The 112,058-nt window shown below is 50.1% G+C and carries 108 protein-coding genes, 4 tRNA genes and 2 pseudogenes; 65 read left to right on the top strand and 49 right to left on the bottom strand.

The window, feature by feature from the left end; genetic code table 11:
• Positions 1–48: 48 nt before the first annotated feature.
• Positions 49–1,077 (bottom strand): type I glyceraldehyde-3-phosphate dehydrogenase, encoded by a 1,029-nt coding sequence (gene gap, locus HMPREF2952_RS03215; RefSeq protein ID WP_070695274.1) that lies wholly within the window; start codon positions 1,075–1,077, stop codon positions 49–51.
• A 776-nt stretch (positions 1,078–1,853) separates the two neighbouring features.
• Between gap and HMPREF2952_RS03225 the strand changes: the two genes are divergently transcribed.
• The 3 genes from HMPREF2952_RS03225 to HMPREF2952_RS03230 all read left to right on the top strand — a co-directional run bounded on the left by HMPREF2952_RS03225 (position 1,854) and on the right by HMPREF2952_RS03230 (position 4,167).
• Entirely contained in the window at positions 1,854–3,389 is a 1,536-nt protein-coding gene (locus HMPREF2952_RS03225; RefSeq protein ID WP_083296577.1) for a sodium-dependent transporter, read from the top strand.
• Complete coding sequence (locus tag HMPREF2952_RS10885) at positions 3,389–3,481, top strand: methionine/alanine import family NSS transporter small subunit (protein WP_036472778.1); 93 nt, start codon at positions 3,389–3,391, stop codon at positions 3,479–3,481. The genes HMPREF2952_RS03225 and HMPREF2952_RS10885 overlap by 1 nt, the downstream gene beginning before the upstream one ends.
• Before the next feature lie 308 nt (positions 3,482–3,789).
• On the top strand, positions 3,790–4,167 hold the full coding sequence (locus HMPREF2952_RS03230) for a hypothetical protein (protein ID WP_004518977.1): 378 nt from the start codon (positions 3,790–3,792) through the stop codon (positions 4,165–4,167).
• 80 nt (positions 4,168–4,247) lie between these two features.
• Here HMPREF2952_RS03230 and HMPREF2952_RS03235 read toward each other — a convergent pair whose 3' ends face one another.
• Together HMPREF2952_RS03235 and HMPREF2952_RS03240 are read right to left on the bottom strand one after the other, a co-directional pair.
• Complete coding sequence (locus tag HMPREF2952_RS03235; protein WP_039861867.1) at positions 4,248–4,943, bottom strand: LrgB family protein; 696 nt, start codon at positions 4,941–4,943, stop codon at positions 4,248–4,250.
• Positions 4,944–4,958: 15 nt separating this feature from the next.
• Complete coding sequence (locus HMPREF2952_RS03240) at positions 4,959–5,432, bottom strand: CidA/LrgA family protein (protein WP_004518974.1); 474 nt, start codon at positions 5,430–5,432, stop codon at positions 4,959–4,961.
• Between the two features lie 14 nt (positions 5,433–5,446).
• On the opposite strand from HMPREF2952_RS03240, the gene HMPREF2952_RS03245 reads away from it, so the two are divergent.
• Entirely contained in the window at positions 5,447–6,340 is an 894-nt protein-coding gene (locus HMPREF2952_RS03245; RefSeq protein ID WP_004518973.1) for a LysR family transcriptional regulator, read from the top strand.
• Between the two features lie 245 nt (positions 6,341–6,585).
• Positions 6,586–8,058: a magnesium transporter gene (gene mgtE / locus HMPREF2952_RS03250; protein ID WP_004518972.1), complete on the top strand. Its 1,473-nt coding sequence runs from the start codon at positions 6,586–6,588 to the stop codon at positions 8,056–8,058.
• A 149-nt stretch (positions 8,059–8,207) separates the two neighbouring features.
• On the opposite strand, the gene HMPREF2952_RS03255 is transcribed toward mgtE, so the two are convergent.
• Complete coding sequence (locus tag HMPREF2952_RS03255; protein ID WP_004518970.1) at positions 8,208–8,474, bottom strand: SemiSWEET family transporter; 267 nt, start codon at positions 8,472–8,474, stop codon at positions 8,208–8,210.
• Positions 8,475–8,692: 218 nt separating this feature from the next.
• On the opposite strand from HMPREF2952_RS03255, the pseudogene HMPREF2952_RS03260 reads away from it, so the two are divergent.
• A pseudogene (locus HMPREF2952_RS03260) lies at positions 8,693–9,222 on the top strand (IS1595 family transposase); the annotation flags it as partial.
• A 20-nt stretch (positions 9,223–9,242) separates the two neighbouring features.
• Here the strand turns inward: HMPREF2952_RS03260 and HMPREF2952_RS03265 are convergent.
• Positions 9,243–9,626: a hypothetical protein gene (locus tag HMPREF2952_RS03265; RefSeq protein ID WP_004518967.1), complete on the bottom strand. Its 384-nt coding sequence runs from the start codon at positions 9,624–9,626 to the stop codon at positions 9,243–9,245.
• A gap of 207 nt (positions 9,627–9,833) precedes the next feature.
• On the opposite strand from HMPREF2952_RS03265, the gene thiE reads away from it, so the two are divergent.
• Genes thiE through HMPREF2952_RS03285 form a run of 4 tightly spaced genes read left to right on the top strand, consistent with a single transcriptional unit; the run spans position 9,834 to position 11,882 of the window.
• Entirely contained in the window at positions 9,834–10,451 is a 618-nt protein-coding gene (gene thiE / locus HMPREF2952_RS03270; RefSeq protein ID WP_004518966.1) for a thiamine phosphate synthase, read from the top strand.
• 41 nt (positions 10,452–10,492) lie between these two features.
• Positions 10,493–10,687, top strand: coding sequence for a sulfur carrier protein ThiS (thiS, locus tag HMPREF2952_RS03275; RefSeq protein ID WP_004518965.1), 195 nt, complete (start codon positions 10,493–10,495; stop codon positions 10,685–10,687).
• Between the two features lie 58 nt (positions 10,688–10,745).
• The gene (locus HMPREF2952_RS03280) at positions 10,746–11,039 is read left to right on the top strand and encodes a YciI family protein (protein ID WP_039861865.1); all 294 of its coding nucleotides are present in this window, start codon (positions 10,746–10,748) and stop codon (positions 11,037–11,039) included.
• 54 nt (positions 11,040–11,093) lie between these two features.
• Positions 11,094–11,882, top strand: coding sequence for a thiazole synthase (locus HMPREF2952_RS03285; protein ID WP_070695275.1), 789 nt, complete (start codon positions 11,094–11,096; stop codon positions 11,880–11,882).
• Positions 11,883–11,953: 71 nt separating this feature from the next.
• Here HMPREF2952_RS03285 and HMPREF2952_RS03290 read toward each other — a convergent pair whose 3' ends face one another.
• The 9 genes from HMPREF2952_RS03290 to HMPREF2952_RS03330 all read right to left on the bottom strand — a co-directional run bounded on the left by HMPREF2952_RS03290 (position 11,954) and on the right by HMPREF2952_RS03330 (position 17,829).
• Positions 11,954–12,721 carry a uracil-DNA glycosylase family protein gene (locus HMPREF2952_RS03290; RefSeq protein ID WP_004518962.1) on the bottom strand — a complete coding sequence of 256 codons (768 nt, stop codon included), beginning with the start codon at positions 12,719–12,721 and terminating at the stop codon, positions 11,954–11,956.
• Positions 12,715–13,158 (bottom strand): ribosomal protein S18-alanine N-acetyltransferase, encoded by a 444-nt coding sequence (gene rimI, locus HMPREF2952_RS03295; protein WP_004518961.1) that lies wholly within the window; start codon positions 13,156–13,158, stop codon positions 12,715–12,717. Before rimI ends, HMPREF2952_RS03290 begins: the two co-directional genes overlap by 7 nt.
• On the bottom strand, positions 13,155–13,829 hold the full coding sequence (tsaB, locus tag HMPREF2952_RS03300) for a tRNA (adenosine(37)-N6)-threonylcarbamoyltransferase complex dimerization subunit type 1 TsaB (RefSeq protein WP_039861921.1): 675 nt from the start codon (positions 13,827–13,829) through the stop codon (positions 13,155–13,157). Before tsaB ends, rimI begins: the two co-directional genes overlap by 4 nt.
• Before the next feature lie 162 nt (positions 13,830–13,991).
• Positions 13,992–14,666, bottom strand: coding sequence for a glutathione S-transferase family protein (locus HMPREF2952_RS03305; protein ID WP_004518958.1), 675 nt, complete (start codon positions 14,664–14,666; stop codon positions 13,992–13,994).
• Positions 14,667–14,674: 8 nt separating this feature from the next.
• Complete coding sequence (locus tag HMPREF2952_RS03310) at positions 14,675–15,070, bottom strand: DarG family dialkylresorcinol biosynthesis protein (protein WP_004518957.1); 396 nt, start codon at positions 15,068–15,070, stop codon at positions 14,675–14,677.
• Positions 15,071–16,237, bottom strand: coding sequence for a beta-ketoacyl-ACP synthase III (locus HMPREF2952_RS03315; protein WP_049336655.1), 1,167 nt, complete (start codon positions 16,235–16,237; stop codon positions 15,071–15,073). It lies immediately after the preceding gene.
• 19 nt (positions 16,238–16,256) lie between these two features.
• A complete protein-coding gene (locus HMPREF2952_RS03320) occupies positions 16,257–16,502 on the bottom strand; it encodes a GNAT family N-acetyltransferase (protein WP_049336668.1) in 246 nt (81 codons plus the stop codon).
• Between the two features lie 34 nt (positions 16,503–16,536).
• Positions 16,537–17,445: a hypothetical protein gene (locus HMPREF2952_RS03325; protein ID WP_004518954.1), complete on the bottom strand. Its 909-nt coding sequence runs from the start codon at positions 17,443–17,445 to the stop codon at positions 16,537–16,539.
• A gap of 308 nt (positions 17,446–17,753) precedes the next feature.
• Positions 17,754–17,829: transfer RNA gene (locus HMPREF2952_RS03330), tRNA-Phe, on the bottom strand.
• 204 nt (positions 17,830–18,033) lie between these two features.
• On the opposite strand from HMPREF2952_RS03330, the gene HMPREF2952_RS03335 reads away from it, so the two are divergent.
• Positions 18,034–18,594, top strand: coding sequence for a hypothetical protein (locus HMPREF2952_RS03335; protein ID WP_049336656.1), 561 nt, complete (start codon positions 18,034–18,036; stop codon positions 18,592–18,594).
• Positions 18,595–18,641: 47 nt separating this feature from the next.
• Here the strand turns inward: HMPREF2952_RS03335 and coaD are convergent, their stop codons facing one another.
• From coaD to HMPREF2952_RS03350, 3 genes are all read right to left on the bottom strand, one after another.
• Positions 18,642–19,154 (bottom strand): pantetheine-phosphate adenylyltransferase, encoded by a 513-nt coding sequence (gene coaD, locus HMPREF2952_RS03340; RefSeq protein WP_049345008.1) that lies wholly within the window; start codon positions 19,152–19,154, stop codon positions 18,642–18,644.
• 106 nt (positions 19,155–19,260) lie between these two features.
• Positions 19,261–19,947: a Bax inhibitor-1 family protein gene (locus HMPREF2952_RS03345; protein WP_049336659.1), complete on the bottom strand. Its 687-nt coding sequence runs from the start codon at positions 19,945–19,947 to the stop codon at positions 19,261–19,263.
• A gap of 164 nt (positions 19,948–20,111) precedes the next feature.
• Positions 20,112–20,387, bottom strand: a complete 276-nt coding sequence (locus HMPREF2952_RS03350) for an oxidative damage protection protein (protein ID WP_003682648.1) — start codon at positions 20,385–20,387, stop codon at positions 20,112–20,114.
• Positions 20,388–20,516: 129 nt separating this feature from the next.
• Here HMPREF2952_RS03350 and glnE point away from each other — a divergent pair, with 129 nt between their 5' ends.
• Both glnE and HMPREF2952_RS03360 read left to right on the top strand, forming a co-directional pair.
• Positions 20,517–23,201 carry a bifunctional [glutamate--ammonia ligase]-adenylyl-L-tyrosine phosphorylase/[glutamate--ammonia-ligase] adenylyltransferase gene (gene glnE, locus HMPREF2952_RS03355; RefSeq protein WP_070695276.1) on the top strand — a complete coding sequence of 895 codons (2,685 nt, stop codon included), beginning with the start codon at positions 20,517–20,519 and terminating at the stop codon, positions 23,199–23,201.
• Positions 23,202–23,291: 90 nt separating this feature from the next.
• The gene (locus HMPREF2952_RS03360) at positions 23,292–23,804 is read left to right on the top strand and encodes an SH3 domain-containing protein (protein WP_049336662.1); all 513 of its coding nucleotides are present in this window, start codon (positions 23,292–23,294) and stop codon (positions 23,802–23,804) included.
• A 110-nt stretch (positions 23,805–23,914) separates the two neighbouring features.
• Here the strand turns inward: HMPREF2952_RS03360 and HMPREF2952_RS03365 are convergent, their stop codons facing one another.
• A complete protein-coding gene (locus HMPREF2952_RS03365) occupies positions 23,915–24,136 on the bottom strand; it encodes a hypothetical protein (protein WP_049336663.1) in 222 nt (73 codons plus the stop codon).
• A gap of 324 nt (positions 24,137–24,460) precedes the next feature.
• Here HMPREF2952_RS03365 and HMPREF2952_RS03370 point away from each other — a divergent pair, with 324 nt between their 5' ends.
• From HMPREF2952_RS03370 to HMPREF2952_RS03385, 4 genes are all read left to right on the top strand, one after another.
• Positions 24,461–25,555, top strand: a complete 1,095-nt coding sequence (locus HMPREF2952_RS03370; RefSeq protein WP_070695277.1) for an FAD-dependent oxidoreductase — start codon at positions 24,461–24,463, stop codon at positions 25,553–25,555.
• A gap of 168 nt (positions 25,556–25,723) precedes the next feature.
• Complete coding sequence (glyS, locus tag HMPREF2952_RS03375; protein WP_049336666.1) at positions 25,724–27,787, top strand: glycine--tRNA ligase subunit beta; 2,064 nt, start codon at positions 25,724–25,726, stop codon at positions 27,785–27,787.
• A gap of 164 nt (positions 27,788–27,951) precedes the next feature.
• The gene (apbC, locus tag HMPREF2952_RS03380) at positions 27,952–29,031 is read left to right on the top strand and encodes an iron-sulfur cluster carrier protein ApbC (RefSeq protein WP_036493993.1); all 1,080 of its coding nucleotides are present in this window, start codon (positions 27,952–27,954) and stop codon (positions 29,029–29,031) included.
• A 59-nt stretch (positions 29,032–29,090) separates the two neighbouring features.
• Positions 29,091–29,166: transfer RNA gene (locus HMPREF2952_RS03385), tRNA-Lys, on the top strand.
• Positions 29,167–29,358: 192 nt separating this feature from the next.
• On the opposite strand, the gene HMPREF2952_RS03390 is transcribed toward HMPREF2952_RS03385, so the two are convergent.
• From HMPREF2952_RS03390 to HMPREF2952_RS03410, 5 genes are all read right to left on the bottom strand, one after another.
• Complete coding sequence (locus HMPREF2952_RS03390) at positions 29,359–30,612, bottom strand: ABC transporter permease (protein ID WP_049335981.1); 1,254 nt, start codon at positions 30,610–30,612, stop codon at positions 29,359–29,361.
• Entirely contained in the window at positions 30,609–31,523 is a 915-nt protein-coding gene (locus HMPREF2952_RS03395) for an ABC transporter ATP-binding protein (RefSeq protein WP_049335983.1), read from the bottom strand. Before HMPREF2952_RS03395 ends, HMPREF2952_RS03390 begins: the two co-directional genes overlap by 4 nt.
• Positions 31,524–31,551: 28 nt before the next feature.
• Positions 31,552–32,295, bottom strand: coding sequence for an SH3 domain-containing protein (locus tag HMPREF2952_RS03400; RefSeq protein WP_049344556.1), 744 nt, complete (start codon positions 32,293–32,295; stop codon positions 31,552–31,554).
• Positions 32,296–32,377: 82 nt separating this feature from the next.
• Positions 32,378–33,376, bottom strand: coding sequence for a BtrH-related acyltransferase DarH (locus HMPREF2952_RS03405; protein WP_049335977.1), 999 nt, complete (start codon positions 33,374–33,376; stop codon positions 32,378–32,380).
• Positions 33,377–33,449: 73 nt separating this feature from the next.
• Positions 33,450–34,298: an RnfABCDGE type electron transport complex subunit B gene (locus tag HMPREF2952_RS03410; RefSeq protein WP_039861917.1), complete on the bottom strand. Its 849-nt coding sequence runs from the start codon at positions 34,296–34,298 to the stop codon at positions 33,450–33,452.
• A gap of 1 nt (position 34,299) precedes the next feature.
• Between HMPREF2952_RS03410 and HMPREF2952_RS03415 the strand changes: the two genes are divergently transcribed.
• Positions 34,300–34,479: a hypothetical protein gene (locus HMPREF2952_RS03415; RefSeq protein WP_004518937.1), complete on the top strand. Its 180-nt coding sequence runs from the start codon at positions 34,300–34,302 to the stop codon at positions 34,477–34,479.
• Positions 34,480–34,485: 6 nt separating this feature from the next.
• Positions 34,486–34,953, top strand: a complete 468-nt coding sequence (locus HMPREF2952_RS03420) for a YchJ family protein (RefSeq protein WP_004518935.1) — start codon at positions 34,486–34,488, stop codon at positions 34,951–34,953.
• Between the two features lie 264 nt (positions 34,954–35,217).
• On the opposite strand, the gene HMPREF2952_RS03425 is transcribed toward HMPREF2952_RS03420, so the two are convergent.
• On the bottom strand, positions 35,218–36,006 hold the full coding sequence (locus HMPREF2952_RS03425; protein ID WP_004518934.1) for an inositol monophosphatase family protein: 789 nt from the start codon (positions 36,004–36,006) through the stop codon (positions 35,218–35,220).
• 180 nt (positions 36,007–36,186) lie between these two features.
• On the opposite strand from HMPREF2952_RS03425, the gene HMPREF2952_RS03430 reads away from it, so the two are divergent.
• The 4 genes from HMPREF2952_RS03430 to HMPREF2952_RS03445 all read left to right on the top strand — a co-directional run bounded on the left by HMPREF2952_RS03430 (position 36,187) and on the right by HMPREF2952_RS03445 (position 39,009).
• Positions 36,187–36,912, top strand: coding sequence for a 16S rRNA (uracil(1498)-N(3))-methyltransferase (locus HMPREF2952_RS03430; RefSeq protein ID WP_004518933.1), 726 nt, complete (start codon positions 36,187–36,189; stop codon positions 36,910–36,912).
• Between the two features lie 83 nt (positions 36,913–36,995).
• Positions 36,996–37,286, top strand: coding sequence for an acyl carrier protein (locus tag HMPREF2952_RS03435; protein WP_003748215.1), 291 nt, complete (start codon positions 36,996–36,998; stop codon positions 37,284–37,286).
• Complete coding sequence (locus tag HMPREF2952_RS03440) at positions 37,283–38,338, top strand: beta-ketoacyl synthase N-terminal-like domain-containing protein (RefSeq protein ID WP_004518932.1); 1,056 nt, start codon at positions 37,283–37,285, stop codon at positions 38,336–38,338. The genes HMPREF2952_RS03435 and HMPREF2952_RS03440 overlap by 4 nt, the downstream gene beginning before the upstream one ends.
• A complete protein-coding gene (locus HMPREF2952_RS03445) occupies positions 38,320–39,009 on the top strand; it encodes a hypothetical protein (protein ID WP_004518931.1) in 690 nt (229 codons plus the stop codon). The genes HMPREF2952_RS03440 and HMPREF2952_RS03445 overlap by 19 nt, the downstream gene beginning before the upstream one ends.
• A 110-nt stretch (positions 39,010–39,119) precedes the next feature.
• Here HMPREF2952_RS03445 and HMPREF2952_RS03450 read toward each other — a convergent pair whose 3' ends face one another.
• The 3 genes from HMPREF2952_RS03450 to cyaY form a co-directional block, all read right to left on the bottom strand.
• The gene (locus HMPREF2952_RS03450) at positions 39,120–40,721 is read right to left on the bottom strand and encodes a hypothetical protein (protein ID WP_004518930.1); all 1,602 of its coding nucleotides are present in this window, start codon (positions 40,719–40,721) and stop codon (positions 39,120–39,122) included.
• A gap of 184 nt (positions 40,722–40,905) precedes the next feature.
• Complete coding sequence (gene luxS, locus HMPREF2952_RS03455; RefSeq protein ID WP_004518928.1) at positions 40,906–41,412, bottom strand: S-ribosylhomocysteine lyase; 507 nt, start codon at positions 41,410–41,412, stop codon at positions 40,906–40,908.
• A gap of 54 nt (positions 41,413–41,466) precedes the next feature.
• A complete protein-coding gene (gene cyaY / locus HMPREF2952_RS03460; protein WP_004518927.1) occupies positions 41,467–41,790 on the bottom strand; it encodes an iron donor protein CyaY in 324 nt (107 codons plus the stop codon).
• Between the two features lie 71 nt (positions 41,791–41,861).
• Between cyaY and HMPREF2952_RS03465 the strand changes: the two genes are divergently transcribed.
• Together HMPREF2952_RS03465 and lysA are read left to right on the top strand one after the other, a co-directional pair.
• Complete coding sequence (locus tag HMPREF2952_RS03465) at positions 41,862–42,032, top strand: LPS translocon maturation chaperone LptM (RefSeq protein WP_036472795.1); 171 nt, start codon at positions 41,862–41,864, stop codon at positions 42,030–42,032.
• A 15-nt stretch (positions 42,033–42,047) separates the two neighbouring features.
• Positions 42,048–43,268: a diaminopimelate decarboxylase gene (gene lysA, locus HMPREF2952_RS03470; RefSeq protein WP_070695278.1), complete on the top strand. Its 1,221-nt coding sequence runs from the start codon at positions 42,048–42,050 to the stop codon at positions 43,266–43,268.
• 102 nt (positions 43,269–43,370) lie between these two features.
• Here lysA and HMPREF2952_RS03475 read toward each other — a convergent pair whose 3' ends face one another.
• Positions 43,371–43,598: a SlyX family protein gene (locus HMPREF2952_RS03475; protein WP_004518924.1), complete on the bottom strand. Its 228-nt coding sequence runs from the start codon at positions 43,596–43,598 to the stop codon at positions 43,371–43,373.
• 1 nt (position 43,599) lies between these two features.
• A complete protein-coding gene (locus HMPREF2952_RS03480) occupies positions 43,600–44,973 on the bottom strand; it encodes a Na+/H+ antiporter family protein (protein WP_070695279.1) in 1,374 nt (457 codons plus the stop codon).
• A 349-nt stretch (positions 44,974–45,322) separates the two neighbouring features.
• Between HMPREF2952_RS03480 and HMPREF2952_RS03485 the strand changes: the two genes are divergently transcribed.
• The 3 genes from HMPREF2952_RS03485 to HMPREF2952_RS03495 all read left to right on the top strand — a co-directional run bounded on the left by HMPREF2952_RS03485 (position 45,323) and on the right by HMPREF2952_RS03495 (position 51,382).
• On the top strand, positions 45,323–46,642 hold the full coding sequence (locus HMPREF2952_RS03485) for an MFS transporter (protein ID WP_070645613.1): 1,320 nt from the start codon (positions 45,323–45,325) through the stop codon (positions 46,640–46,642).
• Between the two features lie 316 nt (positions 46,643–46,958).
• Entirely contained in the window at positions 46,959–49,574 is a 2,616-nt protein-coding gene (gene adhE, locus HMPREF2952_RS03490; protein ID WP_049335351.1) for a bifunctional acetaldehyde-CoA/alcohol dehydrogenase, read from the top strand.
• 518 nt (positions 49,575–50,092) lie between these two features.
• Complete coding sequence (locus HMPREF2952_RS03495; protein WP_070646351.1) at positions 50,093–51,382, top strand: ferredoxin reductase family protein; 1,290 nt, start codon at positions 50,093–50,095, stop codon at positions 51,380–51,382.
• Between the two features lie 276 nt (positions 51,383–51,658).
• On the opposite strand, the gene leuS is transcribed toward HMPREF2952_RS03495, so the two are convergent.
• Positions 51,659–54,289, bottom strand: a complete 2,631-nt coding sequence (leuS, locus tag HMPREF2952_RS03500) for a leucine--tRNA ligase (RefSeq protein ID WP_070695280.1) — start codon at positions 54,287–54,289, stop codon at positions 51,659–51,661.
• 468 nt (positions 54,290–54,757) lie between these two features.
• Between leuS and dnaJ the strand changes: the two genes are divergently transcribed.
• Positions 54,758–55,927, top strand: a complete 1,170-nt coding sequence (dnaJ, locus tag HMPREF2952_RS03505; RefSeq protein WP_004518914.1) for a molecular chaperone DnaJ — start codon at positions 54,758–54,760, stop codon at positions 55,925–55,927.
• 65 nt (positions 55,928–55,992) lie between these two features.
• Here dnaJ and HMPREF2952_RS03510 read toward each other — a convergent pair whose 3' ends face one another.
• On the bottom strand, positions 55,993–56,397 hold the full coding sequence (locus HMPREF2952_RS03510; protein WP_049332004.1) for a MarR family winged helix-turn-helix transcriptional regulator: 405 nt from the start codon (positions 56,395–56,397) through the stop codon (positions 55,993–55,995).
• Positions 56,398–56,585: 188 nt separating this feature from the next.
• Here HMPREF2952_RS03510 and HMPREF2952_RS03515 point away from each other — a divergent pair, with 188 nt between their 5' ends.
• From HMPREF2952_RS03515 to HMPREF2952_RS03535, 5 genes are all read left to right on the top strand, one after another.
• Positions 56,586–57,041 carry a hypothetical protein gene (locus HMPREF2952_RS03515; RefSeq protein ID WP_039861854.1) on the top strand — a complete coding sequence of 152 codons (456 nt, stop codon included), beginning with the start codon at positions 56,586–56,588 and terminating at the stop codon, positions 57,039–57,041.
• Between the two features lie 23 nt (positions 57,042–57,064).
• Positions 57,065–57,502 carry a cytochrome b gene (locus HMPREF2952_RS03520; protein WP_004518911.1) on the top strand — a complete coding sequence of 146 codons (438 nt, stop codon included), beginning with the start codon at positions 57,065–57,067 and terminating at the stop codon, positions 57,500–57,502.
• A 39-nt stretch (positions 57,503–57,541) separates the two neighbouring features.
• Positions 57,542–58,012 (top strand): antibiotic biosynthesis monooxygenase family protein, encoded by a 471-nt coding sequence (locus HMPREF2952_RS03525; RefSeq protein WP_004518910.1) that lies wholly within the window; start codon positions 57,542–57,544, stop codon positions 58,010–58,012.
• A 289-nt stretch (positions 58,013–58,301) separates the two neighbouring features.
• Positions 58,302–58,880: a TMEM165/GDT1 family protein gene (locus HMPREF2952_RS03530; RefSeq protein WP_004518907.1), complete on the top strand. Its 579-nt coding sequence runs from the start codon at positions 58,302–58,304 to the stop codon at positions 58,878–58,880.
• Position 58,881: 1 nt separating this feature from the next.
• Positions 58,882–59,532 carry a TIGR01621 family pseudouridine synthase gene (locus HMPREF2952_RS03535; RefSeq protein WP_049335349.1) on the top strand — a complete coding sequence of 217 codons (651 nt, stop codon included), beginning with the start codon at positions 58,882–58,884 and terminating at the stop codon, positions 59,530–59,532.
• A gap of 74 nt (positions 59,533–59,606) precedes the next feature.
• On the opposite strand, the gene HMPREF2952_RS03540 is transcribed toward HMPREF2952_RS03535, so the two are convergent.
• Entirely contained in the window at positions 59,607–60,533 is a 927-nt protein-coding gene (locus HMPREF2952_RS03540) for a LysR family transcriptional regulator (protein WP_003748251.1), read from the bottom strand.
• 175 nt (positions 60,534–60,708) lie between these two features.
• On the opposite strand from HMPREF2952_RS03540, the gene HMPREF2952_RS03545 reads away from it, so the two are divergent.
• The 6 genes and pseudogenes from HMPREF2952_RS03545 to HMPREF2952_RS03570 all read left to right on the top strand — a co-directional run bounded on the left by HMPREF2952_RS03545 (position 60,709) and on the right by HMPREF2952_RS03570 (position 65,744).
• Positions 60,709–61,458: a Nif3-like dinuclear metal center hexameric protein gene (locus HMPREF2952_RS03545; protein ID WP_070695281.1), complete on the top strand. Its 750-nt coding sequence runs from the start codon at positions 60,709–60,711 to the stop codon at positions 61,456–61,458.
• Between the two features lie 123 nt (positions 61,459–61,581).
• Positions 61,582–62,163, top strand: coding sequence for a ubiquinol-cytochrome c reductase iron-sulfur subunit (gene petA / locus HMPREF2952_RS03550; protein ID WP_049335346.1), 582 nt, complete (start codon positions 61,582–61,584; stop codon positions 62,161–62,163).
• An 18-nt stretch (positions 62,164–62,181) separates the two neighbouring features.
• Positions 62,182–63,405, top strand: a pseudogene (locus tag HMPREF2952_RS11395) (cytochrome bc complex cytochrome b subunit); the annotation flags it as partial.
• A gap of 314 nt (positions 63,406–63,719) precedes the next feature.
• Positions 63,720–64,508: a cytochrome c1 gene (locus HMPREF2952_RS11400; protein WP_003748257.1), complete on the top strand. Its 789-nt coding sequence runs from the start codon at positions 63,720–63,722 to the stop codon at positions 64,506–64,508.
• Between the two features lie 214 nt (positions 64,509–64,722).
• Positions 64,723–65,328, top strand: coding sequence for a glutathione S-transferase N-terminal domain-containing protein (locus tag HMPREF2952_RS03565; RefSeq protein ID WP_039861850.1), 606 nt, complete (start codon positions 64,723–64,725; stop codon positions 65,326–65,328).
• Positions 65,329–65,339: 11 nt separating this feature from the next.
• A complete protein-coding gene (locus HMPREF2952_RS03570; RefSeq protein ID WP_049335344.1) occupies positions 65,340–65,744 on the top strand; it encodes a ClpXP protease specificity-enhancing factor in 405 nt (134 codons plus the stop codon).
• A 139-nt stretch (positions 65,745–65,883) separates the two neighbouring features.
• Here HMPREF2952_RS03570 and HMPREF2952_RS03575 read toward each other — a convergent pair.
• From HMPREF2952_RS03575 to HMPREF2952_RS03585, 3 genes are all read right to left on the bottom strand, one after another.
• A tRNA-Ala gene (locus HMPREF2952_RS03575) sits at positions 65,884–65,959 on the bottom strand.
• A 6-nt stretch (positions 65,960–65,965) separates the two neighbouring features.
• Positions 65,966–66,042, bottom strand: a tRNA-Met gene (locus tag HMPREF2952_RS03580).
• 106 nt (positions 66,043–66,148) lie between these two features.
• Complete coding sequence (locus HMPREF2952_RS03585) at positions 66,149–67,300, bottom strand: class I SAM-dependent methyltransferase (RefSeq protein WP_049335342.1); 1,152 nt, start codon at positions 67,298–67,300, stop codon at positions 66,149–66,151.
• A gap of 402 nt (positions 67,301–67,702) precedes the next feature.
• On the opposite strand from HMPREF2952_RS03585, the gene mraZ reads away from it, so the two are divergent.
• From mraZ to ftsZ, 23 genes are all read left to right on the top strand, one after another.
• Positions 67,703–68,158: a division/cell wall cluster transcriptional repressor MraZ gene (mraZ, locus tag HMPREF2952_RS03590; protein WP_039861849.1), complete on the top strand. Its 456-nt coding sequence runs from the start codon at positions 67,703–67,705 to the stop codon at positions 68,156–68,158.
• A complete protein-coding gene (rsmH, locus tag HMPREF2952_RS03595; protein WP_004518896.1) occupies positions 68,155–69,117 on the top strand; it encodes a 16S rRNA (cytosine(1402)-N(4))-methyltransferase RsmH in 963 nt (320 codons plus the stop codon). The genes mraZ and rsmH overlap by 4 nt, the downstream gene beginning before the upstream one ends.
• Positions 69,118–69,179: 62 nt before the next feature.
• Positions 69,180–69,443, top strand: coding sequence for a cell division protein FtsL (ftsL, locus tag HMPREF2952_RS03600; protein WP_003681879.1), 264 nt, complete (start codon positions 69,180–69,182; stop codon positions 69,441–69,443).
• 74 nt (positions 69,444–69,517) lie between these two features.
• Complete coding sequence (locus HMPREF2952_RS03605; protein WP_004518895.1) at positions 69,518–71,266, top strand: peptidoglycan D,D-transpeptidase PBP2; 1,749 nt, start codon at positions 69,518–69,520, stop codon at positions 71,264–71,266.
• Between the two features lie 26 nt (positions 71,267–71,292).
• The gene (locus tag HMPREF2952_RS03610) at positions 71,293–72,771 is read left to right on the top strand and encodes a UDP-N-acetylmuramoyl-L-alanyl-D-glutamate--2,6-diaminopimelate ligase (RefSeq protein ID WP_070695282.1); all 1,479 of its coding nucleotides are present in this window, start codon (positions 71,293–71,295) and stop codon (positions 72,769–72,771) included.
• Positions 72,772–72,951: 180 nt separating this feature from the next.
• Positions 72,952–73,473, top strand: coding sequence for a M23 family metallopeptidase (locus HMPREF2952_RS03615; protein ID WP_049335339.1), 522 nt, complete (start codon positions 72,952–72,954; stop codon positions 73,471–73,473).
• A 24-nt stretch (positions 73,474–73,497) separates the two neighbouring features.
• Complete coding sequence (locus tag HMPREF2952_RS03620) at positions 73,498–74,352, top strand: hypothetical protein (RefSeq protein WP_004518892.1); 855 nt, start codon at positions 73,498–73,500, stop codon at positions 74,350–74,352.
• 21 nt (positions 74,353–74,373) lie between these two features.
• Positions 74,374–74,886, top strand: coding sequence for a hypothetical protein (locus tag HMPREF2952_RS03625; RefSeq protein ID WP_004518891.1), 513 nt, complete (start codon positions 74,374–74,376; stop codon positions 74,884–74,886).
• Complete coding sequence (gene murF / locus HMPREF2952_RS03630) at positions 74,883–76,250, top strand: UDP-N-acetylmuramoyl-tripeptide--D-alanyl-D-alanine ligase (protein WP_004518890.1); 1,368 nt, start codon at positions 74,883–74,885, stop codon at positions 76,248–76,250. The genes HMPREF2952_RS03625 and murF overlap by 4 nt, the downstream gene beginning before the upstream one ends.
• Positions 76,251–76,692: 442 nt before the next feature.
• Positions 76,693–76,842, top strand: a complete 150-nt coding sequence (locus HMPREF2952_RS11320) for a hypothetical protein (protein WP_049335337.1) — start codon at positions 76,693–76,695, stop codon at positions 76,840–76,842.
• A gap of 101 nt (positions 76,843–76,943) precedes the next feature.
• Positions 76,944–78,026, top strand: a complete 1,083-nt coding sequence (gene mraY / locus HMPREF2952_RS03640) for a phospho-N-acetylmuramoyl-pentapeptide-transferase (RefSeq protein ID WP_070695283.1) — start codon at positions 76,944–76,946, stop codon at positions 78,024–78,026.
• A gap of 116 nt (positions 78,027–78,142) precedes the next feature.
• Positions 78,143–78,631 carry a group II truncated hemoglobin gene (locus HMPREF2952_RS03645; RefSeq protein ID WP_070695284.1) on the top strand — a complete coding sequence of 163 codons (489 nt, stop codon included), beginning with the start codon at positions 78,143–78,145 and terminating at the stop codon, positions 78,629–78,631.
• Between the two features lie 52 nt (positions 78,632–78,683).
• Positions 78,684–79,601 (top strand): SEL1-like repeat protein, encoded by a 918-nt coding sequence (locus HMPREF2952_RS03650; RefSeq protein WP_070695285.1) that lies wholly within the window; start codon positions 78,684–78,686, stop codon positions 79,599–79,601.
• 58 nt (positions 79,602–79,659) lie between these two features.
• Positions 79,660–80,922: a tetratricopeptide repeat protein gene (locus HMPREF2952_RS03655; RefSeq protein ID WP_070695286.1), complete on the top strand. Its 1,263-nt coding sequence runs from the start codon at positions 79,660–79,662 to the stop codon at positions 80,920–80,922.
• A 44-nt stretch (positions 80,923–80,966) separates the two neighbouring features.
• Complete coding sequence (gene murD, locus HMPREF2952_RS03660) at positions 80,967–82,304, top strand: UDP-N-acetylmuramoyl-L-alanine--D-glutamate ligase (RefSeq protein WP_070695287.1); 1,338 nt, start codon at positions 80,967–80,969, stop codon at positions 82,302–82,304.
• A gap of 243 nt (positions 82,305–82,547) precedes the next feature.
• On the top strand, positions 82,548–84,044 hold the full coding sequence (locus tag HMPREF2952_RS03665; protein ID WP_049335331.1) for an amidase: 1,497 nt from the start codon (positions 82,548–82,550) through the stop codon (positions 84,042–84,044).
• Positions 84,045–84,314: 270 nt separating this feature from the next.
• The gene (locus HMPREF2952_RS03670) at positions 84,315–85,577 is read left to right on the top strand and encodes an FtsW/RodA/SpoVE family cell cycle protein (protein WP_049335329.1); all 1,263 of its coding nucleotides are present in this window, start codon (positions 84,315–84,317) and stop codon (positions 85,575–85,577) included.
• A gap of 4 nt (positions 85,578–85,581) precedes the next feature.
• Positions 85,582–86,649: an undecaprenyldiphospho-muramoylpentapeptide beta-N-acetylglucosaminyltransferase gene (murG, locus tag HMPREF2952_RS03675; RefSeq protein ID WP_049335327.1), complete on the top strand. Its 1,068-nt coding sequence runs from the start codon at positions 85,582–85,584 to the stop codon at positions 86,647–86,649.
• A gap of 166 nt (positions 86,650–86,815) precedes the next feature.
• The gene (murC, locus tag HMPREF2952_RS03680) at positions 86,816–88,225 is read left to right on the top strand and encodes a UDP-N-acetylmuramate--L-alanine ligase (RefSeq protein ID WP_049335324.1); all 1,410 of its coding nucleotides are present in this window, start codon (positions 86,816–86,818) and stop codon (positions 88,223–88,225) included.
• A gap of 87 nt (positions 88,226–88,312) precedes the next feature.
• A complete protein-coding gene (locus HMPREF2952_RS03685) occupies positions 88,313–89,227 on the top strand; it encodes a D-alanine--D-alanine ligase (RefSeq protein ID WP_049335322.1) in 915 nt (304 codons plus the stop codon).
• Positions 89,217–89,936 carry a cell division protein FtsQ/DivIB gene (locus HMPREF2952_RS03690; protein ID WP_049335319.1) on the top strand — a complete coding sequence of 240 codons (720 nt, stop codon included), beginning with the start codon at positions 89,217–89,219 and terminating at the stop codon, positions 89,934–89,936. The genes HMPREF2952_RS03685 and HMPREF2952_RS03690 overlap by 11 nt, the downstream gene beginning before the upstream one ends.
• A gap of 74 nt (positions 89,937–90,010) precedes the next feature.
• Positions 90,011–91,264 (top strand): cell division protein FtsA, encoded by a 1,254-nt coding sequence (gene ftsA, locus HMPREF2952_RS03695; RefSeq protein ID WP_003682483.1) that lies wholly within the window; start codon positions 90,011–90,013, stop codon positions 91,262–91,264.
• A gap of 252 nt (positions 91,265–91,516) precedes the next feature.
• A complete protein-coding gene (ftsZ, locus tag HMPREF2952_RS03700) occupies positions 91,517–92,716 on the top strand; it encodes a cell division protein FtsZ (protein WP_004518872.1) in 1,200 nt (399 codons plus the stop codon).
• 119 nt (positions 92,717–92,835) lie between these two features.
• Here the strand turns inward: ftsZ and ispH are convergent, their stop codons facing one another.
• From ispH to HMPREF2952_RS03750, 10 genes are all read right to left on the bottom strand, one after another.
• Positions 92,836–93,804 (bottom strand): 4-hydroxy-3-methylbut-2-enyl diphosphate reductase, encoded by a 969-nt coding sequence (ispH, locus tag HMPREF2952_RS03705; RefSeq protein ID WP_004518871.1) that lies wholly within the window; start codon positions 93,802–93,804, stop codon positions 92,836–92,838.
• Positions 93,805–93,817: 13 nt separating this feature from the next.
• Positions 93,818–94,324, bottom strand: coding sequence for a signal peptidase II (gene lspA / locus HMPREF2952_RS03710; protein WP_039861846.1), 507 nt, complete (start codon positions 94,322–94,324; stop codon positions 93,818–93,820).
• Between the two features lie 148 nt (positions 94,325–94,472).
• On the bottom strand, positions 94,473–95,372 hold the full coding sequence (glyQ, locus tag HMPREF2952_RS03715; protein WP_004518869.1) for a glycine--tRNA ligase subunit alpha: 900 nt from the start codon (positions 95,370–95,372) through the stop codon (positions 94,473–94,475).
• Between the two features lie 81 nt (positions 95,373–95,453).
• A complete protein-coding gene (gene yacG, locus HMPREF2952_RS03720) occupies positions 95,454–95,636 on the bottom strand; it encodes a DNA gyrase inhibitor YacG (RefSeq protein ID WP_004518868.1) in 183 nt (60 codons plus the stop codon).
• The gene (coaE, locus tag HMPREF2952_RS03725; protein ID WP_004518867.1) at positions 95,633–96,253 is read right to left on the bottom strand and encodes a dephospho-CoA kinase; all 621 of its coding nucleotides are present in this window, start codon (positions 96,251–96,253) and stop codon (positions 95,633–95,635) included. The genes yacG and coaE overlap by 4 nt, the downstream gene beginning before the upstream one ends.
• Positions 96,253–97,140 carry a prepilin peptidase gene (locus HMPREF2952_RS03730; protein ID WP_004518866.1) on the bottom strand — a complete coding sequence of 296 codons (888 nt, stop codon included), beginning with the start codon at positions 97,138–97,140 and terminating at the stop codon, positions 96,253–96,255. The genes coaE and HMPREF2952_RS03730 overlap by 1 nt, the downstream gene beginning before the upstream one ends.
• Position 97,141: 1 nt before the next feature.
• Positions 97,142–98,383, bottom strand: a complete 1,242-nt coding sequence (locus HMPREF2952_RS03735) for a type II secretion system F family protein (RefSeq protein ID WP_004518865.1) — start codon at positions 98,381–98,383, stop codon at positions 97,142–97,144.
• Between the two features lie 79 nt (positions 98,384–98,462).
• The gene (gene pilB, locus HMPREF2952_RS03740; RefSeq protein WP_004518864.1) at positions 98,463–100,142 is read right to left on the bottom strand and encodes a type IV-A pilus assembly ATPase PilB; all 1,680 of its coding nucleotides are present in this window, start codon (positions 100,140–100,142) and stop codon (positions 98,463–98,465) included.
• A gap of 403 nt (positions 100,143–100,545) precedes the next feature.
• Positions 100,546–103,761, bottom strand: coding sequence for a carbamoyl-phosphate synthase large subunit (gene carB / locus HMPREF2952_RS03745; RefSeq protein ID WP_070695288.1), 3,216 nt, complete (start codon positions 103,759–103,761; stop codon positions 100,546–100,548).
• A 25-nt stretch (positions 103,762–103,786) separates the two neighbouring features.
• Entirely contained in the window at positions 103,787–104,101 is a 315-nt protein-coding gene (locus HMPREF2952_RS03750; RefSeq protein ID WP_070695289.1) for a hypothetical protein, read from the bottom strand.
• Between the two features lie 129 nt (positions 104,102–104,230).
• On the opposite strand from HMPREF2952_RS03750, the gene HMPREF2952_RS11325 reads away from it, so the two are divergent.
• Positions 104,231–104,413: a hypothetical protein gene (locus HMPREF2952_RS11325; protein WP_168165176.1), complete on the top strand. Its 183-nt coding sequence runs from the start codon at positions 104,231–104,233 to the stop codon at positions 104,411–104,413.
• A gap of 57 nt (positions 104,414–104,470) precedes the next feature.
• Here HMPREF2952_RS11325 and HMPREF2952_RS03755 read toward each other — a convergent pair whose 3' ends face one another.
• Positions 104,471–104,728, bottom strand: coding sequence for a SemiSWEET family transporter (locus HMPREF2952_RS03755; protein WP_049331825.1), 258 nt, complete (start codon positions 104,726–104,728; stop codon positions 104,471–104,473).
• Positions 104,729–104,869: 141 nt separating this feature from the next.
• Complete coding sequence (carA, locus tag HMPREF2952_RS03760; RefSeq protein ID WP_070695290.1) at positions 104,870–106,000, bottom strand: glutamine-hydrolyzing carbamoyl-phosphate synthase small subunit; 1,131 nt, start codon at positions 105,998–106,000, stop codon at positions 104,870–104,872.
• 499 nt (positions 106,001–106,499) lie between these two features.
• Here carA and pilC point away from each other — a divergent pair, with 499 nt between their 5' ends.
• On the top strand, positions 106,500–109,862 hold the full coding sequence (gene pilC, locus HMPREF2952_RS03765; RefSeq protein WP_224783384.1) for a PilC family type IV pilus tip adhesin: 3,363 nt from the start codon (positions 106,500–106,502) through the stop codon (positions 109,860–109,862).
• A 276-nt stretch (positions 109,863–110,138) separates the two neighbouring features.
• Here the strand turns inward: pilC and HMPREF2952_RS03770 are convergent, their stop codons facing one another.
• Both HMPREF2952_RS03770 and gluQRS read right to left on the bottom strand, forming a co-directional pair.
• Entirely contained in the window at positions 110,139–110,873 is a 735-nt protein-coding gene (locus HMPREF2952_RS03770; RefSeq protein WP_003686784.1) for a LytR/AlgR family response regulator transcription factor, read from the bottom strand.
• A 238-nt stretch (positions 110,874–111,111) separates the two neighbouring features.
• On the bottom strand, positions 111,112–111,999 hold the full coding sequence (gene gluQRS, locus HMPREF2952_RS03775) for a tRNA glutamyl-Q(34) synthetase GluQRS (RefSeq protein WP_004518857.1): 888 nt from the start codon (positions 111,997–111,999) through the stop codon (positions 111,112–111,114).
• Positions 112,000–112,058 lie beyond the last annotated feature (59 nt).

The raw sequence follows: 112,058 nt of genomic DNA on the forward strand, positions 1-112,058 counted from the left end.
AAGGCCGTCTGAAAAGATGTTTCAGACGGCCTTTGTGTTGGAAGCCGATTAGAACGGACGTACTTCCAAACCGAACATACGGCGAGCGGTGTTCAGCATTTGGCAGCTGAAGCCCCACTCGTTGTCGTACCATGCGAACACTTTAACCATTTTGCCTGCGGTGACTTTAGTCAGCGTAGAGTCAAATGTGCTGGCTTGGGTAGTGTGGTTGAAGTCCATGGAAACCAGCGGCAGGGTATTGTAGGCCAATACGCCTTTCAGACGGCCTTCTTCGGAAGCGGCTTTCATCAGCGCGTTGATTTCTTCGGCGGAAGTGTCGCGACCTGCTTGGAAGCTCAGGTCAACCAGGGAAACGTTGACGGTCGGTACGCGGATGGCGAGGCCGTCGAGTTTGCCTTTCAGGTCCGGCAATACCAAACCGACGGCTTTGGCAGCACCGGTTTTGGTCGGAATCATGTTTTCCACGCCGCTACGCGCACGGCGCAGGTCTTTGTGGCGTACGTCGGTGACGGTTTGGTCGTTGGTCAGCGCGTGGATGGTGGTCATCACGCCGTTTACGATACCGATGTTTTCGTTCAATACTTTGGCAACAGGTGCCAGGCAGTTGGTGGTACAAGACGCGTTGGAGATAACGGTCATGTCGTCGGTAATCACGTCGTCGTTTACGCCGTAAACGATGGTTGCGTCAACGTCATCGCCGCCGGGAGCGGAAATCAGCACTTTTTTCGCGCCGCTTTCCAAGTGGATTTTGGCTTTCTCTTTGCTGGTGAACGCGCCGGTACATTCCATTACCAAGTCAACGCCCAATTCGCCCCATGGCAATTCGGCTGGGTTGCGGGTGGAGAAGTAAGGGATTTTTTTACCGTCGATGATGAGGTGTTTTTCATCATGGGAAACATCGGCGTCAAAGCGGCCGTGAACAGTGTCGAATTTGGTCAGGTGAGCATTGGTCTCGATGCTGCCGCTGGCATTGATGGCAACGATGTCGAGTTGGTCTTGCAGTTTGTAGTCGAAAATAGCGCGCACTACTTGGCGGCCGATGCGGCCGTAACCGTTGATGGCAACTTTGATACCCATGGCTTTTCCTCTTCTTTTGGGTTTGGGTTGTGGATTGAATGGCGGCAATTATAGCAAAAATGTAGTGCTGTGTAATTAATGTTTTATTGAAATTTTTTGGTTTGATTATTTTTAATTGTGGATAATTAGAGTAGAAATGCAGGTTTAAATTTAATGTTATTTAATATTTTTTGAAATTTTATTTTTATTAATTCCATTTTTTGGTGTTTTGTGTCCGTTTTAAATCACGGTAATGAAGGAAACGGGAAAAGGTGGATTGTTTTTGTTTATATTAAACGGAATTTTGGGACGGTTTCTTGATTACAACATGCAACAGTGAAATTTTCAGACGGCCCGGATTGGACGGAAGGAAAACAGGCCGTCTGAAACATTTTGATGACGGGGGATTTGAATGCGTTGGGTTGCCGCTTTTCCTTACGGGATAAGGGAAAGGCGGTTTGCGGCGAGGGCGGTTGTCAGTGGGAAGGGGAGGGAAAAACGGGGCTTGGGTGTTGCGTTTGGCTTGTATATAAAGAAGTGTATGAAGATTTTAGTCGTAGTGCATGAAGATTTTCCTTGCGATTTTAATGCAATACTGACTTGCCAACAGTGTTAAATTTTTTTACGATAAGGTCAGATTATGTTTGCATGGCCATAAGCGGTGCATTCTTTAAATACCGGATATTATCCTTGTCCGAATATCTATTTTAACCGGCCGGTTTGTCCGACCTGATTTCTAAATATATACGCGCAAGGCCGGGAGGCCTTGACGACACTCGATTTTTAAGAGGTTCATCGTGTCAAATTCTCAATCCAGCGAACGCGCGACGTTTAGCAGTCGCCGTGCCTTTATGTTTGCCGCCATCGGCTCGGCCGTGGGCTTAGGCAACATTTGGCGTTTCCCTTACATCGCCTTCGACAACGGCGGCGGTGCTTTCGTCCTCCCTTATTTGGTTGCGCTGTTGACGGCGGGTATTCCACTGTTGCTGCTCGACTATGCCATCGGCCACCGTTACCGCGGTTCGCCTCCTTTGGCCTTCCGCCGCCTCGGCCGTTGGTTTGAGCCGGTGGGTTGGTGGAACTTTCTGACCAACGTCATCATCTGTATCTACTACGCCGTGATTGTCGGCTGGGCGGCAAGCTATGCCTATTATTCTTTGACTTCGGCATGGGGTACGGATCCGCAGACCTTCTTCTTCAAAGACTTCCTGCAAATGGCCGATGCCAAAGACTTGGGCTTGGATTTTGTCGGCAAAGTTGCCGGTCCGTTGATTGCCGTGTGGGTGTTTACGCTGGCGATTATGGCTTTGGGCGTGCAAAAAGGTGTGGCCGGTGCGTCCACATTCTTCATGCCTTTGTTGGTGGTAATGTTTGTCATCATGGTGGGCATTGCGCTGACTCTGCCGGGTGCGGCAAAAGGTTTGGACGCTTTGTTTACGCCTGACTGGAGCCGCTTGGCGGATCCGAAAGTCTGGGTAGCCGCATATGGTCAGATCTTCTTCTCGCTCTCCATCTGCTTCGGCATCATGATTACTTATTCTTCTTACCTGAAGAAAAAAACCGACTTGGGCGGCACCGGCTTGGTTGTCGGCTTTGCCAACAGCAGCTTTGAGTTGCTCGCCGGTATCGGCGTATTTGCCGCATTGGGCTTTATGGCTCAAGCCGCAGGCAAAGAAGTCAGCGAAGTGGCATCCAACGGTATCGGCTTGGCGTTTATCGCGTTCCCGACCATCATCAACCAAGCGCCGATGGGCGCGTTGATCGGCGTGTTGTTCTTCGGCTCGCTGGTGTTTGCCGGTGTAACTTCTATGATTTCCATCGTTGAAGTAATTGTGGCTGCAATTCAAGACAAAATGAACATCGGACGTGTCAGCGCAACGTTGATTGCTGGCGTTCCCATGGCGATTATTTCCACCTTGCTGTTCGGTACGACCACCGGCCTGCCTGTGTTGGACGTATTGGACAAATTCATCAATACTTATGGCATTGTGGCTTCCGGTTTTGTTTACGTTTTGGCGATTGTCTTGTTGAACAAGCTGCCGGAACTGCGTAACCACTTGAACGCGCTGTCTTCCATCCGTGTCGGCAAAGTGTGGACAGCCAGCGTGGTGGTTACCGTCGCCATGCTCGGCTATATGCTTTATCAGGATACTGCCGGCCTCCTAAAAGAGAATTACAGCGGCTATCCTGACAGCTTCCTCAATATCTTTGGTTGGGGCATGGTGGGCGCCATCCTCGTATTGTCGGTCTTGCTGTCATTCTTGCCGTGGGAACACGGTCAGGGCTTCAACGTCAAAGACGAACATGAACACGAACGTGAAGGAGACGAATAATGAGTACTTCAGCCATTATTATGATGCTTGTCGCATTGATCGTCATTTGGGGCGGATTCATCGTCTCCGTCCTGCGCCTGCCTAAAGAATAAGGTTTGAGCAAATGAAAAGGCCGTCTGAAAGTCATTTTTCAGACGGCCTTTTTGTTACATAGCAAGGGACGGAAGAGGGGGAATCATCTTGGTGGACGGCATGTGCGAGATTTTTAATAATGGATGACCGGGTATGATGTATAAATTATATCTATTTGTTTTAAAAAGATTTAAATACGATTATCGTGTTAATAAACCGTTGTTCCCTTCAATCTTTGCCCGCTGTTTTCTTTGTTCTAGAATAGAGTCCGCAATGCCTTTTATGAGGCATTAGGTACAGTATCCGTTTATTTGTTAAGGAGAATTTCATGGCTAAAGTACATCAACCAAGTAAAGAAAGTGATTCTGAAGATTTTGTTATCCGCCTCGATCCGCGCGAGTGGGACGGTACTTTTTCAGGAGAAGGCAAAGGGCCTAATGATGGCTATGACGATGATCATATCATCCGCCTTGATCCGCGTGAGTGGGAAGGTTTTGAGCCTGCACAGCCGGCCGCGAAGCCGATATTGGAATCCAAAGCTTTCGATGGAGATGAGCTTTTGAGCCGTGAGTTTGGTGAGGCTGATCCTCTTGATTCTTCTGCTGGTCTTTCCTCAGACAATGCGACCTATTCAAACAATGGTACAGGTTCATCTGCGTTGGATACCATTCATGATTTAGCAGAGGCTTCTATTTTCAAACTGTAATCGTTCCATAATATAAAAGGCCGTCTGAAACCGATATGTGTTTCAGACGGCCTTTTTGTGTATGGTCATCGGGACGAAGCCTAACTCATCATCCAAATTACCAAATGCACCATGGTTGGGCCAAACAATACCATAAACAGTCCGGCCAAAATCATGGTCAGGCTGGCCATTACGCCTTCAGTTTCATGGCGTTGTCCGGCGCGCGATGTGCCGAAGCCGTGGGCGGCATTGCCGAATGCCACGCCGTTGGCGGTACGGAAGCGGATACGGGTGAAGGCTAAAAACAGGTCGCCGAATATCATGCCGACAAAGCCAGTGATGATGGTGAACAGGGAAACGAGCGAGGCTGAACCGTGGATTTCGCTGGCGAGGACGACGGCAAACGGCGTGGAGATGGAGCGCGCCATTAGGCTGTTGGTTACTTCGTTGTTGAAGTGGAACATATGGCTCATGAGGAATGCGCTGACTACGCCGACAAACATGCCCACCATAATGGCGATGGAGAGGATGGGCAGCTGGCGGCGGATGACTTCGCGGTTTTCATAAATGGGGACGGCAAAGGCAACGGTAACCGGAGTGAGCAGGAAGACGATGCCTTGGGTATATTTGTGGTAGGTGTCGTAATTGACGCCGAATGCCAGCAGCAGGAGGATGGTGCTGACGGAGACGGTAACGACGGGGGAGAAAATCATTAAGGGTTTTTTGCGGTGGATTTTTTTGGCAACGACATAGGCAAAGCAAGTCCAGATGAAGCAGGCGAGGGCAGTGTAGTCCATTTTTATTCTCTATTTTTAGGAGTGGAGTTTTTTGTAGAGGCGGCGTTTCCAGCGGTAGCAGAAATCGAGAGTCAGGGCGGTGCTGATCATCACGAGCGCGGTGCCGACGGCGATGGTCAAAATCAGCTGCCAACCTTCGGACATCAGCAGGTCTTGATATTGCAAGACGGAAACCATGATGGGGATGAAGAAAAAGACGAGTTCGCCCAATGCCCATTTTGCGCCGCGATCAACCATGCCCGGGCGGATGATGCCGAGCCCTAAAAGGGCGAGCATGAGGAACAAGCCCAATACGCCTGAAGAAACAGGCAGATGCGTGAAGCGGACGATAAGGTCGGAGACGCCCCATACTGCGCCGATGATGGCAAGCTGCAAGGCCGTCTGAAAAAATCTGGTGAGGGAATCCATGATATGGGTGTGTGTTGAATGAAAGGCTTGATTATAGAAACCTAATTTCTGCATAATATGAATTATTAAACGAATAATCATGCCTTAGAGGAATAATGGATTTCAAAAGCCTGCATTGTTTTGCCGAACTCATCCGCCTGCAAAGTTTTTCGGCCACGGCTTCCGCGTTGAATTTGACGCAGCCGACGGTCAGCAAAATCATCCAGTCTTTGGAAGAAGAATTGGGCGTGCCGCTTTTGTGCAGAGAAAACGGACGCAAAAAGCGGCAGGTGCAGCCGACCGCAATCGGCGAAGAAGTCTATCGCCATGCGTTAAACCTTTTACACGAACGCGATTTGCTGCTGGCCCGCGTTGACGATTACCGCCATGTCAAAAGCGGGACGCTGCGTTTGGGTTTGGCCTTGTTCGGCAGCGATTTGCTCAGTCATGCGCTGTTTGATTTCCACCAAAAATGGCCGGACATAGAATTGTCGTTTTTGGAACAAGGTTCGCTCGCCATCGAGCAATCCCTGCGCAACAACGAACTCGATGCCGGGCAGCTGCTCGCGCCGGTTCACGAAGACTTCGACAGCATCACGTTGTGCGACTATCCGCTGGTGGTCTTGATGCCGAAAAATCGGGCGAGACACGATGCGCTGACGCTCAAAAGCCTGCAACACGAGCCCTTCATCCTTTTTGGTGCAGGCTTTTCCCTCAACGAAACCATTCAGACGGCCTGCCGCAATCAAGGTTTTACGCCCAACGTTGTCTGCCGTACCGGACAATGGAATTTGGTCGCCGACATGGTGGCGCACAATATGGGCATTGCCTTGTTACCCGAATACTATGCCCGAAAAATCAATCCCGATGTCTTTGCCGCCATTCCTTTGGTCGAACCCGAAATCCGCTGGCAGCTCACCATGGCATGGAAGAAACACCAACGCCCGACGCCGGCCTTAAGGGCTTGGTTGGACGTGGTCAGGGAAGCGTTCGGCAGGCGAAACAAATAAAATCAAATCATCAGGCCGTCTGAAAAAAAAGGGTGTCGTTATCACCCGCTTTCAGACGGCCTTTCCCGTTAAAAATGGTAAAACGGCCTAAAAAAGAGTAGAATATGCACCGTTTACAACTCTGCGCCTCTCAGCAGGCTCGAATTATGGACCTTCCCAGTTCGCCTTTGAACTTCCCATCAGACACACAACAACCATAATCATCCCGCCGAAATGCCTCCCCGCGTCCGGCGGGCGGAGCATTTATGAGCATCGAACAAACCCCTCCGAATCTCGACCATACCCCCGACAATGAAGCGGTGGAAGACCGCATTTCTGACGATCGCATCTCTGACGATATCGACCGCATCCACGCCTTATGCGAAATCCTCGAGCCGTCCTTTGAACAAATCGAAGCAGGCGTGCCGATTGAAGACGAAAGCCTGCGTGACAAGTTCACCGAGCTGACCGTCCTCTTGGCCGAGTTGCACCCTGCCGACGTGGCCGCCGTCTTGGAATCCCTGCCGCCGCGCGAGCGTAACATCGTCTGGCTTTTGGTCGCCCCTGAAGACGACGGCGAAGTCTTGCTGGAAGTATCCGACGCCGTACGCGAAACGCTGATCGAGTCCATGGACAAAGACGAGCTGTTGGCCGCCGTCGATGATTTGGACGCAGACGAATTGGCAGAACTGGCAGACGACCTGCCGCACCAAGTGGTGTACGAAGCGCTGCAAACGCGTGATGAAGAAGAACGCGAGCAGGTCAAAGCGGCGATGTCTTACGAAGATAACCAAGTCGGCGCGATTATGGACTTTGAATTGGTCAGCATCCGCGCCGATGTGGCGTGTGAAGTCGTGTTGCGCTACTTGCGCCGTTTCGACAGCCTGCCCGACCATACCGACAAGATTTTCGTGGTTGATGAAAACGACGTGTTGCAAGGCGTGCTGCCCATCCGCAAACTCTTGGTCGCCGACCCCGAAGACATGGTGGCGGACGTGATGGCCACCGATGTCGTGCGCTTCCGTCCCGAAGACGACGTGGAAGAAGCGGCACAGGCGTTTGAACGTTATGACTTGGTCACCGCGCCGGTTGTCGATGAAAACAAAAAGCTGATCGGCAGGATCACCATTGACGAAATGGTGGACGTGATCCGTGAAGAATCCGAAGCCGACATGTTTAACATGGCCGGTTTGCAAGAAGAAGAGGACTTGTTCGCCCCGATTTGGGACTCGGTGAAAAACCGCTGGATGTGGCTTGCCATCAACCTGTGTACCGCCTTTATCGCCAGCCGCGTAATTGGCGCATTTGAAGGCAGTATCGAGAAAATCGTCGCACTGGCTGCGCTGATGCCCATCGTCGCCGGCATCGGCGGCAACTCCGGCAACCAAACCATCACCATGATCGTCCGCGCCATGGCAATGGGACAAATGACCAGTACGCAGGCAGGCCGCCTGCTGAAAAAAGAAGTCGGCGTCGCCCTCGTCAACGGCATTATTTGGGGCACGGTAATGGGCGTGATTTCATGGCTGCTCTACGGCAACATCGGCATCGGTTTGGTCATGGTGGCCGCGATGACCTTGAACCTTTTGCTGGCCGCGACCGTCGGCGTCCTCATTCCCGTCATGATGGACAAAGCCGGACGCGACCCGGCATTGGGCAGCTCGGTGCTGATTACCGCGGTTACCGACTCCGGCGGCTTCCTGATTTTCTTGGGATTAGCAACCATGTTCCTGTTGTAATAGGAAAAAAAAGACGTGTTCGATACGTCCTTTTCAAACCGTTTAAAAGGCCGTCTGAAATTTCAATTTTCAGACGGCCTTTGCTGTTTTTTAAAGCTTTACATCATGAGGGCGTTTAGTTTTGGGGCTGACGTAGATTAGCCCCTTGTTTAAAGCGAAGTCAGAAAAGTCAGAAATCCCAATATCACGCCGACTGCGTTGGGTATAATCAGAATCCAGTCTTTCCGGGGTTCTTTGCTCCAACCGTACAAAACCCAAATCAGACAGGATACTGCTGCAAACAGGGGTTGCCACGGCTGCGCCTTTGCCCCTTGCATATTGGCGATAATTTGGGGGATATAGGCGACAAATACGAAAATACCTATTGCCGCTCCTATGCTGCCGACAACGGTATTGAATTTTGCTTTGCTTATCATGCTGGTAAGTCTCCTTTTAATATGAAAATCGAGGCGGTAGATAATATGGGCAGGCTGACTCAGCCGAGGGAACAGCCGCAGCCGCAATGATGTTCGTGGCCTTGGCCATGTTCGTCCGAATCTTCGGCAAGCAGGGCTTCGTAGTCGCCGCTTTCAATCAGGCTGACCAGTTCTGCCGGACTTTCCGCGCCTTCTACCTAGTCGCAGGATAAATAACTCTATTCTACCGCAAAATATGTATGTCATCATCCATCATTTGGCCTTGGCTGCCGATGAGGTTTTCGAGGGCTCTGTCGAGCTGGACGAAAGCTATTTCGGCGGACAGCGTAAAGGCAGACGTGGTCGAGGTGCGGCAGGAAAAGTGGTTGTCTTCGGCATTCTGAAACGCAACGGACGGGTCTATACCGTTGTGGTGGATAATGCCAAGTCTGAAACGTTATTCCCTGTCATCAAAAAGAAAATCATGCCGGACAGCATTGTTTACACGGATAGCCTGAGCAGCTATGATAAGTTGGACGTGAGCGGTTTTATCCATTACCGCATCAACCATTCCAAGGAATTTGTCGACCGTCAGAACCACATTAACGGCATTGAGAATTTTTGGAATCAGGCAAAACGTGTCTTGCGAAAATACAACGGAATCGATCGCAAATCTTTCCCGTTGTTCTTGAAAGAATGCGAATTTCGATTTAACTTCGGCACACCGTCTCAACAGCTTAAAATCCTGCGAGATTGGTGTGGAATTTAGGGCTAATCTACGTCAGCCCCTTAGTTTTTGATGACGTTTACGGCGTAATGGGCAGTAGTGTTACGGCGGGCTTGGGCGCGCATCATATAGACCTGCACTTTATATTTGCCCGATTGGGTAGCGATACCGTCAAATTTATCGCCTTGTGCCGAACCGTTAAATACGGCTTCATCGTCTTTGGGTGCCCATACGTTGAAATAGGCGTTAGGGCTGCCGGTTTTACTGATGCGCAGGCGGTCGCCCTTGCGTACGGAGAACAAATGCTCGGCGGTTTGATAGCCGGTGATTTTGCCGGAAAAACGCTGCTTGGTTTGTTTGTGTGCCGAAGCTGGTTTTGAAGCTTCCGCTTTAGGCGTGGCGGCATTTGAATAAGTGGTAAACAGTAAGGGAAGGGCGGCTAACAAGAGAAATTTTTTTCATGGGTTGGGTCTCCGAATGTGGGGCGCCAATATGGCACTCATTTTGATAACCCATCAGTATGTTCATATTTTTATAAAGCCAAAGCCGAATAGGGCAATATTCATTTTTTCAATCAGGCCGTCTGAAAACAAATATTATTCAGACGGCCTTTTCTGATAATATAACAACGAATTATTCCTTTCGGAGCCGTTATGACCTTCCCGCCACTCAAATCTCCCCTGAAATTTTACGCCGTTGTTCCCACTGCTGACTGGGTCGAGCGCATGGTCAAAGCAGGTGCCGACACGGTGCAACTGCGCTGTAAAATCCTGCATGGCGACGAGTTGAAACGCGAAATCGAACGTTGCGTCGTAGCCTGTCAAAACAGTGCAACCCAGCTTTTCATCAACGACCACTGGCGCGAAGCGATTGCCGCAGGTGCATACGGCGTGCATCTCGGGCAGGAAGACATGGACACTGCCGACCTAGCCGCGATTGAAGCTGCCGGTTTGCGCTTGGGCTTGAGTACGCACTCTGTTGCCGAACTCGATCGCGCCTTGTCCGTACAACCTAGCTACGTCGCCAGCGGCGCGATTTTTCCGACCACGACCAAACAAATGCCCACCGCCCCGCAAGGCTTGGAGAAACTGCGCGAATATGTGAAACAGGCTCGCGGCATACCCGTCGTCGCCATCGGCGGCATCGATTTGAACAACGCTGAAGATGTACTTGCCACCGGCGTTTCCTCCCTCGCCGTCGTCCGCGCCGTTACCGAAGCGGAAAATCCCGAAGCCGTGGTTAAAGCGTTTCAGGCTTTGTGGGATGAATAAGGCCGTCTGAAAATAAGAAGTCTGACAAGAGGAGCAGCATTATGAAGATTATATTAAACAATGAAGCCATCACATTAAACGGCACAACCGTTGCCGACCTTATCGCCCAAACCGCGCCGCAGAAACCGTTTGCCGTTGCCGTCAATACCCAGTTTGTCGCCAAAGGCGCGTATGCGGAAACGGTTTTAAACGAAAACGACAAAGTGGACATTGTGCGCCCCGTAGTCGGCGGATAAGCGGTTTTACTGCGTGTATAGCTGCGCTATTGGTTTAATGCTGAGAAAAGGAAAAGAAATGTTTATCGTATCGTTGGAATATATTAAAGACTTGGCTGCGGTTGAAACCTACCTGTCCGAGCATATTGCGTATCTTGAACGGTATTATCAAGCAGGTGTATTTGTGATGTCTGGACGCAAACAGCCGCGGACAGGCGGCATTATCCTGATGAAAGCATCAGGCAGGGAACAGGTGGAAAAGTTAATTGCAGAAGACCCATTTCACCGAGAAGGCGTAGCGAAATACACAATTACCGAGTTTATTCCGACTAAGGTCGCGGAAGGACTTGAAAACTATTTGGAAACTATCTGAACCGATTTTTCAGAAGGCTATCGCCCCAAAAATAATATTACAAAGGAATCCATCATGTTTACCCTATATGGAGAAACTTTCCCTTCACGGCTGCTACTCGGTACGGCTGCTTATCCGACGCCGGAAATCCTCAAGCAGTCTGTTCAAATCGCGCAACCGGCGATGATTACCGTTTCATTGCGCCGCGCCGGCAGCGGCGGCGAAGCGCACGGGCAGGGTTTTTGGTCGTTGTTGGAAGAAATGGGTGTGCCTGTGTTGCCCAATACCGCAGGCTGTCAAAGCGTACAGGAAGCTGTGACCACTGCGCAAATGGCGCGCGAAGTGTTTGATACCGATTGGATTAAGCTCGAACTTATCGGCGATGATGACACGTTGCAGCCCGACGTGTTCCAACTGGTCGAGGCGACGGAAATCCTGATTAAAGACGGCTTCAAAGTACTGCCTTATTGCACCGAAGACCTGATTGCCTGCCGCCGACTGCTCGACGCAGGCTGTCAGGCGTTGATGCCGTGGGCGGCGCCGATTGGCACGGGACTGGGCACGGTTCATGCTTATGCGCTGAAAGTCCTGCGCGAACGTCTGCCCAACACGCCGTTGATTATCGATGCGGGGTTGGGTTTGCCTTCGCAGGCGGCGCAAGTGATGGAATGGGGTTTTGACGGCGTGTTATTGAATACCGCCGTTTCCCGAAGTGGCGATCCGGTCAATATGGCACGCGCTTTTGCGCTTGCGGTCGAGTCGGGCCGTCTGGCTTATGAGGCGGAACCTGTGGAGGCGCGTGAGAAAGCGCGCGCCAGTACGCCGACGGTGGGTCAGCCTTTCTGGCATTCGGCGGAATATTGAAAAACATTAGGGCGTGTCGAACACGCCCTTTTTTGTTGGTGAAAAACCTGATTTCAGGTTGAACAGAATGTTCAGACGGCCTTGGCCAAAAGCTGTTTCAATGGCTTTAAGATTTGCCATGCCTGCGCTTTGAGTTGCGGCTGCATCAGCAGGCGGGCGGGGTGGGGAATGACGAAATGCGGCCGCTCTGCGCACAATTCGTTCATCAGCCCGATCATGTCGGGGCTGTCGAAGATTTTGCCGAGGAACAATACTGCGCGCGCTTGCGAAGCGGTCAGCTCGTTTTGCATTTCGGCAAGCTCGGAGCGGATGTGTTCGGCATCGGGCAGGGCAGTGAATACGGGCGCGGTTTTGACCCATGCGGTTTTGTGCGCCTGCTCGGGCTTGAGGCCGATGGCGGCGAGGATGTTGTCGAGAAGCGTGCCGACATCGCCGCTAAACAGTGTACCGTGCAGGCTGTCTTCGGTGGACGGGCAAATGCTGACCACCATGATTTCAGACGGCCTGATGGTTACGTCAAGGCGGGGCAGATTGTCTGAATGCGCGGCTTTTTCTGTTTTTGTCGGTGTTTCGGCAATGGCTTTGGGTGCTGCTTCGGGAGCGCGGACAGCCGGTTTGGCCGCTTGCGCAGTAGCGATGGCGGCAGTGCGTGCCTGATGGGCACCTGCGGATAAAGTGCGCACGGTTTGCGCGGTATCGGCAGCAATGGTTTTGGGGCGGACGGGTGCGGCTGATGTTGCGGTTTGAGGCGCGGCATGGATGATTTTGGCGTTTCGGTTCAGCCACATCGGGCCCAAGCCCAAGGCTTCGTGCAGGTGCAGATAGCGGCTGCTTAACATGATTTCTCCATCAATACGGCATCTTCGCTGCCACCGTCGGGCAGGGCGTAGTAGTTTTTGCGGCGACCGCAGGTTTGGAAGCCGTGTTTGCGGTAGAGCTGTTGCGCGGTTTCATTGCTTGCGCGGACTTCGAGCAGCAATCGGGTTGCGTCTTGCTGTTGCACTGCGTTTTGCCAGTGTTGTAGCAGGGCGGATGCAATGCCTTGTCGGCGGTATTCTGGCGCAACGGCAATCAGGTGCAGCTCGGATTCGTCAAACACGGTTTGCCACACGATAAAGCCGGTAATTTGGTGGTTGGTCTGGCTGAGCCAAACGCTGTCGGGATGGTGTTGAACCGCCGACTCAAACTGTTGCGCCGTCCACGACGAGGGATTGCCTTGTGCGTCGATGGCGGCAAGGGTGGGGCAGTCGGCAAGTACGGCTGGGCGCAGGTTCACGGTTTGGCCTTTTGTTGGGCTTGCTCTTGCGCGGTCAGGGCAATTTTGTTGCGGACGTAGAGCAACTCGGCGTGTGCCGCGTCAGTAGCAATATAGCGGCCGCTACGGGCAAGTTTAAGATAGTCGGCGGCGGTCGGCATATCGGCTTGACCGTCAAAAGGCGGTTTGTCGGCGAGGGCAAAGGCATTACCGATGCCGCCGCTAGGCGTTTGGCCTTCGGGCGCGGCAATGGCGGAGGCTTTGCCAACCGTGTAATCGCTCAAGCGGACGTGGTTTTGCGTATCAAACCATGCGTAGAACACTTCGCCCATACGCGCATCTGTGGCTGCCAGTACACAGCTTGATGGTGGCAACAGCGAAGCGGCGGCATCGAGGCAGGGAATGCCGATCATGGGCGTGTCAAACGGCGTGGCCAAACCTTGTGCAACCGCCGCGCCGATACGCAGGCCGGTAAATGCGCCGGGGCCCTGTGCATAAACGATGCAGCCCAAATCGGCGGCCGTGATGCCTGCTTCTTTAAAGAGGCGCTCGATTTGCGGCAGGATTTGTTCGGATTGCTTGGTGCCGACGTTTTCATGAAACAGGCGGATTTCGCCTTGATGTTCCAATGCGATGGACAAAAAGGATGTGCTGGTGTCGATAGCAAGAGTCGGGCGGTTGTCGGTTGGCATGATGTTATTTTTTAGAAGGATATGGATTGCCATTATAGTGGAACGGCGAGGGGGAACAAAGCATTCGGGCGGCGCTTGGGTAAAAACGCCGTTTGCCGCAAAGCTATTCGATAAGTGAACCAAGGTTTCAGGCCGTTTGAAAACGTTTCAGACGGCCTTGTTTTATTTGTCGAGTTTCAATAAAGGCGAACCTGCTTTTTCAACGGCGCGGCGGTAGGCTTCATGCGCTTCGATGCGCTGCAAATAGGCACGGATATTGGGGTAGTCGGCAAAATCGAAGCGGTCGGCCGCGGCTTGCAGCGGATAGCTCATCATGATGTCGGCACCGCTAAGGCTGTTGCCGACCAACCATTCGCGGTTTTCCAACTCGCTGTTGATGTGGGCAAGATGCAGGGCGGCTTGCGGATGGATAAAGCTGCTTTTGACGCTACTGCTGATTTTGCGGGCAATCGGTTTGACGAAAAACGGCATGGGCGCGCTTTCAATCCGGCGGAACACCAGTCCGAGCAGCAATAACGGCATCAGCGAACCTTCGGCATAATGCAGCCAGCGTTGATATTGCCAGTATTCGCGGCTGCCGCGTTCGGGCATCAGACGACCGTTGCCGTAGGTTTGAATCAGGTAGTCAGTAATCGCGCCGCTTTCCGCCAAGATAAAGCCGTCATCATCCAATAAAGGCGATTTGCCCAAGGGATGGATGGCTTTGAGTTCGTCAGGGGCGAGCAAAGTGTCAGGATGACGGCAGTAGGTTTGCAGGCGGTAGGGCGTACCGAGGATTTCAAGCAGCCAAACAATGCGCAGGGCGCGGGATTGCTCGAGAGAATGTAGGGTAATCATGAGGGACTTTAAATATCGGTTTGTTTGAGGTTGTCTATGCTGATTTGGCAGGCATCGGCGTATTTTTGCAGGGTTTTGGCCGGTAGTTTGGCGAATACTTCGGGGCGGAAATGCCGACGAAGCTGCCATTTCCATACACCTGCCGCCATGGCCAAGCCGGTTTCATCATAACGGCAGCGGAACATATGGTAGTACAGCGGAGAATACTCGCCTTTTTCGACGGCTTCGCGCGCGGCCTGTGTTTGGGCATCGAGTTCACACACTGCCATTTCGGTGGCGTAGGCTTCATCCTGCCAACCGTTGCTGGTGGCCGCTTCGTAGTGGCCGTCGCGGGTGCCGTAGATGACTTTGCGGTGGCCGTGGTAGCTGGCGCTGTTGTCTTGAGGGATGTCGTCAATCTTCATTCAGACGGCCTTTACTGCTTCCAAAAGCATGAAACATGTTGAAAAGCGTCCGCTTTCCGGAACGTAACACAGGATTTTTTGGCCGTGTTCGATGGGGAAAGTGCGCATAAATTCTTCAAGGATGATGTAAATCGAGGCCGAACCCGTGTTGCCCTTGCTATGCAGATTGGTAAACCATTTTCCCTGCGGAATGTCGAAGCCGATATTTTTCAGGCCGTCTGAAAGGCGGTCGCGGAAAAAGCCGGAAGAGTAGTGGGGCAGGAACCAATCGATTTCTTCGGCGCGGATGCCGTGTTTGGCGGCGATTTGGGAGAGGGGTTTTTCCACCGTATAGCGGACGATGTTTTCGTTCAACAGTTTGACGTCCTGTTTGACCGCCATCAGGCTGTGGCGGCGGCCGTAATCGGCATCGGCGTGTTTCCAGCCTTCAAATACGCCGTCGCGGAATTCTGCGCCGGCATACATACAAGGTGGCATTTCGTTGGCGTAGGAAAGCAGGTCTATCCAGCGGATTTTCAGGCTGAGGCCGTCTGAATTGGGGCGGTCGGACAGATACACCGCGCCTGCGCCGTCAGACAGCATCCAGCGCAAAAAGTCTTTTTCAAACCCGATTTCGGGGGACGCGTTTTCCAGTTTTTTATGGTCGGTTTCACTTTGGAACACTTCGCCGCGCATGACCGCCGAAGCGTTTTCGGAAGCAACGGAAACCGCATGTGCGTGTTCGCCGGTGCGTACGGCGTTGTAGGCGTGTTTCATCGCCGCCATACCTGCCGCGCATACGCCTGCCATGCTGAACACTTCGCAAGGCGGCATATCCAGCAAACCATGCACCATTACGCCGTGTCCGGGCATGGTTTGGTCGGGATAGGAAGTGGCGCAGGCCAGGCTGCCGATGGCTTCTGCCGCAACGCCTTGGGCAAACAGGCCGTTGACCGCTTCGGCGGCCAATTCGGCATTGGTGTGCGTCGTGCGGCGGCTTTCGGGGTCGATGGCGTAATGGCGCGACAAAATGCCGTTGGAGCGCAAAATCATACGGCGCACGCGTGAAGGCACATCGCCTGCCATGCCGAGGACGGCTTCCATTTCGTCATTGCCGACAGGGGCGTTGGGCAAAAAGGCAGAAACGCGGTTGAGATAAACGTCTTTGAGTGTGTTATTCGATGTCATGATGTGTTTGTCAAAATAATCAACCGATAAACCGCGCCGCGTAGTCGCAGCTTGCAGTCAACGGGATGTGTTGTGTTTCGGCGTATTCCATCAGCGCGTCCACCAGCAGTTTGGCAATGCCGCGATGACGGAAGTTGGGCGAAACCTCGGTATGGTTTACGTCCCAGCCGCCGTTGTGTTCGGTATAGCTGATATAGCCTGCTTCCAAACCGTCAATGTCGATTTGAAAGCGACGGCGTTCGGGGTAGTGGATAACTTCGGGCATGATGGATTCCTGGTTTGAGGCCGTCTGAAAAGTATTATCTGCCTGACGGTTGCGCATAATAGTCCGCCAGCTTTTTCAGACGGCCTTTGAGCAGTGGATGCAGCAGTTTTTTCAAAATTACGCTGACGGGTAAAACTACCAAAATCATTGCCAATAAAAAGACGATGTAGAAGCACAGCAGCGCACGGCGCAAAAGTGGAGAAATACGGCCTGCCGCCATCAAAAGCTTGCCCCAGACGAAGAAGCTGCGGCCGGCGGCGCGTTCGCTGAAAATCAGTTTTTCATTCACTGTCACCGCGCCCATGTTTTGAAACAGGGTTTCGTCCAAAGGCTGTTGGTTTAACAGTGCATCGCGCAATTTCGCACCAAACCGCGCCGCATCCGCCAATTCTTCTTCAGCAATGCCGGCGGAGGGCAGGGAGCGGAAATAGCGTTTGTCGCCGGTCAGCATCCAGGCGGGCGTGGTAATGAAACTGGCCGCGCTGTTGCAGGCATCGATTTTTACGATGTTGCCGATGAGTTTGGCGCCGTTTTGTTTCAGCAAAGATTTCATTTTCTCTTGCGCGCCCAGCCACATATTGCGGCAGCCGATAAGCGTGATGACCGGTTTGCCGTCCAGCAGGCGGTGCGTTTCTTCGCGTTGCAAAAAGGCGGTCATCGGTTGCGAAGGGGAGAGGAACCAAACGGTGTAGGCAATGGCCACCACATCGTAATTTTCGGACGGAATGTGCGGCGGCAGAATCGGGGCGGGTTTTAAATGGACGGTTTCAGGAAAGGTATCGAAAAAACGCCAAAACGGCCACGGAAACGGAAACGCCTGCTCCGGTACGATATTGACGCAATCGACCTGTATGCCGGCTGTTTGCAACGGCGTGGCAAAATTTCGCGCCAGGCTGGAGAGCTGCCCCGTTTGCGAGTAATGCACAATCAGCACTTTTTTCATTATCTTCCCTGCAATGAGTAAGTTATGGTTGGTTTGGACGGTATTATATAGTAAACCGACCGGCCTTGAACTTTATTCATATTCAGTATGTTCGCGAAGGTTTCAGCCGATTTGGATGGAAGCGCCGTATTCTGTCGGAATGGGGCGGTAAAGCGGATTTTTATGCCATGCCAACATGAACAACGGCCGTCTGAAAATTTTCAGACGGCCTTGTGTGGAAATCGGGACGCATGGTCTGGAATGGGATTTGCGCTAAGTATGGCGTGCAAATCGTATAGATAAAAAAATAACCGCTTCAAGGCGGTTGGTGGTGGCCAGAGGCGGAATCGAACCGCCGACACACGGATTTTCAATCCGTTGCTCTACCAACTGAGCTATCTGGCCTTCGCGTGTTTCGTTGCGAGATGTGAATTAAACCAAATTTCGTTGCCTTGTGCAAGCGGTTGTAGGCTTTATTTTTGAGGCGGTAAATTAAGATTTTGTTTTGTATTGAATTATTTTTCGTTTTAATTGGCGGTTTTTAGGTTTGCCGGTTTGATTTTCAGACGGCCTAAGATACAATCGGCTTTTTTGCTTTGGATTTATGCCATGCTGTATGTGTTTGTTCGTGATATGTGGGATGTTTTGCGTTTGCGCTATCGTTCGCCGGAGACGTATTTGTATTCGCCTTTGGTGATGGCGGCGGTGTTGCTGCTGTTGGGTGTGGTGAATGCGGCCAGCATGTCGCCTTTGTTTGGCAGTGGCGCGGCGGCGGTGTGCCTGTCGGTGATTTTGGTGATTGTGAAATGGTTGGTGTTGAGCCGCTCGATGCGCAAGGTGCTGCATTATTACGGTGCGCCCCGGTTGCCTTTGTGGGGCTTTATTTTGGTGTCTGAGGCTTTGCTGCTGCCGCTGTTGCTGGTGTTGTATGTGCCGGCGTTGGCTGCGTTTGCGCTGCTGTGGCAGGCTTGGGTTTTTGTGGTGCAGGTACGCGGTTTGATGTGGATGGGGAATGCGACGGTAGGCCGTGTTTTGGTGGGCTATCTGTTGTATGGTATCGGCGTGCTGTGTGTGGGTACGGTGATTTTGATGCTGTTTATTGCCGCCGGTTGGTTGGACATGGAAACGTTGAATCAAAACCTGCAGGCGTTGACGTCTGCCCGTAAATAATCAATGAAAATTGGAAGGCCGTCTGAAATGTTCGGACGGCCTTTGTTTTATGTGTTTGTTTCGTGGTCTTGCAGGATTTTTTGATAGACGGGGTCGGGGAGGTAGCGGCCTATCATGTCGCGCCAGCCTTGTGGGCCGACCAGGCCTTTGACCATGGTGGAGGATACTTCGGCTATTTCGCGCGGCGGCATCAGGAAGACGGTGGAGATTTCGGGGGCGATGTCGCTGTTGATGTAGCGCATCGAGCGTTCGTATTCGTAGTCGGCGGCGGAACGGATGCCGCGGACGATAAAATTGGCTTTGGCTTCGCGGGCATAATCGACCAAAAAGCGGTTTTCAAACACGCTGATGCGGACATTGGGGAAGGGGTGGGTAATGGCATCGAGCATGGCGCGGCGTTCTTCTATGGTGTAGGTGCTGCGCTTTTCGGGATTGGTGCCGATGGCGACAATGAGTTCGTCAAAGAGGGATTGGGCTTCCTGTATCATCCACAGGTGGCCGAGGGTGGGAGGGTCGAAGCTGCCTGCGTACACTGCACGGCGCGGAGTGGTCGTGGTCATTTTGGGTTGGGAATGGGGTTTGTGTACGTTCAGGATAGGGGAGTTTGCCGGTGATGTCAAAAATCAAAAAGGCCGTCTGAAATTTCAGACGGCCTTTGCGGCTTTATCAGTCGTCACCGCTAATAGAGATGAGGATTCTCAAGAGGCTGCTGAAAATGTTGTAGATGGAGATGAAGATGGTCAGCGCCGCGCTGATGTGGCTGTCTTCACCACCGTCGATAACGGCACGCACCTGCCACATAATCATCAGGGAACTGAAGACAACGAAGCCGGCCGCGATGGTCAGGCTCAGGGCAGGGATGTTGAGGAAGATGTTGGCCACAACGGCAATCATGAGCACGATGGCGCCGGCACCGAGGAAGCTGCCGAGTTTATTCATATTCATTGTGGTGCGGCGCGCCATGGCGGACATGGTGAAGAAGACACCAGCGGTCATGGCGGCGGCCGTACCGACGATTTGCGCGCCGTTGTTAATCGCCAGGGCGTATTGCAACATAGGGCTGATGGCAAGGCCCATGCCGAAAGTGAAGATCATCAACAGGGCTACGCCGACGTTGCTGTAACGGTTTTTCTCGATCAGGAAGGTCATGCCGTAGAAGAAGCCGAAGAAGGCAGCTAGGGCAATCCAAGATGAACCGAACATGGAGAAAATGTTAAAGCCTGTTTTGGCGGAAAAGAATGCGCCGGCAACGGCAGGAATGAAAGACAGGCCGAGCAGGCGGTAGGTTTTTTGTAGGACGGTATTTTTGGCAACCGAGCCTTGCGAGGTATAGTCGTAAACGTCGTTTTGCATGGCGTTTGCTCCAATATAGATTGAGAATGAATGAAATTTGGATTCTAACAGAGAATCATGGGTTTGTATGATTTATCTGTTCTATTTGCCTAATATGCGGGGCAATCGGGAATTTTAAAGGCCGTCTGAAAATCGGGTTTCAGACGGCCTTGGCTTTTCAATGCTTATTTAGGCTCTTGCGGAACATAGCCTTGTACGGCATCTGCTCCGTCGCCGAAGAAGTATTGTTCCATCTGCTGGGCGAGGTATTCGCGTGCGCGCGGATCGGCAAGGCTTAGGCGGTTTTCGTTAATGAGCATGGTTTGGTGACGGGTCCAAGCCATCCATGCTTCTTGGGAAACGTTTTCAAAAATGCGTTTGCCCAATTCGTTGGGCAGCGGCGGAAATTTCATGCCTTCGGCTTCTTTGCCGAGTTTGACGCAGTGAACCATACGGGTCATGGCGGTTTCCTTATGTGGGGGTTGCAAAGGTTGGTATTTTAGCCGATTGCACGGATAGGGGAAAGCGTGGGTTTCAGACGGCCTGAAACCTTGCTATGATGGTCTTTTCTGTTTATTCAGGCAAAGATTATGAACCGCCTCGATACTGCCCGCCGTTATTCCCTTTTTCTCGCCCGTAATCTTGATTCCGGCAAACTCAAGCCCGAAATTTTCCTGCCTATGCTGGACAAGGCGTTGACCGAAGCTGATTTTCAAGCTTTTGCCGATTGGGACAAAATCCGCGCGGAAGAAAACGAGGAAGAATTAGCGCGGCAGTTGCGCGAGTTGCGCCGTTATGTCGTGTCGCAGATTATCGTGCGCGATATCAACCGCATCAGCGATTTGAACGAAGTAACCCGTACGATTACGCTGTTTGCCGATTTTGCCGTGAATACTGCGTTAGACTTTTCTTACGCCTATTATCAGGATATGTATGGTACGCCGATCGGGCGTTATACGAAATCGCCGCAGTATTTGAGCGTGGTGGCGATGGGCAAGGCGGGCGGCTATGAGTTGAACGTGTCTTCCGACATCGACTTGATTTTCGTCTATCCCGAATCGGGCGACACCGACGGCAGGCGCGAACGGGGCAATCAGGAGTTTTTCACCAAAGTCGGGCAGAAATTGATTGCGCTGCTGAATGACATCACCGCCGACGGGCAGGTGTTCCGCGTCGATATGCGGCTGCGGCCGGACGGCGATTCGGGCGCGCTGGTGTTGAGTGAAACCGCGCTGGAACAATATTTGATTACGCAAGGGCGCGAATGGGAACGCTATGCGTGGTGCAAAGGCCGCGTGGTTACGCCGTATCCGAACGACATCAAAGCGCTGGTACGCCCCTTTGTGTTCCGCAAATATCTGGATTACAGCGCGTATGAAGCGATGCGCAACTTGCACCGCCAAATCCGCAGCGAAGTTAGCAAAAAAGGCATGGCGGACAACATCAAACTCGGCGCAGGCGGCATCCGTGAAGTTGAATTTATCGCCCAGATTTTCCAGATGATACGTGGCGGCCAAATGCGCGCGCTGCAACTGAAAGGCACGCAAGAAACGCTGAAGAAACTTGCCGAGCTGGGCATCATGCCGTCTGAAAACGTCGAAACCCTGCTCGCCGCCTACCGCTTCCTGCGCGATGTCGAACACCGCCTGCAATACTGGGACGACCAGCAAACCCAAACCCTGCCGACCTCGCCCGAACAGCAACAACTGCTCGCCGAAAGCATGGGTTTCGACAGCTATGCCGCCTTTTCAGACGGCCTCAATGTTCATCGGAACAAAGTCAATCGGTTGTTCAACGAAATCTTGAGCGAACCCGAAGAGCAAACGCAAAGCAACAGCGAATGGCAGTGGGCATGGCAGGAAAAACCCGACGAAGAAGAGCGGCGAGGTCGTCTGAAAGAACACGGGTTCGATGCCGGAACCATCGCCGCAAGGCTCGACCAAATCCGGTACGGCCATAAATACCGCCACCTTTCCGCACACGCCCAGCCGCGTTTCGACGCGATTGTGCCGTTATTGGTACAGGCGGCGGCCGAGCAACCCAATCCGACCGATACATTAATGCGGCTGTTTGACTTCCTCGAAAACATCAGCCGCCGCTCGGCCTATCTCGCCTTCCTCAACGAACATCCGCAAACCTTGGCGCATCTGGCACAAATCATGAGCCAAAGCTCATGGGTGGCGGCGTATCTGAGCAAATACCCGATTCTGCTGGACGAACTCATCAGCGCCCAGCTTTTGGATACCACGTTTGACTGGCCGGCCCTTGCCGCCGCACTTTCAAACGACCTCAAAGCCTGCGGCGGCGATACTGAAGCGCAAATGGACACATTGCGCCATTTCCAACACGCCCAAGTCTTCCGCCTCGCCGTTCAAGACCTTGCCGAATTGTGGACGGTAGAATCACTTTCCGATCAACTCTCCGCACTTGCCGACACCATCCTCGCCGCCGCTGTGCCATGCGCGTGGGCGGATATGCCCAAAAAACACCGCGACACGCCGCAATTTGCCATCATCGGCTACGGCAAACTGGGCGGTAAAGAGCTCAGCTATTCCTCCGACCTCGACTTGGTCTATCTTTACGACGACCCGCATTCCGATGCAGGCGACGTTTACAGCCGCCTTGCCCGCCGCCTGACCAACTGGCTTTCCGCCGCCACCGGAGCAGGCAGCCTCTACGAAACCGACCTGCGCCTGCGCCCCAACGGCGACGCCGGCTTCCTCGCCCACAGCATCGCCGCCTTCGAAAAATACCAGCGCGAAAACGCCTGGACGTGGGAACACCAGTCCCTCACCCGCGCCCGCTTCATCTGTGGCACACCCGAAATTCAGACAGCCTTCGACCGCATCCGCACCGAAATCCTCACCGCCGAACGCGACCAAACCGCCTTGTCAGGCGAAATCATCGAAATGCGTGAAAAAATGTTCCCTACCCATCCGCCGGTTGACAGCAACGTCAAATACGCGCGCGGCGGCGTGGTCGACGTCGAATTTATCGTCCAATATCTGATACTTGCCCATGCCCGCCAGTATCCGCAACTCCTCGATAATTACGGCAACATTGCCTTGTTGAACATCGCTGCCGACTGCGGCCTCATCGACAAAACTCTCGCCGAACAAAGCCGCACCGCCTACCGCTTCTACCGCCAGCAGCAACACAACACCAAACTGCGAGATGCCAAAAAAACCGAAGTAACGGACGAATTGCTGACCCACTACGACAACGTGCGAAAACTATGGCGGGAAGTATTCGGGGTAGAAGTGAAATTCGGATAAGCAGGCGGGCGTATTCAGCGTCAAAGCCTGCACGGCAACATAATTTACCGCTACAACAAACTCACTCTAAACATATAAGGAAAACCAACCATGAAGAAAATAGCACTGTTTTTAACGGTTTTACTGTCGTCGGCCGCAGCCCAAGCCGCTGATTACTTTTTGCCTTATACCGAATGCGATGGCTCTGCAAACGTTCGTGCCGCTCCTGATACACGCAGCAAAATCATGACCGTACTGGATTATGAAAGCAAAAAACATAAAATACTCAGTAAACAGGGTAAATGGTTTCATATTCAATTAGACGGACACCGTACAGGCTACGTCCATCAGAGCCAAGGCTTTATCGTGCACAATTATGTTGTCGCCAGCCCTGACGAATCGGCAAACGTCCGTAACAACAGCTACCCCGAAGAACCGATCAGGCAAGGCGAAATCATCAAAACACTCCCAAACGGAACACGTGTACAGATCGCCCCAGCCTTCAGAAAAGGCGACTGGTTGTGGTACAGCAATCAGGGAGCTCACACAGAAAAAGACGAGTATGGTCATCATATTTCGATTCAGGGTTATATCCATAAAAGTCAACTTCGACGCGTGGAGTAATAAACAAGCAATTTATCCGATAAAGCATACTTTCGGACATAAAGTAGATACTGTTTTGCCGAAGATATAAAAAAGGCCGTCTGAACTTTTCAGACGGCCTTTTATGGTATTTATTCTTCTTCCTGTTCTGCTTCTACCTCTGCAGGTTTTTCAAGGAAATTGCCTGCCAACCACAGTAAAGCGCCACTACCTGTAATGCCTGCTTTAATCCATAGGGCGGTATCTTCGCCCCATTCGTAAATCCAGGCCAAGACTTTGGGGACGGCGTTCATATAATTCAAACCGAATGCCAATACGCCGAGGATAAATAAAGTACTGCCCAAGCTTTTCATCATTATTCCTTATAAAATCAAATGGGTGCATCAAAGCCAATCAGCAGGTGCAATGATGTTGAGTGAATGTAAATATGTCAAAAGATGGCATTATAGTAGGTTTTATGTAAGGAAGATATTTTTATAAAAGCTGATTGGCAGTCTGAGGCGATGGGTAACTGCTTGCAGAGGGAGGGATTCCGTCTGTTTGTTTATAAGTTATCGGCTTGATCTGGGCAATCATGATATGCAAAAACTTTTCTCATTTTCTGTCGATATTGTGATACAGCAAAACAAGTTCTAAAATATGCTGCTTATTTATATATTAAAAACAAGGAGAAACTGATGTCTAAGGTTGCGGTACTCGGTGGCGGTCTGTCGGGCCGTCTGATGGCGTTCCAGCTGGCAGAGCAGGGCATTTCGGTCGAGTTGTTTGAGAAAGGCGAACGCAAAGGCGCGCAAGCCGCCGCTTATGTTGCCGCGGCCATGTTGGCGCCGTCTGCCGAAGCGGTGGAGGCAACGCCCGAAGTCATCCGTTTGGGCAGGCAGAGTTTCGCGCTGTGGCGCGGTATTTTAGGCCGTCTGAACACGCCGGTGATGATGCAGGAAAAAGGCAGCCTGATTGTTTGGCATACGCAGGACAAGCCGCTTTCTGCCGAGTTTGCCCGTCATTTGAAGCGCGGCGGCGTGGCGGAACATGAAACCATACGTTGGAACGCAGATGAAATCGCGGCAAACGAGCCGCAACTGGCAGGGCGGTTTTCAGACGGCCTGTATCTGCCGGTGGAAGGACAGTTGGACGGACGGCAGGTATTGAATGCGCTTGCCGATGCTTTGGAATCAATGAATGTGCCTTGCCATTGGTTGTGCGAACGCGAAGTCGAAGATTTGGCGGCGCAATACGATTGGGTCATCGACTGCCGCGGTTATGGTGCAAAAGCAGCGTGGAACAGGCCGTCTGAAAGCCAATTGCGCGGCATACGCGGCGAAGTGGCGCGCGTTTACGCGCCAGAAGTCGAGCTGTCCCGCCCCGTGCGCCTGCTGCATCCGCGCTATCCTTTGTATATCGCGCCGAAGGAAAACCATATTTTTGTGATTGGTGCGACCCAAATCGAAAGCGAAAGCCAAGCGCCGGCCAGCGTGCGTTCCGGTTTGGAACTTTTGTCCGCGCTGTATGCCGTGCATCCGGCCTTTGGCGAGGCAAACCTTTTGGAACTGGCCACCGGCCTGCGCCCGACGTTAAACCACCACAATCCTGAAATCCGCTTCAACCGCGAACGCCGCCTGATTGAAGTCAACGGCCTGTTCCGCCACGGCTTTATGATTTCCCCGGCCGTGACCGGCACAGCCGTGCGTTTGGCCGGTGCGCTGTTTGCCGGAAGCGACATTCCCGAAAGCGACGAAACCAGCGGTTTGCCGTATATCCGCGCTGCGAATTGAAGCCGTTGCGGACGAAGTTGCTTGAAAATCGGGCAAATTGTTTGTGAAAGACAGCCACAGGCCGTCTGAAAATGATAAAATCGCCGTCAATTCAATCAACCTTGCGTCTGAAAACCGCATGATGCCGTTTTCAGATGCCAAACCAATTTCCTATTTAACGATAAGCACATGACAACCCAAACCCTCTTAATCGAACTTCTCACTGAAGAACTCCCGCCAAAGGCCCTCAATAATCTGGGCAACCATTTTGCCGCTTCCGTTGCCGAAGGCTTGGAAAAAGCGCAACTAATTGACGGCGAGGCCGAATACACTGCCTACGCTTCTCCGCGCCGTTTGGCCGTTCAAGTCAAAAACGTGAAGGCCGTTCAAGCCGACCAAAAAATCGTGAAAAAAGGCCCGGCCGTGGCCAATGCCATGAAGGACGGTGCGCCGACTAAGGCTTTGGAAGGTTTTGCGCGCGGTGCGGGTGCGAAAATCGAAGACCTAACCATCATCAACGACGGCAAGCAAGACGTGTACGCCTACGAGTACGTCCAAACCGGCAAACCATTGGGCGAACTCTTGGAAGACATCATCAATGCCGCAGTGAAAAAATTGCCGATTCCGAAAGTCATGCGTTGGGGCAGCAGCACATTCACCTTCGTGCGCCCTGTCCACGGGCTGATTGTGCTGCACGGCGGCGAGATCGTGAACGTCAGCGTTTTGGGCCTGCAAAGCGGCAATCAAACCTTGGGACACCGCTTCCTGTCCAACGGCGAAATCACCATTGAAAACGCCGACAGCTACGCCGCACAAATGCGCGAGCAAGGCAAAGTCGTAGCTTCGTTTGCCGAGCGCAAAGCTGCGATTCAGACAGCCTTGAACGAACAGGCAGGTCGTCTGAAAGCGACCGTTGCCGCCGATGAAGCCTTGTTGGACGAAGTGACTGCATTGGTCGAATGGCCTGTGGTATTGGAAGCCGGTTTTGAAGAACATTTCCTCGCCGTGCCGCAGGAATGCCTGATTCTGACCATGCAGCAAAACCAAAAATACTTCCCGCTGCTCGACCAAAACGGCAAGCTGATGAACCGCTTCCTGCTGGTCTCCAACCTGCAAACCGAAGACCCGTCGCACATCATCCAAGGCAACGAACGCGTTTTGCGTGCGCGCCTGTCTGATGCCGAGTTCTTCTACAAGCAAGACCAGAAAGCGACTTTGGAAAGCCGCCTGCCCAAGCTGGCAAACGTGGTTTATCACAACAAAATCGGTTCGCAGGCCGAACGCATCGAACGCCTGCAAAGCATTGCCGCCCACATCGCCAAAGCACTGGGCGCAGATGCCGCCGCAGCCGAACGCGCCACGCGTCTGGCAAAAGCCGACTTGGTGACCGAAATGGTCGGCGAGTTCCCCGAACTGCAAGGTACGATGGGCAAATACTACGCCCGCTTGGACGGCGAAACCGAAGAAATCGCCGAAGCCATCGAGCAGCACTACCAACCGCGTTTTGCCGGCGACAACCTGCCGAACGGCAAAGTCGCTACTGCCGTTGCGCTGGCCGACAAACTGGAAACCTTGGTCGGCATTTGGGGCATCGGTCTGATTCCGACCGGCGACAAAGACCCCTACGCCCTGCGCCGCGCTGCCTTGGGTATTTTGCGGATGCTGATGCAGTATGGCTTGGACGTGAACGAGCTGATTCAGACGACCTTCGACAGCTTCCCCAAAGGTTTGCTCAACGAAAAAACGCCGTCTGAAACCGTCGACTTCATGCAGGCGCGCCTTGCCGTGTTGCTGCAAAACGACTATCCGCAAGACATCGTCGCCGCCGTACTCGCCAAACAGCCGCGCCGTTTGGACGATTTGACCGCCAAACTGCAAGCCGTTGCCGCGTTTAAACAACTGCCCGAAGCCGCCGCGCTCGCTGCCGCCAACAAACGCGTGCAAAACCTGCTGAAAAAAGCCGATGCCGAGTTGGGCGCGGTTAACGAAAGCCTGTTGCAACAAGACGAAGAAAAAGCCCTGTATGCCGCCGCGCAAGGTTTGCAGCCGAAAATCTCCGCCGCCGTTGCCGAAGGCAATTTCCAAACTGCTTTGTCCGAACTGGCTTCCGTCAAACCGCAAGTCGATGCCTTCTTCGACGGCGTGATGGTAATGGCCGAAGATGCCGCCGTGAAACAAAACCGTTTGAACCTGCTGAACCGTTTGGCAGAACAAATGAACGCAGTTGCCGACATTGCGCTCTTGAGCGAATAAGGCCGCGTTTCAGTTGACCCGTTTTTCAGGCTGCCCGATGATTCAGGCAGCCTGAAGTTTTTCGGGCGTATCCCTTACATGGCGTTCAAGGGTATAATTCAGCAGATTTGTCAGGCAGGCAAATCGCGCACATCAAACAATTTCCCACATTCAAGAGGCAGATTATGAATATTCCAGCCATCCGAACCGCACTCGATGCCGTGTTGATTCCCACCACAATACGCACTTTGGGCAGCGAAAAAGCCGTTTCGCTTCTGGAAGAGCGTTCAGACGGCCTGCATATCGGCCTGAAATTCGCGTTCCCGGTTGCCCATATTGCCGCAGACATTGCCAACGCCGTTCAAGAAGCCGTCATTTCGCATACCGGTGATACCCACATTCACTTGAGTATCGATACCGAAATCGGTACGCATAAAGTCCAACCCGGCGTAGCAACCATCAAAGGCGTGAAAAACATCATCGCCGTAGCATCGGGCAAAGGCGGCGTCGGCAAATCAACGACCACTGCCAACCTTGCCACCGCAATGGCCAGAATGGGCGCGCGCGTCGGCGTACTCGATGCCGACCTGTACGGCCCAAGTCAGCCCACCATGCTCGGCGTACAAGACCGTAAACCCGACCAACAAAACAAAAAACTCATTCCCGTTGAAGCCGAAAGCGGCATTCAAGTGATGTCCATCGGTTTTCTGGTCGATACCGACCAAGCCGTCGTTTGGCGCGGCCCGATGGTCAGCCAAGCCTTGCAACAACTTATGTTCCAAAGCGAATGGGACAATGTCGATTATCTCTTCATCGACCTGCCACCCGGTACCGGCGATATCCAATTGACCCTGTCGCAAAAAATCCCCGTAACCGGCTCCGTTGTCGTGACCACGCCGCAAGACATCGCCCTGATTGATGCACGCAAAGCCGTGGATATGTTCAACAAAGTCAATATTCCGATTTTGGGCGTTTTGGAAAACATGTCTGTCCATATTTGCACCAACTGCGGCCATGCCGAAGCAATCTTCGGCGCAGAAGGCGGCAAAAACTTGGCAGAGCGTTTGAATGTACCGTTGCTCGGCCAACTTCCATTGAGCCTGCCTGTACGCGAAGCCATGGACAGCGGCACATCTTCTGCCTTGTTTGAAAACAACCAAACCATCGCCGACATCTACACCGAAGCCGCCTTCCAAATCGCACTGGCCATTGCCGATAAAGGCAAAGACTTCAGCAGCCGCTTCCCGAAAATCGTCGTCGAATAAAAAAGTTTAAAAAAGGTGTTGACAGCTGTGTGCTCCATCTCTATAATGCACAGCTTATCGGGTCGTTAGCTCAGTCGGTAGAGCAGCGGACTTTTAATCCGTTGGTCGAGCGTTCGAATCGCTCACGACCCACCAAATATGAAAACCTGCTTTGAAAAAAGCAGGTTTTTTTACGTTTGGATTTTAGGATTTTGTTGAACATATTTTGTTATTGAAACAATTCATAGCATATCAAGCATCAGGCCGTCTGAAAGTATTTTCAGACGGCCTGGAGTTTTATAGGAATGGTTTTGAGAAATAAGTTTTCTACTTAGGGCAGACAAACGTTTAAAACCTTACCTGCGTCTGCAACTGCTTACGATAAACCAATACGGCAGCAGTCAATGTGGAAAAAGAGAACGCTGACAGTAGAAGCAGATAACGGCCGATTCCGTCCAGTCCGCTGCGGTTGAGCAGCAATTCTTGAAAAGCCTTCAAGCCCCAAGCCATCGGGGAAATCCAAGTGAGTTGCTGCATGGTTTCGGGCATGACGTGTGCAGGCACCATAATGCCGCCGATTGCCGCCATCAGGATAATGCCGCCGCCGCCGAGTACGACGGCGTGTTCGGTAGATTTGGCGCAGACGCTGATTAACAGCGCGTAGCCGAGTGCGGCGGCACTGACGGCAGCGGACAGCAACGCGTAGGGAACAAGGCTGCCATTGAGTATGAGGGCGGGCACGCCGATTTCAGGCAGCAGGTAGCGGCCGAGCAGCAGCATTCCGACAAACTGAAGCTGGTTAATCAGGAAATAGGGGACGAGCTTCGCCGCAATCAGGCCGAATGCGGAAGCACGGGCGAGGCGCAGGCGGGTGATGGTGTTGGTTTGGCGTTCCAGCGCCATGACGTTCGATAGCGGTATCATGATGAAAAACATACCGAAAATCAGCCATGCGGGAACGCTGTGCTGTACGGCGTTGGGTTTTTCCACCGTGCCGCTGCCTGCGCTCAGATAGTGTTCTTCCAGCATTTTTTTATCTAAAAAGCTGCGCACGGCGGCGAATTGTTCGTCGTTTTTTTCATCCACTTTTTTCTGAATGTCTTTGCGGATGGAACGAGGCAGTTTTTTATTGTCGATTTTGATGCCGTCGTTGTTGTCGAAATAAGCGTCCAGCCGCGTTTCAGTGTAGTGTTGCTGCAAAACGCCTTTGACAGCCGCCAGCCATGAAGGCTCGGTATCGGGCGGTACATAGATTTGCAGGGCTTTGTCGTCGGCGATTTTTCCGGAAGCGGAGTTCGGGTTGTGCAGCACCAGTTGGAAATGCTTGTCGTGCAGGCCGTTTTGCGCGTCGGTCAGTTTTTTAGACGGCATCAGTGTGACATGGATTTGCTCTTTTTCCAGCGCAGCGGCCAGCGCAGTATTGATACTATCGTTTGCTATGCCAACCAGCGCGATACGGCTGTCGGTGTGCGGATCTTGGTCGCGGCTCAGCGCCAACGACATAATCAGCATGAAGGCGATGGGCATCACAAACAACACTGCCAAACCGTGCAGGTCGCGGCAGAGCAGCTTGAGTTCTTTGAGGAGGGAGGAAATTGTCATTGTGGATTTTGCTTATCTGTTGCTGGCTCGTCTTTGCGCAGGAAATCAAGGTAAAACGTTTCCAGCGAACCGTGTCCCTGCTGGAAGTAGCGGATTTGCGCGCCGCTTTGTTGCAGGGCGGTGTAAACGGCGGCGGCATCGTGCGCTGTTTCCATCATGCCGCGGCTGTCCACTTGCTTTGCACCCAAAGCGGCCAGCGTTTGAGGCGGCAGCGGCGGTTCGACGGTAAAACGCACGACACCGGTTTGCGTGCTTAGAAGCTCGTCCAAACCGCCGTGGTACACAAGCTTGCCGTGTTGCAGCAGCGCGATTTTGTCGCAAAGCTGCTCGATTTCCGACAGATAGTGAGAGGTGTAAACCACCGTTACACCATGCCGTGTCAAATCTGCTACGCTGTCGAGGATAAAGCGGCGCGACTGCGGGTCGATGCCTACCGTGATTTCGTCGAGGAACACCAGTTGCGGCGTGTTAATCAGGCCGATAGCAAAATTCAGACGACGTTTAAGCCCGCCCGAAAGATGCTTCGCTGCTTTGTTTTTGTGGGCGGTCAGGTCGGTCTGTTCCAACAGTGCGTTCAGACGGCCTTTGTCGCGCACTTTGTAAAGCGAGGCGAAAAACAGCAGGTTGTCCCACACAGAAAGCTGCGGATAAAACGCAAAATCCTGCGGCACCAAACCGATTTTCTGCCGCTCGTTGCGGCTTAACAGGCGCAAAGGTTTGCCGTCAAACAAAATTTCGCCCTGCCGTACTTCCTGCAAGCCGGCCAAAAGCGACATCAGCGTCGTTTTCCCCGCACCGTTGTGGCCGAGCAGCCCCAGACATTCGCCGTCGGCAATATCGAACGACACATTGTCCAGCGCGGCAGTTTCGGCTTTGGGATAACGGTGGGAGAGGGATTGGATTTGAATCATGGTTTCAGACGACCTTTTCGAGCGATATTTATAGCGCAGCATTCCATAAATAGCGGCGCTGGAATTTGCCGTCCTTAAATATAAAGCAGACATCGAAACTACCGGCGCCCGAACCTTGTCTGCTGAACAGATAAAGCGTCTTGTCGCTGCGGCGGTAATAGGCTTCCCAGCGGTCGTACACCTGGCTATCGCGTGCGGTGGCGGCAAAATCGGGCGAGAACAGTCCTTGCAGTTCGGCAGCGGGAACCGTTTGACCGTTTAGCGTGATACGTTCAAGCGCGAACACGCTTTTGTCAATGGTGTTGTCTGTGCCATAGAACGGTTTGCCTTGATAGAGACGCGCCGTGAAGTTGTCTTTGCTGATGCCCGAGAAGTCGCTGAGTTTTGGGTGGATGCGGCGGGCAACGATGTGTACCTTTTGTCCGCTACCGGACAAAGTCAGCGTATCGTCGCGACCGGATTGTTCGCGCAGTCGGACGAAGCTTTTATCGGAGGCGGGAAATATCAGACGGCTGTAATGGATGAAACCGTAGTCTTCTGCGGCAGGTTGTTGCAGCTGGGCAGTACAGAAACTCAGGCTGCCTTCGCCGCCATCACCCAAACATTTCAACGGTGTGCCGTTGGGAATTTTTGCCAAGATTTTGGCATTCAAATCGGGGCTTTCGCGTAAGTTGGTGTGTCCATCGGCATCATGAACCAAGGCAAAGCCGTCCGGCGGCGCGGCATGGGTTAAGGCGGAACACAATAATAAGAGTGTGGCTAAGTAACGCATTTTTATCTTTTCTTTTAGTTTTCAGACGGCCTGAGTGTCAAAATAATCCACGGTAGATTAATCGGGATCGAATAAATCCTGATTATTTCAATAATCCGCGCCACAATGCTTCTTCATTATCCGCAATTTTGCGCAGAAATTCGGCGATGTTGCGGCAGCCGTTTTCAGACGGCTTTTTGCACTGCTTCACGCACATTGCTGCGAATTGACGCCATTGGTCGCCGATGGCGGTCATTTGTTCTGAGGCCGTCTGAAATGCAGGTTCGTTGCAGATATGGGCGGCCTGTTCGAGGAAGTAGGCGTAGATGTAGCGGAAACCTGCGCCGCCGGTGCCGATTTCTTCCTGCATCCGTACCAAATGGCCGAGAAACAGTTTTTGGTATTTGTCGTTTTGTTTGGCAGGCAGGGATTCGATTTTTTTGGCCAGCGTGCGGATGCCTTTGACGCCGATGAAAAAGACTGGCGCGAGCATATGTTTGGCGTTTTTGCGTATGGCCTTGCGGATAATGGCGGGTAAGTCTGCCATGATTTTCTCAGACGGCCTGTTGTCTTCCAAGGTGTACATCATGCCTTTTGCCGCCAATACGCCTTTGGCAAAGCGCGCCCGTTGCAAATCTTCGGCGGCGCAGCGTTGTACGGTTTCAAATACGGGGTCGCTGATCAGGTAGTCGTTTCCGTCTTTGCCGTACACCAAGAGATTGTGTGCGTTGAAATGGAAACGCATTTGTGGCGGGAAGTAGGGCAGCCAAAAGACGGAGGTTTGCAAACCGGCCAATTTGCCTGAGGATAGCGCGGCATCCAACGCGGCTTGTCCGCTTTGTGCGTCGGAAAATTTGCGCACGGATAATTTCAGCCCCAATGCTTTGCAGGTATTTTTGATAATGCTGCGCGGCGCGGTACGGTAGGAAACCAGCGGCATGCCGTTTAATTTGATCAGCGGCATCCAGACAAATGTCAGCGCGTGGGAAATGCCGAAAATCATGGCTTCGTCTAAATTGTGGCCATGGTATTTGAGCAGGGTGGACATCACACCGCTTTCGCAATGGGCGGTATGCTGGTGTGGAAATTCTTGTATGGTCATAAAGTTATTGGTTTTCGTGCAATGTTTTCAGACGGCCTGAAGTTTTATAGGAATGGGTTTGTTGTTTTGGAAATCAGCGCGCTTCTTTGACCGCTTCCTGCGCGGCTTTGTAGCGGCGCAGAAATTCGATGGCGGCGGCTTTTTCGGCTTCGTTGCCGTATTTGGCATCACGTTGGGCGCGGCGCAGTTCGGCGCGTTCTTTGGCTTCTTCGATTTGGCGCGCTTTGAAGTCTTCGCGGTTGTCGGAGGAGACGAGTTTGTCCTGTTGTGATTGCGCTTTGGCCATGGCTTTGGCAATCAAATCCATGGGGTTGAATGCGGCGCTTGTTGCGGCTATTTGGGCTTGTGCCTGTGCGGCCTGTTTGGCTTTGACGGCGGCTTCACGTTGCGCCAGTAGGGCTTTGCGTTCGGCATCATCGCGCTGTTTGCGCGCGGTATGGCGTTCAAAACGGCTTTGCGCGTGTTCGGCGGCGGCGAAGCGCGGTTCGGCAGAGGTGCTGAAACGGCGTGCGGACGGCAGGAAGGGCTGCGATACGGGAACCATGTCGATGCAGTCGACGGGGCAGGGGGCAACGCACAAGCCGCAGCCGGTGCATTCGTCGCTGATGACGGTGTGCATTAGTTTGGACGCGCCCATAATGGCATCGACGGGACAGGCGCGGATGCAGGCGGTACAGCCGATGCAGACGGCCTCGTCAATCAGGGCTACGGCTTTGATTTGTGTTTTTGCCGGGGCGAGGTAGGGCTTGCCCAATAGGTCGGCAATGTCTTTCATGACGGTTTCCCCACCCGGCGCGCACAGGTTTACCGGCGCTTCTCCTGCCGACAGGGCGCGCGCATAGGGTAGGCAGCCTTCATAGCCGCACTCACGGCATTGGGTTTGCGGCAACAGGCGGCTGATGCTTTGGATGGGAATGGTCATCATGGATAGTCAAAATCGAAAAGGCGCATTATATCAGATTGTTGCGTTTGTTTTGGCGAAACCCGCTTTGCTTATTTTAGTGAAACTCTCTACACTCGTTTTAGCGAAACGCGCTACGCTCGTTTTCAGACGGCCTGAGTCGGGTTTGCGTTATAATTTTGAAATGGATTTATTCGGGTAATTAGGAATGACGGCTACACTTTGCCCCTGTCAGTCGGGGCGTGTTTATACGGAATGTTGCGCACCGTTTCATGCGCGTGAGGCGGCGGCCTCGACGGCGGAAGAGTTGATGCGTTCGCGTTACAGCGCGTATGTTTTGCAGGAAATCGACTATATCGTGGACACGACTGTCCCTGCGCAGCAGAATTTGTTGGACAAGCAGGATTTGGCGGCATGGAGTAGGCAGATGCAGTGGTCGGGATTGAAGGTTATCCGTCATGTGCCGTTTGGCAAGCTGCATGCTTTGGTCGAGTTTGAGGCGTATTTTGAAGAGAACGGGCAAACTGAGTGCCATCATGAATTGTCGGCATTTGTGAAAATAGACGGGCGTTGGTACTTTATTGAGCCGACCGTTGCGTTACCGACGATGAAACAGCCTTGTTTGTGCGGTTCGGGCAAAAAGTTTAAGGCGTGTTGCGGACAGTTTTTCAAATAGTAGTGTAAACAGGCCGTCTGAACGTTCAGACGGCCTAAGCTGTTTTTGCAGATAAAAAAAACCATTCATACTAAGGGAGAAGTATGAATGGCCAATACATTGCGGGAAAACGTCTTACTTGCTGCACCGCCCAAAAGGGATGAAAGAGCGGTGTTGTGTCAGCGATTGATATTCTACCGTTTTTAGTATTAAATGCTGTTAAGAAGTGAAATAATTTCAATAAGTTGCAAGATAATCGTGATATTTTGAAGATAAACGGTATTTTTACTGATTTTCTCGAATCCATTTCACCCATTGCTGAAACAGCTCGGGTTGCAATGCGGCGATGACGGAACGCTTAAATACATGTTCGCCGCTCCAAAAATCGTCGCCTTCCAAAGTGGTCAGGCAGCCGCCGGCTTCTTCAAAAATTAATGCACCGGCAGCGTAGTCCCACAGCTTTTGTCCGCCGTGGATGTAAATATCGTAGCGGCCGCTGGCAAGGTAGCACCAATCGAGCGTGCTGCTGCCCATACTGCGGATTGTGCCGAATGGGGCAAGGGTATTCATGCGGCTGGCGAGTTTGCCCGAACGCAGGTATTTGATTTCTACGCCGGCAATGGATTCGTTGAGTTTTTTGTTTTCCGAACGCAGCGGCAGCGGCGTGCCGTTGAGAAATGCGCCTTTGCCGCGTTCGGCATAGAAACATTCGCCGCTGACCGGATTGTAAATCACGCCCAATTCGGCATGGCCGTTTTTAACCAGCGCGACGGATACGGCAAAATGCGGCAAACCGTTGACGAAGTTGTTTGTGCCGTCGATAGGGTCGACAATCCATAGGCCGTCTGAATGTTCGTTCCACAAACGGGTTTGTTCCTGAAAGCTCATTTCCTCGCCCAACATCGGACAATCCTCCAATAAGGGAAGGGCGGCGGCAAAAGCGGTTTGTGCGGCCAAATCTGCTTCACTCAAAACCGATCCGTCTTCCTTGCGTCGTGACGGCGTGTTCAGAAAACGCGGCATGACTTCGGTTTGGGCGATGTGGCGGACGACTTTCTGTAAACGGTATAGCACGGCGTATCCTTGTTTTTTGCAGTTTTGCGCGACAGTGGATTAAAATTCGGGAAGTTTTCAAATTATAGTGGATGAAATCGAAAGCAGGCAGGAGTATGTCGCCGTGTTTCAACTTCATTCACGAAATTTTAAATTTAAATTATATACATTAAATTATATACATGAATAAAGCAGGAAACCATGCCCCGATTTTATGTTGATTTTGCCTTAAGCCCCGACAGCGTGGTCGAATTGCCCGATAATGTGGTGCGCCATCTGAATGTATTGCGCGTGAAAAACACGGAAGAAATCGTGTTGTTCAACGGCAATGGCAAGGCATATCCGGCTTTGCCAGAAGTTTTGGAAAAACGCCGAGCCAGCGTGCGGATTTTGCGTGAAGAGGCAACGGACAACGAATCGCCGCTGAACATTACATTGGTACAGGCGGTATCCGCCGCCGAGCGCATGGATTTCACTTTGCAGAAAAGCGTGGAATTGGGCGTGGCAGAAATTCGCCCGGTCATCAGCGAACGCTGTGTCGTCCGCTTGAGCGGCGAACGTGCTGAAAAGCGGGTAGCGCGTTGGCAGGAAATTGTTGTTTCGGCGTGTGAACAAAGCGGCCGCAATATTGTGCCGAAGGTTTTGCCGCTGACGACTTATGCACAGGCTCTGCAACAGTTGCCGCAGGAAACGACCAAACTGTTAATGAGTTTGAACCGCGCACAAAAACTGAGCGATGTTCAGCCGCAATCCGGCAAAGTCGTGTTTATGGTCGGCCCTGAAGGCGGCTGGACGGAGAAGGAAGAGCAGCAGGCATTTGATGCCGGTTTTCAATCCGTTACGCTCGGCAAACGGGTGTTGCGTACCGAAACCGCCTCACTTGCGGCCATTGCCGCCATGCAGACGCTTTGGGGCGATTTTGCATAAAGTTCAGGCCGTCTGAAAACGAGCGTAGCGAGTTTCGCTAAAACGAGCTGTTGCTTCATGAGATAAAAATGGGAGTTTAAAAAATGTCTTACACCTTTACACTGGCCGAGCACGAGCTGGAAGCGGAATTGAAAAAGTTAATCGTGCAAGAGGCCGATAAGGCCGACGATGTGGATATGGATGATTTCACCGACGATGCGCTTTTGTTTGGCGATGACAGTCCGGTCGGTTTGGATTCGCTTGATGCGCTGCAAATCAGCGTTGCTTTGCAACAGTATTTCCAAGTGCGCCTGCAGGGCGACCGTATGGTGCGCAAACATATGATGTGCGTACGCGATTTGGCGGCGTTTATCCGTGCGGAGCATGGTGCGTGAGTTGGGTTTTCGGTACGGCGGCCACTTCTGCCTTGAATCCGCAAACGGACTTCAGACGGCCTGATGCGGTGTCTTATACGTTTTTAAACCAGCCGCAGCAGGCTGCTTATTTTCGTGCATTTGCTAGCGACAGTTTGGGGCGGAAGGAATTGGCGGATATCGCCGAACAACATTTGCGCCTAGCTGCCGAAAATGCAGGCTGGCCATCTGAAAGTTGGCATGATGCGCCGGTGTTTATCGGGTCTAGTTCCTATTCCATCTCCGAATATGAAAACCGCCATTTTGTGGGCAATAGGGCGGAAGAAGAACACAATCTGCTTTATCTCGCCGAAGATTTGCGCCGGCGCAGCGGCAATCGGCAGATTTTCAGTTTCGCTACTGCCTGCACTTCATCCGCCCATGCGCTCATTCAGGCGGATAACTGCTTGCGCGGCGAGGCGGAGCGTGCCTTTGTGCTTGGGATTGAAAACCTCAACCGACTGACTTTGCTGCATTTTCACAGCTTGGGTTTGCTGACCGAACAGTATCAGCCTTTTGGCGGAAACGGTTTGATTTTAGGCGAAGGTGTTGCCGCGCTTGCCTTATCTTCCGCTGCTCCTGAATCTTCAGGCCGTCTGAAACTTATAGGACACGCTGCCAATACAGGCAATGACCTGATTCAAAGCGATGGCCAAGCGCAAGAGCAAGTGATGCGACGTGCGTTAGATATTGCAGGCATCGTTCCTGAAAGCATTGCGGCCGTTAAAACACACGGCATCGGCACGGCTGACAGCGATGCCGCCGAATTGGCCGCACTGGAAAATATATTCGGTACACTGCCGCCCTTGATGGCGTTCAAACCGCAAATCGGACACACGCTTGGCGCAACGGCAGCCCTTGAAACAGCCTTGCTTTTATCCGCTCTAAAACAAGGCGGAAGCAACGATTATCAGGGGTGGAAAATTCGTTTTTCCGAGTGCGCGGCTTCACAAAAAGGCGGCTTTTTCTGTTTGGCCAATCAGTTTGGTTTTGGCGGCAGCAACACATCTTTGGTATGGCAATGGCAACCGTAAATCCTAATATCCGTATTACCGCCGCCGTGCGTTTTGATACTGACGCCGGCACCGGCGGTAAAATCCTCAAACAAATCTTAAAGCAGCAAAGCGGTATAGATACTCGCCGCCTCAGCCGCTTGAGTTTGATTGCCGCGCTTGGTGCAGGGCAGCTAAAGGAACAAAGCGAAATCCGCCCTGATTGCGCCGTTTTTCTTGGTACGCCGTTTTCTTCGCCATCCGTGTTTGAAAAAATGGCAGACAATGTGCTGAACCATCACGCCGCGATGCCGTTTGACTTTATTGCCAACCTGCACAACTCCCCAGTCTTTCATGCCGCGCAAGCGTTAGGCACGCATGGTGCAACTTTGGTCGTTACTGCCGACAACAATGTAGATACCTGCTTTCATCCATTATCTCTGGCGATGCAGTCTTTGCAAAATGGCGGACAAGCTGCGGTTGGCTGGGCATATGAACATCAAGTAGCCCGAGCCGATACCCATGAAGGCAGTATTTGGATTGTGCTTGAAGCCGGTGCAGAGCAGGGTGTTCCCGTTGTGTTGAATGATGAAGTGATGCAGACTGATAGGTCGTCTGAAAAGCCGCAATATTATTGGCAAAATATCGCCGATTGGATAGAAGCAGTAATGGCGCACGAGGGTAGGGATGTGAAGAAATGTACTTTGGCGTGATCAGCAAATGATTTTAGAGAAAGTATTTGTCTGTTGAATAAATAAGGTCTGTACCATTAAAAAGGCCGTCTGAAAATGTTTTCAGACGGCCTTTTTGTATAAAAAACCAATCAACGAGACATCTCGCCTTGAATAGCGCGGATATTCGCTTTACGGGCGTTTATGGTACGGGTCAGTTGTTGGATTTTAATCTGATCGCCTTTTTGTTTGGCCGCGTTCAACTGGGTTTGAAGGCGGGTAATAGCAGCCTGTTCGTTGCGTACTTCGGTCTGCAATATCTGTTTGCGGGTTTCTTTAGGGCTTGGCTTAGGAGCCGGCGTAACCACAGGTGCAGTACGGATAACAGGGGCTTTGTATTTGCTGTATGAAGAACTGCGTGATTTGTTCTGACGGTTGCGCAGGGTAATATTGATGCGCGGATTGGCAGCTTCGGCTGTGTTGGTCACGCTGGTAATCGGTACATTCGGCAGGATTTTGATATCGCTGTCGCTATTTCCTTTATCCAGCAAAATATCGGCTGCCGGTTTGTATGCTTGTGGGAAAGGTGTTGGGACAGTGGTTTTGCCATGCTCTACCGGAGTGGCAGTTGCCGGCGTGCTTGGTTCGGTTGAAGCGGTGGCAATAGGTTTGGCTGCTTGTTCCTCAGATGCGCGGACAACGGCTGTTTTATCGGCTTTAGTACGGTTAACCTTGGCTTTGCGTCGAGAGGAGGTTTTGGCATAAGTTTTGCCTTTATGCTTAGTCTCGACTTTGGTAGGTGTTTTATCGAGCACTTCATCCTGAGCTGTTACCGCTTGGTTATTTTGGGTAGTTGAAGTTTGCGGCTGAACTGCCGAGTTCTGAATAATCTCTTGTGGAGTTTGGATTGCAGGTACAACAGGTTGAACAGCTGGTGTTTCATTAATAATAGCAAGGCCGTCTGAAACTGTTTTCTCGGTAGAAGCAGTAGGTTGGGCTTGTGCGGCAAGCATTACAGGAACAACACTGTTTTCTGTTTGGGTTGCACTAGACTGAGTTTGTACGACAGGAGTTGTATTGCGGACAGTAGTGTCGGCAACATAGTCTTCAGCTTTTATTGTGGGCGGCGCTTCCAGAGTAGGCGTATTGTTGGGAACGATTACGCTGTCTGCAATGGCTTTGTCGGCTGTAACGGTATGGGTTTGCGCGATGAGTACAGGAGGAACAATAGTGTTGTCCTCTTGAACGGCAGTCGTCTGAGTTTGTACGACAGGAGTTGTGTTGTGGACAGCAGCATCGACAACATAGTTTTCAGGTTTTGCAACGGCTGATGTTTCCAAAGCAGGCGTATTGTTGGAAACGATTGCGCTGTCTGCAATGGTTTTATTCGCTAGCATAGCTTGTCGAGTTTGTGCCATCGGAATGGAAATAGGTGCCGGAATACCGTATTCATTTCGAGCAACAACGACTGGGGTTTGTACCGCGGGCGTTGCTTGAGAAGCATTAATGTAGTCTGCGGCAGATGCTTTAAATTCTGTTGTTTGTACCGTTTTTAAAACCGGAGTGTCGCCCGGAATCGCAACGACGCTGTTTTCTGTTACATTGTTTGTTTCAACTATGCGACAGGCGTCATTGATCTGGTATGAAGCATAAACGGTGATGCCTTCAACATTGCAGACATACTCGGCAGCGTTGGCGGCGGCGGGGAGGGTCAGGCTGAGGGCAATGGCGGTTTTGCAGAAAAACGGTTTCATAAAGGCAATAGAATCAGGTTGTTTGTTCAAAGTGTAATTATACTATGTACACTGTCAGCATCCGCCAACTTATTTTTAGGCGGTGTAAAACTGTGGCTGAAAGGTTGAAAATTGGAATAAAAGGTCTTAGGCCGTCTGAAACTTGTCATATAAAGTTTCAGACGGCCTTTGCTGTCATGGCGGATTAAGCGTTCAACAGGCTTTCGTCCAATGTCAGCTCTTCGTTTTTATTGACGGCGACTTTGCGTGCCAAAACGTTTTGGGCGATTTCGTGTGCTTCGGCAAGCGAGTGCATCAGGTAAGTACCGCATTGGTATTCGTTCAGCTCGGGGATTTTGCTTTGGTCTTGAACGGTCAAAACATCCTGCATTGAAGCGAGCCATGCGTCGGCTACTTTTTGCTCGTCGGGCGTACCGATGAGGCTCATGTAGAAACCGGTACGGCAGCCCATCGGGGAAATGTCGATGATTTCGACGCCGTTGCCGTTTAAGTGGTCGCGCATAAAGCCTGCGAACAGGTGCTCCAGCGTGTGAATGCCTTTTTCAGGCAGGATTTCTTTGTTGGGAATGCAGAAACGCAGGTCAAACACGGTAATAGTGTCGCCTTTGGGCGTGGTCATGGTTTTTGCCACGCGTACGGCAGGGGCGTGCATACGGGTGTGGTCGACTTTGAAACTATCTAGTAGGGGCATTTGGGTATCCTTTGAGGTAAATAGATTTTTAGTTAGGGATATTTGAAGACTGAATCACAATTCCGCAATCTCAATTGCTTCGCCCGAAGCCGCGCTCAGGGCTTCGTTTAAAACGTCGTAGAAATCCCGTCCGTCACGCGTTGCCAGCCATTTGCCGTTTTGCTCGGCGAAATGGTAGCCGCCGCTTTTGGCGGCAATCCACAATTCTTGGTTGGGCGTGTGGCGGTTGACGATGATTTGCGTGCCGTCTTCGGCTTCGATGGTCAGTACGTTTCCGGCAAACTGGCAGTCGAAATCCCAGCCGTTTTCGTCGATTTGGTCTTCGATGTGTTCGAACAATTCTTCGCTCATGCGGATGAATTCGCTTTCGGTCATCATGGCTTTTTGTGTGGTTTTTGTTTAAGATACCGAATCTTGCCACATTCGTAATGATGAAGAAAGTTTTACTGATGAAATACGGCGTATTTTTTGCAGCGGCAACGGCTCTGCTGCTTTCTGCCTGCGGCTACAAAGGCGACCTCTACCTGCCCAAAGAAGGCGACAAGGCGCGCTTCGGCGTGATTCAGACTGGCTTGAAATTCGATACGGCCAAAGAACCGACCACTCAAACCAACGACTAAAAAAGATTCACAAACATGACCTTATTCTGCGAACAACTCCCTTATACACACCTTGCCGAAGAGTTTGGTACGCCGCTTTATGTGTACAGCAAATCTGCGCTGACCGAGGCATTTGAAAACTACCAAACCGCGTTTTCCGCTTTAAATCCGCTTGTCTGCTACGCGGTTAAAGCGAATGGCAACCTGAACATCATCAAACACTTTGCTTCTTTGGGGAGCGGTTTTGACATTGTGTCCGGCGGCGAGTTGGCGCGCGTTTTGGCGGCCGGCGGCGATGCGGCGAAAACGATTTTTTCCGGTGTGGGCAAGAGTGAGGCAGAAATTGAATTTGCGCTGAATGCCGGCGTGAAATGCTTTAATATGGAGAGCATTCCCGAAATCGACCGTATTCAAAAGGTTGCCGCGCGTTTGGGGAAAGTCGCTCCGGTCTCCCTGCGCGTCAATCCTGATGTCGATGCCAAAACTCATCCTTATATCTCCACCGGTTTGAAAGCCAATAAATTTGGTATTGCCTATGCCGATGCGCTTGAGGCCTATCGTCATGTTTCCCCACAAAGCCATTTGAAAATTGTCGGTATCGACTGCCATATCGGCTCGCAACTGACCGACCTCAGCCCGCTCATCGAAGCCTGCGAACGTATTTTGGCCTTGGTCGACCAACTGGCAGACGAAGGCATTGTGTTGGAACACTTGGACTTGGGCGGCGGTGTCGGCATTGTTTACCAAGACGAAAATGTGCCTGATTTGGGCGCGTATGCCCAAGCCGTTCAAAAACTGATCGGCACACGCCGTCTGAAACTGGTCCTCGAGCCAGGTCGTAGTTTGGTTGGCAATGCAGGCGCGTTATTGACGCGAGTCGAATTCGTAAAACATGGCGAAGAGAAAAACTTTGTGATGGTCGATGCGGCGATGAACGATTTGATGCGTCCGGCGCTTTATGATGCCTATCATCACATCGAAGCGGTCGAAACCAAAGACATTGAGCCTTTGACGGCCAATATCGTTGGCCCGATTTGCGAAACCGGCGACTTTCTCGGCAAAGACCGCACCATCGCCTGCGAAGAAGGGGATTTGCTGCTTATCCGCAGCGCCGGTGCGTATGGCTCAAGCATGGCGAGTAACTACAACACGCGCAACCGTGCGGCGGAAGTATTGGTTGACGGCAGCGGATACAAACTTATCCGCCAACGTGAAACCGTCGAGCAGCAAATGGCCAACGAATTGGCTTGTTTGTAAGGTTTGATTGTTTAAAAGGCCGTCTGAAAGCTTGATTGACTTTCAGACGGCCTTTGCTATGAAAGAAAAGGGCATGTATCAAACATGCCCTTTTTTAGTTTATCAATAATGCGGCGGAATCTCGTCGCGCAGGCTGTACGGTTCGCGTTCGCCGTTTGCGCCTTTGTCCTGCATCCGTTGATACAGAAGCCGCAACTGACCTTGTTGCAAATCCAAAGCCTGTTGCATCTTGGCGATGGTGTCGTTCAGGCTGCCGATTAAATCTTCCTGCAAGGCCGTCTGAATTTCCAGCTCGGTGACGCGGTGTTCCAATTCCTGAATATCGCTCATATTACAGCACCATCGCGGCAATCCAGCCTGCAACCATCAGCGGGATATTGTAGTGGATAAAGGTCGGGATAACCGAATCGCGGATGTGGTCGTGCTGACCGTCGGCATTCAAACCCATGGTCGGACCGAGTGTCGAGTCGGAAGCGGGGGAACCCGCATCGCCCAGCGCGCCTGCCGTGCCGACGATGGCCACGGTAGCCATTGGGGAGAAGCCCAAGCTGATGCACAAAGGCACATAAATCGCGGTAATAATCGGCAAGGTGGAGAAAGACGAGCCGATGCCCATGGTTACCAGCAGGCCGACAAACAGCATGGTAAAGGCGGCCATGCCTTTATTGCTTCCGAACAAAGCCATGCTGTGTTCGACCAAAGGCTGAATCTCGCCGGTCGCGTTCATGACGGCGGCAAAACCTTGCGCCGCAATCATAATAAAGCCGACCATCGCCATCATTTTGATGCCTTCGCCGAACACATCGCTGGCGGCGGAGCGGTTCATCACGCCCAACATCATAAACACGGCAAAGCCCAACATCGCGCCCAATACCAGCGAACCATCGTACGAAAGCTGAATGGCAAAACACACGGTAATCGCCACGGCCGCCACCAAGCTGCGATAGGTTGAAGGCTCTTGTTGTTGCACTGCTGCGCGGTTGTCTTCCGTGTCAGTGGTATTGTTTTGATAAATGCGCGGCTTGCGGTAGTGCAAAAAGGCCAGCAGCAAGCCGGACACCATGCCCAAAGCCGGAATCGCCATTGCATGCATCACATTGATGCCGCTGGTGTCCATGCCTGCCGAGCGGATATTGCCCAACATGATGTCGTTCAAGAAGATGGCGCCAAAACCGTAAGGCAGAAACATATAAGTCGTTACCAAACCAAACGTAATCACGCAGGCCACCAAGCGGCGGTCGAGTTTCAAACGGTTGAATACCAACAGCAGCGGCGGAATAATCATCGGGATAAACGCGATATGAATCGGCACAACGTTTTGGCTCATCACGCCCATGCACAAAATAATCGCCAGCAGCAGCCATTTGACCGCGCCTTCGCCTTTCGCATTGCCTTCACCGCCGTTGAGTTTGCGGATAATCACGCCGGCGAGCTGTTGCGGCAGGCCGGAATGCGTGATGGCCATGGCAAACGCGCCGAGCATGGCATAAGACAGCGCGATTTGCGCCCCGCCTTTCAGGCCTTCGTTAAAAACAGGAATAATCCCTTGCTGCACCACATCGCCGGCCGCGTTGGTTACATTTTCCAAAGGCATACCGGCCACCAAGCCGCCGACAAACGCGCCGACAGCCAAGCTGAGCACCACATGCACGCGCGATAAAGACAGCACAAGCATGATGATGACCGCAATTACAACCGCATTCATATCGTTCTCCGTTGTTTCAGACGGCCTGTTATGTAAAAACAGGCAATCATCTGTTTACATATTACAAATAAACATCATAACCCAAGCATGAAGCCTTTGCAAAAAACGGCAGGCCGTCTGAAACCCGGAGCATCGGTTTCAGACGGCCTGCCGTTAACCCTTATTCAGAGTTTTAATAGGGCGTGCGGTTCTGGCGATAAAAATATCTAAAAAACACGCGCTTCCTATTCTTTGCATATGGTACCAATGTTAAAATCGATACAATGTCTTGGTTTTAGGTTTGTTACTGAAATTAAAGCATTTATTGATAAAACCCAATTCAATAATACGCAAACAAAGGAAAGAAACTATGGATATTCTGACACGGCTGCACAATCTGCCGCCTTCCCGATTTCATTACAAACTTCTGGTCTTGGTCGGCATAGGTTGGCTGTTTGATGCCATGGATACAGGCTTGGTGTCGTTTGTATTGCCTGCTTTGGGCAAAGATTGGGCGTTGGCTCCGGCGCAGTTAGGCTGGATTGTCAGCATTGCCTTTGTCGGCATGGCTTTGGGCGCGGTATTTAGCGGCTGGCTGGCGGACAGGTTCGGACGGAAAACCGTTTTTGCCGGCACGATGGTGGTGTACAGCATTGCCACAGGTTTGTGCGCGCTTGCGCCTGATTTGACGGTTTTGCTGGTGTGCCGCTTTTTTGTCGGCGTCGGCTTGGGAGGTCAACTGCCCGTCGCCGTGTCGCTGGTCAGCGAATATGCGCCGCCGAAAGTACGCGGCCGTTTTATTGTTTTGCTGGAAAGCTTTTGGGGCTTGGGCTGGCTCTCAGCCGCGCTGGTGTCTTATTTCTTTATTCCGCAGACCGGCTGGCACAGCGCGTTTTTATTTGGCGCCTTGCCCCTGTTTTATGTGCCGTTGGTGTTGAAATTCGTTCCCGAATCCGTGCCTTACCTGCTTTCCCGCGGCAAAACCAACGAAGCGCACCATTTAGTATCCGCGCTGGAAATTCAATCGGGCATAACGCCTCCGATAGAAGCCGTTGCCGCACCGGCCGCCCCGCGTGAACGCATCCGCTTCTTCCAACTTTGGCAACATCCGTTTGCACGGCGCACGCTGATGCTGTGGCTGGTTTGGTTCGGCATCGTGTTTTCGTATTACGGCATTTTTACTTGGTTGCCCAAACTGCTGGTCGAGCAGGGCAATACCGTGGTCAAAACCTTTGAATATGTGTTGGTGATGATTGTTGCGCAACTGCCCGGCTATATAGCTGCCGCGGCTTTGGTGGAGAGAATCGGCCGCAAAGCAACGCTGGCAGGCTTCCTGGCCGCTTGCGCCGTGTGCGCATGGTTTTTCGGGCAAAGCACCACTGCGGCCGAAGTCATGGTTTGGGGTAGCCTGATGTCCTTCTTCAACTTGGGCGCATGGGGCGTTTTGTACACCTACACCCCCGAACTCTACCCCTTGCGCTTCCGTGCCTTCGCATCCGGCTGGGCAGGCGCCATCGGCCGTATCGGCGGCATACTCGCCCCCATGGTAGTAGCGGCGATGGTAGGCAATAGCGGCGGCTTCGGCAATATCTTTATGATGTTTGCCCTGGTTATGCTGCTGATTGTGGCGGTAATCTTGGTATTGGGTGAAGAAACCAAAGGCCGTACGCTGGAAGACATCAGCCAATAAAAGGCAAAGCAAAAAAGGCCGTCTGAAAAAATATTTTCAGACGGCCTTTTTATTTGCGTCTGTAATTTTAATACATCAATTTTCTGTTTTTATCTTAATTACTGAGGAAAGCGACGAAGAATAACCGTCTTTGTTTTCGTATAGATAAAAATATTATACTTCAAAGAATTAAAATGAATAAACGATAAAATGGCCGTCTGAAAAGTTCAATCATGGTTTGTGATTTAGGTCAAAGCAAAATGTAACTAAATTACCTATAGTTATCGTAGTGAAAATTTATTGACCTTATTGCCACCTTTTATTAAGGAGATACACCATGAACGCATCAGCCGACAACGTCGTCAGCCCAGCCGTAGCCGAGGTAAACAGCCTGGTTGACAAGGGTTTACGGGCATTGGACGAGTTTCTTAAGCTAGATCAGGAGCAGATTGACTTTATTGTTGCCAAAGCCTCTATCGCCGCGCTGGACAAACATGGTGTACTCGCCATGCACGCGGTCGAAGAAACGGGACGCGGCGTGTTTGAGGATAAGGCGACGAAAAACCTGTTTGCCTGCGAAAACGTCGTGCGCCGCCTGCGCGATTTGAAAACCGTGGGCGTCATCAGCGAAAACGATGTAACCAGTATTACCGAAATCGCCGATCCGGTCGGCGTGGTTTGCGGTATTGTGCCGACGACCAATCCGACTTCCACCACCATTTTCAAATCCCTGATTGCGCTGAAAACCCGCAATCCGATTATTTTCTCGTTCCACCCGTCCGCCCAACAGTGTTCCGCCCATGCCGCGCGTATTGTGCGCGATGCGGCAATTGCGGCCGGCGCGCCGGAAAACTGTATCCAGTGGATTGAAAAACCGTCTATGGAAGGCACTTCCGCGCTGATGAAGCATCCGGGCGTGGCAACGATTTTGGCGACCGGCGGCAATGCGATGGTGGAAGCGGCGTATTCTTGCGGCAAACCTGCGCTCGGCGTCGGGGCGGGCAACGTACCTGCTTATGTTGAAAAAACGGCGGACATCAAACAGGTGGCGCACGATATTGTGATGTCGAAATCTTTCGATAACGGCATGGTGTGCGCCAGCGAGCAAGCGGTGATTGCCGATAAAGAGATTTACAAAGAGTTGGCCGAAGAGTTCAAATCCTACGGCGTGTACTTCGCCAACAAAAAAGAAAAAGCCATGCTCGAAGAGTTTATCTTCGGCGTAACGGCGAATTGCGCCAGCTGCGGCGGGGCGAAACTCAATTCTGCGGTAGTGGGCAAACCGGCGGCATGGATTGCCGAGCAGGCTGGGTTTAAGGTACCTGAAAAAACCAACATCATCATCGCCGAATGCCGCGAAGTCGGCCCGAACGAGCCGCTGACCCGCGAGAAACTTTCGCCTGTTTTGGCCATGATTAAGGCGGATTCGACCGAACAAGGTTTGAAGTTCGCCGAAGAAATGGTCGCCTTTGACGGCTTGGGACACTCCGCCGCCATCCATACCGCCGACGAAGAATTGGTCAAAACGTTCGGCTCCCGCGTCAAAGCGCTGCGCGTGATTTGGAATTCGCCTTCCACCTTCGGCGGCATCGGCGACGTGTACAATGCCTTCCTGCCTTCTCTGACCCTCGGTTGCGGCTCTTACGGTAAAAACGCCGTCGGCGGCAACGTCAGCGCAGTCAATCTGTTAAACATCAAAAAAGTAGGCCGTCGGAGAAACAACATGCAATGGTTCAAAGTGCCCGCCAAAATCTATTTTGAACGCGATTCCATCCAATATCTGCAAGACATGAAAGACTGCGAAAAAGTCATGATTGTGACCGACCGTTCGATGGTTGACCTGGGCTTTGTCGATAAAATCACCCATCAACTGCATCAACGCAAAAACAAAGTGACCATCCAGCTGTTTACTGACGTTGAAGCCGATCCGAGCGTCCAAACCGTCTATAAAGGCACGGATTTGATGCGCAGCTTCCAGCCGGACACCATTATTGCGCTGGGCGGCGGCTCGCCGATGGACGCGGCCAAAGCCATGTGGCTCTTCTACGAGCAGCCGCAAGTCGATTTTGAAGACTTGGTGCAAAAATTCATGGACATCCGCAAACGCGCATTCCGTTTCCCTGAATTGGGCCGCAAAGCCAAATTTATCGGCATTCCTACCACGTCGGGTACAGGCTCCGAAGTGACGCCGTTTACCGTCATCAGCGACGGCGACAAAAAATATCCGATTGCCGACTACTCACTGACACCGACCATTTCGATTGTCGATCCTGCTTTTACCATGACAGTTCCGGCAGGTGTAACCGCCGATACCGGTTTGGACGTACTGACCCACGCCGTAGAAGCATACGTTTCCGTACTGGCGAACGACTTTACAGACGGCCTCGCCCTGCAAGCCATTAAGCTCGTGTTCCAATATCTCGAACGCTCCTACAAACACGGTGCGGCCGATCCTGAAGCGCGCGAGCATATGCACAATGCCTCCACCATCGCAGGCATGGCGTTTGCCAATGCGTTCTTAGGCATCAACCACTCGATGGCACACAAAATCGGTGGCAAATATCATGTTCCGCACGGTCGTGCCAACGCCATCCTGCTGCCGCACGTCATCCGCTACAACGGCACGCGTCCGCAGAAAACCGCCACTTGGCCGAAGTACAACTACTACAAAGCCGACCTGAAATATCAGGAAATCGCCCGTACCTTAGGCCTGCCATGCAGCACACCGGCAGAAGGCGTAGAATCCTTCGCCCGCGCCTGCCACGAACTGGCGGTCAACGTCGGCATCAAAATGTCGTTTAAAGAGCAGGGCATCGATGAGAAAACCTTCCTCGATGGCAGAAAAGAGCTGGCCATGATGTCTTTTGAAGACCAATGCACCCCGGCCAACCCACGCCTCGCGATGGTGGCCGATATGGAAGAAATCCTGACCAAAGCCTACTACGGCGAATAAAATAGGGTAGTTAAAAAGGCCGTCTGAAACCTGAATATAGGGTTTCAGACGGCCTGAGACCTTTGCAAAATTCCCCAAAATCCCCTAAATTTCCACCAAGACATTTAGGGGATTTCTCATGAGTACTTTCTTCCAGTAAACTGCCCAAGCCATGATTGCCAAACACATCGACCGCTTCCCACTGTTGAAGGTTTCCCTCATGCCAAAATGGATACATTATTGGCAGAAAAAGGCTTGTTTGATCCCCAAGAATTTAAGTTAAGTGTGATGGCAGCATTTGGCTATCGCAAGTAAGAGCCTCACCCAAAAACGCGAAGTGGTGGAATTTATTAAATAATGTTCCACTTTAAACTATCAACGACAAGAAAGGCTGAGCATACCAACATTGGCGTTTTAAGCCCTAACAATGAATACAGGAAGCACTTTATCGATAATTTTGGCCTAATTTTTCCAAGATATACTTAGTCCTGTTAAAACAAGCACCAACTGTTTTATATTTTAATTTCACAAACACTACCATGAAAAATATTAAATTTACCTTATTTGCCTTTTTAGTCGGCATATCCGCTTTATGGCTGTTTGCCACGCCATTTCCAGACAAGTGGGGCGTATTTCCCGTACGTAACCTATTATTACAGTTCACCGGCAGCATCAGCATACTGGCCATGAGTGCTTGTATGATTCTTGCAGTACGTCCCAAAATGTTGGAAGGACTATTTGGCGGATTGGATAAAATGTACCGCCTGCATAAATGGTTGGGCATCATTGCCCTTTCAGGCAGTATCCTGCATTGGATCAGTAAGCAATTCCCCAAATGGCTGGTAAAGCTCGGTCTGTTTGACGGCAAAAAGCCACCGCGCCCACCGATGCAGGAAGTCTTGACTTTAAAAGATTGGTTAGTTACCCAGCGCCATTTTGCTGAAGAAGTGGGTGAGATTGCTTTTTACGTTGCAGTCGTCTTATTGGTTATCGCACTGATCAAACTTATTCCCTACCGTTGGTTTGCCAAACTTCACATCTTAATTGTCCCTGTCTATATTGCACTCGTATGGCACACCATCGTATTGGCAAACTTTGCTTACTGGGCTCAGCCACTTGGCTGGTTGCTGGCTACCGCCCTATTCTTCAGTAGTATTTGTTCCCTCCTCGCCCTCTTTAAACGCATTGGTAAACCGCAAACCGCAACAGTAACTGCCATGAACCAAAACGGCTCCCTGCTTTCACTTACCCTGAATGCGCCAAAATGGCAGGGACACCAAGCCGGTCAATTCCTCTTTTTACGTGCACATGGAGAAAGCCACCCATTTACCATCGCTTCAAACTGGAATCCTGAAAATCAACAAATCAATCTTATCATCAAAGACTTGGGCGACTACACCCATCGTCTGTCTCAACGTTTGAACATCGGTGATACCGTTAAAATTGATGGTGCATATGGCCGCTTCAATTTTTCAGATAAAAATGAACAAATTTGGGTGAGTAACGGTATTGGTTTTACGCCTTTCCTTGCAAGGCTCAAAGAATTAGCCAAACAACCATCCAATCAACAAATTGACTGGTTCCATGCCGATAGAAATTTATCTGCAGAAATAATCAACCAATGGAAAGATTTGGCTCAACAAGCGAATGTTACATTCCACTATATTCCTTCTGAAACCCAAAGATTATCAGCTGATCATATTGTACAAAGCGTTCAGAATAGTGAAACCCGCAGTCTATGGCTTTGTGGTAGTCGTAGCTTTACAAACAGTATTGCAGGAAAACTTAAGACACGCTCATTGCATCAAGAGCTGTTTGAATTCCGCTAAATGAACCTGATGAGACCTTTGTTTGGATTTAGGCTGTCGTGGGAAGGGCTTTTTTGCAAAGGTCTCAGCCTTTCTTTATTCGTCTAAACCTTAGTTTTTATCAAAGCTAAGGTCTTCATTTGAATACGATGGTTCAAAAAATATCTTCATAACTTTAATTTAATGGTAAACCTTACAATTCAAGGAAATAACGGTTTTAAAAATAAAAGGCCGTCTGAAAACCTGTTTCCAAGTTTCAGACGGCCTTTATCCGTGTGGCTAAACCTTAAAAGCGGTTTAGACGACAATATTCACCAAGCGTCCGGGAACGACGATGATTTTCTTCGCAGGCTTGCCTTCCATGAATTTCACTGCGCCTTCGTTAGCGAGTGCGGCGGCTTCGAGGTCGGCTTTGGAGGCGTCGGCGGCGACGGTGATTTTGCCGCGCAGTTTGCCGTTGACTTGAACCATCACTTCGATTTCGGATTTAACCAAGGCGGCTTCATCGACGGTCGGCCAGCCTGCTTCCCACAGTTTCGCGCCGTTTAATTCGCTCCACAGGGTTTCGCAGATGTGCGGCACAATCGGCCACAGCAGGCGTACGACGGCTTCCAATACTTCTTGGGCGACGGCTCGGCCTTGTTCGCTGCCGGTGTCGGTTTTGTCGTATTGGTTGAGCAGTTCCATCACGGCGGCGATGGCGGTGTTGAACTGCTGGCGGCGGCCGTAGTCATCGCTGACTTTGGCGGTGGTGGCGTGCAGTTTGTGGCGTAGGTCTTTGAGTTCTTTAGACAAACCATCTTGGCTGCCTGCAAACGCTTTGACCGCGCCGCCTTGTTTCAGGTATTCGTAAACAGTACGCCACAGACGGCGCAGGAAGCGGTGTGCGCCTTCGACGCCGCTGTCGCTCCATTCGAGGGACTGTTCGGGTGGTGCGGCGAACATCATGAACAGGCGGGCGGTATCCGCGCCGTAGGCGTTAATCAGCTCTTGCGGATCGACGCCGTTGTTTTTGGATTTGGACATTTTTTCCGTGCCGCTGATGACGACAGGCAGGCCGTCGGCTTTCAGAACAGCGGAAACAGGGCGGCCTTTGTCGTCGAAAGTCAGCTCGACATCGGCAGGGTTGATCCAGTCTTTGCTGCCGTTGGCGTTTTCGCGGTAGTAGGTTTCGCAGACGACCATACCTTGCGTGAGCAGGCGTTCGAACGGTTCGTCAACATTGACCAAGCCTTCGTCGCGCATCAGTTTGGTGAAGAAGCGCGCGTACAGGAGGTGCAGAATCGCGTGTTCGATACCGCCGATGTATTGGTCAACCGAGCCCCAGTATTTCGCGGCTTCTGCCGATACCATGCCTTCTGCGAATTGAGGAGACATGTAGCGGAAGAAATACCAGCTCGATTCCATGAAGGTGTCCATGGTGTCGGTTTCGCGTTTTGCCGCGCCGCCGCAGCATGGGCAGGTGGTTTCGTAAAACTCGGGCATTTTTGCCAGCGGCGAACCCATGCCGTCGGGTACGACGTTTTCGGGTAAAACGACGGGCAGTTGGTCGGCTGGGACGGGTACGTCACCGCATTTTTCGCAATGGACGATGGGAATCGGGCAGCCCCAGTAGCGTTGGCGTGAAATACCCCAGTCGCGCAGGCGGTATTGGGTTTTCGGTTCGCCAGCGTCTTGGCTTTGCAGCTTGGCGGTGATGGCGTCAAAGGCCATCTGAAAATTCATGCCGTCCAAGTCGCCGCTGTTGACCAATACGCCGTTTTCTTTGTCGCCGTACCATTCTTGCCATTGGTTTGCGTCGAATGCGTTGTCGCCGACGGCAATGACTTGTTTTTTCGGCAGATTGTATTTGGTGGCAAACTCGAAATCGCGTTCGTCGTGCGCCGGAACAGCCATCACCGCGCCGTCGCCGTAACCCCACAATACATAGTTGGCAATCCACACTTCCAGCTTGTCGCCGTTAAGCGGATTGACGACATAGCGGCCGGTCGGCACGCCTTTTTTCTCCATCGTCGCCATATCGGCTTCGGCAACCGAACCGGCTTTGCATTCGGCGATAAATGCCTGCAATTCGGGTTTGTCGGCGGCTGCGGCGGTTGCCAGCGGATGCTCGGCGGCAACGGCAACATAAGTCGCGCCCATCAGCGTGTCGGGACGGGTGGTATAAACTTGCAGGAATTTCGCGTAATCGCCTTCCAAGCCTTGTTTGCTGTCGTCTGAAACGGCGAAGCGCACGGTCATACCGCGAGATTTGCCGATCCAGTTGCGCTGCATGGTTTTGACTTGTTCCGGCCAGTGTTCCAGCTTGTCCAAATCGTTGAGCAGCTCTTCGGCGTAATCCGTGATTTTGAAGTAATACATCGGGATTTCGCGTTTTTCAATCAACGCGCCCGAACGCCAGCCGCGTCCATCGATAACTTGCTCGTTGGCCAATACGGTTTGGTCGACCGGGTCCCAGTTCACCGTGCCGTTTTTGCGATAGACGATGCCTTTTTCAAACAGCTTGGTAAACAGCCATTGTTCCCAGCGGTAGTATTCGGGTTTGCAGGTAGCGACTTCGCGCTCCCAGTCAATCGCAAAACCCAGGCTTTTGAGCTGGGTTTTCATGTATTCGATGTTGTCGTACGTCCAAGCGGCGGGGGCGACGTTGTTTTTCATCGCCGCGTTTTCCGCCGGCATGCCGAACGCGTCCCAACCCATAGGCTGCATGACGTTGAAGCCGTTTAAGCGTTTGAAGCGGCTCAATACGTCGCCGATGGTGTAGTTGCGCACATGCCCCATGTGCAGCTTGCCGCTGGGGTAGGGGAACATGGAGAGGCAGTAGTATTTGGGTTTGGAAGCGTCTTCGGAGACGTTGAAAATACGCTCGTCATCCCATTTTTTCTGCGCCGCAGGCTCGATGGCGGCGGGTTGGTAATGTTCTTGCATGATGTTTCGCTTTGTACAAAAGGCGTTGGAAAATAAAATCAAACGCAGATTATAGCGGATTCAGAAGCGGATTGCTTGTGTCGTAACATCATGTCAAACCGCTTTGGCATTGTTGTTTCCCGTTTGTTTTGACATGGAAGAACGCAAACAATCAAAAGGCCGTCTGAAAACAGGGTTTCAGACGGCCTAGATATGAAACGGTTAACGGTAAGTCTGGCAACGGCCGCCATCAGCATCAGGCATAAAAAGGAAGCAACTTTTTTATCAAGGAAGAAAATCTTTCTAATATAAAACAGCGGTATAGGGTCAAATATTCTTTCACTTTAAGGCCATTATCATGTTTTGACAAGGCGAGGGAGGCTGTCTGAAACAAAATTTTCAGCCGGCCTTAAAAATATCGACTTGAGTTTTTTACCTTCCGCCCACATATCCGACCCAGTTCAAATTTATTCAAAACACTATCAAACTATGAGTACCCAAGATTATTACGAAACCCTTGGTGTTGCCCGCAGCGCTAGCGACGATGAAATCAAAAAAGCCTACCGCAAGCTGGCAATGAAATACCATCCCGACCGCAACCCTGACAACAAAGAAGCGGAAGAAAAATTTAAAGAAGTCCAAAAAGCTTACGACACCTTGTCTGACAAGGAAAAACGTACCATGTACGACCAATACGGCCATGCCGCGTTCGAACAGGGCGCAGGTGCGGGCGGATTCGGTGGCTTTGGCGGTTTTGGCGGCCAAGGCGGATTCGGTGGTGCGCAAGGCTTCGATTTTTCCGATATTTTCAGCCAAATGTTCGGCGGTGGCGGCAGCTCAGGCGGCCGTCAGCCGGATTACAGCGGCGCAGACTTGCAGGTCGGCATAGAGATTTCGCTTGAAGAAGCCGCCAAAGGCGTGAAAAAACGCATCAACATTCCGACTTATGAAGAATGTGATGTCTGCCACGGCTCAGGTGCCAAACCGGGCACATCCGCATCGACTTGTTCGACCTGTCACGGCTCAGGTACGGTACACGTCCGCCAAGCCATTTTCCAAATGCAGCAGACTTGTCCGACTTGTCACGGTACAGGCAAAGAAATCAAAGATCCTTGCGTCAAATGCCGTGGCGAAGGCCGCACCAAAACCAGCAAAACGGTTGAAGTCAACATTCCGGCAGGCATCGACGACGGTCAACGCATCCGTTTGAGCGGCGAGGGCGAGCCGGGTCAACACGGCGCGCCGGCAGGCGATTTGTACGTCAATGTCCGCGTAAGACAGCACAAAATCTTCGAGCGCAACGGCTTAGACCTGCATTGTGAACTGCCGATCAGCTTTGCCATTGCCGCATTGGGCGGTGAAGTCGAAGTGCCGACTTTGGACGGCAAAGTCAAACTGCACATTCCGAAAGAAACGCAAACCGGCCGCCGTATGCGCGTGAAAGGCAAAGGCATCAAGTCTCTGCGTTCTAGCTCGACCGGCGATTTGTACTGCCACATTTTGGTTGAAACACCGGTTAACCTGACCGACCGTCAGAAAGAGTTGCTGGAAGAATTTGAAAAAATCTCCTCCGGCCTCAATCTCAGCCAAACCCCGCGCAAAAAATCGTTTTGGGAAAAAGTAGGCGAAAAAGTAGGCGATTTGTTCTCCGATAATTAATCGCTGTGAAAAAGGCCGTCTGAAACCTGTTTACATTGAGTTTCAGACGGCCTTTTTTATATTTTTCAGACTTTTATCATCTTTTGTTGTTTCAATATAATTTTCTGTGCCATTTCCAAAAACAGTTTCTGCTCGTCTGCAGACAGATCAGCCAAGGATTCTTGGTTGATGGCTTTGGCAATTTCGGTGGAGCTTGATTGTAAAGCACGCGCGTGTTCTGTCAGCATAATCAAACGGCTGCGTGCATCTTCAGGATTAGGCTCCCGTGTAATCAATCCGTCTCGCTCCATCCGTGCCAGAGTGTTGGCAATCGTTGCCTGCTTCAAATCGGCACGCTCAACTAATTCCTGTTGGCTCAAGCCGTCTTTATTCCATAGCTCGATCAAAATTGGAAATTGTGCAGGCGCAATCCCCAGTGGTTTTAAGCCTTCGCTCAATAAAATGGCAAATTGGCGGGCAATATGGTTCATCAAATAGCCTGCCGATTCAGTTTTGAAAACTTCGTTCACTTTGTTTCCTTTAAAATCAGATTATTGCGGATCATATCACAAATATAGCTTGCTATCTTAATTCATAGCACGCTATACTTATTTCAACTCGATAGCTTGCTATTTAAATGCTTTCAGACGACCTCTCTTAAATGTTCAAGGAAACCATAATGAACCGCAATACTTTACGCAAAATCCACGCCGCCGCAGGGGTGGGCGCATTTTTATTCATCGCTTCGTTTTGGAGCAGCACCGTGTTCAGCGAACTCTTCGGCTCGCACGAAACCGTCGCCGCCGTGAAGCAAACCATTGTTTATGCGCTGTTCGGGTTGATTGCCTGCATGGCAACCGTAGGCGCAACAGGCATGAAAATGGGTGGGAAAAGCAAACATACTGCGATTGCCGCCAAACGCCGCCGTATGCCCTTCATCGCCGCCAACGAAATGTTGATTTTGCTGCCTTGCGCGTTTTTCTTAAACAGCCGCGCCGCCGCAGGACAGTTTGACAGCGTGTTTTATATCGTTCAAATCGTAGAACTGATTGCTGGTGTGGCTAATCTGACGCTGTTGGGACTGAGCATGAAAGACGGATTTTCTATCCGTAAACCCAAATTGAAATCCATTTAATTGTTAATTTAAGAGAAAACATCATGAAACCTGATATTCCGCAACGTTACGGCACTACAACCCGCTTTCTGCATTGGACTATGGCGGCCTGCTATCTGTTTATGTTTGCAACCGCCATTGCTTGGAATATGGATGAAAGTCTGAAGTTTTTGACTAATCCTCATAAAGCGGTTGGCTTTCTTCTGCTGATATTGTCTGCTTGGCGTGTGATGCGGGCAATCCGCCAGTCCAGAAATCGACCGGTTGGCAGTATGGCTGCCAAATTTGGACATTGGGCAATGTATCTCCTGATGCTTGCCGTTCCAGTCACAGGTGTTATGAGACAAATTACTCAGGAAGGACAGATTCACGGAGCACTGGCATTTTCGTTGCTGTTCTTGTCTCTGGGACATATCGGCATGGTCGTTTACCACTACATCAAAGGCGAATCCGTAATGCCCCGAATGTTCGGAAGAGTTTAAATATCTCACATCAATTCAAACCTATAAGGAACTATCCATATGAATATCCGTAAAAAAACAGCTCTGATTGCCGCTGCCGCCACTGCCTTTGTCGCTGTCGGTTGTACTGCAAATGCCAAACAGTGGCAGGAAAAATGTGAAGCCTTTCAAAACAGTGTTGTCCTCATTAATACTTTTGAAGTGCCGCAGGGTAAAGAAGCCGAAGCTTTGGCTTCTTGGCAAAAAGCGCGTGATTTTTTGAAAACCCAGCCAGGCTATATAGCTACGCGCCTGCACCAAAATATAGATCCAAACGGTAAATATCATTTGGTCAACGTAGCCCGTTGGCGCAATATGGAAGATTTTAAAGCCGCTACTGCCAAGATGCGTCAGGCCCTGCCGGATAATATGCCTGAAGGGGTTGCAGCCAGCCCGGGTTTGTTTAAAGTGATTGAAAACGATATGCCGCATGGTTTTGGCAGATACAATGGCAAAGGATTCGGCCGTAAATTTGAAGTATGCGGCAAGTAATCGCAGGCCGTCTGAAACCTACTTGAATCAGGTTTCAGGCGGACTTTTGTTTTTCTTTCTGTTGCTTCAAGCCATGGTTTGCCTTACAATTCGCGCTTCACTCTTACGGGAGTAGCCATTCGGCGCAATGCCGAAACCGTTGTCAACATAATCGGCTTGTGCGGCCGTGGCAGCGGTATCTTCTCTGCTTTATCGGAAGACAGGCAAGACGTAAGCGTTGTCCATACCCTTGCGGGCGGTATGCACAGCGCTTTTTGTTTGCCCGCTTTTCGGTTGAGTATCTTAAATCATGGAAGCTTTTTTCTCCTCGACGCTGGGCGTTGCCATTGCCGAAATCGGCGATAAGACGCAATTGCTCGCACTCTTTTTAGCTGCACGTTTTGCCCACAAAAACGCGATTGTTGCCGGTATTTTTATTGCAACCCTGTTGAACCATCTTGTTTCAGCCGCACTCGGTGTCTGGCTGGCATCCGCTATTTCGCCCGAAGTCATGAAATGGGTGGTTGGCGGCAGTTTTATTGCGGTTGGATTGTGGCTGCTATTGCCGGACAAAGACGAAGATCCTGACGGTAAGTGGCTGAAATACGGCGCATTTACGGCGACGGTTGTCCTGTTTTTCTTGGCTGAAATCGGCGATAAAACGCAGATTGCAACAGTTCTTTTGGCAGCAAAATACCAATCTATCCTGCTGGTCGTGGTCGGCAGTATTGCCGGTTTGATGATTGCTTCTGTGCCTGCCGTGTATTTGGGCGAAATGCTGATGCGCAAGATTCCGGCCAAAGCAGTGCGCATTGCCGCATGTATCTTGTTCTGCCTGCTGGGTATTTTGACCCTGCTTGGCGACGGTATCGTGTTGAAGGCCGTCTGAAATGTGGGACATTGTTTTTGAACACAAAGATTTTGTGGTCATTAATAAGCCTTGCGGCGTATCGGTGCACAGCGAATCGGAAGGGGATGTTTGCCTGACCGCTTCGCTGGCGCAGCAGCTCGGTGTTGAACGCGTGTGGCTGGTTCACCGTTTGGACAAGGCCACCAGCGGCCTGTTGCTGTTTGCGCTCAACCGCGACAGCGCGGCGGCTTTGTCGGCACAGTTTGCCGAGAAAACTATGCGTAAAACGTATTTGGCACTCAGTACGCACAAGCCGGCGAAAAAGCAGGGCTGGGTGAAAGGCGGTATGGCGCGTTCGCGGCGCGGTACATGGAAGCTGACGCGAGACGAGGATAATTTTGCCGTTACCCGTTTCAGCAGCCAAAGCCTGAAGCCCGGTTTGCGCCTGTTTGTGTTGCAACCGTTTACCGGCAAAACCCATCAGCTGCGCGTGGCCATGAAAAGCATAGGCAGTCCGATTTTGGGCGATACGCTGTATGGCGGCGATGAGGCGGGACATCTGTTTTTGCACGCTTGGCGTTTGGTTTTCGACTATCGCGGCGAGCATTTCGATATTCGGGTTGCGCCCGATAAAACATGGCCGTCTGAAATCGATTTGTCGGCGTGTTTGGGTTCGGATGAATCCGAATAGAAGCAGTGAGATTTTTGTGTATATTAAAAAAGGCCGTCTGAAATTGTTCAGACGGCCTTTTGCTTGTTTTAAGTTTACATTTCCAATTCGCTCAAACCCGGCAAGTCGGCAAAACAGCGGTCGTGCGTGATTTGGCAGAAGTTGTCCAAATAGCCTTTGTTGGCATCTTCCGTACGAATGGCTGCATAAAGTTTGCTTTGCAGGCCGTCTGAAGTGATTTTGCGATGGACGACGTAGCCTTTTTCCAGATACGGCATGACCGTCCAATAGGGCAGGGCGGCGATGCCGCGTTTGCTGGCAACCAGTTGAATAATGGCAATGGTCAGCTCGCTGTGGCGGCGCGGCGGATTAATGCCTTTAGGCAGCAGCACTTTTTTAGGCAAATCCAGCATTTCGTCGGGGACGGGATAAGTAATCAGGGTTTCGTCGATAAAATCTTCCGCTTCCCAAACATCTTTGTCGGCAAGTGGGTGGTCTTCTGCACAGATGCCGACCATTTCATAGGCAAACAGAGGGCGGTAGCTGATGCCGTTGAGTGGCTCGGCTTCGGAAACGATGGCAAGGTCGGCACGGTGTTGTAGCAGCAGCCCGACCGGATCGGCTTGGAAACCGGAAACGATGTCCAATTCAACTTGCGGCCATAAGGGGCGGAACTCGCCCATGGCAGGCATCAGCCAGTCGAAGCAGGTGTGGCATTCGACGGCAAGCCTGAGTTCGCCCGCTTCGCCTTCGATAATCCGCACCAAATCACGTTCGGCGGCAGCAACCTGCGGCAACAGCTCGCGCGCCAGTTGCAATAGGCGCATACCGGCCGGAGTGAAGCGCAGTGGTGTGGATTTGCGTTCAAACAACGGCGTTTCGTAATAATTTTCCAAGGCGCGGATTTGGTGCGACAGGGCGGATTGGGTCAGGAAAACCCGTTTGGCGGCAAGGGAAACGCTGCCGGTTTCTTCTAAAGCCAGCAAGGTTTTGAGATGACGCAATTCGATAATAGAGTCCATGTGTTTTCAGACGGCCTGTGGGTAAGGTGGTGTATATTAAAATAATTCATGATGATGTGCAAATGATTAATGTTGGGAATGATTGCTGAAATCGGAATGTAAGAATTTGAGGCATAAACAGATTTTGCGGTTAGAATGCGAAGCTGTTTTTGAAGATAGATATAAGGAGCGGAATATGGCTTTACGCCGCGAAATTCTGGCTTGGTGCGATGAGACATTGCAGGTCTGGCTGTTTAAGGACTATGCGCCCAACGGTTTGCAGGTCGAAGGCAAAGAAGAAATTGCCAAAATCGCCACTTCGGTTACCGCCAGCAAAGCAGCAATCGATTTTGCCGTAGGGCAGGGGGCGGATATGCTTTTGGTTCACCACGGCATGTTTTGGAAAAGCGAGCCTGTCACGATTACCGGTTGGAAAAAAGCACGCATTGAAACCTTGCTGCAATACCAAATCAATATGGCGGGCTACCACCTGCCGCTGGACGCACACCCGCAATTAGGCAATAACGCACAGTTGGCTGAGAAACTCGATTGGGTGCTCGAAAAACAATTCGGCGAGCAAAACCTGTTGAATACAGGCCGTCTGAAAACCACGCAAACGTTGGCGCAGTTGTCTGAATGCATTGAGGCGGTATTTGACCGCAAGCCGACCGTTATCGGCGATCTTGAACGCGAAATCAAACGCATTGCCTGGTGCAGTGGCGGTGCGCAGGGATTTTTTCAGACGGCCGTAGACGAAGGTGTCGATGTGTATCTGACCGGTGAGATTTCCGAAGCGCAATATCATCTTGCCAATGAAACGGGTGTGGCATTTATCAGTGCCGGCCACCACGCGACAGAACGTTACGGCGTCCGCGCCTTAGGCGATGCTGTGGCAGAAAAATTCGGTATTGAAGTGGTTCACTTTGATGAAAACAACCCTGCCTGAGTATTGAGCAATATCATAAAAACTTTACCTTATTTTAAATAATGCTTTGAGTATTACAACAAACTAGGTAGAATTACGCTGTTTAATGGCTCGGTATTCCCAAAATTTTAGGACGACTGAATAATGGATAATCAAGAAATCAACAACGGTCGCCGCCGTTTTCTGACACTGGCTACTTGCGGTGCAGGCGGTGTGGCGGCTCTAGGCGTAGCTACGCCTTTCGTGGCCAGCTTCTTCCCATCGGAGAAAGCTAAGGCTGCCGGTGCTGCTGTCGAAGTGGATGTCAGCAAAATCGAAGCAGGCCAAATGCTGACTGCCGAATGGCAGGGTAAACCGATTTGGCTGGTCAACCGCACAGATCAACAGCTCAAAGACTTGAAAAGTTTGGATGGTGCAGTTACAGACCCTAATTCCGAAGTGGATCAGCAACCGGAATACGCTAAAAACGAGCACCGTTCGATCAAGCCGAACCTCCTCGTCGCTATCGGTATCTGTACCCACCTGGGTTGCTCTCCGACTTACCGTCCCGACGTTGCCCCTGCGGATTTGGGTGCAGACTGGAAAGGCGGTTTCTTCTGCCCTTGCCACGGTTCGAAATTCGACATGGCAGGCCGCGTATACAAAGGTGTTCCTGCACCGACCAATTTGGTTGTACCGCCTTACAAATATCTGAGCGATACGACTGTTTTGGTGGGCGAAGACTAAAAATAAGGAACGATAATTATGGCAAACCAAACCAATAGCAAAGCAAAAGCATTGTTAGGCTGGATGGACGCTCGCTTCCCTCTGTCTAAAATGTGGAATGAGCATTTGGCTCAATACTATGCGCCAAAGAACTTCAACTTCTGGTATTACTTCGGCTCTTTGGCTCTGCTCGTCCTTGTAATTCAAATCGTCAGCGGTATTTTCCTGACCATGAACTACAAACCGGACGGCAACCTTAACGCCTACCATCTGCCTGCTGCCTTTACTGCAGTAGAGTACATCATGCGCGACGTGTCCGGCGGCTGGATTATCCGCTACATGCACTCCACTGGCGCATCTTTCTTCTTCATCGTCGTTTATCTGCACATGTTCCGCGGTCTGATTTACGGTTCGTACAAAAAACCTCGTGAATTGGTGTGGATTTTCGGTTCCCTGATTTTCTTGGCATTGATGGCAGAAGCTTTTATGGGTTACCTGTTGCCTTGGGGTCAAATGTCCTTCTGGGGTGCGCAGGTAATTATTAACCTGTTCTCCGCCATCCCTGTTATCGGTCCTGATTTGTCCACTTGGATCCGCGGTGACTTCAACGTTTCCGACGTTACTTTAAACCGCTTCTTCGCCCTGCACGTTATCGCTGTACCTTTGGTATTGCTCGGCTTGGTTGTGGCTCACATCATCGCCCTGCATGAAGTGGGTTCTAACAACCCTGATGGCGTTGAAATCAAGAAAAACAAAGACGAAAACGGTATTCCACGCGATGGTATCCCATTCCATCCTTACTACACCGTTAAAGACATCTTGGGCGTCGTTGTATTCCTGATTGTCTTCTGTTCTGTGTTGTTCTTTGCACCTGAAGGCGGCGGCTACTTCCTCGAAGCGCCAAACTTCGATGCAGCGAATGCGCTGAAAACACCTCCGCACATTGCGCCGGTATGGTACTTCACTCCGTTCTACGCAATTCTGCGTGCGATTCCTTCCTTTGCCGGTACTCAGGTATGGGGTGTAATCGGCATGGGTGCAGCAGTTGTGTTGATTGCCTTGTTGCCTTGGCTGGATAAGTCACCTGTAAAATCTGTTCGTTACCGCAACAACTCTTTCAAAGTAATGTTGGCGTTGTTTGTTGTATCTTTTATCGGCTTGGGAATTTTGGGTGCATTGGTAGCAGATGATACTCGTACAGCTTTTGCTCGTGCATTCAGTGCATTCTATTTCTTGTTCTTCATCGGTATGCCTTTGCATACAAACCCTAAATGGTTGTCTGAAAAAGCTGGTGGTATTAAATATTTAATCAGTCTGTTTGTTTATGCAGCTTTAATTATTTATAACCTGTATTTAGTTGCAGTCTTGCCAAATTACATCGTTAAGGCGTTCGTTTTGGCTTACACTGTTTTCTTTGCAGCTATTCCATTCCTGAATGCGTTTAATAGCGAAAAAGCTACGCCTGAACGCGTAACCATGAGCACTACTAAACAAAAAATTATGTTCTTTGTTTACGTCGGTATTACCGTTGTTGGTGCTTACTTGTTTGCAACCAATATCTGATGAGGGCAGCGAAAATGAAACAAACTCTGAAAAACTGGTTTGCTGCCTTATTGCTGGCAGTGCCTATGAGTGCAGCCGTCGCCAGCGGCGGCCATGCAAACTACGAAAAAGTCGATATCGACCTGCGTGATCAAGTCAGTCTGCAGCACGGTGCGCAAATCTTTACAAACTACTGTTTGTCTTGCCACTCTGCCAGTGGTATGCGCTTCAACCGTCTGAAAGACATCGGTTTGACTGAAGATGAAATCAAGAAAAACCTGATGTTCACAACAGACAACGTTGGTGACGTGATGGTAGCGGCCATGGATCCGAAAGATGCTTCCAAATGGTTGGGTGCGCCTCCGCCGGATTTGACCCTGATTGCCCGTTCTAAAGGTGCGGACTACCTGTACGCTTATATGCGCGGCTTCTATAAAGACCCAACTCGTCCGACCGGTTGGAACAATACCGTTTTGGCCGGCGCGAGTATGCCTCACCCATTGTGGGAGCAACAAGGTGTTCAAGCCGTTGAATTGGATGCCAAAGGTCAGCCCGTTATGATTAAAGACGAGCATGGCAACCTGACTCCTAAACTGTATTGGGAATCTACCGGTCTGCATAGCCGTCGTCTGCCTAATGGTAAAGTAATCCAAAAAGAGTACGATGCTTATGTGCGCGATTTGGTGAACTACTTGGTATACATGGGCGAACCTGCTCAATTGCAACGCCACCGTATCGGTTACATGGTTTTGACATTCCTGTTTGCCGTAATGTTGCCGTTGGCGTACTTCCTGAAAAAAGAATTCTGGAAAGACGTTCATTAATTCTTTTGAATCAAAAAGGCAAACCTGTTTCAGGTTTGCCTTTTTTGTTTGCTTAATCAATTTATGTCGGATTAATGCAAATCTAAAAATTGCTTAATGTAAACAGTGTGTTATTTTAAATTTCTGGATTAAGTATTTGAAATTATGTATAATTCTTTCTGAATTTTTATAAGGCTTAAGGCCGTCTGAAAAGATTGATCAGGAGTAGAAGATTATGATGACTTTGTATTCGGGTATTACTTGTCCATTCAGCCAACGTTGCCGTTTTGTATTGTATGAAAAAGGCATGGATTTTGAAATCAAAGATGTGGACGTGTTCAATAAACCCGAAGACTTGGCTTTGATGAATCCGTATAACCAAGTACCGGTTCTGGTTGAGCGTGATTTGATTTTGCACGAATCAAACATCATCAACGAATACATTGACGAGCGTTTCCCTCATCCTCAGTTGATGCCGGGTGATCCTGTTATGCGCGGTCGCGGCCGTTTGGTACTGTACCGTATGGAAAAAGAATTGTTCAGCTTGGTGCAAGTGTTGGAAAACCCTGAATCTACCAATAAAGAACAAGCCAAAGCGCGTGAAGCCATTGGCAATGGTTTGACACTGTTGGCACCGTCTTTTACTAAAAACAAATACATCTTGGGCGATGACTTCTCCATGATTGATGTTGCCTTATCTCCACTGTTGTGGCGTTTGGACTATTACGACATCAAACTGGGTAAATCTGCTGCGCCTTTGCTGAAGTACGCCGAGCGTATTTTCCAACGCGAAGCCTTTATTGAAGCATTGACACCGGCTGAAAAAGCCATGCGCCGTTAAAGGACGGATCTATGGCAACTTCAACCAAACCGTATTTGTTGCGTGCTTTGTATGAATGGTGTTTGGATAATAACCAAACACCGCATATCGTGGCTTGGGTAAATGAACATACCCGTGTGCCGATGCAGTATGTACGCGACAATGAGATTGTTTTAAATATTGGCCCTACTGCCAGCCATAACTTGAATATCGACAACGAGTGGGTCAATTTTTCTGCACGCTTTTCCGGCGTAGCGCACGAGATTTGGATTCCGGTCGGTCATATTGTCAGTATATTTGGCCGCGAAAGTGGAGAGGGTATGGGGTTTGAGGTAGAACCATATCAGCCTGCTTCTATCGAAGCTGCAGTGGCCGAAGATAAAAAAGCTGAATCTGCGGAAGAAAAACCGAAAAAAGTATTGAAGCTTGTGAAGTAATTAAAGATAAAAGGCCGTCTGAAATGTTTCAGACGGCCTTTATTGATTGGGTATTGAAATGGCAAAATTAATGAGCAATCAGTTATTAATTAAGCCAAACAAAAAAGCTCTTGCGTTTAACAAGAGCTTTTTTGTTTAGTGGTGGAGGTAAGCGGGATCGAACCGCTGACCTCTTGCATGCCATGCAAGCGCTCTACCAACTGAGCTATACCCCCGAAATTTGGTGGCGAATCAGGGACTCGAACCCCGGACACAAGGATTATGATTCCTCTGCTCTAACCGACTGAGCTAATTCGCCGTTTCGTGAAGTCGCTATTATAGTTTTTTTTGAATATTTGGCAAGCGCTAATTTTGGTTTTTTTTATTTCTTATTGTTTTTAAAAAATAAAAAGTAGGTTGTCAGGCTATAGCTTATGGCAAATATCGCCGTGGCTAAAGCCTGCCCAGTCGATATCGATGTTTTTGCCAAAAGCGATCACTTTAAAAAGTTCGCCCATTTCATGCTGATGTATCAGTTTCTGTACTGCGGCGGCTGCTTGGATGTATTCAACTGAATCTGGGCTGCCGATTTGTGCCAGCAAATCGGTGATGCCGAGATTGAGCAGGAAATAAGATTGGGGCAGGTAGCCGATTAAGTCCAAACCTGATTCTATGCCGGCGCGTGCAATATCGGTGAAATTGACATGTGCAGTCAGATCGGTCAGGCCGATGTTGAAAAATGGGTCATGGATGGTGTGGTGGCGATAGTGGCCGATAAATGTGCCTTCTTTGCGTTGCGGATGGTAATACTGGGCGGCGTCGAAGCCGTAATCGATAAATATCATACCGCCGCGCTGCAATTTGGCGGCCAGGGTTTGGATAAAGGCATATTGTGCAGGATGTAGCTCGCTTGTGTATGAATGGAGGGGAGGGAGGTACAAGGAGGCTGTTTGTATCAGTTCGGCTTGGGTCAATGGTCTGATGGCTTCGATTAGCTCGTCATTCTCTAGGCTCACGCCGATTTGTTGAAACCCTTCATCTTGATAAATCAAGCGTTCCACCGGCATGGCATCCAATACTTCGTTGCCGATGATGATGCCGTCAAAGTGTTCGGGTAATGTGGTGAGGTGGATGACTTTTGTGGCTGCTTCGGGGGAAGTATGTTCAAGAATATGTTGGCGTTGTCTCTCTGCAAGCTCTGCTGATAGTTCGATAATATAGTAATGATTTAGGCCGTCTGAAAGGTTTTGCAAGAGTGTGGCAGCGAGATGACCTGTACCTGCACCAAATTCATAGATATTGCCTGCTGTTTGCGGCAGTAATTCGGCAAGTTGTTTGGCAAGGGTTTGTCCGAATAGGGGGGAGAGGGTGGGGGCGGTAATGAAGTCGCCGTCCGTACCGATTTTATGGCTGCCTCCGCTGTAATAGCCGTATTGAGGTGTGTAAAGGGCAAGCTCCATAAAACGGGAGAAGGGTATCCAGTTTTGATGTTGTTCAATTTCGTTTTTTATAAGCTTGGTCAGGTGTGCTGAAGAGGCTTGTGCATCAGGGGAAGGAAGGGGGAGTTGTGGCTTCATGACTGTTAGATAATGTAAAAAATTTGAATTTGTTTGTATATTATAGCCCCTTGTGAGAGGGGTGGTAATCGGGTGTAAAAATACTATATGTAGTATTTTAAAAACATAAACAATACTAGATATGGTGTTTTATGCCATATAAAATGGCTAGCATATTAATTTGTCATGCATTTTTGTATATATAAGCTATTGAATTTTAAGTGTTTAGTGTTTCATTTCAGATAAAGGGTTGATTTGACCTGATTGCCAAAATTTCTTATAGTGTCGGTTGGTGGGGCATAGTGGGTGAAAGTGGTTACTTTTTCCTAAAAAGTGTTCCGTAGAAGTGAAGACGAAATATTTTAGGAAGGTGGGATTTTTAATCCCACTCTAGTTTTATTTTAATCGAATTTGGGGTGTAATGTGTTTGGCGGTGCTCATGAATTGAGTATGGACAGTAAAGGGCGGTTGGCGATTCCTGCCAAATTCCGCGATATTTTGCTGCGCCGTTATACGCCTGCAATTGTGGTCACACTGGATTCCCGAAAAAAATTATTGATGTACCCCGAGCCCGTTTGGGAAGAAAAAGCCGAGCAGATTTTGAAGTTGAAAGTGGCCGGCAATGAAGCTTTGCAACGGTATCAGAATTTGCTGCTGCACAATGCGGAGATTTTGGAGTGGGATAGCGCCGGACGCGTTTTGATTCCGGCCAATCTGCGCAAACGCGTAGATTTTGAAAAAGAAGTTACTTTGGTTGGCCGTGCAAACCGTATGGAGTTGTGGGGCCGCGAACATTGGGAAGAGGAAATGAATCAGGCTTTGGATATCGATCCTGATGAATTGGCTTTCCAATTGAGTCAAACGGATTTGCAATTGTGAGTAAAGTTGAAAATTATCAGCATGTTACTGTCTTGTTGCATGAGGCGGTGGATGCGTTGGCAATCCGTGAAGATGGGATTTATGTGGACGGTACGTTCGGCAGGGGAGGGCATTCCCGGCTGATTTTGTCGCGTTTGGGCAAGCAGGGTCGTTTGGTTGTTTTTGACAAAGACCCTGAGGCGATTGCGGTAGCCAATGAGCTGGCGGTGCAAGATAAACGTGTCAGTGTCGTACACAATGGTTTTGAAACATTTCAGACGGCCTTGGATGAATTGGGCATCGATAAGATTGACGGTGCGCTTTTTGATTTGGGGATTTCGTCGCCGCAAATTGACGATGGCAGCCGCGGATTCAGTTTCCGCTTTGATGCGCCGTTGGATATGCGGATGGATCCGACTCGCGGGATGTCTGCGGCAGAATGGATTGCAACCGCATCCGAACAGGATTTACACGAGGTAATTAAGAATTATGGTGAAGAGCGGTTTAGTCGCCAGATTGCGCGCGCCATTGTTGCGCAACGTGAGGAGAGTCCCATCGATACAACCCGCAAGCTGGCGCAGCTTGTGGCGCAAAACGTCCGTACTCGTGAGCGCGGACAAGACCCTGCTACGCGCACCTTCCAAGCAGTTCGCATCTTTATTAACCGCGAGCTCGAAGAGGTAGAGGCAGTTTTGCCGCAGGTTGCAGGCCGTCTGAAAGAGGGTGGACGCTTGGCCGTCATTGCGTTCCATTCGCTGGAAGACAGAATTGTGAAGCAGTTTATTAAAAAATATTCGCAACATGCGCCTTTGCCCCGTTGGGCGGTGGTCAAGGAAGCGGATTTGCCTCAACCGCCTTTGAAGGCTGTGGGCAAAGCAATCAAACCGGGTTCGACAGAGACTGAAACCAATCCGCGTGCGCGCAGTGCAGTTTTGCGTGTGGCGGAGCGCAGCAGCGGCGAATTTTCGGTTGTTGACTAGGGAAAGCGTTTCGGCATTGTCGCAAGGGATGTTTCTGTTGACAGGCCGTCTGAAAGTTTGAAATGGGTAAGTTGAATATTTTATTACTGGTTTTGGTGACGGTTTCTGCCTTTGCCGTAGTGTTTAAGCAAAACCAGTCGCGCTTGCACTTTATCGAGTTGGATAAGGCGCAAAAGCGGGAAATTCAGTTGGAACAGGATTACGCGCGCTTGAAACTGGAGCAAGCAAGATTGGCAAACCACAAACTGATTAAAGTGGCGGCCGAAAAGCAACATCTGCTTCCGCCGGGTGCGCATAATACGGCTATGCTGGAACGCAAAAAATAAGAATATAGCCTTGTTTTCAAGGTGTTTACGGGAATTAATAGCTCACTGAGCAGCTAAGTCATGAGAAGTCCAACATGTTAATTAAGAACGAATATAAACCTCAAATGCTGTCTGGAACCACAAAAACAAAAAAACCGCTGACAAGTAACGGACGTATTGGTTTGGTGCTGGGTGCCGTTGCGCTGGCATTTACCGGTCTGTTGGTGCGCGGGGTTTATCTGCAAACCAGTCAGCATGAGTTTTTGAAAAATCAGGGCGACCAACGTTTTGTGCGCACACTTCCGCTGCCTGCATCACGCGGTATGATTACCGACCGCAATGGTGCTACATTGGCGTTGAGTGCGCCTACCGAATCATTGTATGCCATGCCTTCCGGCATGGAGGAAATGCCGACTGACGAGCAGTTAGAAAAACTGTCGGCCATTGCCGATGTGCCTGTTGAAGTTTTGAAAAATAAATTGTCTAAAAAAGACAAAGGCTTTATCTATCTGAAACGTCAACTCAGCTACGAGAAAGCAGAAGAAATCAAAGCATTGGGCATTAAAGGTATCGCATTCCAAAAAGAATTGAAACGCCATTACCCGATGGGCAATCTGTTTGCGCATGTTATCGGTTTTACCAATATCGACGGCAAAGGTCAAGAGGGCTTGGAGCTTTCCCGTGAAGACAGTCTGCGCGGTGAAGATGGTGCGAAAGTCGTATTGCGTGACAACAAAGGTAATATCGTTGACAGCCTCGACTCTCCACGCAACAGCGTGCCTAAAAATGGCCAAGACATGATTTTGTCTTTGGATCAGCGTATTCAAACGCTGGCTTATGACGAGTTGAACAAGGCTGTGGCTTATCACAAAGCCAAAGCGGGTACGGTTGTGGTATTGGATGCGCAAACCGGCGAAATTTTGGCTTTGGTCAACAGCCCTGCTTACGATCCGAATCAACCGGGTCAAGCCAATAGCGAACAGCGCCGTAACCGCGCCGTAACCGATATGATTGAACCCGGTTCTGCAATGAAACCGTTTACCATTGCCAAAGCATTGGATTCCGGTAAAGTGGATGCAACCGATACGTTCAATACCCTGCCTTACAAAATCGGTCCGGCTACCGTACAAGATACCCACGTTTATCCTACTTTGGATGTGCGCGGCATTATGCAAAAATCTTCCAACGTCGGTACCAGTAAACTTTCTGCCATGTTTACGCCTAAAGAAATGTACGATTTCTATCATGATTTAGGTGTGGGCGTGCGCATGCATTCAGGCTTTCCTGGCGAGACTGCAGGTTTGTTGAGAAGCTGGCGCAGATGGCAAAAAATCGAACAGGCAACCATGTCTTTCGGTTATGGCCTGCAATTAAGCCTGTTGCAATTGGCTCGTGCCTATACTGTCTTGACCCATGACGGCGAATTGTTGCCGGTCAGCTTTGAAAAACAAGCGGTTGCACCTAAAGGCAAGCGCGTCATCAAAGCCTCTACTGCGAAAAAAGTGCGCGAGTTGATGGTTTCCGTTACTGAAGCCGGCGGTACCGGTACTGCCGGTGCTGTTGATGGTTTCGATGTAGGTGCGAAAACCGGTACGGCGCGTAAACTGGTTAATGGCCGCTATGTGGACAACAAACACGTCGGTACGTTCATCGGTTTTGCTCCGGCTAAAAATCCACGCGTTATTGTGGCCGTTACCATTGACGAACCGACTGCCAACGGCTATTACGGCGGCGTGGTTGCCGGTCCCGTATTCAAAGAAGTCATGAGCGGAAGCTTGAACATCTTGGGTGTTTCCCCGACCAAGCCTTTAAGTAATACCGCTACCGTCAAAGTACCGTCATAATCCAAACAATCAAAGAGATATTGTTTATGTTCAGCAAGTTAACCCCCTTGGCTGAAACCAACTTTCCGCCTCTGCTGTGTGAAAACGCAGCAGGGCGTTTGTTGCATTCAGACAGCCGACAAATTAAACAGGGTGACATTTTCGTTGCCTGTCAGGGCGAATATACAGACGGCCGCAGCTATATTCCTGCCGCCATTGCCAACGGTGCAACCTTTGTTTTTTGGGATGATGACGGCAAATTTACATGGAATCCCGAATGGAACGTTCCTAATCAAGGCATTAAAGATCTGAAACATCGCGCCGGTATGTTGGCGGCGCAGGTTTACGGTAATGTTTCAGACAGCCTTAAAGTTTGGGGCGTAACCGGTACCAACGGCAAAACCTCTATCACACAATGGCTGGCGCAAGCTGCCGATCTGTTGGGCGAAAAAACCGCCATTATCGGCACAGTCGGCAACGGCTTTTGGGGCACATTGGAAGAAACCACACATACCACACCTGCTCCTGTCGATGTCCAAACCCTGCTCTACCGCTTCCGCCAGCAAGGCGCAACAGCCGCCGCGATGGAAGTTTCCAGCCACGGCCTTGACCAATCGCGCGTCAACGGCGTGCCGTTTCGCAGCGCAATCTTTACCAATCTCACCCGCGACCATCTCGACTATCACGGCACCATGGAAGCCTATGGTGCCATCAAATCGCGCCTGTTCTACTGGCATGGTCTGCAACACGCCATCATCAATGTCGATGATGAATACGGTGCAGAACTCGCAGGCCGTCTGAAAAAAGACTGTCCCGATTTAGCCGTTTATGGCTATGGTTTCAGCGAGCAAGCCGATATCCGCATTACCGATTTCACCGCTTCTTCAGACGGCATGGAAGCCGTATTCCAAACACCATGGGGCGAAGGAAAATGCCGTACCCGTCTGCTCGGACGATTCAACGCGCAAAACCTCGCTGCCTGCATCGCCTTGCTTTGTGCCAACGGTTATCCGATTGATAAAGTATTGGAAGTACTGGCAAAAATCCGTCCCGCTTCAGGCCGCATGGATTGCATTATGAACAGCGGCAAACCTTTGGTCGTTGTCGATTATGCCCACACGCCGGATGCACTGGAAAAAGCACTCTCCACTTTGCAGGAAATCAAACCGCAGGGCGCGGCTTTGTGGTGCGTATTCGGCTGCGGCGGCAACCGAGACTGCGGCAAACGCCCATTGATGGGTGCGGCAGCAGTTCAGGGTGCCGATAAAGTAGTGGTTACCAGCGATAACCCGCGCTTGGAAAATCCTCAAGACATCATCAACGATATTTTGCCTGCTGTATCTAATCCTGAACGTGTCGAAGTTGATCGTGCCGTTGCCATCCGTTATGCGGTTGAGCAGGCTGCCGCTAACGACATCATTCTGATTGCTGGTAAAGGGCATGAAAACTATCAGGATGTACAAGGCGTGAAGCATCATTTCTCCGATTTTGAAATCGCAGAAAAAGCATTGGCAGAGCGCGGTTAAGCCATATCGCAAATGTTCAGACGGCCCGAAACCTTAAGGCCGTCTGAAAAAGATTTAAACATATACAATAAAAGCAATACGACACACGCATTACGGCACGTCAGCCATTAAACCCATCACAGTTGTTTGTTTCGGAAGACTTTTTAATAAGGCCGTCTGAACAACAAGGAGACCGATTTGATGCTGAAAATGCCGACAAAAACCTTATTAATCAGTGCAGCCGTAGTTTTATTTGCAGGCTGTACAACCAAACAACTTCCGCGTCCTACTGCCGAAATCGAGCAGTTGAGGGCGCAACAGCCTCCGGTCGAGCAAAGCCTGCCGAATCCCGTTAAAGGCAAGCGTTTTGACGACACTTGGGGCGCAGCGCGCAGTCAGGGGCGAAGGCATGAAGGTGTGGATATTTTTGCTAAGAAAAACACGCCGATACGCAGTACCACGCCCGGTATCGTCACCAAAATCGGGCGCAACCGATTGGGCGGTAAAGTTATCGGTATTCAAGGGCCGGGTGCGTGGCATTACTATGCCCACCTCAATAAATTTGCCCGTATCCGCCTGTATGAACGAGTAAAAGAAGGACAGGTCATCGGCTATGTCGGTAAAACCGGCAATGCCAGAACCACACCGGCCCACCTGCATTACGGTGTATATCTGCCGAACGGCGCGGTGAATCCGTATCCGCTGATTAATCAGAACAGATAGGCCGTCTGAACAAGATTTGAGAGTATGAACGCAAAGAAATTGGTTAAGGCAACGAATATCGTCGGTATGGTGGCAGTTGTGCTGCTGGTGTACTGGGTATTTGTTCTGATTCTATCCAATGTTTTCGGGCTTAAGGTGTTCCGCGAATACATTACGGAAATTTTCCTGATGAGTATTTTGGGGATTTTTGCCGTGATGGCGGGTGCCTTGATACTGAACATCATGCTGAATTTGACCCGTATTGCCGAGCGAGGACAAGAGGAAGAAAGCAAAGGTGGCCGAAAAACCTTATATTTGTTGTTGGCAGTATTTCCCGTTTTAGCAGCCCTGTTATTTGGCGGAAATTATCTGACTGTTCAGAAAAAACGTCAGATTTTGACTCAATCTCTAGAGCGTATCGTCAAGGATAATCCATCGCAAATCAATGCATTGGCAGATTATCGTTTTGATTTTGCGTATATTAAAAAAGCAGCGTTAATCCTTGAGCTGATGTCGAAGGAAGATTCTGCCTTTAAAGCAGCTACAGTGATTGTGCCGGATACGATCGGTAATAAACAGGTTTATTTGGCTTTCTCAGCTGATTCCCAGTTAAGTGGGATTGATGAGCAGGCACCCAATGCTCGGGGAGTAGGCGATGATAATGGTTTTGTCGTTACTCGGAATGGCAATAAAGAAACAATCAGCAAAACGCAATATCTTTATGCCCCAAATCTGAGCGAGCGTGAATACTTGCAGAGGGTATTTGCTGGACAAACAAATGAAATACGTTATGAGGCAAAAGATGGCAATTACAGCCTTTGCCACCCCTACCGCCAAAACGGTGAAACCATTGTATTGTGTTTTTCCGATTACCAGCAGTACGGGAAAATCGGCAGTTGATAAGAGAAAGTGATTTGTAGTATGAAAAGTTGGTTTTCCAATACATTTCCTGAATATAAAAAATTGCCCAAAAGCGGCAAATTTATGGCATGGCTGACTTTTGTGCAGGGCGTGGTTTGGTTGATTCTGGCATCAATTCAGAGTGTGCAAGGACTGATTAACAGCATAGCATGGGCTGTGTTTTTTGGGATTTTACTTTTCATTTTGGGTATGTTGGCGTTGTCTGCAGCATGGAATGCGTTTAAATTCCGTGAAGTCGGTTTTAAGAGAATGACATATGTGTACATGCCATGCTTATTGCAAATTGCTTTTGCAAGCGATGTATTTTCTTTTGTATTTTATATAGATAGTGTATTGAAACTATGGTTCAGCCTTACGGTAAATAAGCTTTCTGTCGGTGTAAATTTTGCCGCTATTCTTTTTATTGTGCTGGCAGGACGTAATTATCGTCATTTAAAAATGGTTTCCCAAAATACGGATAAAAATGTGGAACCGTTAGAACAAGTAGAACAAGGACAAGAAACACAATCATGAAACCACTAGACCTAAATTTCATCTGTCAAACGCTCGGCCTTCCGGTGCCGTCTGAAAATCAACCCGTTTCGCGTATTGTTACAGACAGCCGCGATATTCAGGAAGGCGACGTATTTTTCGCGCTTGCCGGAGAGCGCTTTGACGCGCATGACTTTGTTGAAGATGTTTTGGCAGCAGGGGCAACGGCAGTTGTGGTTTCGCGCGAAGATTGTGCGGCTTTGAAAGGCGCATTGAAGGTTGACGATACGCTTGCGGCTTTGCAAAAACTGGCGAAGGCGTGGCGTGAAAATGTGAATCCGTTTGTCTTTGGCATTACCGGCTCTTCCGGTAAAACGACGGTTAAAGAGATGTTGGCCTGCGTATTGCGTCATCGATTCGGTAATGAAGCTGTGTTGGCGACTGCCGGCAATTTTAACAATCATATCGGCCTGCCGCTGACTTTGTTGAAACTGAACGAAAAACACCGCTACTCCGTCATTGAAATGGGTATGAACCATTTTGGCGAATTGTCTTTGCTGACCCAAATTGCCGGTCCGAATGTTGCTCTGGTTAATAACGCTTTGCGCGCGCATGTCGGTTGCGGTTTTGATGGCGTCGGCGATATTGCTAAAGCAAAAAGTGAAATCTACGAAGGTTTGCTTTCAGACGGCATTGCGCTGATTCCGTGCGAAGATGCCAATATCGCTACATTTGAAGCTGCTACTGCGCAATTGAATGCTCAGACTTTCGGCGTTGCCAGTGGCGATGTCCATGCAGAAAATATTGAGTTGAAACCGTTGTCCTGCGAATTTGATTTGGTGCGTGGCAATGAACGTGTTGCCGTGGTGTTGCCAGTCCCCGGCCGTCACAATGTGCATAATGCCGTAGCGGCGGCTGCTCTGGCTTTGGCGGCAGGTTTGAGCCTTGCCGAAGTTTCAGACGGCCTGAAAAATTTCAGTAATATCAAAGGTCGTCTGAATATCAAGCAAGGCATTAAAGGCGCGACTTTGATTGACGATACTTATAATGCCAACCCCGACAGTATGAAAGCCGCCATTGATGTGCTCGCTGCTATGCCTGCGCCGCGTATTTTTGTGATGGGCGACATGGGCGAATTGGGTGAGGACGAAGCCGCCGCCATGCACGCCGAAGTTGGCGCGTATGCACGGGATAAAGGCATCGAGGCCGCATATTTTGTCGGCGACAACAGCGTTGAAGCAGCGGAAACGTTTGGCGCGGAAGGTTTGTGGTTTGCTGACAAAGATCCGCTGATTCAAGTGTTGAGCCACGATTTGCCTGAACGCGCTACTGTATTGGTCAAGGGATCACGCTTTATGAAGATGGAAGAAGTGGTCGAGGCACTGACGGATAAAGAGGTTGTCTGAAAATGGAACAGAAAAGGAAACGGCCTATACTGTTGCAGGTTATCGTTGGGATGATGGTAGTGGCAGCAGTTTTATGGCCGGTTGCAGTGTGGCAGTACATCAAAGATGTAGGATTTGAGACAATAAGCGAAGCATACGAAAGCACAAGAGGACGTTGGGGTTGGTTTGAATTTTGGTTAGGAAATTTTCATTTGCTTGTGCAAGTGATATTGATGCTGGTTAGTGCTGTTGGATTATGGAGAGGTAAGGATTGGGCGCGTAGGTTATGGCTGTATACTGTATATCGTCTACAATATGGTCGGTTATTTGGTTTCCCCTAGAATCGGGTTTCCATTGTTGGATGTCATTATTCGCGCTGCAATTTGTTACAGCTTGTTTTGCTTACATCCCAAGGATTATTTTCAGACCCAAGAAAATAAAACTTAAGAAGGCCGTCTGAAATATGAAAAAGATTTTACTATTGACTGGTTTGCTGATTGCCGCGTTTTATGCTGGAATGAAAGTACAGGCATTTATCTATGAAGATACCTGTTTGGACTTAGGAGGCGGAAAGAATCCTGGAAACTATCCGATTTGCGTGGTAGAGAAATAATCTTACTCAATAAGGCCGTCTGAAATTTCAGACGGCATACCGATTTATTTTTAATTGGGCAATAAGCCCGCTGTAACAACAAAAACAAAAAAGGAAGCCCCATGTTTTTATGGCTCCCACATTTCAGTAACTGGTTAACCGGCCTGAATATTTTTCAATACACCACATTCCGCGCCGTGATGGCGGCTTTGACTGCTCTGGCGTTTTCCCTATTGCTTGGTCCGTGGACCATCCGCAAGCTGACTGCGCTTAAAGTCGGCCAAGCCGTCCGTACCGACGGCCCTCAAACCCACCTGATCAAAAACGGTACGCCAACCATGGGCGGCTCGCTGATTTTGACCGCCATTACCGTGTCCACAATCTTGTGGGGTAACTGGGCAAATCCTTATATCTGGATTCTCTTAGGCGTCTTGCTTGCTACCGGCGCACTCGGTTTTTACGACGACTGGCGTAAAGTGGTTTATAAAGATCCTAACGGCGTGTCTGCCAAATTTAAAATGGTGTGGCAGTCCAGCGTTGCCATCATCGCCGGTTTGGCGTTGTTCTACCTTGCGACAAACTCTGCCAACAATATCCTGATTGTTCCCTTCTTCAAACAAGTTGCCTTGCCGCTTGGTGTAGTCGGCTTCTTGGTATTGTCCTACCTGACCATCGTCGGCACATCCAATGCCGTTAACCTGACCGACGGTTTGGACGGTCTGGCCGCATTCCCCGTTGTACTTGTTGCAGCCGGTCTTGCCATTTTTGCTTATGCCAGCGGCCACTCCCAATTTGCCCAATACCTGCAATTACCTTACGTTGCCGGCGCAAACGAAGTGGTGATTTTCTGTACCGCTATGTGCGGCGCGTGTCTCGGCTTTTTGTGGTTTAACGCCTATCCGGCACAAGTCTTTATGGGCGACGTTGGCGCGCTCGCGCTTGGAGCAGCACTCGGTACCGTTGCCGTCATCATCCGTCAAGAATTTGTCCTCGTCATCATGGGCGGCCTGTTTGTTGTCGAAGCCATTTCCGTTATGTTGCAGGTCGGTTGGTATAAACGCACCAAAAAACGCATCTTCCTGATGGCACCGATTCATCACCATTACGAACAAAAAGGCTGGAAAGAAACCCAAGTTGTCGTCCGTTTCTGGATTATTACCATCGTCTTGGTGCTGATTGGTTTGAGTACCCTCAAAATCCGCTAAATCTCCAAAGGCCGTCTGAAAGTTTCAGACGGCCATTATGTAAGGTAAGTATGCTTGCCTGAATCCTCTATTTCAAAAACAAATCCCGCAATAATCCACACAGAAAGTCCCCAAACATGTACCAATCTTTCGGCGGTGCAACCGGCATCCGCACCCTGACCGACCGTTTCTACGACTTAATGGAACTTGAGCCGAAATATCAAGCCTTGCGCCAAATGCACGGCGAAGACATGACCCTGATACGCGAAAAGCTCTACGAATTTTTCAGCGGCTGGCTTGGCGGACCGCAACTCTTTGTTGAAAAATACGGCCATCCCCAACTGCGTGCCCGCCATATGCCTTTTGCCGTCAACGTACAAGTCCGCAACGAATGGATAGCTTGTTTTGCCCAAGCCATGAGCGAACTGGACATCGACAAAGCACTTGCCGAACCGGTGTTAATCCAAGTTTTTGCGATGGCAGATTGGTGTCGTAATCAAAACGAAGACGGTGTCGAACCGCCTATGCCTCCAATGGCGGTTGATCCTTGGGTGCGCGCATCGGAATTGCAGCAGATTTTGAGTAGCTACGGTGTAAACGGATTTTTTGAGGGATTTGCAGATTAAGTCTGTTTGAAAATGCTGCTATGACATTAAAGAATATAAGAGAGAATGTAAAATGAAAAATTGGTTAAGAAAAATAGCAGTTGCTTTGTTTGGATTCGGACAGATGGCTAATGCAAGTGATATCCCAAATTTTGCAGAAACAGAGCAAGAAGCCAAACAAGGGAATGCTGCATCCCAATTTAATTTAGGTTTGATGTATTACTTGGGGAAAGGGGCTACCAAAGATTATAAACAGGCAGAACATTGGTTCCGTAGAGCAGCAGAGCAAGGGGACGTGGATGCGCAGAGCAATCTAGGGGGATTGTATTATAAGGGACAAGGTGTTGCCCAAGATTATGAGCAAGCCAAATATTGGTTTCAAAAAGCTGCTGCACAAGGCTTTGCTAAAGCCCAGTATGATTTAGGAACAATCTATTTTTTTGGTAAAGGCATTGAACAAGATTATGATCAAGCAGCTCAATGGTATGAAAAGGCGGCAGAACAAGGGTATCTTGATGCCCAATACAATTTAGCCATTATGTATGATAACGGATTAGGTGTCGGTAAAGCTCCTGAGAAGGCGTTCCAATGGTATCGAAAGGCGGCGGAGCAGGGAGATAATCAAGCACAATATACTGTGGCTACAAGGTATATGCATGGTTTAGGCGTGCAAAAAGATTTTAAACAGGCGGTGCTATGGCTACATCGTGCAGCAGATCAAGAAAATATCAAAGCTCAATCAGATCTTGGCGTGGCTTATCATAATGGATTTGGTGTTCGTCAAGATGATAAGCAGGCCTTATATTGGTATCGTAAAGCAGCGGAGCAAGGAAATTCTGAGGCCCAATATAATTTAGGTGTTATGTATCATTACGGACAAGGTGTTCCTCAAAATCAATCTGTTGCTAAAGAATGGTTTAGCAAGGCATGCCATAATGGATCGCAACAGGGCTGTGATGCTTATCAAAAATTGGATCAGACAGGGTATTGAATCTTTTTAAAAGCCGTCTGAAAAATTAGGATAAAACAGAAATAATAATTTGAATGTAATGGATTTTAAAATGAAGGTTTCGGTGAAAAAAATAATAATGGGTGTGATGGCTTGCTTTGGGTTAGGACAGGCAGCTTTAGCTGAAAGTATTCCGGATTTTAAGAATATGTTGAGAGCTGCGGAGCAAGGAGATCCAGAAGCTCAATTAAGTATTGGAGCAATGTATGCGAATGGACAGGGTATTAGTCAAGACAACAGGCTAGCAGTGCAGTGGTTTCGTAAGGCAGCAGAGCAAGAGAATGCTCAAGCTCAATTTAACTTGGGTGTAATGTATCAGCTAGGGCAGGGTGTTGGTCAAGATTATGTACAGGCGGCAGAATGGTATCGTAAGGCTGCCGAACAGGGTGATACTGGAGCCCAAAATAATTTGGGTATGCTGTATCAAAATGGGCAAGGTGTTAGTCAAGACTATGCTCAGGCTGCAGAATGGTTTTATAGGGCTGCGAATCAGGAAAATACAGATGCTCAGTTAAATTTGGGTATGCTGTATGCTAATGGGCAAGGTGTTAGCAAAGACTATGAGCAGGCGTTGAAATGGTTTCGTAGAGCGGCTGGTCATGGAGATGCCATAGGTCAGTATAATTTAGGTGTGGCATATGCTAACGGGGAAGGAGTGCATCAGGATTACATACAGGCTATAGGATGGTATCGTAAAGCTGCGGAACAAGGGAATGTAGATGCACAATATAATTTAGGCGATATGTATGCGAGTGGGGAAGGTGTACGTCAAGATTATGTAGAGGCGATTAAGTGGTACAGAAAGGCAGCAGAGCAGGGAGATGCTCAAGCTCAATTTAATTTGGGCATGATGTACCTTCAAGGGCAAGGAGTCCGTCAAGACAATGCACAGGCAGTGCAGTGGTTTGGCAGGGCGGCAGAACAAGGGCATGCTAAAGCCCAATATAATTTGGGTGTAATGTATGCCAATGGGCAAGGAATTCGTCAAAATGATGTACAGGCGGTGAGGTGGTATCACAAGGCTGCAGAACAAGGTGTTGCTCAAGCGCAATTCAATTTGGGTATAATGTATGATCAAGGGCAAGGAGTTCGTCAAGATGATGCACAGGCAGTGCATTGGTATCGTAAGGCGGCAGAGCAAGGATATGCAGAAGCCCAATATAATTTTGGTGTGATGTATGCCAACGGAGAAGGTGTTCGTCAGAATTATAAGATTGCCAAAGATTGGTTTGGTAAGGCTTGTGATAATGGATTGCAACGAGGTTGCGATGCTTACCGAGAATTGAATCAGAAAGGATATTGAATCCTTATTCAAAGGCCGTCTGAAAAACTTAGGACAAAACCAAAATGACTTTTCAAAATAAAAAAATCCTCGTCGCCGGACTAGGCGGCACGGGCATTTCTATGATTGCCTACCTGCGCAAAAACGGCGCGGAGGTTGCCGCGTATGATGCGGAGCTGAAACCGGAGCGCGTGTCGCAAATCGGTAAGATGTTTGACGGGCTGGTGTTTTATACGGGCCGTCTGAAAGATGCGTTGGATAATGGTTTCGATATTTTGGCGCTCAGTCCCGGCATCAGCGAGCGTCAGCCAGATATCGAGGCGTTCAAGCAAAACGGTGGGCGCGTGTTGGGCGATATCGAATTGCTGGCGGGCATTGTGAACCGCCGCGGCGACAAGGTGATTGCGATTACCGGCAGCAACGGCAAAACGACGGTAACGAGCTTGGTCGGCTATCTCTGCATCAAGTGCGGGCTGGATACTGTCATCGCGGGCAATATCGGCACGCCGGTTTTGGAAGCGGAATTGCAGCGCGAAGGCAAAAAGGCGGACGTGTGGGTGTTGGAGCTTTCCAGCTTCCAACTGGAAAACACTGAAAGCCTGCGCCCGACTGCGGCGACGGTGCTGAACATTTCCGAAGACCATCTCGACCGCTACGACGACTTGCTCGACTACGCGCATACCAAAGCCAAGATTTTCCGTGGCGATGGCGTGCAGGTTTTAAATTCAGACGACGTGTTCTGCCGCGCCATGAAGCGTGCCGGGCGCGAGGTGAAATGGTTTTCATTGGAGCACCAAGCCGATTTTTGGTTGGAACGCGAGACAGGCCGACTGAAACAAGGCAATGAAGATTTGATTGCCACGCAAGACATTCCGTTGCAAGGTTTGCACAACGCCGCCAATGTGATGGCTGCCGTAGCTTTGTGTGAGGCTATCGGTTTGCCGCGAAATGAATTGCTCGAACACGTTAAAACCTTCCAAGGCCTGCCGCACCGCGTGGAAAAAATCGGCGAGAAAAACGGCGTGGTGTTTATCGACGACAGCAAAGGCACGAATGTCGGCGCGACCGCCGCCGCGATTGCCGGTTTGCAAAATCCGCTCTTCGTGATTTTGGGCGGCATGGGCAAAGGGCAGGACTTCACGCCCCTGCGCGATGCGCTTGCCGGCAAGGCAAAAGGTGTGTTCTTGATTGGTGTCGATGCGCCGCAAATCCGCCGCGATTTGGACGGCTGCGGCTTGAATATGACCGACTGCGCCACTTTGGAAGAAGCCGTTCAAACGGCATACGCCCAAGCCGAAGCGGGCGATATCGTGTTGCTCAGCCCGGCTTGTGCGAGCTTTGATATGTTTAAAGGCTATGCGCACCGTTCGGAAGTGTTTATTGAAGCGTTTAAGGCTTTGTAAGGCCGTCTGAAAGATGAAAAGAGGGTTGGTTTTACCGTAAACCTTGTGTGTCATTGTCTCAAAGGTCGTCTGAAAACGTTAAGGCAGTTTCAGACGACCTTTTTGCAGCAACGGTAAACTTGTTCCTTGCCTTTATCCGGTGTTACTGTTTCTTAAAATTTGCCTATGCGGGCAAACGGCGAGGCGGCGGGCAGCTATGCCTGACCGACAAAACGTGTGTTTATCAATCCGAAAGGAAAACCCATGAATTTTCAAGACTACATCCGTTACGATGCCGTCGGTTTGGCAGAGCTGATCCGTAAAAAAGAAGTCTCCGCCGATGAAGTGTTGCAGGCTGCTTTAAACCGCTTGGATGAAGTCAATCCCAAGCTCAATCTGTTGGCGCACGATTTGCGCGAACGCGCGGCGGCGTGGCAGGGGTCGTCTGAAAATGCCGATACGCCGCTGGCGGGCGTACCGTTTTTGCTCAAAGACTTGCTGGCGGATTGGGAAGGCGCGCCGACATGGTCGGGTTCGCGTATGATGCAGCATTACATTGCCAAACAAAACAGCGATTTGACCCAAGCCTATCTCGATGCGGGGCTGCGCGTGTTCGGCAAAACCACTACGCCCGAATGGGGCGCGTATCCCGTTACCGAAACCGAAATTTACGGCATCACGCGCAATCCGTGGCATTTGGATTACACCGCGGGCGGCAGCAGCGGAGGCGCGGCGGCGGCAGTGGCTTCGGGCGTCGTACCCGCAGCGCACGGCAGCGACGGTGGCGGCTCCATTCGCTTACCCGCGCACAACTGCGGCGTGTTCGGGCTGAAACCCACGCGCGGCCGCAGCAGTTACGCGCCGAACGCATCGGAGGCATGGCAAGGTTTGGTATGCGACCATGTGTTGACCCGCAGTGTACGCGACAGCGCGGTTTTGCTGGACATCGCCGCCCAAACCCAAGCCCGCGCCCTGTATGCTTGCCCGCCGCTGCCCGAAAACGGTTTTGCAGGCAGCCTGAAACAAGAAACAGGTCGTCTGAAAATAGCTTTTTGGAAACAGGCATGGTTTGGCGGTGGCAACGACGAAGGCACGGAAGCCGCGTTCGCCCATAGTTTGAAACTGATGCAAGACGCGGGACATAAATTGGAAGAAGCCACGCCCGATTTTGCGCCGCCTGAACAGCTCAACCGAGCCGCCCGCATCATCGTCATGGGCGAAACGGCAAAACTGTTCTACCAATATCAATACGAAACCGGACAAAAACTGCCGCACTGCCTGCTTGAGCCGACAACGTGGGCAATGATTGTGCAGGGTCGGCAAATCAGTGCGGGCGAAATGGCATGGGCGCGCGACGTGATGCTGGCGCAGGAACGTGCCGCCAAAGCATTTTTCACACGCTACGACGTGTTGATGACGCCCGTCTGCCCGCGCACCACGCCGAAAATCGGCGAAATGATGCCGCCGCCCGCCGCACAAAAAGCCATGCGCCTGCTGTTCGGCACGCTGCGCTTGGGTTTTCTGTTGAAAAACAACCCGTTTTTAGAAAAAGAAGCCGCCACGACGCTGCAATACGTCGGTTATACGTCGCCGCTGAACATGAGCGGCAACCCCGCCATGAGCGTGCCGCTTTACCGGCATAACGGGCTGCCTGTCGGTACCCAGTTCGCCGCCGCACACGGGCGCGAAGACACGCTGCTTAGCCTCGCCGCGCAGTTGGAACAGATACAGCCGTGGGCGGAAATACCGCAGTTGGCGTAGGGTTTGCATGGGATAAAAAGTAGCCTATTTCCTGAAGAAAAGATTTATACAAGGCTATCTGAAAACATAAAAGCGATTTCAGACGACCTTTTGCCGATATCAAAGGGTAGGGGAGGGCGCAAAGAACGTCAGAATCCGACATCTTTAAAGAATCTGAATTGTTGGTTTGGAAATAAACCTTTAAAATAACGTTAATTCATTTTTTCAGACGGCCTCTTGCCCATTTGCAGGCCGTCTGAATATTTTATTCAAGCCGTTACGGATGTTTTCATGATTAGTCTTTCCAAAATGCTTGACCGGCCGATTGCGCGCGATGGTCGGAAGTTTGATGTTTCTCTCTTGTGGATGGTCGTCTTAATGACGGTCTTCAGCCTGATTATGATTTATTCGGCTTCTATTGCGTATGCAGCATCGGAAGGGGGCAGCCAGTTTTCTTTTGTGTCCAAACAGGCAATGTTTATCCTGTTTACAGTGGCTATATGCTTGCCGCTTTTCCTGCTGAAGATGAGTTTCTGGCGGCGGATTATTCCGTTTTATTTTGCTGTTTCAGGTTTGCTGTTGTTGCTGGTTTTGTTTGTCGGCCGTGAGATTAATGGCGCGACGCGCTGGATTCATATCGGGCCGCTCAACTTGCAACCGACTGAATTTTTCAAATTGGCAACGGTTTTGTATTTGTCCAGCCTGTTTACGCGCCGTGAAGAAATGTTGCGCGATTTGGATTCTTTGGGTTGGTCGTCTTTGTTTACCGGTATTGGCGATTTGGTGTGCAGCCCTTTTAAAAGTGACGCGTGGGTAAGGGTAAAGGAACGCTTCCGCAAGTTTAAGACTTTGATTCTGCCGATTATGTTGGTGGCGGTCGGTTTGGTTTTGATTATGGGTCAGCCGGACTTTGGCTCGTTTGTCGTGATTGTCGTGATTACCATGGGTATGCTGTTTTTGGCAGGTTTTCCGTGGAAGTATTTTGCCGTATTGGTGGCGACCGTTGTGAGCGGTATGGGCTTGTTGATTTTGGCCGCACCTTACCGTATGGCGCGTGTGGCGGCGTTTTTGGACCCTTGGAGCGATCCTTTGGGTAAAGGCTATCAGCTGACGCATTCCTTGATGGCGATTGCGCGCGGCGGCTGGTTTGGCGAGGGCTTGGGTGCAAGTTTGGAAAAACGTTTCTACCTGCCTGAAGCGCATACGGACTTTATTTTTGCCGTTATCGGTGAAGAATTTGGCTTTGTCGGGATGCTGGTTTTGGTGTTCTGCTACGGCTGGCTGGTGTGGCGCGCGTTTTCCATCGGCAAGCAGGCGCGTGATTCGGGCTTGATGTTCAGCGCGTATATTGCCAACGGTATCGGTATTTGGATTGGTATTCAAAGTTTCTTCAATATCGGTGTAAACATCGGTATCCTGCCTACTAAAGGTCTGACTTTGCCGTTTATGTCTTACGGCGGTTCGGCTGTCTTTATCATGCTGGTGTGCGTTACTTTGTTATTGCGCATTGATTATGAAAACCGCCAAAAAATGCGCGGTTATTCGGTGGAGTAAAACCATGAGCGGTAAAACTTTTATGCTGATGGCCGGCGGTACGGGCGGCCATATTTTCCCTGCATTGGCGGTTGCCGAGTCGCTGCAAAAGCACGGCCATCATGTGATTTGGCTGGGCAGTCAGGATTCGATGGAAGAGCGTATCGTGCCGCAATACGGCATACGCTTGGAAACGCTGGCCATTAAAGGTATTCGTGGCAACGGTATTAAGCGCAAGCTGATGTTGCCGTTTACGCTGTATAAAACCGTCCGTGCGGCGCAGCAGATTATTAAGAAACACCGTGTCGAGTGTGTTATCGGTTTTGGCGGTTTCGTTACCTTCCCCGGCGGTTTGGCGGCAAAACTGTGCGGTGTGCCGATTGTGATTCACGAGCAAAATGCCGTGGCAGGTTTGTCCAACCGCCAACTGTCGCGCTGGGCGAAACGGGTGTTATACGCTTTCCCGAAAGCGTTCAGTCACGAAGGCGGTTTGGTCGGCAACCCCGTCCGCGCGGATATTGCCAACCTGCCTGAGCCTGCCGAACGCTTCCAAGGGCGTGAAGGTCGTCTGAAAATCTTGGTGGTCGGCGGCAGTTTGGGTGCGGATGTGTTGAACAAAACCGTTCCGCAAGCTTTGGCATTATTGCCTGAGGCTGCCCGTCCGCAAATGTATCATCAGTCCGGCCGCAATAAATTGGGTAACCTGCAGGCGGATTATGATGCATTGGGTGTGCAAGCCGAGTGCGTTGAATTTATTACCGATATGGTATCTGCCTACCGCGATGCCGATTTGGTGATTTGCCGTGCCGGCGCGCTGACGATTGCCGAGTTGACGGCTGCAGGTTTGGGTGCATTGCTGGTGCCATATCCGCACGCAGTGGACGATCATCAAACAGCCAATGCGCGCTTTATGGTGCAGGCCGAAGCTGGTTTGCTGCTGCCGCAAACCCAACTGACGGCAGAAAAACTGGCCGAAATCCTCGGCGGATTAAACCGTGAAAAATGCCTGAAATGGGCGAAAAATGCCCGTACGCTGGCGTTGCCGCACAGCGCGGACGATGTGGTGGAAGTTGCCATCTCTTGTACCGAATAAGCAGGCAGACTTCGATTCAAGGCCGTCTGAAAAGTTGATTAACGGCGTTTCAGACGGCCTTTATTGCTTTTGTTAAAATTCCTTTACAATAAAAGCATAGCGCAGAAGCGGATAGCCCTTTAAAATAACGCCTTTACGCACTAAAAACCAACCGGAACGCAACGTTATGATGAAAAATCGAGTGACCAACATCCATTTTGTCGGAATCGGCGGCGTCGGCATGAGCGGTATTGCCGAAGTTTTACACAATTTGGGCTTTAAAGTTTCCGGTTCGGATCAGGCGCGTAATGCCGTTACCGAGCATTTGAGCGCTCTCGGCATCCAAGTTTACCCAGGTCATACTGCCGAACACGTCAATGGCGCCGACGTGGTTGTTACCTCTACTGCGGTCAAAAAAGACAATCCTGAGGTTGTTGCCGCATTGGAACAGCAGATTCCCGTGATTCCGCGCGCGCTGATGTTGGCAGAGTTGATGCGCTTCCGCGATGGTATCGCCATTGCCGGTACGCACGGCAAAACCACAACCACCAGCCTGACCGCTTCTATTCTCGGCGCGGCAGGACTTGACCCGACTTTCGTTATCGGCGGCAAGCTCAACGCCGCTGGTACCAACGCCCGTTTGGGTAAAGGCGAATACATTGTTGCCGAAGCCGACGAATCCGATGCCTCTTTCCTGTATCTGACGCCGATTATGTCCGTCGTGACCAATATCGACGAAGACCACATGGACACTTACGGCCACAGCGTTGAGAAACTGCATCAGGCGTTTGTCGATTTTATCCACCGTATGCCGTTCTACGGCAAAGCCTTTCTGTGTATCGACAGCGAACACGTCCGCGCGATTTTACCGAAAATTAGCAAACCTTACGCCACTTACGGCTTGGACGATACTGCCGATATCTATGCGACCAATATTGAAAACGTCGGCGCGCAAATGAAATTTACCGTTCATGTTCAAATGAAAGGACACGAGCAAGAGCCGTTTGAAGTTGTTTTGAATATGCCCGGCCGCCACAACGTCCTCAATGCGTTGGCGGCTATCGGCGTTGCGCTGGAAGTTGGCGCATCGGTTGAAGCCATTCAAAAAGGCTTGCTCGGCTTTGAAGGTGTCGGTCGCCGCTTCCAAAAATATGGCGACATTAAATTACCAAACGGCGGAACTGCTTTGCTGGTGGACGATTATGGCCATCATCCTGTTGAAATGGCAGCAACCCTTTCCGCTGCGCGCGGTGCATACCCTGAAAAACGTTTGGTCTTGGCTTTCCAACCACACCGCTATACCCGCACACGTGATTTGTTCGAAGATTTCACCAAAGTCCTCAATACCGTTGATGCGCTGGTGTTGACCGAAGTTTATGCCGCAGGCGAAGAGCCGATTGCCGCAGCCGATTCCCGCGCCTTGGCACGCGCCATCCGCATATTGGGCAAACTTGAGCCGATTTACTGCGAAAACGTTGCCGACTTGCCGCAAATGCTGCTGAATGTTTTGCAGGACGGCGATGTTGTGTTGAATATGGGTGCCGGCAGCATCAACCGCGTTCCGTCTGCATTGGTGGAATTGTCGAAACAATCATAATAAACGGGCATATTGGTCTTTGAGGGCAGATAGGTCGTCTGAACAATATTCAGACGGCCTGTATCAGTATTTAAGAAAGTGGAAATTATGCAGAATTTTGGCAAAGTGGCCGTGTTGATGGGCGGCTTCTCTAGCGAGCGCGAAGTTTCTCTGGATAGCGGCGCCGCTATTTTGGCTGCCTTGAAAAGCAAAGGCGTCGATGCCCATGCGTTCGACCCCAAAGAAACTCCGTTGTCTGAATTGAAAACACAAGGTTTTCAGACGGCCTTCAATATTCTGCACGGTACTTTCGGCGAAGATGGCGCGGTTCAAGGCGCGTTGGAACTGATGGGTATTCCTTACACCGGCAGTGGTGTGGCCGCTTCCGCGCTGGGTATGGACAAATACCGCTGCAAACTGATTTGGCAGGCCGTGGGTTTGCCTGTTCCTGAGTTTGCTGTATTGCATGACGACAGCGACTTTGATGCTGTTGAAGAAAAATTGGGCCTGCCGATGTTTGTGAAACCTGCCGCGGAAGGCAGCAGCGTCGGTGTGGTAAAAGTAAAAGAAAAAGGCCGTCTGAAAAGCGTTTACGAAGAATTGAAACATTTGCAGGGTGAAATTATTGCCGAACGCTTTATCGGAGGCGGCGAGTATTCTTGCCCGGTATTGAACGGCAAAGGCCTGCCGAGCATTCATATTATTCCAGCTACTGAGTTTTACGACTACGAGGCTAAATACAACCGCGACGATACGGTTTATCAATGCCCGTCGGAAGATTTGAGTGAGGATGAGGAAAACCTGATGCGCGAACTGGCCGTGCGTGGCGCGCAGGCGATTGGTGCGGACGGTTGTTCGCGCGTGGACTTCCTAAAAGATACGGACGGTAAGCTGTATCTTTTGGAAATCAATACCTTGCCCGGTATGACCAGCCACAGTTTGGTGCCAAAATCTGCAGCCCATACCGGCGTAGATTTTGCTGATTTATGTATTGAGATTTTGAAGACCGCTCATGTGGGATGATGCAGGCGCATTGGGTCGGCTGACCCGCCGGCTATTGGTGCTGATGACCTTTCTACTGATAGGTTCGGGCATAGCTTGGCTTTACAATTCCAAATATTTTCCTGTGAAACAGATTGCCATTCAGGGTAAGCTGAAATATGCTTCCAACAAAGAATTGCAAACCGTTGCACGAGAGCATATCAGGGGTAATATGTTCCGCGCCGATATTGATTCGGCGCAGGCCGCTTTTCAGGAATTGCCTTGGATTGACTCGGCAATGGTACGCCGCCGTTTTCCGGAAACCGTGGAAATTATCCTGACCGAGCGTGTGCCGGTTGCGCATTGGCGCGCTGGCGGCTTGGTGGACAGTAAGGGCAATGTGTTTGCCGCAAGTCTGAAACAGGACCTGCCTATATTTGAAGGGCAGCAGGGGACAGGCAAAGACATGGTCAAACATTATGCGGACTTTTCCGGTATTTTGAGTCCGTTGAAACTGACTATCAAAGAATTGATCTACACGCCGCGGTCGGCATGGTTGCTTGTATTGAACAACGGCATTACCGTGCGCTTGGGGCGTGAAAACGAAATCAAACGTTTGCAGCAGTTTGTCCAGATTTGGCCATCGCTGCTGCGTAAAAAACAAAGTCGTATCGAGTATGTCGATATGCGTTATAAGGATGGTTTTTCAGTCCGTTACAGGCCGTCTGAAAACCCTTCCGAGAGTGAATAGCCGATTAGACGTGAAGCAATCTTGTTTCAAAAATAATCAAACCGTCAGTCAGACAACATAGCGAACGAGCAATTATGGAACAACAACAAAATAAATATATCAGTGCCTTAGACATTGGTACGTCCAAGGTCATCGCCTTAATCGGCGAGATTCGGGAAGATAACGAAATCCACATTGTTGGCTTGGGTCAAAGCCCTTCACGCGGCCTGCGTGCAGGTATGGTGACCAATATCGACGCTACCGCGCAAGCCATTCGTCAGGCGGTAGAAGATGCCGAGCTGATGGCAGATACCAAAATTTCCCACGTTGTCACCGGTATTGCCGGTAACCATATCCGCAGCCTGAATTCACAAGGCGTGGTCAAAATTAAAGATGGCGAAGTATCGCAAGCCGACATCGATCGTGCCATCGAAACAGCCAAAGCCATCAATATTCCGCCTGATCACAATATCTTACATACCGTGGTTCAAGAGTACATCATCGACAACCAACCCGGTGTGAAAGAGCCTATCGGCATGAGCGGCGTGCGTTTGGATACCCGTGTACACATCATCACCGGTGCGAACACTGCTTTGCAAAATATCCAAAAATGTATCCAACGTTGCGGCCTGCAAATGGATCAAATCATGCTTCAGCCTTTGGCAAGCGGTCACGCCGTTTTGACTGAAGACGAAAAAGATTTGGGCGTGTGCGTCATCGATATCGGTGGCGGTACAACCGACATCGCGGTTTATACCAATGGCGCCATCCGTCATACTGCGGTTATTCCTGTTGCCGGCGATTTGATTACCAAAGACTTGGCTCAAGCCTTGCGTACGCCGCACAGTGCAGCCGAGTACATCAAAATCCATTACGGTGCTGCTATTCCGACTATGGACGGCTTGGATGAAATGATTGAAGTTCCTAGTGTTGGCGACCGTCAATCACGTCAAATTTCACGTCGTGTATTGGCTGAAATCATCGGCCCGCGTGTAGAAGAAATTTTGGAGTTGACGCTGAACGAATTGCGCCGCTCCGGTTTCCCAGAAGAAGTGCTGACTTCCGGTATCGTTTTGACCGGCGGTGCTTCTATGTTGACCGGTATTGTTGAGTTGGCGGAAGAAGTCTTCAACCTGCCGGCGCGTATCGGTGTTCCACAAGAAATGGGCGGCGTATCCGAGCGTATTCGTAATCCACGCTATTCAACAGCGATCGGCCTGCTTCAGACGGCCTATGCTGCCGAAGAGGGTGAGCAAACCAGCCGAACCGGTGCGATTGCACTGAATGATTCAGGCAAAAAAATGGGTCTGTGGGAAAAAATCCAAAGATTCTTCAGAGATAATTTCTGATAAAAGTTTTCAGGGCAGGCGGTGCAGCAACCGTTTGTCCTGAATATTTAAGTGGAATTAAACAGTTTTAAATAATTGCCAAGTGAATAATTTAAAACTTGTATATTTTCTGTTAAAAAATGTAGTAAAAATATAACGCCGACAGCCGAATGGTAAGAAGATTTTTGCCAGTATCTGAATACTTCTTATATAATACGGATAATGAGTTATTTTTGAACCGTCCTTATAAAGCGGGGCGCGGAGGATTATTGAATGGAATTTGTTTACGACGTAGCAGAATCAGCAACGAGCCCTGCTGTTATTAAAGTTATCGGTTTGGGTGGCGGCGGTTGTAATGCCATCAACAACATGGTTGCCAACACTATTCATGGTGTTGAGTTCATCAGTGCCAATACCGATGCGCAATCATTGGCTAAAAACAATGCGGCTAAACGCATTCAATTGGGTACAAACCTGACTCGCGGTTTAGGTGCCGGTGCAAATCCTGAAATCGGCCGCGCTGCTGCCCAAGAAGATCGCGAAGCCATCGAAGATGCCATCCGCGGTGCAAACATGCTGTTCATCACTACCGGTATGGGTGGCGGTACAGGTACTGGCTCTGCTCCTGTTGTGGCTGAAATCGCTAAAGAAATGGGTATCCTGACCGTTGCGGTTGTAACCCGTCCGTTTGCTTACGAAGGCAAACGCGTACACATCGCTCAAGCAGGTTTGGATCAGCTCAAAGAGCGCGTTGATTCCCTGATTATTATCCCTAACGACAAATTGATGACTGCTTTGGGCGAAGACGTGACCATGCGTGAAGCTTTCCGTGCGGCCGACAATGTACTGCGTGATGCGGTTGCCGGTATTTCCGAAGTGGTGACTTGTCCTAGCGACATGATCAACTTGGACTTCGCCGACGTGAAAACTGTGATGAGCAATCGCGGTATCGCCATGATGGGTTCTGGTTTCGCACAAGGTATCGACCGTGCTCGCTTGGCTACCGACCAAGCTATCTCCAGCCCGCTCTTGGATAACGTTACTTTGGATGGTGCACGCGGTGTATTGGTAAACATTACCACTGCTCCTGGTTGCCTGAAAATGTCTGAGTTCAACGAGATTATGCGTATCGTCAACCAAAATGCACACCCTGAAGTGGAATGCAAATTTGGTGCTGCCGAAGACGAGAGCATGAGCGAAGACGCTATCCGTATTACCATCATTGCTACCGGCTTGAAAGAAAACGGTACTGACAACCAACTGCGCGCTGCTGCTCGTACCCAACAATTGGTACGTGGTGCGGAAGAAACGCCTCAAGCTCAAAGCCAAAGCAGTGCTGAAAGCCTGGTTCGTACCAACCGCAATATCCGTTCTATGAATCTGACTGCGGCTGATTTCAGCAACCAGTCTGTACTGGATGACTTTGAAATTCCGGCTATCTTGCGCCGTCAGCAACATACTTCTGAGAAATAATCAGGATCATGTATGAAAAGACCTGCCTTAAAGGCGGGTCTTTTTTATTAGCAAAATAAACTTAAGGCCGTCTGAAAGTTTTCAGACGGCCTTAAGTTCAAATAAAGCAAATAACAAACTCACCCTTTATTTAGGATTTGCTTGTTTTCACCCTCACGACGCAACTCTTTAGGCAAGACAAATACAATGCTTTCTTCTGCACCTTCTCCTTCGCGTATGGTCTCGTGTCCCCAGTTTTGAATGGTTTGCAAGACTTCTCGAACCAAGACTTCGGGCGCAGATGCCCCGGCAGTGACACCGACCTTGGTTTTGTTTTCAAACCATTCTTTCTTCAGATAGGTAGCATTATCGACCATATAGGCATCAACTCCGCGCAATGCGGCTACTTCACGCAAGCGGTTGCTGTTGGAAGAGTTGGGCGAGCCGACAACAATCACAATATCGCATTCTTCCGCCAATTCTTTAACGGCAGTTTGACGGTTGGTTGTAGCGTAGCAGATGTCTTCTTTGTGCGGATTGCGGATATTGGGGAAGCGTTGGTTTAAAGCAGCAATAATGTCTTTGGTTTCGTCTACCGATAAAGTGGTTTGGCTGACGTAGGCAAGTTTGTCAGGATTTTTGATGTTCAGTCCGGCTACATCTTCCACTGTCTCAACCAAAAACATTTTACCCGGGGGCAACTGTCCCATCGTGCCTTCCACTTCGACGTGGCCTTTGTGGCCGATCATGATGATTTCGTAATCTTGCTCATCGAGGCGGGCTACTTCTTTATGAACTTTGGTGACCAGAGGGCAGGTGGCATCAAAAACGCGGAAACCACGTTGTGCCGCTTCTTCCTGTACGGCTTTGGATACGCCGTGAGCAGAGTAAATCAGTGTGGCACCCTTTGGGACACCCGCCAAGTCATCGACAAAGACGGCACCTTTTGCCCGCAGATTGTCCACGACGAATTTGTTGTGAACGACTTCATGGCGGACGTAAATGGGTGCGCCGAATTCTTCGAGTGCACGTTCAACAATGCTGATAGCACGGTCAACACCGGCACAGAAGCCGCGGGGATTGGCAAGGATAATGGTTTTTTGAGTCATGTGCGTTCCGTTTTCAGACGGCCTTTGTGTCGTTTGAAGGTGTTTTTTTGTGCAGCAAACCGTCTATTACCAAGCAAACTGCGCCAACGCAGATAAAGCTGTCGGCAATGTTAAATGCGGGGTAGAACCAGTTTTGCCAATAGAAAAGCAGAAAATCGACAACGTGGCCGTGAATCAGACGGTCAACCACATTGCCAATTGCGCCGCCGATAATCATGGCTGCCCCCAGTTTGCCCCAGCGTCCAAACTCATCGCGCCAGATGGCACGGGCCAAATACAGGCTGATGACGACGGCCAGACCTAAAAAGAAGAATTTTTGCCAGCCGCCTTGGTCTGCCAAAAAGCTGAATGCCGCGCCTGGATTATAGGCAAGCGTCAGGTCAAAAAAGTCTGGAATGATATTGAGGCGTTCGCCTTCGGTAAAGTGTTTCAAGATTTCCCATTTGCTCAGTTGGTCAAGAATGATGGCAACGAGGGAAAGTAAGAAAAAGGGCGTTTTTGCAGAAGAGGATGAACTCATGTTTTCAGACGGTTTATGTAATAAAGGGCTTATTTTACCTGAAAGCAGGCAGGAAGTGTTTGCGATGGCATCGACGTTAAGGCCGTCTGAAAATAGAAACGCCGCCACTTGAATGTATCAAAGGGCGGCGTGGCATGTATGTGAGGGCTTATTGGTTTTTAAGTAATGGGAAGCCCAGTTTCTCGCGACTTTCAACGAATTTTTGCGCAACGATACGGCTCAGTGCACGAATGCGGCCGATGTAGGTTGCGCGCTCGGTAACGGAAATGGCGCCGCGTGCATCCAAGAGGTTGAACGTGTGGCCGGCTTTGAGTACAAGCTCGTAAGCAGGTAGGGCAAGACTGGTGTCTTCAACTGCAAGCAGGCGTTTAGCTTGTTCTTCGTAGTTGTTGAATTGGCGCAAGAGCCAATCGGCATCGCTGTATTCGAAGTTGTAGGTGGATTGTTCGACTTCGTTTTGATGATAAACGTCGCCGTAAGTGACGATGTTACCATCAAGGGTTTTTGCCCAAACGAGGTCGTACACGTTTTCTACGCCTTGCAAATACATGGCGAGACGCTCGATACCGTAGGTGATTTCACCAAGTACAGGGGAGCAGTCGATACCGCCGACTTGTTGGAAGTAGGTGAATTGGGTTACTTCCATACCGTTGAGCCAAACTTCCCAACCCAAACCCCAAGCGCCGAGAGTAGGGTTTTCCCAGTCGTCTTCGACAAAGCGGATGTCGTGTACTTTAGGGTCGATACCCAATTCGCGCAGGGAGTCGAGGTATAGGTCTTGAATATTGGCGGGAGCTGGTTTGAGCGCAACTTGGAATTGATAGTAGTGTTGCAGGCGGTTGGGGTTGTCGCCATAGCGGCCGTCTTTGGGGCGGCGGCTGGGTTGAACGTAAGCGGCAAACCAAGGCTCCGGGCCTAATGCGCGCAGGCAGGTGGCTGGATGCGAAGTACCGGCACCGACTTCCATATCGAAAGGTTGGATAACGGTGCAGCCTTTGTCTGCCCAGTAGTTTTGTAATTTGAAAATAATTTGTTGGAAGGTGAGCATGGTGGATGGAATAGATTGGAATAAAGAGGGTATTTTACTGTTTTGAGCTTGTTTTGGATAGGCTGAAGGAAGCGGCGTAGGTTATTTGCTGTTCAATAGGTCTGAAAAAGGGTCGTCTTCTGAAGAAACAGTGTATTTTTCTTGCGCCCATTCGCCTAAATCAATGAGTTTACACCGTTTGCTGCAGAAAGGGCGGTAGGGGCTGTCGGTGTTCCAAACGACTTTTTTGTGGCAGGTCGGACATTTTACAACAGGAGCGGTCATGCAGTTTCTTTCAGAGTTTTTGCAATGGATTGATAGTATTGATGCAAATGGGCAACCTTGATTTTTGCTTCTTCCATGCTATGGGTATTGTCCAATACATCGTCGGCATGCAGCAGTCTGTCACGTCGAGAAGCTTGGGTGGCCATGATTTGACGCGTTTGTTCTTCTGAAAAACCATTGCGCTGGTGTACGCGTTTGATTTGGACGGACTCTGGAACATCTACAACCAAAATACGGTCGGTCTCCGCTTTAAATGCCGGATTCTCAATCAAAAGCGGTACATCGACAATGCCGTAGGCGGATGAGGCAAGTTTTTGTTTCTGCTGTTGGATTTTGTTTAAGATTAATGGCAGAAGCAGGTTTTCCAGTTGTTTTTTAGATTGAGGCCGTCTGAAAACTTCTTCCCGTAAAGCCATACGATTCAGACGGCCTTTATGATCAAAAACCTCATCCCCGAAAAGCTGGCGGATGGCAGGAAGGGCTTCGCCGTTTTCAGCGGTCAGTGAGCGGCTGATGGCATCAGCATCGATAATGGGTACGCCAAGTTCGGCAAACATTTGGGCGATAGATGATTTGCCACTACCGATACCGCCGGTCAAGCCTATCCATAATGTCATTATCGGAATCCTGATTGTACGAGCCACCATTGTACCAGTTGGGTAATAGGTGCATTGGCAACCAAAATAATCCATCCTGCCACAGCAAGACTGGGACCAAAAGCAAAATATTGGCCTTTGCCGACACGGGCGATGAGTGCGCCCACCAGCCCGACTAAGGCAGCCATGAAGATCAGAACAGGCAAAATTCCTACGCCCAGCCATGCACCAAGCGCAGCCAAAAGTTTGAAGTCGCCATTGCCCATGCCGATTTTACCGGTCAGAAGTTTATAGACGGCGCATAAAGTATAAAGGCTCATATAGCCTGCGATTGCGCCTAAAACGGCTGAATGCAGGGGCACGAATGTATCATTCAGATTAAACAGCAGGCCGATCCAAATTAGGGGCTGAGTCAGGCTGTCGGGTAAATATTGAGTATTGGCATCGATAAAGGTCAGCGCAATCAATATGGCAGTCAGAATGAATCCGCCAATAGTTGCCCATGACCAGCCGTATTGCCATGCGACAATACCGAATAAGACACCTGTCAGCAGCTCAATCAGCGGATAGCGTATGCCGATAGCGGTTTTGCAGGAGTGGCATTTTCCTCCCAGGAAAACATAGCTGAGGATGGGGATGTTTTGCCAAAGTTTGATTGGGCTTTTGCATTTGGGGCAGCGTGAATCCGGTTTGCGCAGATTAAATGGCTGTTTTTCTTCGTCTTTCAGCTCGATGCCCAAATGCTCTTTAGAAAATTGTGTCCATTCGCGTTCCATCATTATCGGCGTGCGATAAATAACAACGTTCAGAAAGCTGCCAATCAGTAATCCCAAAATAACGGCTAAAGGAATAGCGAATGGCGCAAGAACGGAGAGGGCGTCGATGGCAGAGTAAATACTATCAAGCATATCAACCTACGACATTACCCAAGTTAAACAGAGGCAGATACATGGCAATCAGCAAGATACCGATGAGCGAACCCAATACCACCATGATGATAGGCTCCATCAAGGCAGATAAGCGGGAGACGGAGTTGTCTACTTCATCTTCGTAGAATTCGGCTGCTTTGTTCAGCATATCGTCCAAAGAGCCTGACTCTTCGCCGATGGCTGCCATTTGGATCACCATATTTGGGAACATATCTGTACTTTGCATACTGGATGTTAGCGACAGGCCTTGGGTTACCTTGGCTCGAATATCTTGAGTGGCTTCTTCATAGAGAATATTGCCGGATGCGCCTGCAACTGAATCTAATACTTCCACCAAAGGAACGCCGGCTGCGAAGAGGGTGGAAGTCGTACGCGCCCAACGGGCGATGGTCGCTTTTCGGACGATGGTGCCAAAAACAGGCAGTCTCAAAATCAAAGCATCGATTCGTTTTTGGAAAGTAGGCGATTTTTCATGGAGTTTGTACAGGCCGAAGGCCGAAACAATCAAAAGGATGATCATAATCCAGCCGTAGTCGACGAATAAATCAGACAAGTTCATGACAAGTTGGGTAAGGCTTGGTAACTCTGCACCCATATTGGCATAAACTTCTTTAAAGGCAGGTAGCACAAACATCATCATGATGAAGATAAGCGCAATCGCCACCACGATAATGGCAATCGGATAGGTCAGTGCGGTTTTGACTTTTTTCTTAATGGCTTGGGTTTTTTCTTTATAGACAGCCAGTTTGTCCAATAAGCTTTCCAATACGCCGCCGGACTCGCCTGCGCTGACCAGATTGCAATAGAAGCGGTCGAAATATTTTGGATATTTGGAGAATGATTTGCCTAATGCGCTACCTTGTTCGACATCGGAGCGAACCTGCATCAGCATTTCGGTCATGCTCGGATTGGAGTGGCCGCGAGCAACGATTTCAAAAGCCTGCATCAGCGGCAAGCCTGCCTTCATCATCGTTGCCAGTTGGCGCGTAAACACCGTGATGTCTTCTTGGGTAATACGGCGTTTGCGTGCGGTTTTAACTTTGCTGATACGCAAAGGGCGAATGCCTCTGCGTTGGAGTTTTTTGCGTGCTTCTTCTTCGTCTTTGGCAACTACTTCACCACGGACAAGACGTTCGGTCTCGGTATTTTTTCCTTCAAATGTAAAACGCTTGCCTTTGCTTCTTGAGCCGAACAGACTTCTTTTTTGCTCTGCTTGAGCCATGAGTTATCCCTTGTTTGTAAGAAATAAAGCGGACTGTTTCCCCGTACCGCTTTATTTTAATTTTCGAAAATATGGCAGTTTAGTCATTGGTATGAGCAGTCACTTCTTCCAACGAGGTCAGGCCTTGCATGACTTTCATGAGGCCGGCACGACGCAAGTCTACCATGCCTTCCTGATAGGCCATGTTCATGATATCAACTTCTGTACCGTTGTTCATAATGACTTTTTGCATTTCATCGCTGACCGGCATGACTTCATAAATACCGATGCGGCCTTTAAAGCCTTTGCCGCGGCAGCTGTCGCAGCCAACCGGGCGGTAGAGTTTCCAATCTTGAGCCAAGTCTGCATCGGTAAAGCCGGCTTTTTTCAATGCTGGAACCGGCGGGCGCTCAACTTCGCGTTTGCAGTTTGGACACAGTCTGCGCAACAACCTTTGCGCCATAATCAGGCTGACCGAGCTGGCGATGTTGAAAGGCGCAACACCCATGTTCAAAAGGCGGGACAGCGTGGCTGGTGCATTATTGGTATGCAGGGTAGAGAAAACCATGTGGCCGGTTTGGGCGGCTTTAATGGCGATGTCGGCGGTTTCCAAGTCACGAATCTCACCGACCATAATAATATCAGGATCTTGACGCAAGAAGGATCGGAGTGCGGCAGCAAACGTCAGGCCTTGTTTTTCATTGACGTTGACTTGGTTGACGCCTGGCAGGTTAATCTCGGCCGGATCTTCTGCCGTTGAAATATTCACATCTTCTGTGTTCAAAATACTCAGGCAGGTATAGAGCGAAACGGTTTTGCCCGAACCTGTCGGACCGGTAACCAATACCATGCCGTAAGGGCGGTTGATGGCTTCCAGCAGCATTTCTTTTTGGAAAGGCTCCAAACCGAGCTGGTCGATATTGAGCGATGTACCATCGGAATTTAGGATACGCATCACCACTTTTTCGCCAAACAATGTCGGCAAAGTGCTGACACGGAAGTCAATCGGACGGCCGTGTTTATGGAAGGCAATTTGAATTCTGCCGTCTTGCGGAATACGTTTTTCGGAAATATCCAAACGCGCCATCACTTTGATACGCGATGCCAACTGGCCGCGTACGGCGACAGGCGGCTGTACGACTTCACGCAATTGCCCGTCCACACGGAAACGGACGCGCGCCATTTGTTCGTAGAATTCAAAGTGGATGTCCGATGCGCCCGCGTTCAGGGCATCGGATAAGGTTTTGTGGATGAAACGGGGGATAGGGCCGTCTTCAGCTTCTTCATTGTCGATATAAAGCGATTGCGATTGCTGCGTTGCTTCATGTTCGTCGTTGATTTCTTTCAGAATGGTTGTCGAACGTTGACCCAGCCATTCCAGCAATGAGCTGAGCTGGTCGTCGGGAACTACGACCAAGTCGACACTTAAACCTGAAGCAAAAGCGATTTTTTGAAAGTTTTGGATTTGGGTTGGATCGGATACGGCGAAATAAACCTTGCGTCCGCGTTTGAAAATCGGAATGCAACGGTTTTGCACCATTTGCTCTTCCGTCAGAATGTCGCTGACTACATTATTGCGCGGGTAGTAGTGCAAATCCAAAAGGGGATAGCTGAATACGCGCGCAACTAACTCCCCCAAAGCTTTAGGGGAGATGATGCCGTCTGAAAACAGGTTGGGCAGGATTTCTTTGCCTGATTGTAAAAGGTTGTTGTAATGTTCCGCTTGTTGATTTGAGATGGTCTGGCTTTGAACCAAAACACGCAATAATCCGACACTCATTTTATTTTCCGTTTCTTGTGCAGTTTTCCCTTTAATTTAGAGGAAAGCCGTATTATTTTATCATTATTATGATTAAAGCATATATTTAATTATGCAAATCTGCTTAAGTTGCAAAGACATGCTTCTGCTTTAATTGTATTTTTATTTCAGACGGCCATTATAAAGCAAGGAGAATAGGCGTTAAACTCGATATTTTTGGATTATGATGAAAAAACAACAATTTTGTCGTATGAATCCAATCAATAACGAAATTATATTTCATGTTGCTATTGCTTGTTTGGAGATGGCAGAAAAGGTTGTTTTGATGGACAGACGGTTGGAATTTGAAATATGAAAAGGCCGTCTGAAACTGAGCAATCAGGTTTCAGACGGCCTTTTAGCTATTTAAATCCGATAGGATTGATTAGGCTTTGTTTTTCAGACGGCCATGCAATTCCTGTACGCTGTACACGCCCAAGTGTTCGCGGCTTTTTGCGCCTTCGCTCATGGCTTCGCCGCCGGCGATGGTGGTGTATTGCGGTACGCGTTGGGTGAGGGAGGTGCGGCGGATACTGTGGCTGTCGGTAACAGATTGTACTGTGCTGCCGACGGTGTTGACCACCAGTGCGATTTCGCCGTTTTTAATTGCGTCCACGATGTGTGGGCGGCCTTCCTGCACTTTGTTGACCGCTTGCACGATGATGCCGTGTTCTTTCAAGTATTCGGCGGTACCGCGAGTGGCGCAGACACCGTAGCCGAGTGCTTGGAAGTTTTGTGCGGTTTTGACGATGAGCGGTTTGTCTTCGTCGCGTACGGCGAGGAACACTTTGCCTGTTGTGCTCAAGCGTTCGCCTGCGCCGAGTTGGGCTTTGAAGTAGGCTTCGCCGAAGCTTGCGCCTACGCCCATGACTTCGCCGGTAGAGCGCATTTCAGGGCCGAGAATGGTGTCCACACCTGGGAATTTGATGAATGGGAACACGGCTTCTTTAACGGCGTAGAAGTCCGGGATGACTTCTTTTTCTACGCCTTGCTCTTTCAGCGAAATGCCTGCCATCACGCGTGCGCCGACTTTGGCGAGCGGTACACCGGTGGCTTTGGATACGAACGGTACGGTACGGCTGGCGCGTGGGTTTACTTCCAGTACGAAGACCACGCCGTCTTGTACGGCAAACTGTACGTTCATCAAGCCGACCACGCCCAGTGCGTATGCCATGGCTTTGGTTTGACGGCGGATTTCGTCTTGAATTTCTTCGTCCAAAGAGTATGGAGGCAATGAGCAGCCGGAGTCGCCGGAGTGGATACCTGCTTGTTCGACGTGTTGCATGATGCCGCCGATAACGACATCTTGGCCGTCTGAAACGCAGTCTACGTCCACTTCGATGGCGTTGTTCAAGAAGAAGTCGAGCAATACAGGGCTGTCTTCGGAAACTTGTACGGCTTCGCGCATGTATTTTTGCAACTCTTCGGCAGAGTGAACAATCTGCATGGCGCGGCCGCCGAGTACGTAAGAAGGACGGACAACCAACGGATAACCGATTTCTTCGGCTTTAACGAGGGCTTCTTCTTCGTTGTGGGCGATGCGGTTAGGCGGTTGACGCAGACCTAAGTCGTTCAACACTTTTTGGAAGCGTTCGCGGTCTTCGGCGGCGTCGATGCTGTCGGCAGATGTGCCGATGATGTTCACGCCGTTTGCCACCAATGCGTTGGCCAGTTTGAGCGGGGTTTGGCCGCCGTAATGCACAATCACGCCCCATGGGTTTTCGGTGCGGACGATTTCCAATACGTCTTCCAATGTCAGCGGCTCGAAGTATAGGCGGTCGCTGGTGTCGAAGTCGGTGGACACGGTTTCGGGGTTGCAGTTGACCATGATGGTTTCAAAACCGGATTCGCGCAGGGCGAGTGCAGCATGAACGCAGCAGTAGTCAAATTCAATACCTTGGCCGATACGGTTTGGACCACCGCCGAGAATCATCACTTTTTTACGATCGGAAGGACGGGATTCGCATTCTTCTTCGTAAGTGGAGTAGAGGTAGGCGGTTTCGGTGGCAAACTCGGCGGCACAGGTATCGACGCGTTTGTAAACCGGATGCAGTTTCAGCGAATAGCGGTGTTCGCGGACTTCTTTTTCACTTACGTTCAACAATTGTGCCAAACGTTTGTCAGAGAAGCCTTTGCGTTTCAGACGGCGTAAAGCGGCGTAATCCAAATCTTGCAACTGGCCGTCTGAAACCGATTTTTCTTCTTTCACCAAGTCTTCGATTTGCGCCAAGAACCAAGGATCGATGGCGCAGATTTCGTGGATTTCTTCCAGTGTGAAGCCTGCACGGAACGCATCTGCTACAAAAAGCATACGCTCAGGGCCCGGGTTGGCCAGTTCGCGGCGGATTTCCGCTTTGTCTTCGCTGCGCGGATTGAAGCCGCACAAGCCTGTTTCCAAGCCGCGCAGGGCTTTTTGGAAGCTTTCTTGAATGGTACGGCCCATCGCCATCACTTCGCCTACCGATTTCATCTGAGTGGTCAGGCGGTCGTCTGCGGCAGGGAATTTTTCAAATGCGAAACGCGGGATTTTGGTCACGACATAGTCGATGGAAGGCTCAAACGACGCGGGCGTGCGGCCGCCGGTAATGTCGTTGCGCAACTCGTCCAGCGTAAAGCCGACCGCCAGTTTGGCCGCTACTTTGGCAATCGGGAAGCCCGTTGCTTTAGATGCCAACGCGGAAGAACGGCTCACGCGCGGGTTCATCTCAATGACAATCATCTCGCCGTTTTCAGGGTTTACCGCAAACTGAACGTTTGAGCCGCCGGTATCCACGCCGATTTCTCGCAACACTGCCAACGAAGCATTACGCATGATTTGGTATTCTTTATCGGTCAATGTTTGTGCAGGCGCAACAGTGATGGAGTCGCCGGTATGCACGCCCATCGGGTCGAAGTTTTCAATCGAGCAGATAATGATGCAGTTGTCGTTTTTATCACGTACAACCTCCATCTCGTACTCTTTCCAGCCGAGAACGGATTGCTCAATCAGCAACTCATGCGTAGGCGAAGCATCAAAACCGCGTTCGCAAATTGCTAAGAACTCGTCTTTGTTGTAGGCAATACCGCCGCCCGAACCGCCCATCGTGAAAGAAGGACGAATCAGGGTAGGGAAGCCGACCTGTTCTTGCGCTGCCAAAGCTTCGTTCATGGTGTGGCAGACAAAAGATTTCGGGCAAGACAAACCGATTTTTTCCATCGCTTCTTTAAAGCGGCCTCGGTCTTCTGCTTTGTCAATCGCGTCTTCGGTCGCGCCAATCAGCTCGACGTTGTATTTCGCCAATACGCCGTTGCGCGCCAAATCCAGCGCACAGTTCAGCGCAGTCTGGCCGCCCATGGTAGGCAGAATCGCATCAGGTCGCTCCTTGGCGATAATTTTTTCCACCGTCTGCCACATAATCGGCTCGATGTAGGTAACATCCGCCATTTCAGGGTCGGTCATGATCGTGGCAGGGTTGGAATTCACCAGAATGACTTTATAGCCTTCTTCACGCAAAGCCTTGCAGGCCTGTGCGCCCGAATAGTCAAATTCGCAGGCCTGACCGATAACGATAGGGCCGGCGCCGATGATAAGGATGGATTTTAGGTCGGTACGTTTGGGCATGGGTGGGTCTCTTTGGGTTGGTTATTCAATATTTATAAGTGGTTTCAATCCGATAAATATATTCTTTGTCGTCAATCCAAACTGTAAACAATTCGTTTGGCTGTATTTTTTTCTCGCCTAAATTAGTATGCCAAATTTCAGTATCGAATGAACCAAAATTAAATTCACTGGCAGCTTTATCTAAAATGAAAGGATAAGTATTTTGTGCTTGTTTATGTTCTCCAAACCATCTTCCTTCAATAATTTTATTATTTTCTAATGCAGTCAGAATAATAAATTTATCTTCATTTTGAGGGCTGGCATTATCCAGCCAAACAGCAGTAATTCTTGAAAATTCCATTTCTCTATCCACAAAGATTGAATGACAGAAAGCAAGCGTAGGTTGGGTTGAAAACCCAACACAAACCGCTTAATTGTCTAAAGCATCGGGTTTGCTAACCCAGCAAGCTGTAGCCCACATGTAGGGTGTGTGCGGTACGCACGCACGCGTTCTCCATTTTTCCTGCAATTCCAACCTACCGCGTGCGTGCCTTGCGGCACATACCCTACCGATGGGTTCAAAGGTCGTCTGAAAAAATGCTCGCGGCGTTTGTTCCATCTGCCTTTCGATAAAAAGCTACCTGAAAAATTCCTGCCGTTGATATTTTGGTGACTCTTTTTCAGACGACCTTTTGCATTTTTATGTTGCACAGGCCGTCTGAAAACTTCCTTAAAAACTAGTGACAAACGTAATCAAGCCCAAAATGATGCCTGGGGCGTTCGCCAGCATGACGGGGTAGTCGCGTTTTTCTTTCAAAAAGCCGTAGGCAACCCATAATGTGCAGTTGATGGCGGCAACGAGGGGTTGCAACGGCGAGCCGGGGTTGCCGGCAAGGTTGTTTTGGATTTGTGGGATATAGGAAACGTACATACCGACGGCGGTTAGGGTGGCGACGACGGATAGAATGCGCATTTGCTTTTCTGTCATGGTTTTTCCTTTCTGATTAGAGGGTTGGGTTTCAGACTGTGTAGATGTTGAGAGAGTGTGTACCTGAATTTATATTTTTTGAGGTTTGGTTTTCAGACGGCCTGTTGTTGAGTTGAGTGTGGCCGTCTGAAACAATCAGCTTTATTGTTTTGCTGCTTTGATATTGTCAATGAATTTGTCGAACAGATAACCGACGTCTTGCGGACCCGGGCTGGCTTCGGGGTGGCCTTGGAAGCAGAACACGGGTTTGTCTGTCAGTTCGATGCCTTGTAAAGTGTTGTCAAACAAGGATTTGTGGGTAATGCGTGCGTTGGCAGGCAAAGTGTCAGCATCAACGGCGAAACCGTGGTTTTGGCTGGTAATGACGACTTTGCCGCTATCCAAATCTTGTACTGGATGGTTGGCACCGTGATGGCTGAAGCGCATTTTCAGGGTTTTTGCGCCGATGGCGAGGCTGATCAGCTGGTGTCCCAAACAAATGCCGAAAATCGGTTTGCCGCTTTCCATCAGTTTTTGTACGGCTTTGATGGCGTAGTCGCAAGGCTCAGGGTCGCCGGGGCCGTTGGACAGGAATATGCCGTCAGGATTGAGTGCCAACACGTCTTCCGCGCTAGTTTGCGCCGGAACGACGGTCAGGCGGCAGCCGCGTGAGGCGAGCATGCGCAGGATGTTAGTTTTGACACCGAAATCGTAGGCGACAACGTGGTAAGGCTGTTCGGAAGGGGTAATGAAACCTTTGCCCAATTCCCATTCGCCTTCGGTCCATTCGTAAGTTTCTGTGCAGGAAACTTCTTTTGCCAAGTCTTTGCCGACCATGCTGCCGAATGCGGCAATCAGTTCTTGTGCTTTTTCAACGGTGGCATCTGCACCGGTCAAGATTGCACCGCCTTGTGAACCTTTTTCACGCAACAGGGTGGTCAGGCGGCGAGTATCGATATCGGCGATGGCGACAGTTTTATTGCGTACCAAATAGTCGTGCAGGCTTTCGGATGCGCGGAAGTTGCTGTGCAAGAGCGGCAGGTCGCGGATAATCAAACCGGCGGCGTAAACGCTGCGGCTTTCTTCATCTTCAGCGTTGGTGCCAGTGTTGCCGATGTGTGGATAGGTAAGGGTAACGATTTGTTTGCAGTAGGAAGGGTCGATCAGGATTTCCTGATAGCCGGTCATGGAAGTGTTGAACACGACTTCGCCGGAAGTCGAACCTTCGTAACCGATTGATGTGCCGTGAAATACGCTGCCGTCAGCGAGAACGAGAAGAGCCGGAGTGGTCATGATGGAATCCTGTTTGCCTGATGATGGTCGGTTCGAAAAAAATGGTCAGGCCGTCTGAAAAATAAAAATTGTTTACAAAAAAGACAGCCTTCGGAAATCTCGGCTAAAAAAAAACACGCTCCGCAGCATTGATTTTGCTGTGTAACGTGCTTTTTCAGACATAGCGGTCTATGCCGTAGAAGCAGTGTATTTTAAGTCAAAGTAATAGGAATTTCAAGCGTAGAGCCAATAATCGATAATTTAAAAACGTTTTATCTTTACGGTACAGTCCCTTGCTTTTGGAATGCCTGATGAATAAGGTTGAACTAAATATTCAGTCAGGCCGTCTTAAAACTGAGCAGGCAGATTGTTTCATTTTTGTTGTGTTTGAAATGCAGGTGTCGGGAAATTCAGCCGAATCAAACATGAAACAGGCTGTTTATGCTAGAATCGTAACCTTATAAAAAATAAAAACAACGTCATTTTTAGCTGAGATTATCCGATGAAAAAAGAACACATTATGCAAAACGCTCCATCAGGCCGCCATCGCCTCATTCATGCAAGCGTCGCTTCCGCTTTAGCGCTTATCAGCATTTCCGTTCAGGCAAATACGCAGCAATTTGCCCAAACTCCTTTTTACCTGCAAAACAAAACCGACGTCAGCGGCCAACCCAAAGTCAAACACAATATTATGTTTTTGATTGATGACTCGGGCAGTATGCAATGGAATGTACAAGGTAAGGAAACATCTGTACGGGCTGATAAAAGAATAACGATTACTAAGGAGGCCCTAAAATCGGTATTGAAAGAGTATGGCGAAAAACAACGATTCCAGTGGGGTTTGCAAACTCTGCATAACAATGGTCGTACTGATACTCCAGATGAGGGGGGCTTTACCGATGATTGGAAGGATGTTCAAAGGAGGGTAGATGGCATTGATCCTGGCCATGCTACGCCAATCACGCGCCGCTACTATGAAGTAGTCAAAAACTTTGTGATGCCCAATATCAAATACCGTTGTCAGAAGTCTTATGTGATTGTGATGTCGGACGGCGATGCCAATATGAGTTGTAGTAACCAGATTCCAGGTGAAGATCCTCGTTTATCTCGTAATACTAACTTCAACTACGATAGGGATTATTACTATTCAAACTATTACCGCGATATTGAACGTAGTGCGGGTACGTCTGCATACCAATATTTTGGTCCGTCTGAAGTGAAGGCTAATGATGATAGCTATGGGAAAGGTAAATTCTTTAATGGTGGAGGTCGTATCAAAGGATACTTTGATTTTCTACCTTATCAATATGATAATGATTTTGGCTTGCCTGAGAATGAAAAGAAATTGCTATGTCAATCTAGTAAATATAAGCATGAGTATGATCCTAATTATGGTAGGTATATGTGGGTAGCTGCAGGCGAAATTATTGTTCCTTATTGGGATAGGAACTATAAGGATGAAAAACGCGGTATGCGTTTCTTTAGCCAGACTTTGGCAGAAAAAGACATTAAAACAGCAAAAGACGGTTCAGATGCTGCGGGTAAGAGCTGGGATGGTGATCCAAGCGATCCCAAAGGCATAGATTACAGCAAGCAATTGGTTCAGACTTTTACTGTGGGTTTTGGTGAGGGGATCTCTGAAGTTGGGAGAGAGTATCTGGAAAAGGGTGCGAGCCGTCCAGACTGGTATTTTAATGCTGCGAAAAAAGAAGATTTGCTTGAAGCCTTTAAAACCATTGTCGACAATATTGAAAATGACAGCAAAAATACGAAATTTGAAGGAGTATCCTCTACTGCTCCGGCAACGACCAGTATGGGTATTCCCGATATGGCGGCAACGGTTCATTTGAATACCGGCTCTTGGAGTAGTCAATTGCGGTTTTATAAATTGAACCGTGATGGTACACCTATCAATACGACTGAGTTTGTTCAGCCATCATTTAATAACCGCCTTACTTTGGTTAATGACGGCAGTAAGACCTATTTCATCGATAGAGTTGCAGATAATGAGGCTTCAAATGCCGATTTTGGCATTTCAGACGGTAGTGCGAAAGATAAGTTGGAATGGAAAAATGCATTGCTGAAATGGACTGGCCGAGTAGGTAGTGATGAAACCATCAAAGCGGATGCAGAGACAAAAGGTTATAGCCAGTCTTATCGAATTCGTCCGACAGATTCTGCTGATTCAAGTAAAGATGAACGTAATTTAGGCGATATTTTAGATGGTTCGGTTGCAGCTATTGGCGATAAGCGCGACAACCGTCAAGAGTTTTTGGTCTCTGCTGCCAATGACGGCATGGTACATATTTTCCGTAATGGTACGCCTAGCAATCCTTATGACTTGAAACTCAGCTATATTCCGGCAGGCATGGAGCGCGAGGACGATCAAGGTCAAGCGACAACTTTGGGCAAGGTTCTGAAAGATATTGCACGCGATGGTTACGGCTCTGGCACGCCGCACCGTTATATGGTTAATGGTGGCTTTGTTCTCCGCCAAACACCTGATAAGCAAACCTTTATGTTTGGTGCGATGGGTCAAGGTGGACGCGGTGCGTATGCGTTGAATATTGGTGCGGTAGCTAACAGCGATCGTAGTGGTTGGAATACGACTGTGCCTTTGTTTGAAACAAAAAAAGGCTTTGACAATAAGCTGGGTTATACCATTGGTTCGACACAAATCGGCCGTGTTTCCATCAAACGCGATACCACTCCGGTCAATCTGGAATCGAATGTGCGTTATGCGGGCTTCTTGGCTAGCGGCTATCGTACTGAGGATGTGAACAGTGCCGACAATGAAACGGCTTTGTATGTTTATGATATGACAGGGAAAGAGGCAGGGACAAAAAATACTGGTACTAATGTTTCTTCTTCTAAAGCCGGCAAGCTCTTAGCTAGAATTCCTGCACCGAATGGCAAAGGCGGCCTCTCTACCCCTACTTTGGTAGACACCGATTTTGACGGTATTGTTGATATTGCTTATGCCGGTGACCGTTACGGCAATATGTTCCGCTTCGACTTGAGAGGTAAAACCGAGTCTGAATGGTCGGCGCAAATGATTTTCCAAGGTTCGGGGAATCAACCGATTACGTCTGCGCCTGCGGTATCACGTCGTGGTAAAGATAAGTATGTCGTTATTTTTGGTACGGGTAGCGAGATTTATCAGAATGAACTAGAAGGTACTAACGGACAAATCAATGCCGTTTACGGTATTTACGATGATGTATCTACTGATGCGGTTTTGGCAAAAAGTAGTGAGTTGGAACAGCAAACCAGAGAAAGTGACGACGAACATATTTATGTCAGCGACAATAAGGTTGGTGAAGGTAAAAAAGGCTGGAGTCTGACTTTAGATCCGAATGAACGTGTGACTGTCAAGCCGACGATGATTTTGCGTACAGCTGTTGTGACCATCCGCAAGTATGAAACCAAAACAATTCATACTGACTCTTCTAGTACCGATGTTTGTTTACCGGACAGTACATCCACACAAACGACAGCGAAAACGATTATTCTGGGTGTAAATGCTGAAAATGGCGGTCGTTTGGGCTTGCGTGATGCGCGTATCTCCAGCAAGGATCGTACATTTATCAAACGCGAGAATAATGGCCAGATTTATTACGCCAACGGTATGACTTTTGATGGTGTTATCAACTTTACTTATATAAATTCCAGCAAAGCCGATGATTCTCCGGTAACTGCCGATGGCGATAGCGGCGGCACGGGTACGGATAAGGAGTTGAACGCTACGCCGAGCGTGCCAAACAATAAATGTTTTGCAACCAAAGGCGATCGCAGTCTCTTGTCTAACCAGCTGGTTAGCCTGGAAGTACAAGGCCGTACATGCGGACTCAAACGCATCAGCTGGCGTGAATTGTTCTTTTAATTGGTAAGGATTAAGCATCGAGGCCGTCTGAATTTTTTCAGACGGCCTTTTCTGTTGAGTGGTAGTAATTGAGAGATGCTGGATTAAAAAATGGAAAACTTTGTTTGTGGATATAACAAGCTTTGATCAAATTGAGAGCTTGGATAAAGTTAAATGACAGACTTAGGCTATTCTTTTTTAATTTTCTACTATTTGGCTAAGAAGTTAAAAGGCCGTCTGAAAAATATCTTTTCAGACGGCCTTTGATTTAAAAAGAGCTAATCAAGGAGCGCATTGTTAGATGCTGTTTTTAATAATTTTCCGCAGAGTGGATAGTTGCCGGCGGCTGACGGGCAGCGGGGTCGGAATATCGAGAATTTTAGCGCCCCATGTGGATGCGTATTCGTCGTTTTCGTCGTCGTCCAGTCGAATCAGGCTGTCGAGGGTGTGGCGGAAGACGAGGGCATTGCGATGGATGCGGATGACTTTGTCGCCCAGCAATTCTTCCCAGTAAACCAAGGTCTTCGGTAATTCGTAGCTGTGGCCGTCGCCGGTAAACAGATAGACGGTTTTGTGTTCCGCCATCAGGTAACGCGCCTGTTGCCATGGGATTTCAACCATGCGTTCGCGGTTGTACACTTTGAAATGGGTGAAACTGTCTGCTTTTTCGCGGTTTTTCTCGATGATGCGGTCAAGCGCGGTTTGCAGGCGGGTCATTTTGATCGGTTTGAGCAGATAGTCTGCGGCGGCCAGCTCAAACGCGCGCAGGGCGTGTTCTTCGTAGGCTGTGGTGAATACAATTTCCGGCTGGCGTTTGGCGGTACGCTTAATGCGTTCGACAAACTCGAGACCGTCGATTTCCGGCATGCCGATGTCGGCAAATACGATGTCGACTTCGTGGACACTCAGCCACTCCAATGCTGGCATGGCATGGTGAAAGACGTTGAGCAGTACGACATTGCACTCTTCCAATAATACACGTAAGCGTTCTGCTGCTAATACTTCGTCTTCTACAATAATGGCACTTGGCATAGCGGTATTCTTTTTGTTGTATCGTGGGAGATCTGCCGCGCTTTGTCATCCTCAATAACGCGTCAGCCGTATGTTGTTACAACCTTGAAATTATCAGTTTGTGACAATTTTAGGAAATTTTTAAAATATACATGATTTTTCGCTTCTTGGGCATGGTTTGGGATGAGTCGGAAGATTACTTACATAATTTTATGAAATATTGTAATACCCAGAGTAATTTTGTTGTAATCATGCTAATTCAGTCCGTGATAATGGACGATTTTGGGATTTTGTCCATTTGCCAGTGTGCCACCGCCCAATCGAGCAATTCCTGCGGACGGTTCATAGCAGGTGCATCGGGCAGGTTGAGGTAGGTTAGGACTTGGCGGAGAAGTTGTTCTTTTTGATTCAAATCCAAAGCCGGGGCAAGGGTTTGTTTCGACCATTTTTGCCCTTGGCTGTTGGTCAATAGGGGAAGGTGTGCGTAGGCCGGTGTGGGAACGCCGAGGCATTGTTGCAGATAGATTTGGCGTGGCGTGGAAACAAGCAAATCTTGACCGCGGACAATATGGGTTATGCCTTGGTCGGCATCGTCAGCAACCACGGCAAGCTGATATGCCCAATAGCCGTCGGCACGGAGCAGGACGAAATCGCCGATATCGTGTGCCAGATTTTGTGCGTAATGTCCGACAATGCCGTCTGAAAAACCGATCACGCGATCGGGAACTTGAATGCGCCATGCCGGAGTTTTGTTTTGCGTATCGGGTCTTTGCTGAGGATTGCGGCAACGGCCGTTATATACAAATCCGTCTGCGCCATGTGTTGCCGCCGCCTGCCAGTCTTTGCGGCTGCAATAGCAGGGATACACCAGCTCGGCTGCTTTGAGGTGGTCGAGGGTGTCTTGATATAGGTCGTAACGGCGGCTTTGATAGACGACTTCGCCATCCCACTCAAAGCCGAAGGCTTCAAGCGTGCGCAAAATGTCGGCGGCGGCGCCGGGCATTTCGCGCGGGGGGTCAAGGTCTTCAATGCGGACCAGCCATTTGCCCTGATGAGCGCGCGCGTCGGCATAGGAGGCGACGGCGGTCAGTAGGGAGCCGATATGAAGCAGGCCGGTAGGGCTGGGGGCGAAACGTCCTATATACATGGCAGGGTGGTTTTGTAGGGCAGGGGAAGTATGCCTGCACGGTATTCAAATCGTGATAG

The organism is Neisseria sp. HMSC068C12 (assembly GCF_001814095.1).
In the GTDB taxonomy this organism is placed as follows: domain Bacteria; phylum Pseudomonadota; class Gammaproteobacteria; order Burkholderiales; family Neisseriaceae; genus Neisseria; species Neisseria perflava.

Excerpts from the sequence above, each read along its gene's own strand:
- gap (WP_070695274.1), bottom strand. The coding sequence starts at position 1,077 with ATGGGTATCAAAGTTGCCATCAACGGTTACGGCCGCATCGGCCGCCAA.
- HMPREF2952_RS10885 (WP_036472778.1), top strand. The coding sequence starts at position 3,389 with ATGAGTACTTCAGCCATTATTATGATGCTTGTCGCATTGATCGTCATT.
- HMPREF2952_RS03230 (WP_004518977.1), top strand. The coding sequence starts at position 3,790 with ATGGCTAAAGTACATCAACCAAGTAAAGAAAGTGATTCTGAAGATTTT.
- HMPREF2952_RS03235 (WP_039861867.1), bottom strand. The coding sequence starts at position 4,943 with ATGGACTACACTGCCCTCGCCTGCTTCATCTGGACTTGCTTTGCCTAT.
- HMPREF2952_RS03240 (WP_004518974.1), bottom strand. The coding sequence starts at position 5,432 with ATGATTATTCGTTTAATAATTCATATTATGCAGAAATTAGGTTTCTAT.
- HMPREF2952_RS03245 (WP_004518973.1), top strand. The coding sequence starts at position 5,447 with ATGGATTTCAAAAGCCTGCATTGTTTTGCCGAACTCATCCGCCTGCAA.
- mgtE (WP_004518972.1), top strand. The coding sequence starts at position 6,586 with ATGAGCATCGAACAAACCCCTCCGAATCTCGACCATACCCCCGACAAT.
- HMPREF2952_RS03255 (WP_004518970.1), bottom strand. The coding sequence starts at position 8,474 with ATGATAAGCAAAGCAAAATTCAATACCGTTGTCGGCAGCATAGGAGCG.
- thiE (WP_004518966.1), top strand. The coding sequence starts at position 9,834 with ATGACCTTCCCGCCACTCAAATCTCCCCTGAAATTTTACGCCGTTGTT.
- thiS (WP_004518965.1), top strand. The coding sequence starts at position 10,493 with ATGAAGATTATATTAAACAATGAAGCCATCACATTAAACGGCACAACC.
- HMPREF2952_RS03280 (WP_039861865.1), top strand. The coding sequence starts at position 10,746 with ATGTTTATCGTATCGTTGGAATATATTAAAGACTTGGCTGCGGTTGAA.
- HMPREF2952_RS03285 (WP_070695275.1), top strand. The coding sequence starts at position 11,094 with ATGTTTACCCTATATGGAGAAACTTTCCCTTCACGGCTGCTACTCGGT.
- HMPREF2952_RS03290 (WP_004518962.1), bottom strand. The coding sequence starts at position 12,721 with ATGTTAAGCAGCCGCTATCTGCACCTGCACGAAGCCTTGGGCTTGGGC.
- tsaB (WP_039861921.1), bottom strand. The coding sequence starts at position 13,829 with ATGCCAACCGACAACCGCCCGACTCTTGCTATCGACACCAGCACATCC.
- HMPREF2952_RS03305 (WP_004518958.1), bottom strand. The coding sequence starts at position 14,666 with ATGATTACCCTACATTCTCTCGAGCAATCCCGCGCCCTGCGCATTGTT.
- HMPREF2952_RS03310 (WP_004518957.1), bottom strand. The coding sequence starts at position 15,070 with ATGAAGATTGACGACATCCCTCAAGACAACAGCGCCAGCTACCACGGC.
- HMPREF2952_RS03315 (WP_049336655.1), bottom strand. The coding sequence starts at position 16,237 with ATGACATCGAATAACACACTCAAAGACGTTTATCTCAACCGCGTTTCT.
- HMPREF2952_RS03320 (WP_049336668.1), bottom strand. The coding sequence starts at position 16,502 with ATGCCCGAAGTTATCCACTACCCCGAACGCCGTCGCTTTCAAATCGAC.
- HMPREF2952_RS03325 (WP_004518954.1), bottom strand. The coding sequence starts at position 17,445 with ATGAAAAAAGTGCTGATTGTGCATTACTCGCAAACGGGGCAGCTCTCC.
- HMPREF2952_RS03335 (WP_049336656.1), top strand. The coding sequence starts at position 18,034 with ATGCTGTATGTGTTTGTTCGTGATATGTGGGATGTTTTGCGTTTGCGC.
- coaD (WP_049345008.1), bottom strand. The coding sequence starts at position 19,154 with ATGACCACGACCACTCCGCGCCGTGCAGTGTACGCAGGCAGCTTCGAC.
- HMPREF2952_RS03345 (WP_049336659.1), bottom strand. The coding sequence starts at position 19,947 with ATGCAAAACGACGTTTACGACTATACCTCGCAAGGCTCGGTTGCCAAA.
- HMPREF2952_RS03350 (WP_003682648.1), bottom strand. The coding sequence starts at position 20,387 with ATGACCCGTATGGTTCACTGCGTCAAACTCGGCAAAGAAGCCGAAGGC.
- glnE (WP_070695276.1), top strand. The coding sequence starts at position 20,517 with ATGAACCGCCTCGATACTGCCCGCCGTTATTCCCTTTTTCTCGCCCGT.
- HMPREF2952_RS03360 (WP_049336662.1), top strand. The coding sequence starts at position 23,292 with ATGAAGAAAATAGCACTGTTTTTAACGGTTTTACTGTCGTCGGCCGCA.
- HMPREF2952_RS03365 (WP_049336663.1), bottom strand. The coding sequence starts at position 24,136 with ATGAAAAGCTTGGGCAGTACTTTATTTATCCTCGGCGTATTGGCATTC.
- HMPREF2952_RS03370 (WP_070695277.1), top strand. The coding sequence starts at position 24,461 with ATGTCTAAGGTTGCGGTACTCGGTGGCGGTCTGTCGGGCCGTCTGATG.
- glyS (WP_049336666.1), top strand. The coding sequence starts at position 25,724 with ATGACAACCCAAACCCTCTTAATCGAACTTCTCACTGAAGAACTCCCG.
- apbC (WP_036493993.1), top strand. The coding sequence starts at position 27,952 with ATGAATATTCCAGCCATCCGAACCGCACTCGATGCCGTGTTGATTCCC.
- HMPREF2952_RS03390 (WP_049335981.1), bottom strand. The coding sequence starts at position 30,612 with ATGACAATTTCCTCCCTCCTCAAAGAACTCAAGCTGCTCTGCCGCGAC.
- HMPREF2952_RS03395 (WP_049335983.1), bottom strand. The coding sequence starts at position 31,523 with ATGATTCAAATCCAATCCCTCTCCCACCGTTATCCCAAAGCCGAAACT.
- HMPREF2952_RS03400 (WP_049344556.1), bottom strand. The coding sequence starts at position 32,295 with ATGCGTTACTTAGCCACACTCTTATTATTGTGTTCCGCCTTAACCCAT.
- HMPREF2952_RS03405 (WP_049335977.1), bottom strand. The coding sequence starts at position 33,376 with ATGACCATACAAGAATTTCCACACCAGCATACCGCCCATTGCGAAAGC.
- HMPREF2952_RS03410 (WP_039861917.1), bottom strand. The coding sequence starts at position 34,298 with ATGACCATTCCCATCCAAAGCATCAGCCGCCTGTTGCCGCAAACCCAA.
- HMPREF2952_RS03415 (WP_004518937.1), top strand. The coding sequence starts at position 34,300 with ATGGATAGTCAAAATCGAAAAGGCGCATTATATCAGATTGTTGCGTTT.
- HMPREF2952_RS03420 (WP_004518935.1), top strand. The coding sequence starts at position 34,486 with ATGACGGCTACACTTTGCCCCTGTCAGTCGGGGCGTGTTTATACGGAA.
- HMPREF2952_RS03430 (WP_004518933.1), top strand. The coding sequence starts at position 36,187 with ATGCCCCGATTTTATGTTGATTTTGCCTTAAGCCCCGACAGCGTGGTC.
- HMPREF2952_RS03435 (WP_003748215.1), top strand. The coding sequence starts at position 36,996 with ATGTCTTACACCTTTACACTGGCCGAGCACGAGCTGGAAGCGGAATTG.
- HMPREF2952_RS03445 (WP_004518931.1), top strand. The coding sequence starts at position 38,320 with ATGGCAATGGCAACCGTAAATCCTAATATCCGTATTACCGCCGCCGTG.
- HMPREF2952_RS03450 (WP_004518930.1), bottom strand. The coding sequence starts at position 40,721 with ATGAAACCGTTTTTCTGCAAAACCGCCATTGCCCTCAGCCTGACCCTC.
- luxS (WP_004518928.1), bottom strand. The coding sequence starts at position 41,412 with ATGCCCCTACTAGATAGTTTCAAAGTCGACCACACCCGTATGCACGCC.
- cyaY (WP_004518927.1), bottom strand. The coding sequence starts at position 41,790 with ATGATGACCGAAAGCGAATTCATCCGCATGAGCGAAGAATTGTTCGAA.
- HMPREF2952_RS03465 (WP_036472795.1), top strand. The coding sequence starts at position 41,862 with ATGAAATACGGCGTATTTTTTGCAGCGGCAACGGCTCTGCTGCTTTCT.
- lysA (WP_070695278.1), top strand. The coding sequence starts at position 42,048 with ATGACCTTATTCTGCGAACAACTCCCTTATACACACCTTGCCGAAGAG.
- HMPREF2952_RS03475 (WP_004518924.1), bottom strand. The coding sequence starts at position 43,598 with ATGAGCGATATTCAGGAATTGGAACACCGCGTCACCGAGCTGGAAATT.
- HMPREF2952_RS03480 (WP_070695279.1), bottom strand. The coding sequence starts at position 44,973 with ATGAATGCGGTTGTAATTGCGGTCATCATCATGCTTGTGCTGTCTTTA.
- HMPREF2952_RS03485 (WP_070645613.1), top strand. The coding sequence starts at position 45,323 with ATGGATATTCTGACACGGCTGCACAATCTGCCGCCTTCCCGATTTCAT.
- adhE (WP_049335351.1), top strand. The coding sequence starts at position 46,959 with ATGAACGCATCAGCCGACAACGTCGTCAGCCCAGCCGTAGCCGAGGTA.
- HMPREF2952_RS03495 (WP_070646351.1), top strand. The coding sequence starts at position 50,093 with ATGAAAAATATTAAATTTACCTTATTTGCCTTTTTAGTCGGCATATCC.
- leuS (WP_070695280.1), bottom strand. The coding sequence starts at position 54,289 with ATGCAAGAACATTACCAACCCGCCGCCATCGAGCCTGCGGCGCAGAAA.
- dnaJ (WP_004518914.1), top strand. The coding sequence starts at position 54,758 with ATGAGTACCCAAGATTATTACGAAACCCTTGGTGTTGCCCGCAGCGCT.
- HMPREF2952_RS03510 (WP_049332004.1), bottom strand. The coding sequence starts at position 56,397 with ATGAACCATATTGCCCGCCAATTTGCCATTTTATTGAGCGAAGGCTTA.
- HMPREF2952_RS03515 (WP_039861854.1), top strand. The coding sequence starts at position 56,586 with ATGAACCGCAATACTTTACGCAAAATCCACGCCGCCGCAGGGGTGGGC.
- HMPREF2952_RS03520 (WP_004518911.1), top strand. The coding sequence starts at position 57,065 with ATGAAACCTGATATTCCGCAACGTTACGGCACTACAACCCGCTTTCTG.
- HMPREF2952_RS03525 (WP_004518910.1), top strand. The coding sequence starts at position 57,542 with ATGAATATCCGTAAAAAAACAGCTCTGATTGCCGCTGCCGCCACTGCC.
- HMPREF2952_RS03530 (WP_004518907.1), top strand. The coding sequence starts at position 58,302 with ATGGAAGCTTTTTTCTCCTCGACGCTGGGCGTTGCCATTGCCGAAATC.
- HMPREF2952_RS03535 (WP_049335349.1), top strand. The coding sequence starts at position 58,882 with ATGTGGGACATTGTTTTTGAACACAAAGATTTTGTGGTCATTAATAAG.
- HMPREF2952_RS03540 (WP_003748251.1), bottom strand. The coding sequence starts at position 60,533 with ATGGACTCTATTATCGAATTGCGTCATCTCAAAACCTTGCTGGCTTTA.
- HMPREF2952_RS03545 (WP_070695281.1), top strand. The coding sequence starts at position 60,709 with ATGGCTTTACGCCGCGAAATTCTGGCTTGGTGCGATGAGACATTGCAG.
- petA (WP_049335346.1), top strand. The coding sequence starts at position 61,582 with ATGGATAATCAAGAAATCAACAACGGTCGCCGCCGTTTTCTGACACTG.
- HMPREF2952_RS11400 (WP_003748257.1), top strand. The coding sequence starts at position 63,720 with ATGAAACAAACTCTGAAAAACTGGTTTGCTGCCTTATTGCTGGCAGTG.
- HMPREF2952_RS03565 (WP_039861850.1), top strand. The coding sequence starts at position 64,723 with ATGATGACTTTGTATTCGGGTATTACTTGTCCATTCAGCCAACGTTGC.
- HMPREF2952_RS03570 (WP_049335344.1), top strand. The coding sequence starts at position 65,340 with ATGGCAACTTCAACCAAACCGTATTTGTTGCGTGCTTTGTATGAATGG.
- HMPREF2952_RS03585 (WP_049335342.1), bottom strand. The coding sequence starts at position 67,300 with ATGAAGCCACAACTCCCCCTTCCTTCCCCTGATGCACAAGCCTCTTCA.
- ftsL (WP_003681879.1), top strand. The coding sequence starts at position 69,180 with ATGGGTAAGTTGAATATTTTATTACTGGTTTTGGTGACGGTTTCTGCC.
- HMPREF2952_RS03605 (WP_004518895.1), top strand. The coding sequence starts at position 69,518 with ATGTTAATTAAGAACGAATATAAACCTCAAATGCTGTCTGGAACCACA.
- HMPREF2952_RS03610 (WP_070695282.1), top strand. The coding sequence starts at position 71,293 with ATGTTCAGCAAGTTAACCCCCTTGGCTGAAACCAACTTTCCGCCTCTG.
- HMPREF2952_RS03615 (WP_049335339.1), top strand. The coding sequence starts at position 72,952 with ATGCTGAAAATGCCGACAAAAACCTTATTAATCAGTGCAGCCGTAGTT.
- HMPREF2952_RS03620 (WP_004518892.1), top strand. The coding sequence starts at position 73,498 with ATGAACGCAAAGAAATTGGTTAAGGCAACGAATATCGTCGGTATGGTG.
- HMPREF2952_RS03625 (WP_004518891.1), top strand. The coding sequence starts at position 74,374 with ATGAAAAGTTGGTTTTCCAATACATTTCCTGAATATAAAAAATTGCCC.
- murF (WP_004518890.1), top strand. The coding sequence starts at position 74,883 with ATGAAACCACTAGACCTAAATTTCATCTGTCAAACGCTCGGCCTTCCG.
- HMPREF2952_RS11320 (WP_049335337.1), top strand. The coding sequence starts at position 76,693 with ATGAAAAAGATTTTACTATTGACTGGTTTGCTGATTGCCGCGTTTTAT.
- mraY (WP_070695283.1), top strand. The coding sequence starts at position 76,944 with ATGTTTTTATGGCTCCCACATTTCAGTAACTGGTTAACCGGCCTGAAT.
- HMPREF2952_RS03645 (WP_070695284.1), top strand. The coding sequence starts at position 78,143 with ATGTACCAATCTTTCGGCGGTGCAACCGGCATCCGCACCCTGACCGAC.
- HMPREF2952_RS03650 (WP_070695285.1), top strand. The coding sequence starts at position 78,684 with ATGAAAAATTGGTTAAGAAAAATAGCAGTTGCTTTGTTTGGATTCGGA.
- HMPREF2952_RS03655 (WP_070695286.1), top strand. The coding sequence starts at position 79,660 with ATGGATTTTAAAATGAAGGTTTCGGTGAAAAAAATAATAATGGGTGTG.
- murD (WP_070695287.1), top strand. The coding sequence starts at position 80,967 with ATGACTTTTCAAAATAAAAAAATCCTCGTCGCCGGACTAGGCGGCACG.
- HMPREF2952_RS03665 (WP_049335331.1), top strand. The coding sequence starts at position 82,548 with ATGAATTTTCAAGACTACATCCGTTACGATGCCGTCGGTTTGGCAGAG.
- HMPREF2952_RS03670 (WP_049335329.1), top strand. The coding sequence starts at position 84,315 with ATGATTAGTCTTTCCAAAATGCTTGACCGGCCGATTGCGCGCGATGGT.
- murG (WP_049335327.1), top strand. The coding sequence starts at position 85,582 with ATGAGCGGTAAAACTTTTATGCTGATGGCCGGCGGTACGGGCGGCCAT.
- murC (WP_049335324.1), top strand. The coding sequence starts at position 86,816 with ATGATGAAAAATCGAGTGACCAACATCCATTTTGTCGGAATCGGCGGC.
- HMPREF2952_RS03685 (WP_049335322.1), top strand. The coding sequence starts at position 88,313 with ATGCAGAATTTTGGCAAAGTGGCCGTGTTGATGGGCGGCTTCTCTAGC.
- HMPREF2952_RS03690 (WP_049335319.1), top strand. The coding sequence starts at position 89,217 with ATGTGGGATGATGCAGGCGCATTGGGTCGGCTGACCCGCCGGCTATTG.
- ftsA (WP_003682483.1), top strand. The coding sequence starts at position 90,011 with ATGGAACAACAACAAAATAAATATATCAGTGCCTTAGACATTGGTACG.
- ftsZ (WP_004518872.1), top strand. The coding sequence starts at position 91,517 with ATGGAATTTGTTTACGACGTAGCAGAATCAGCAACGAGCCCTGCTGTT.
- ispH (WP_004518871.1), bottom strand. The coding sequence starts at position 93,804 with ATGACTCAAAAAACCATTATCCTTGCCAATCCCCGCGGCTTCTGTGCC.
- lspA (WP_039861846.1), bottom strand. The coding sequence starts at position 94,324 with ATGAGTTCATCCTCTTCTGCAAAAACGCCCTTTTTCTTACTTTCCCTC.
- glyQ (WP_004518869.1), bottom strand. The coding sequence starts at position 95,372 with ATGCTCACCTTCCAACAAATTATTTTCAAATTACAAAACTACTGGGCA.
- yacG (WP_004518868.1), bottom strand. The coding sequence starts at position 95,636 with ATGACCGCTCCTGTTGTAAAATGTCCGACCTGCCACAAAAAAGTCGTT.
- coaE (WP_004518867.1), bottom strand. The coding sequence starts at position 96,253 with ATGACATTATGGATAGGCTTGACCGGCGGTATCGGTAGTGGCAAATCA.
- HMPREF2952_RS03730 (WP_004518866.1), bottom strand. The coding sequence starts at position 97,140 with ATGCTTGATAGTATTTACTCTGCCATCGACGCCCTCTCCGTTCTTGCG.
- HMPREF2952_RS03735 (WP_004518865.1), bottom strand. The coding sequence starts at position 98,383 with ATGGCTCAAGCAGAGCAAAAAAGAAGTCTGTTCGGCTCAAGAAGCAAA.
- pilB (WP_004518864.1), bottom strand. The coding sequence starts at position 100,142 with ATGAGTGTCGGATTATTGCGTGTTTTGGTTCAAAGCCAGACCATCTCA.
- carB (WP_070695288.1), bottom strand. The coding sequence starts at position 103,761 with ATGCCCAAACGTACCGACCTAAAATCCATCCTTATCATCGGCGCCGGC.
- HMPREF2952_RS03750 (WP_070695289.1), bottom strand. The coding sequence starts at position 104,101 with ATGGAATTTTCAAGAATTACTGCTGTTTGGCTGGATAATGCCAGCCCT.
- HMPREF2952_RS03755 (WP_049331825.1), bottom strand. The coding sequence starts at position 104,728 with ATGACAGAAAAGCAAATGCGCATTCTATCCGTCGTCGCCACCCTAACC.
- carA (WP_070695290.1), bottom strand. The coding sequence starts at position 106,000 with ATGACCACTCCGGCTCTTCTCGTTCTCGCTGACGGCAGCGTATTTCAC.
- pilC (WP_224783384.1), top strand. The coding sequence starts at position 106,500 with ATGCAAAACGCTCCATCAGGCCGCCATCGCCTCATTCATGCAAGCGTC.
- HMPREF2952_RS03770 (WP_003686784.1), bottom strand. The coding sequence starts at position 110,873 with ATGCCAAGTGCCATTATTGTAGAAGACGAAGTATTAGCAGCAGAACGC.
- gluQRS (WP_004518857.1), bottom strand. The coding sequence starts at position 111,999 with ATGTATATAGGACGTTTCGCCCCCAGCCCTACCGGCCTGCTTCATATC.